A 115,343-nucleotide genomic window follows, 5' to 3' on the forward strand; every position below is an offset into this window, starting at 1 on the left:
CACCGCAAAGCCCGCCACGCCCGACGACTCCTCGACCAGCTCCACCAACTCGGCTACCAGACCACCATCCAACCCATCGAAGCCACCTGATCTCAACCCTCGGCAGGACGCCCGATTTTCGTGTCAGCCCAGGACGCTCACGTACTGGCGAGCGGCGGCGGCGCTGCCCTGGATGAGGGTGGCTGCCTCGGTGAGCCGCTGCTTACTCTGCTCCGCACGCTGGATCGCCTCAGCGATCATGGCGTGGTTGGTGCCAGCGGCCACCGCACGGAGACGGGTCAGCACCTGCTCGGTGTTCTCGATCGACGACCGGATCTGGTTGAGCGTGGTGTTTCCCTGCTCGGCGGCCTGGGCGAGCGCGGCTTTGACTTCCTCGATGCTGGCCATTCGAGTCCTCCCCGATACCGGATGCCCTGCTGCGGCTGAGCCTGTGTCAGGCCGACCCAAGCCACGTCCAGTGGCGGTTGAACACTATCGGAGACGGTCCAGCCAGTCATCCGGCCTGGCGGCCAGCCGGTCATCCGGTCCGGAAGCGTCGCCGAACTCCGGGGGCCAGCAAGGAAGACCGATTTCCGACCTTGTTACGGGTGGCATCGATCCGACGCGTGCGAATAACGTTGCCGTGTGTCGCATTCGGGCCGCGCTCAGTGGCGGGCATGCATCCGGGACGAGCGCGCCGGAGTCCGCGGTGCCGGCGTCGTCCTCGGCGACCGGCACGTGCTGACCTGTGCACACATTCTCCTCCCGGGCCGGCCCCCCGAGCCGGGCGAGGTACCCGGCAGACCGTCCCGGGACTTCGAGGTGGAACTCGTCGGAATCCGTCCGGGCGTACCGCCGGTCCGGGCCCGGGTGGTCGACGGCTGCTGGAAGCCGCCGCAGGACGACCAACGGGCCGACCTGGCTCTGCTCCGTCTCGCCGAGCCGCTGCCGTCCGACACCGGACCGCTGCTGCGCCGGCTGCCGTCCGGCGCCCGGCGCACGGTACGGATGTTCGGCTTCCCCGCGATCGTTCCGACCGGGGTCTGGGCCCGGGCTCGGCTTGCCGGGGACGGTGGGCCCGGCGGCGAGTGGATCCAACTCGACTCCGAGTCGACCGGTCCGGCCGTGGAGCCCGGGTTCAGCGGCACCGCGGTTTTCGACGAGGAGACCGACCAGGTGCTCGGGATCGTGGTCAGCTACCTCGCCGGCCGGGGCTCGGCACTGTCCTGGATGATCCCGGTCGAGACGATCATCAGGTACCTGCCCCGGGTCCGCGAGTGGGTCAGCGGCGACTCGGCGGTCGACGCGAGCTTCGCCGCCCCGGCCGGCCCGGTGGCCACCGACGAGACGGTGGTCCGGCAGCTCACCGACTTCCTCGCCCCGGGCGCACCGCCGGACGCGCAGATCATCGTCACCGCCCCGGGCTCGGCGGCGCACGCCGCCCTCCGCGACGTCGTCGTGCGGGCCAGTCGGGAGTTCCGGCCCACCGACCGGGGCGGACCCGGGTCGACACCGGTAGGGGAGCCCTCGCCGGGCCGGATCGATCTGGCGCTCGACGTCTCGAGCCGGACCGTGGACGAGGTCAGCAGCCGGATCGTCAACTGGATGAGCGTCGGTGCCGCCCCGGAGAAGTCGCTGGCCGACAGCATGGCCGGTGAACCACCGGCGATGAACCTGGTGCTCGACGGCGTGGACCGGGCGGCCGATCCGGCGGCGCTCGTCGCCGAGGTGGTGCGACCCATTGCCGACCGGGTGGCCGGACGCGACATCCGACTGTTGCTGGTCTTCCACGACGACCACGCGCCGAGCCTGACGAACGCCGCGCTCGAACTGCTGGCCGCCCGGGTCGCCGACGTACGGGCGGCGGAACAGTCCGTTCGGGAACGGTACGCGTATGTCGCCGCCCGGGTCAGCCCGGTGCGGGCGCCGTCCTCGCACGAGCCGGGGCTGCGGCTGCGACTGACCGCGCTGCGGGCGGCCGCCATCCGCCCCGGCGACACCCCGCTGCTGCCCGGCATCGAGTCGTGCCGACGCAGGGCCGACCGGGCACTCGACGCCGCCAGGCAGACCCGCCGGCAACTGGAGGCACTCCTCGACGAACGCGACCGGCTGCGGGACCGGCTGGACGGTTACCGGTCCGGCGTACCGGCGCCGCTGCGCGAGGACCGGGACCTGACCGCGCTGTACCGCGAGGCCCACGAGGCGCTCTGGCAGGGGCCGGCGGACCTCGCCGCCTGCGCCGTGCTGGTCGACCGGTATGCCGCGACGATCCGCCGCCGTGCCGCCGAGCACGACGAGCACGACGAGCAGCGTGCCGCCGAGCCCAGGGGGCAGCGTGCCGCCGAGTCGGACGATCCGGGACGGGGCGACGGGCGGGGCGACGGGCGGGGCGACGGGCGGGGTGCGGCGTGGTGACGGAGAGGTGCAATCGTCCGGACTGCACCGGGACGGTGGACGAGACCGGCTTCTGTGACACCTGCGACCGCCGGCCGCTGCCGGCCCCGATCACCGTGCCGCCGGCGTCCTCCGGCACCGGTTCGACGGTCTCCGGCGGCCCGTCCTGGCTGGTCGGCGGCTTGGTGCCGTTGCCGGAGCTGGAGCCCGCCGACCCGGTCAGCCGGCTGCGCGGCGACACCGAGGTGCCCGAGTCGAGCCGGTTCTGCAACGGATGCGGAGCGGAGGTCGGCCGGGGATACGCCGGCCAGCCCGCGTTGCCCGAAGGAGCCTGCGGCTGGTGCGACACGCCTTTCTCCTTCGTGCCGAAGCTGCGCCGGGGCGACCTGGTGGCCGACCAGTACGAGGTCGACGGCTGCCTGGCCCGGGGCGGCCTCGGCTGGGTCTACCTGGCCCGGGACACCCACCTGGACGGCAACCCGGTCGTCCTGAAGGGACTTATCACCAACGACGCGGCGGCGCTCCGGCTGGCGGTCGCCGAACGCCGCTTCCTGACCACCGTCGACCATCCGAACATCGTTCGGATCTTCAACTCGGTCACCCACCGCAATCCACAGAGCGGCGAGCAGACCGGTTACATCGTGATGGAGTACCTCAACGGGCAGTCGTTGCAGGACGTGCAGGAGGCCGCCGCCCGGGGTACCGCCCCGCTGCCGATCGAGCACGTGCTCGCGTACGGGCACGAGATCCTCGCCGCGCTGGAATACCTGCACGATCGGGGCCTGCTCTACTGCGACATGAAACCGGCGAACGTGATCCGCTGCCCGAACCGGATCAAGGTGATCGACATCGGTGGCGTACGCCGGATCGACGACCGCGCCAGTCCGGTGGTGGGTACCGAATTCTTCCAGGCCCCACCCGAGGAGGTCCGCCGGCACGGGTTGACCGTCCGGTCGGACATCCACACCGTCGGCCGGACCCTCCAGGTGCTCTTCGAGGTCAGCGACGAGGGGAGACCGGCGGCCCCGGCCGGCCCCGACGGGATCGCGTTCGGGGTGGAGTCCTTCGTCCGGCTGGTCAACCGGGCCGTCGCCGGGTACGACCGCCGGTTCGCCAGCGCGGCGGAGATGTCGCAGCAACTCAAGGGGGTGCTCCGGGAACTGCTGTCGGTGCGCACCGGCCGTCCCCATCCGGCGCGGTCGACGGTCTTCGCCCCGACGCCGGTGCTGCTGGACGGCGGGCTCGGGGCCGTACCGGGGCTGGAGGTCTGGATCAGGGGCGGGACCGGGCTGCTCGACATCGCGCCGCCGGCGCCGTCCTGGGCCGCCGGCGGCCTGCCACCGCCGATGGTGGACCCCGACGACGAGGCGGTGGACCTGCTGGCGACCGCCGGGGCGGCGGACCCGCGCGGGCTGATCGAAAAGCTGACCAACTCCGGCCTGCGTTCGCCGGAGGTCCGGCTCGCGCTCTGCCGGGCGTACCTGGAAGCGGGTGACCTGGACAGCGCGGCCGGCTCCCTGGACGCGGCGGTCTCCGACCTCGGCGCCCGGGCCGACCACGACTGGCGGATCCGCTGGCACCGGGGCCTGCTCGGGCTGGCTGACGCGGACGTGGCGGCGGCCGAGACCGAGTTCAACGCGGCCTACTCCGACTGCCCCGGCGAGATCGCCCCGAAGCTCGCCCTCGGCTTCTGCGCCGAGCACCTGGCCGACTACTCCCGGGCCGGCCGCTGCTATCAGGCGATCTGGCGGCGTGACCGGAGCGAGGGCAGTGCCGCGTTCGGCCTCGCCCGGCTACGGCTGCGCGACGGCGACCGGGCCGGGGCGGTGCGGATCCTGGACGAGGTGCCGAGGGAGACCCTGCACTACGAGCGGGCCCGGGTGGCCGCGGTCCGGATCCTCTGCGGCCGGCTGCCGTCCGGCGGCCCGACCGCCGACGACGTGGCCGAGGCGGTACGCCGGCTGCCCGCGCTGCACCTCGACGGCGGCAACCAGACCGGAGAGGCCAGGGAGAGGTTGACCGCGCTGGTCCAGGCGGCGGCGCTCGACCTGTTCCGCGACGGCGCCGGGAACGGCCTCGGCGACGGCGGTGAGGTGCTCGGGCCGAGGCCGACCGAGCACGACCTACGGCAGCGGCTGGAGCGGTCGATGCGGGTGCTCGCCACGCAGGCCCGGACGCTCGACGACCACGGCGCACTGGTGGACCTCGCCAACGCGGTGCGGCCGAGGACCCCGTGGTGACGGTCCGCTGGGAGGCGGCGGCGATTCGATGGGAGGTGCCGCGGTGACATTGGAGCCCGGTGGGAACAGCCCGCCACACGTCTTCGGGCTGGAGGTCGTGCAGAACCCGTACCGGTCGACCGCGGACACCGGCATGGCGGTCCTGCTCCGGGTGACGGCGCGGTCCCCGGCCGACGCGGCGGTGCCGGCGCCGACCTCGGCCGGGGTGGTGGTGCTGGTCGACTGCTCCAGCTCGATGAGCTACCCGCAGTCCAAGATAACGGCGGCCAAGCAGGCCACCCGGGCAGCGATCGACTGCATCCGGGACGGCAGCCGCTTCGCGATCGTCGCCGGAACCGACACCGCCCGGATGGTCTATCCCGCGCGGTCGTCGATGGCGGTGGCGAGTGACAGCACCCGGGCGGCGGCGAAGCAGGCCGCCGGACACCTCTACGCCAGCGGCGGCACCGCGATGGGACGCTGGCTGCGGCTGGCGGACCAACTGCTGAGGCCGTACCCGGAACTGGCGCGGCACGCGATCCTGCTGACCGACGGCCGCAACGAGCACGAGACGCCGGAACAGCTCGAAGAGGTACTGACCGGTTGCGCGGGCACCTTCGTCTGCGACGCCCGCGGCATCGGCGAGGACTGGGACCACCGTCAACTGTTGCGGATCACCTCCGTGCTGCGCGGCACGGCCGAGGCGATCGGCCAGGTCGACGAGCTGGTCGCCGACTTCGAGTCCATCATGGACAGGGCGATGGACAAGCAGGTGCCGGACCTGCGGATCCGGCTCACCACCGCTGCCGGGGTACGGGTCCGGTCGGTTCGCCAGGAGACGCCGACGATCTCCGACCTCACCGAGCACGCGACCGTGGTGGACGACCGGACCACCGAGTTCTACACCGGCTCCTGGGCGGGGGACGAGACCCGCGACTTCCTGGTGGACCTCTCGATCGGGTACGGATCCGACGGCGACCGGCCACCGATGGAGGAGGAGGTCCGGGCCGCCCGGGTGGATCTGCTGATGGCGGGGGAGCGGTGCGCCGCCCCCCGGCCGATCGTGCTGCGCTGGACGGACGACCCGGTGGCGCCGACCCGGATCGAGCCGGTGATCGCCCAACGCCTCGGGCAGGAGGAACTGGGCGATGCCGTCACCGCCGGCTGCGACGCCCTGGAGGCGGGAGACCGGCAGACCGCCGAGGCACAGCTCGGCCTCGCCGTCGGCCTGGCGGAGCGGCTCGGCAACACCGAGGTCCTGCGCCGGCTGGTCGGGCTGGTGGAGGTCACCGGCGACCCCGACCGGCCGGTACGGCTGAAGGAGGACTGGACCCGCAGTGCGCTGCTGCGGGTGGCGATCAGCTCGGTGATGGTCGGCGACGGCGAGTCGCCGTGGCAGGCCCGCCGGAAACAGCCCCTGCCGCGGCAGACCCCGCGGTCGGCGGAGCCGGCGGCGGGGACGGGCGCCGCCGACCAGGCCTGTCCGTGCGGACGGATCTCACCGCCGGGCAGGGCGCGCTGCGAGGCGTGCCGTCGCCCGTTCGGCGCGCCTCCGGCCGATGACGGGGAGCGCCGATGACGACTCCGGTCGGCTCGACGAAGCCCAACCGGACGAAGCCCAACCGGGCGGAACCCAACCGGGCGGTGACCAGCCGGACGGAGCCGGCGGCGGGCGGTGCGGTGCCGCCGAGCACGACCCGGGGTACGCTGCTGCGCCTGCTCGGCTGCCTGCTCGGCGCGACCGTACTGGTGCTGGCCAGCTCCCTCGCCGTGATCTGGGGCACCCACCGCAGCGCCGAGACCGTACGCACCCGGAGCGTGCCCGCGGTGATGGAGCTGGCGGCGGTGCGTACCGCCCTGGTCCGGGCCGACACGGCGGCGATCACCAGCTTCCAGACCCGACAGTCCGGGCTCGTCGGGCCGGGCGAGGAGTACCAGAACCAGATCGCCGTCGCCAGCCAGGGCCTGGCACAGGCCGCCGAGGACATCGGATCGGAGGGCGGCAGCAGCGGACAGATCCAGGTCGTGGAGGGGCTGCTGGTCGCCTACGTCGGCCTGATGGGGCAGGCTCACGCGCACTACCGGCAGAGTGGGCCGGGTGGTCTGGCCACCGCCTACGCCTGGTACGCCTCCCGGCTGCTGCACTCCGACGACGGAATCCTCGCCCAGCTCGACACGCTGCTGGCGGCCGAGACCGAGGCGCTGGAAGCGCGGCTCTCGTCCGGCTGGCTGAGCCCCGGCACGACGCTGCTCTGGGTGCTGCCGGTGCTGCTCCTGCTCTGCCTGCTCGTCGGCGCGCAACGCTACCTGCGCCGGCGGTTCCGCCGGACGGTCAACTGGGGCCTCGCCGCCGCCACGGTGCTGCTCGTCGTGCTCACCGCCGGTACGTCGTTCGTGTTGGTCTCGAAGGAGCAGCTCGCCGACGCCCACGCGGAGCTGTCGGAGGTCCGCCGGCTGTCGGCCGAGCAGTCCGCCGGCGCCGACCACCAGGGGATAGCCGCGCTCGACGAGCTCCTCGCCGGGTTCTGCTCCCGGGCGGACGGGTGCGCGGTGAGCAGCGACGTGTTCCGGGGCGGTCTCGAAGCCGGGGCGCCGGCACCGGCCGTGTCCGCGCCGCCGGTGGCGGACCGGGAGGTGCTAAGCCGGGCCGGGGAGGTCGACGACCAGGCGGCGCTGGCCACCGGGGCGACCTCCGGCGCGTTCGTCGTACTGCTGCTGGCGTCGCCGATCGCGCTCCTGGTCTGGCTGGGGCTGCGTCCGCGCATCGAGGAATACCGGTACCGGTCGAGATGAGACTCCGCATGCGACGCATCCGTGCCCACCTGGCCCTGCTGCCGGTACTCCTCCTCGGCCTGGGCCTGGGCGGCTGCCTGGGGCAGCACGACGAGGAGACGGTGACCGTGCTCGCCTCCTGGACCGGCGCCGAGGAGGCGAGCTTCAGGGACGTGCTCAACGCTTTCGAGGAGCAGTACGACGTCGAGGTCGACTACCGGGGCACCCGCGCGGTGCGGCAGATCCTCCTCGCCGAGGCGCAGAAGGGTACCCCGCCGGACGTCGCGGTGCTGCCGACCCTGAGCGAGTTGGCGGCGTACCTGCGGCGGGGAGTACTCCGGCCGCTCGACCGCGATCCCGCGTCGTCGATGAGCCCACAGTGGCGCAGGCTGGCCCAGCTGAACGCGACCGGCGGGCTGGACGTGGTGCCGATCAAGGCCGACCTGAAGAGCCTCGTCTGGTACCTGCCGGAGCGGACGCCGTTCGGCGCGGCCGGACCGCCGCGAAGCTGGGAGGCGCTGGTCGAGGCCAGCGAGGCACTGGCGGCGGCCGGGAGGACGCCGTGGTGTGTGGGGATGAGCGCCACCCCGGGCTCCGGCTGGCCGGGGACGGACTGGCTGGAGGACATCCTGCTGCACCGCTGGGGGGTGGCCGCCTACGACGCCTGGTCGGCCGGCCGGCTGCGCTGGGACTCCCCGGAGGTGCGGGCCGCCTGGACGGAGTGGGGGCGGCTCATCCATCATCCGGGGATGGTCCGGGGCGGTAGCGCCGCCGCCCTGCTGACCGAGTTCACCGACGCCGGCAGGCCGATGTTCACCAGTGAGCCCGGCTGCCTTCTCGAACACCAGGCGTCGTTCGTGATCGGCATGCGGGCGGGATACCCGGACGACGGGCCGGGCCGGGTCATCCAGGCGGCGGACGTGCGGGCCGCGGACTTCTTTCCCTTCCCGACCTTCGACGGCGCCGGTCCGGACGGCCGGGGTCGGGACGGCTCCATGGTCTCCGCCGACTTCGCCGGGCTGTTCAGCGACAAGCCGGCAGCCCGTCACCTGATCGAGTTCCTGGCCACCGACGAGGCACAGCGGATCTGGCAGGGCAGCAGCGCCGGCAGCTTCTTCTCGGTCAACCAAGAGGTCCGGCAGAGCATCCCGACCAAGCCGGCGGTCGGTGACCGACCGGACCGGCGGCCCGAGGTGAGCGACCGGGTGGCGGAGACGCTGACGGCGAGTCGGAGCCCGCTCTGTCTCGACGCCTCGGACGTGATGCCGAGCGGGATGGCGAACGCGTTCCAGCACGCCGTACTCGAGTACCTGCAATATCCCGACCGACTCGACTCGCTGTTGGAGGATCTCGAACGACTCCGCGCCGGCACCGCGCCGGACGAGTGGCTGCCGGGCGCCTGCAGCGCGCCCCGGTAGAGCGCTGCACGCCGTCCGGACCCGGCGGTACCCTGTCGGCCGTGATCGGGGGCTCGGATGGCACGGCGGCGGTTACCCGAACGGTGACGCGGGCGCCGCGCCGGCGCCGTACGCTCAGCGCGGCGCTGCCGGAGGCGCTCGCCGTACTCGGCAACTCGCTGCGGCTGCTGGTCCGGCACTGGCCGGTGCTGTTCGCGCTCTACTTCGCCGGGGCAGCGGCCCGAGAGTTGGTCGTGCTCGGCGCGGTGCAGGTGAGCAGGATCAACGGTGTCCTGGGGCTGCTGGTCGCCGTCCTGGGGCCGATCGCCACCCTCACCGCGCTGGTACTGATGCTGCGCATCCTGCGCCCGTCCCTGCCGTGGCTCTCGGCCGTGCCGACCGAGCCGGCCGCTCCCGTCAGGACCCAGCGGGCAGCTCCGGTTGGGAGCCAGCCGGCGGAGGACGGGACGGTTCGTCCGCCGCACCGCAGGAGTCTCCTCGACCACCTGGGCAGCGCGCTCGTGCCGTTCCTCGCCGTCTACGCCTCCTGGGGGTACCTCCAGGAGGACCTCACCGACTACCTCTACCGGGTCTTTGTCGACACCTACCTCGCCGACGCCGCCATCTTCACCGACCCGGGCAGGGTCGCCGAGAACGCGGATCGCCGGATCCCGCTCGGCCTCACCGGCACGATCATGGCGGTGGTGGCCGTCGCGGTGGTGCTGCGCTGGCTGCTCGGCAGGTGGCAGGAACGGTCCCGGATGGGCTGGCTCGGCATCCCCGGCGCCTACGTCGAGATCATCTGGATCTCCGTCGTCGCCGCCACGATCGCGCAGGCACAGGACCCGCTGCTGCAATGGCTCCGGGAGCGCCGGGTCGTCGTCTGGCTGCTCGACTCCTGGCATGCGCTGGTCGACCAACTCGGACCGCTGTCCGAGCCGGTCCGCGCCGCCGGGGCGTTCCTGGTCGGTGCGGCCGGGTCGGTGCAGGTGGCCATCGTCGTACCGCTGGCCTGGCTGACGGTCGGTGCCGTCGTCTACGGCCATCAGCTCACCCCACCACCGCCGACCGAGACCGACCTGGCGGAACGGGCTGCCCGGCGGTGGCGGGCGCTGCCCCGACCGTTACGCGCGATCGGCACGAACCTCGGTGCAGACCTCCGCGAGCGGTTCACGCCGATGGTGCACGGCGTACGGCTGATGGTTCGGGCCGGTCTGGCTCCGATGCTCCTCTTCTGCCTGGCGTTCCTGCTGGCCCAGACCGCCCGGGAGTGGCTCTGGGAGGCGGAGCGGTTGATCATCGGCGGGCAGGACCTCCAGTCGGTGTGGATCCCGCTCTCCGGGCAACTGGGCCTGCTCAACGACGCGGTCGGCACGGTGCTGCTGGCCTGTCTGCTGGGTGCCGCCGTGGACAGGGTCCTGCGGCTCCAGCCGCCGCCGGCACGCGCCGCCGAGCCGTCGACCGCCGAGTCGTTGGCGGAGGAGTCGTCGCCGGGGGTGTAGGGGGGAGTCGTCGGTCGGGGATCAGCCGAGCGGCAGCCGGGCGTAGCGCGGTCGTTGGGTCGCCTTGACGATCCACACCGCCGCCGGGACCGCCGAGTCGGGCAGGACGAAGTACGCCTCCGTCTGGAAGGACCGCACCGCCGGGTCGTCCGCGACGCACCGGGGAATCGGCAGACCCGCCCCGCGAAGCTCGGCCGGGTTCCAGCTGAACAGCCGACCGTCCCGGTCTTCCAGATAGGACAGGCACCCGATCAGCGCCTCCGGAGTGGAGGGCTCGAACACCAGCACCGCGCGCCAGACGCGTACGCCCGCCGGCAGCGTGACCCGCCGGCTGCCGCGCGCCGGCACAGACGGCGCCTCGACCAGCTCCACCAGCCGGATCCGGGCATCGGAGAACCCCACCCATCCGTCGGCACCGACCCCGACCGGTTCGAGGTACTCCGCCTGGGAGTACCGCTGGTAGCCGTCCCGCATCCCCGGGCCGAGGGCCAGGACGAGGGCCGGCAGCAGAGCCAGCAGACCCCAGCGGTTACGTCGCCACCAGCCGAGCTGCCCGGTGCCCGAGCCGCCGGGCTCAGCCGGTGTCGCGGTCATGGGCGTTTCGTCGCCGCCGGAATGCTGGCGCGGGCCGGCCGAGGCGATGGCCGCGAGGGCGGCTGTCGGTGGCGGGTCGGGGTCGACCACCGGCAGTACCGCCGTGTCGACCTCGGCGTACCGGAGGATCACCGTCGGCGGGCCGGTCGACGGCGGCGGCGGGGCGAGTGGGTCCCGGTGGGGTGGTGCGGGCGGCGGGGCAGCGAGCGCGTCCGGACCCGGGCCGGGCGGGACCGACGATGGTCGGGTCACGGTGTCACCGCTGCCGCGCTGGCCAGCGGTACCGGTGCCGGAGCGTTCGCCCACTCGTCGACCCGCGCCCGGTCGACGGCGGGCAGCGGCACCTCGGCCAGGTCGTCCATCCGGAGGTCGACCTGCTGCTGGGCGAAGTGTGCGGAAAGCCGGGTCGCCGCGTCCCTGGGCACTTCGAAGGCGAGGTCGCCCTCGACGGGTATCCCCGGCTGGAGGACCCGGCCGGCGCCGACCAGCGACTGGGTGAACCGGGTGGTGGCCCGGAACTCCCGGCCCCGCTGGTCGCGCAGGGCCGCGTACCCGATGCTGGTCGCCTTCTCCCGGGTCGTCAGGCGGACCCGCAGGACGATCCAGACCCCCGCCGTGTCGTACGCCTGGCCGCCGCCGGCAACCTTGGCGGCGCCTCGGACGCTCAGCACGGCGGCGTCGAACTGCCGGGTCGTCACCGTCTCGCCGAACCTGCCCGCCTGGACGAACGGCCGCTCCCGGGCCTCGGCGGCGCCGCCGTTGACCGGCCGCCAGTTGGCGATGGCGCCGCCGAGGGCCAGCGCCGCGACGATCAGGGTGCCGGCGCCGGCCCGGAGGCCGATCCGCTGTACGGGGCCGGGCGGCGCCCGATGACCGACGACGGAATTCGGGTCCGGATCCTCGGCCGGTACGGTCATCCGGCCCTCCGGTCCTGCACCGGCACCTCGACCTCGGCCCGGCGCTCGGGATCGCGCCACTCCCAGCTGTCGCTGATGGTGTCGAGTCGGCGCGTCGTGCCCCAGACCTGCACGGTCACGCTGGTCGGCACGGGAACGGCGTCGTCCTGCTGCCAGAGGAAGGCGAGCCGTTCGGGCAGGCCGGGGTTGAGATGGCTCGGCCTGCTGCCGTCGCGTACCAGCAGGACCTGACTCGCCCGCTCCTCGGTGACCCCGGCGACACCGGTCAGCCGGATGGTGTCCTTGAAGTCGGTACGGCTCTCGTCGGCCGTGTTCTCGACCGTCGCCAGTACGGTGAACCAGCGCCTGCCGTCGCGGAGGTGGAGCCTCGGTAGCTTTCCGACCAGCCGGCCGCCGGTGACGGTGACGTTCCACGGCCCACCGTCGACGACCTCGCCGACCGCGACGGTCGGCGCCTCCGGCCTGGCCACCGTGTCCAGGCCGCCGAACAGGCCCGAGGCGGCGAGCCCGGCCACGCCGGTGCCGAGGCCCAACCAGCGCAGTGGCACGGCCAACAGTCGGGCAGCCAGTCCCGATCGGCCCGCTCCCGGCCCCCCGCCGTGGTTCGACACGATCCCGCAGCATAGGCACTCGTCGCTGATCGGGCCAGTGCGGCGCGGTCGGTCCCACGGGGTGGACGCACCGGCGGGGGTCAGCTCGACAGCGCGCGTCCAGGACGGTGCCTCCCGGCCCGGAGTGGTAAGCCATGACCTTGCTTGCGTTCCTTACGAATGTCGTGCCAGCATCGTTCTCGATGAGTCAGCCCACCATCCCGACCGCGGGGGCCGCCTCCCCGCCGAGGGCGGTCGACGCCTCCGCGCGGAGGATCCTCGGACTCGCCCTGCCGGCCGTGCTGGTGCTGGCCGCCGAGCCGCTCTACGTGCTGGTCGACACCGCCGTGCTCGGGCACCTCGGCGCGGTGCCGCTGGCGGCGCTCGCCGTCGGTGGCCCGGTGATGACCCTGGTCGTCTGGATCGGCACCGTCACCGCGTACGGCACCACCGGGCGGGCGGCCCGCCGGTTCGGGTACGGCGACCGGGCCGCCGCCGTCGCCGAGGGCGTCCAGTCGTCCTGGCTCGCCCTCGGCGCCGGCCTGCTGCTGACGGTCGCCATGCAGTTCGCGGCGGGTCCGCTGGCGCGTACCGTCGCCGGAACCGGATCCCCCGAGGTGGCCGACGGCGCGGCACACTGGCTGCGGATCGCGGCGATCGGCGCCCCCGGTCTGCTGCTCGCGGCGGCCGGCAACGGCTGGATGCGCGGCGTGCAGGACACCCGACGGCCGCTCTGGTTCGTGCTCGGGCCGAACCTGCTCTCCGCGCTGCTCTGCCCGCTGCTGGTCTATCCGGCCGGCCTCGGCCTGGCCGGCTCGGCGATCGCGAACGCGGTGGCGCAGACCCTCTCCGGGCTGCTCTTCGCGGCCGCCCTGGTCGCCGAGCGGGTGCCGCTGGCGCCCCGGCCCCGGGTGATCGGCCGGCAGCTCGTGCTCAGCCGGGACCTGCTGATCCGGGGCGCCGCCTTCCAGGCCAGCTTCCTCTCCGCGACCACCGTGGCGGCCCGGTTCGGGGTGGCGGCCGTCGGCGCGCACCAGATCGCCCTGCAACTCTGGTTCTTCACCGCGCTGCTGCTCGACGCGCTGGCCATCGCCGCCCAGGCGCTGGTCGGGGCGGCGCTCGGCGGCGGCGACAGGGCGAGCGCCCGGCTGCTGGGCCGGCGGATCGCGATCTACGGCGGCCTCTGCGGCGTCGCCTTCGCGATCGTCATCGGGGCCGGTGCCGGGGTGGTGCCAAGCTGGTTCAGCGACAATCCACAGGTACGCGAGCAGGCGATGGTCGCCTGGCCGTGGTTCGTCGCGATGCAGCCGCTTGCCGGCGTCGTCTTCGCGCTCGACGGGGTGTTGATCGGCGCCGGTGACATCCGCTTCCTGCGCAACCTGACCGTGCTCAGTGGCTTCGGCGTCTTCCTGCCGGCGATCTGGCTCGCCTACGCCCTGGATCTCGGTCTCGGCGGCATCTGGGCCGGGCTCACCCTGTTCATCGTGGCCCGGCTGGTCGGACTGCTGCTCCGGATGCGCTCCGGCCGCTGGGCCGTACTCGGCGCCACCCGGTGAGTACGGCCGTCGGCGGCTCCTACCGAAACATGCCCACTGATACCGGAACATGCCACTGACCGAGAACTGTGATAGGTGACAGGTGCAGGTAGCCTGCCAGACGCCCACCCGTACCACGTCTGGGCCAACGTCGAGTTCGGAGGCACGGATGGGTCGGTCCCTGGCGAACCGTAAGGCGAAGCGGCCCGAGGAGCGGTGGGGACCGATCGACTGCGGGTAGTCGCGCACCTGTGGTGCCGGCGCGCGTCGCCGCCCGCTGTCCGCTGTCCGCCGTGCGGCGCCGACGGCTCGCGCGCTGTCTCAAAGCCGTCTGAAATCCGTTTGGCAGGCTCGCCGGTGAGTGGCGCTCCCGCGCCACCCGGACGAAAGGGTACGAGCTGGTGATGAAACGCTCCCGTACAGTCCTGCGGATCGCCGCCACAGCGGTGGCGACGATGATGATCGCCCTTGTCGGAGGCGCGGCGGCCTCGGCAGCGCCTGCTCCGACCACCACCGGCACCCCACCGAGTTGGACGCTCGTCGACGTGGGGCAGCGGCTCTGTGCCACCCCCGACGACCCACGTACGCTGTATTTCTTCGTGGTCCTCGACGGGACGTGGTCGGTGCCGATCACCGCCAGCTACACCGGTATGCCCGCCGGCACCGAGGTTTACAGCCCGCTGGTCGCCCAGCCCGGCTCCGGAGACGGCCACCGCGTGCAGATCTGGGCCGCCTTCCGGCTGAACGGCGCACCGCTCGGCCGGTACGTCCCGAAACTGTGGGCTGCGGACGGTGTCGTCACGCAGAGTGTCCCGGTTGTTCTCGACATCCGGTCGTGGTGTTGAGGACGTTTCGGGCCTGAGCTGACAGTCGTGTCGGGCGTCCGGGTGTGGCCATGCGGTACGCCCGACACGGGCGGTCAGTCGGGGTCGGGCATCAGGCCCTGGGCGCGGAGGTCGGCGACGTGTCGGGCCGGTGGTGGTTGGGAGTCGTGGTCGGAGGGGCGCGGCCCTTCCGGTCCGTCGGGGCCGACCCGGACGAAGGTTTCGATCCGGGTGACCCGGCACCGCACGCCGTTGATCTCGAAGTCGTCGGTACGCGGCGGCTGGTGTGCCGCGCGGGCGCGCTCGCACGCCGCCATGAACTCCTCGATCCCGGTGCTCTCGTCCATCCGGGGTCGCACGATGGAGAAAGAGCAGGCGTCCCGGGCGGCCTGTGGGGTCGGGTAGGCGTCGAACGACTTGGGTCGCCAACTGCCGTCGACGTACCCGCCGATGGTGAAACCGACCGGGAGCAGCACCACGTTGGGGTGGGTGTCCATGGCCCGGTAGGAGTCGGCGCGGACCTCCTCGGGGACGGTTTCCGCGCGATGGAAGGCGGAGGTCATCTCCATCCGGACGATGCCGTCGGTGAGTCCGGTGCCGGCGGTCGGGTCGATGACGAACCCGTCCACCTGGGACGGAGCTTTCTCCGCTTCGCCGGGCGGGTACGGGTCGGGGTCGGTGGGTCGGGGTGGCTCGGGCCCGTCCGGCCCCATCCGGATGAACGGTTGGGCGCGGATTATCCGGTATCGGCGGCCGTTGACGGTGAGGTCGTTGACGGGTTCCCAGTCGAGCAGTTCGTACGCGGTCTCGCACTCGGCCCGCTCGGTCGCGTGCTCGGGGGTGTCCGGTGTTTCACTGTGCCGCTTGCGGAGGTGGTGGGCGAGGCTGTCCCGGGCGTACTGTGGCTCTTCGGCGTCGAGCCGGATGATCCGCCACCGGCCGGCATCCAGTTCTTCGGCGAGGCCGAAGATCGGGGCACCCCACATGGTCTTGGGGTAGGCGAGCGAGCGACGCCGGGCGTCGTCCTCCGAGATCATCGAGACGGGATCGTCCCGCTGCTCGATCTTGATCAGCAGATGATCAGGCACCTGCATACCGTCATAGGTCATGTACGCATTGTGTTCCCTCGGTCACCGAGACGCAGCCCCGCCACCACCACAGTTCGTCCACGAATCTCAGCGTCTTCCCCACAACGCCCCACAAAAGCTTGACAAAGCCGGGATGGCTGCGGCCGGGCATCGGTCGGGGCGCGTCGTACGGGTGACCGTCGCGAGGTGCGCGTGACATCATGACGGTGCGAGAAATCGATCTCCGTCGGTGCCTCCAGGCGGTCGACGGGTCCGGGTACGGGGGGAGCGTCCGTGAGAAGTCTCAGGCATCTGTTCGCGGTGATGGTGCTCGGGCTGTCGACGGTGGTGGTGTGCACGTCGCCCGCCGCTGCCGAGGACGTCCAGGCCAGCTCTGCCCAGGGCGTCCAGACCATCTATCTGAACGCGGCCGGCGACGACGCCCGGGACGGCGCGACGCCCGCCACCGCGGTCCGCAGCCTGGCGCGGGTGCAGCAGCTCGTCGCCGCCGGTCCGCTCGACATGGACGTCGAGGTGCGCATCCACGCCGGCACGTACGTGGCCCAGGGCATCGTCTGGCAGACCTACCGTCCGGGCCACACAATTTCGTTCATGCCGGACGACTACGAGTACGGCGAGGGCATCGGGGGCATCGCGGCGCGGCCGGTGTTCCAGAACCGACGAGCCAGCGGATCGGGCCGGTACATCACCGGACCGTGGTTCTATGCCTGTCCCGGCAACCCCGGCCAGCCACTCGCGGAGGGCGGGACGTCCGGGTTGCGGTTCTACTACCTGCAGGTGGAGTACTACGCCAGCTCGGCCATGTCGCTGGACGGCTCGGCGGGGTCGTGCGGCGGCGGCTACCAGCGCTCGTCGGCGCCGGGCCTGCCCTCGGCGCGCGGACTTGACGGAAACACCGTCTTCGGGATGCTCCTCACGAAGATCGGCAACGCCTACACCGGCGGCTCGTGCGACAACCCCGACTTCCTGCGGTGCGGCTACGGCGGAATCGTGCTCACCGAGTCATCCGACAACCGCATCGAAAACAACCACTTCGTGGACCTGCGGAACTCCGAGAACAGCTATATCCACGCCATCTACGTGACCCACAAGAGTTCCCGCAACCGGTTCGTGGGCAACCGGGTGACCGGGGTGAGCAGCGAGCCGATCAAGGTGCGCGACGGCAGCAACTTCAACACGTTCGAGCAGAACGTCTTCGGCGCCAACGGGTTCCTCCGCTCCTCGCCGTCGATGGTCCACTACCGGGAGGAGGTGAACGAGGCCTCTGACGAGTGCGCGTCGTACCACGTCCGGTTCGCCAACAACGACCTCGGCACCTATCTCGTCGGCAGCACCGCCAACCTGCCGGCGTGGCTGATCACCCCGGCCGGCGCGACGTACAAGGGTGCCGCGGTGTGCCCGGCCCTGCCGGCGGGTGAGGTGCGGCTGATCACGGCGAACAACACCTACTGACTGGTGCTGCGGTGGTGGTCTGTCGGGCGTCGGCCGGCACCGTGTCCGTCCGGGCCGTGGCACGCCGCCGTCGCCTCGATCGGGTTTCTCCCGCCGGGGAACGGGGAACCGCGTTGGTCGGGATCGCAACGGCCGGAGTGTAAGCGGCGGTGGTTCCTTATCAGCCACTGGAGAACGCTACGCCACACCGCCGTCAGCCCGCGCCGGATCGGCGACATCGTCGCCGCCGCCCTGCACCTGACCCATTTCAGATACAAATACCTATCCCAAAGTCACTGAGATCAGCTCACTGAACTATCCGAACTCGGCTCTGACCGCTCTGTCCTCGGCTTGCGGCGAGGACTGTCGGATGCGTAGCAGCGATGTGAGGTACGAAAGCGGCTTGACCTGCGGCTTAAGGCTCGCTCACGTCCATGCGTCCGACGACGCACTACTGATCGACCGGCGAGAACCGTCCGGGGGTACCAGCCGACCTCCGGGGGTACCAGCCGACCCGTGCGATCGGAAGTCGGTCGCGGGCGGCGGTGCCGCAACCGGTTTCCGATCATGTCGATGAGAGTGCAGGTGCTCTTGTCAATTCCGCTGCCGGGATATCCGATTCGCCGAATGCCGCATGCGTGCTGCTCTTGTGAGCGCGATGAACTTGGCCGGTGGTAGCACGTAGCTGTGTCGACTCAAGCCTCCAGACGTATAGGCATCAAGGAATCCGCGATCGCGAGTCACACAGTAGACACGAGCCAAAGGATCCTCGGCAGCAAGTTGTCGACAAACGCCAAAAACCATGCCGTCCTCGTGATCAAGCGGAGGGTTGCCGTCGGGGAAGAGGTCTCCCACGCTACCGCCTCCCGACTTCTCAACGAGTCCGTAGATCAACTCATCAACCAACTCTTGAGCATCCTCAGGGCTCCAGCCCATCCCGTGGTAGCCGGTCCTCGGATCCGGCTTTACGGGCTGGCTAGCCTTTCCTCTAACGATGGTGTCGATGTGGCTCGACGTCCAGACTTCAAGCGCTTCGTCACCGGCAAAACGCCCAGACGTACACGCGGCCAAGGCCCTCAGCGAATCCTGCGCCCCATCTTTCGGGTGTGGAATCGTGATTCTCGCCAGTCGTGCGGCGGCAGCGTCGAAGTCGCTCCACGTGAACGGTTGTCCGATAATGCGAGCAACGTCGAGGTACACGTTGCAGTCGAAGACCACCAGGTGTCGTTGAATCTCCTCGCCGCTACTCACAGATCAGGCGCCGGCATGAGCCCGGCGGCGCTCCCTTCGGATCCCATCAGCACTGTACTGGTGCCCGGAATCCAGATTCGAGCTTCCCCACGGGTTGTCTCCTGGATCTGAGAACTCTTCTCCGAGCGATCCGAGTATCTCATCAACGTCGACGGGACCTGTAGCCGCCGGAGAACCAAGGTAGATGCCGACCGCGGCAAGGTCTGACGCCGTCCTGCCGCCTAGCCTGCGGTGGGCTCGGTAGAACTGCGCCATGGACTGATGGCTGACTTCCGTCGAGCATTGAGCTTCTGGAGGAAGATCGCCTCGCGCCTCCCGCCACGGGGCTTCCGCGTGTGTCAATGCGCTTAACTCATCGCCAGACATCGATCCATACGTCATAAGGACAATATTGATTAGATCCGATGTTTGGTCGTCAAGCGCGATGCCGTCGACCTGCTGGTCGATCGCCCTGCGTGTTTCTCGACCTCTGCGGGCATGCCACACCTGGGGGACGACCGGGCCGTCCTTCCATGCCTTTATGCGCTCCTCGAACAGGGGTTCGTTCGTGATGGCCAGATGCCAAGCCTGTACGTAGTAGAGCAGCTTCTGGAGGCTCATGGCATCCAGCCACGGCCCCGATCGCGCGATGATCACGGAAGCCACGTCGTCTGCCTTCAGCACCCTCATCACCCCGCTCCTCGGCTTCGCCTCCGTGCCGTCAGCAAATCGGCGCCGACAGGTTGCGTCAAGCATTGCACACTGCTATAACCTGCCGCGAGTCCGCACAGCTACCGGGCGGCCGGCACTCCTAGGCGATTAGAACGCTTGTTCGATAATACCTGACGGCAGTCGCGTGCACTACCGCTGCCAGCCACCACGCCGTACGCCTGGAAGTGGTGCAGTACGGGTCGGACCCGGTCGCTGCGTTGATGCTGGTCCTTGCGGGCGTGGTGGCCGGTTCAGGGGAAGGTGGTCGGGCGTGTCGGGCCGCCGGCACGCGCACGACGCTGAGAGCGAAGGCCAGGATGTCCCCCCCGGTGAGTGATGCGCGGTGCGGCAGACCCAGATGTCGTGACGTGCAGCATGAACGATCCTTCCGAGAGGGCTCCTTGGTGCGGGTACCGGAAGAATGGGGCGCCGTGCCGGCGGGCCGACCCCGCGCCATCCTCACCTAGCCGTGATCCGGTGCGGCTCGCCCAGGTGGTACAAGTGTATGGATCACGGTCTCGTTACCCCCGCAGCACTCCATCAGCCGCCTGACCCGGCATCGAGCTATGCCGCCTTCTGGTCGGCGTGTCGGTGTTGGCGGGCTGCCGGCTATTCGTCCAGCTCTGGACGGTGTTCTGCGATCCAGCGCTCGACGTCCTCGGCCAGCCATACGCGTCCCTGCCGCAACTCGGCCACCGGCTCCGGGAAACTCCGACGCTGTGTCAGCTCGTAGACGCGCTGCTTCGAAATCCCGCCCAGGCGCACGCGAATCTCGTGCGTGCCCATGAGCCGGAGTTTTGCCACGCTCACGACGGTAGGTTTCGCGGTCCTTGACCATCGGCAGGTTGATCACAGACAACCTGCCCGAGGGACTTGACCTAAGGCAAGTACAGCGGCAAGCTGAGCTTCGAGTCGAAGTGCCCATGCCTGGCCGGCGTACCTCCGGTCGGGCCGAGGTCACCGTCCATGTCCTGCTCCGACGTCGGGAAGGTTGGTGAAGGCGGTGCGATCTCTGCGCTGGTTGGTGTTCCGGATAGACCGGCAGCCGCTGCGGCGGCTCGGGCCGGCGTACCGGTCGGGGACGTACCGGCCGCTGATGCCGTCCCAGGTGCGGACCCGTCGGTTCACCCCGGTCGGCTTCGGGCGGCGGCGCGGAGTCGACCCGGACGAGGTCGCCCAGTTCCTAGACCAGGTCGCCGGTGACCTGGCGCGGGCGTACACCGAGTTGGCGGGCGTCCGGAAGCAGAACGCCCGGATCAAGGACGCCATGCGGCGCTGGCAGGCCCGGCCGGCGCCGACCGCCCACGAACTGGCGGGGCGCTGATGACCGAGCGGTACGTCGTACACGTGCCCTTCGCCGCGCCGACCCCGGCGACCGCCCGCATCCTCGCCCGGACGGCGGCCCGGACCCTCGCCCGGTTGCCGCAGGTCGACGTGGCCGAGGCGACCGTCTCGGCCGAGGACGACCAGATCGTGCAGTCCCGGCTCTTCTGCGACCGGCTGCTCGGCGGCGGCCGGCGGTGCGCCCTGCGCGCCGAACACCAGACCCCGTGCGCGGCCGTCGTGACCCCGGACGATCCGGAGGCGGACGGCACCGACCCGGCAGCCTTGCGGGTGTCGGAGCCGGCCGGGTGACCGGGCCGGTTCCGGCCGGGCCGCCGGTGCTGCCCTGCCGCGAGTGCGACGGCATGAGTTTCACCCTCGTCCCGTGCCGCTGCACCTACTACGGAGACCGGCTGCTGGTCAGCGAGGAGGATCGAACGCCCGGGGAGCCCTACCACGACTGCCTGGAATGCGACGGGGTCGGCACCGTCGGCCGGCCGTGCCACATCTGCCGGCAGACCGGCCGCCGTCGCGCCCAGTTCGTCCTCACCATGGCGAATCTGGACACCGGCACCCTCGCCTCGGTGAACGTCGTACCCGGGGTGGTGGAACCGCAGCGCTGGCCGGCCGACCACCGGACCTGGTGCCTGCCGCTCGCCCCGCTGCTACACGAACTGGCCGCCCGCGTCGGGGCCAAGTCCTGGACCGAGATACGCCGGCCCGGCCCGCCGGAGGAGCCGGTGGTCCTGCTGCCGTCGCGCTGGCGCCCGGACCTGCCCCCGGCGGACCGGGAACTGCTAGAGGCGGAGGCGATCGCCGCGCAGTCGTACGACCCGTGGTGGCTCTACCTCGGCAGGACGACGAGTGAACCTCCCCGAGATCCGGCCGCCGAGCTGGCCCGGCGCTGCCGCCTCGCCGACCTGCTCTGCCTAGACCTGGTGATCGAAACCCGTCGGGACCGTAACGGCACCGGACTGAGCTGGCACCTGCGCTACGAGGTGCCCGACAGCCCCGTCCCCGCCGAGGGGCGCGGCCACGCCGACGACCTGCCGAGCGCGATCACCGGCACCAGCGAGCTGGACGCCCTCTACGGGCTGGAGGAACGCGGTCGCAGCGTCCCGGCGTACCGGTTGAGCTGCCCCGACCTGCCCCCGGCCGGCCCCGCCAGCATCGACCTCGACCAGCTCGAACGCCGGATCCTCGCCGACTGCGTCGACCTGCGGACCGGCGAACCGACCGCCGGTGCGCAGGCGATCTGGCGCGACGGCCGGTGGCGCCACACCAGCCTGCGGGTCACCGACACCACGGACAATCTCAGCGAATCGTCGACCGGGCAGATCCACCAGCGGCGCAGGGTGCTGCTGCGGCGCGGCTGGCAGCCGCCGGCCCCGTCGTGGCAGGGCGAGCCTCTCCCGTACGCCGAATGCCCCGACTGCGACCCGGACAGCAACCTGCGGCGCTGCCACTGCCGACTCGGCGCCGGGGTCGCCGAACCCGACTGCCCGGCCTGCGCCGGCACCGGCCGCAGCCCGTCGGCGCTGCGCTGCCACACCTGCCGGGGCAGCCGCCGGCTGCACCAGACCGTGACCGTCACGATCACCGACCTGACCTGTCGGGTCGTCCACCTCACCTGGCAGGCCGACCCGACCGGCTGGCAGACCGGTGAACTCGGCTGGCACATCGCCCCGGACACCGTGCCGGGTGGGGAGCGGAGCTGGCGGACCGGGCGCCGGGTAGCCGCCCCGCACGTCGCCACCCAGCCCGGCGGCAAGCCGCTGCACCAGCTCCCCGGGCGGTTCCGGCTGGCGGAGTGGGCGGCCACCTTCGGGGTACGCCCCGACGACCTGACCGAACTCGACGGCGGCGGCGACCTCGATCACGACCTGCGGCACGGCACCGTCACCCTGCACCGGCCCGGGGACGACCCGCTGACCGCACACCTGACCACAGCCGCCCGGGGCCGGCCCGGCGCCCGGCTATTCGTGCTGGCCCGTCGCCCCGACGTACCGTCCCTGGCCGACCTGGTCCGGCTCGCCCTCGGACTGCACCTGACGCTCACGGTCACCGTCGTCGACCACGTCCGCAACACCGGAGACCTCCGGCTGGTGCAGGGCGAACGCTGGGAGGTGAACGTCGGCCCCGCCAGCGGGCCGGTCACCCCGGCCGACCGGCCGATCCGGTCCACTCCGGAGGCGGCGATCGCCTTCTGCCTCGACTATCTCGGACTCGCCATCGCCGGCACCGTCCCCGACGATCCGGTCGACCCGATCCCGGTGCCGCAGTGTCCGAACCCGATCGAGGTGGCCGACCCGGTGCCGCTGCTGCGCCGACTCGCCCGACACCACGCCGGCCAGCCCGTGGCCGTGCACTTCACGGCCGCCACCTGCGAGATCGTGCTCCGCGAACCCGACGGCGTACGCCCGCTCGTCACCGCGGCCACCCTGCCCGCCGCGATCGGCGCCCTCGGCCTGGCCCCGGGCGGGTGACCCGCCGGGCAGGTGCGACCCCGCCGGAACGGCCCTGTTGGACCCCGCCGGAACGGCCAGGACGTCAGAGCCGGTCGAACCCGGTGAGGCCGATGTCCAGATCGAAGGGCTCGGCGAGCTTCAGCCGGCCGTGGAAGATGCCGGTTGGCCGGTAGGTGCGGGACGTCGTCCCCAGGGCGTGGACGTAGACGGTGGGTTGCCCGGAACTCTCCTCGACCCGCCAGAAGTGCGGGATGCCCACCTGGGCGTAGATCTGCGGCTTGCGTTCCCGGTCGCGCAGCACGGAGTCGGGCGAGACCACCTCCACCGCGAGCACCACCGCGTCCGCCGGATACCAGGTCTGGTCGTTGTCGACGTCGGCATCGGCGTGCACCACGATCAGGTCCGGCTCGGGGCGCTGCTGCGGGCCGAGCACCACCGACATCTCCCGCCGGACCCGGAACCGGTCCGTCGGCGCGGCGACGGCCAGCGCCTGCTCCAGCAGCCGGAGCACCTTCATGTGGAAGAGCTTCTGCGGGCTGACGAAGACGAGGCATCCGTCGATGAACTCGGCGTGCGAGGGAAGGCCGGGAATCCGGTCGAGATCATCGGCGGTGAAGCCACCGGGCGGCGGGCGGAACCGTTCGTACACCGGCTCGGCACTCATCGCCTCACCCCTGCGGTCGACCTGCCCGTGACGCTCAGCATAACGAAGAGTGCCTTTCCGGCGTGGTGGTGCGCGCGGTGGCCCGATTCCCGGCGGCCCTGGTGCGGGCGCCCTGCCGGTCGCGTCACCGGGATCTGGCACGCTGGTATCCCGTGAGCGGTGACGGTCTGATCGTGGTCGACAAGCCCGGCGGCATGACGTCGCACGACGTGGTGGCCCGGATCCGGAGGCTGGCCCGGACCCGTCGGGTCGGGCACGGCGGCACGCTGGATCCGATGGCGACCGGAGTACTGGTGATCGGGGTGGGCCGGGCGACCCGGCTGCTGACCTACGTGATCGGGGCCGGTAAGAGCTACACCGCGACGATCCGGCTCGGCCAGTCGACGGTGACCGACGACGCCGAGGGCGAGGTGGTCGGCACCGCCGACGCCGCCGGGGTCACCGAGGAGGCGGTACGCGCCGCCGTGCTGCCGCTGACCGGTGAGATCGACCAGGTGCCGAGCGCGGTCAGCGCGATCAAGGTCGACGGACAGCGCGCCTACAAGCGGGTACGCGACGGCGAGGCGGTCGAGTTGGCCGCGCGTCGGGTCACGGTCTTCCGCCTCGACGTGCTCGGCTCTCGTCGCAACACCGTCGACGGGCTGGCCGTGTTGGACGTGGACGTGGCGGTGGAGTGCTCCTCCGGGACGTACATCCGGGCGCTGGCCCGGGACCTCGGCGCCGCGCTCGGGGTCGGCGGACACCTGACGGCGCTGCGGCGTACCGCCGTGGGCGGCTTCACCCTGGCCGAGGCGGCGACCCTGCCGGAGCTGGAGGAACGTGCCCCGGACGTGGTCAACCTGACCGTCGAGGCGGCCGCCCGGCGGTTCTTTCCGCAGCGGCAGGCCAGCGCCGACGAGGCGAAGGTGCTCTCGCACGGCGGCCCGCTCGACCCGGCCGGCATCACCGGGCCGTACGCCGTCTTCGATCCGGCGGGCGGCCTGATCGCTATCGTCAGCGACCGGGACGGCCGAGCCCGGGCGGAGATCGTGCTCGCCCCGGCCTGAACGAGCGACCGAGCCGGGCAGGCGCACGGAAGGATGAAGGGACCAGGGATGCAGCGGTGGCGGGGGTACCACGGGGCGCCGATGGGCTGGGGCCGGTCGGTGGTGACCATCGGGGTCTTCGACGGGGTACACCGGGGACACCAGGCGATCATCGGGCACGCCGTGAAGCGTGCCCGGGACATGGGCGTGCAGTCGGTCGTGGTCACCTTCGACCCGCATCCGGCCGAGGTGGTCCGGGCCGGGTCCCACCCGGCGGTACTGACCGAACAGGCCCGCAAGGCGGAGCTGATCGAGGCGCTCGGGGTGGACGTACTCTGCGTGGTCCCGTTCACCCCCGACTTCTCCCGGCTGTCGCCGGAGGCGTTCGTGCACGACGTGCTTGTCGAGCAGTTGCACGCCGCCCTGGTGGTGGTGGGGGAGAACTTCCGGTTCGGCCACCGGGCGGCCGGCGACGTGGCGCTGCTGGAGCGGTTGGGCCGGACCTTCGGCTTCGGCGTGGAGGGGGCGCCACTGGTCGCCGACGCCGACACGGTCTTCTCGTCCACCTACATCCGGGCCTGTGTCGCGGCCGGTGACGTGACCGCTGCCGCCACGGCGCTGGGCCGGCCGCATCGGGTGGAGGGCGTGGTGGTCCGGGGTGACCAGCGGGGGCGGGAGATCGGCTTCCCAACCGCCAACCTGCTCTGCCACCGGTACGCGGCGGTGCCGGCGGACGGCATCTACGCGGCGTGGCTGATCCGGCGGGGCGGCCGGGCGGGACAGCGCGCCGAGCGGCTACCGGCGGCCGTGTCGATCGGCACGAATCCCACGTTCTCCGGGCGGGAGCGCCGGGTCGAGGCATACGTACTGGACTTCTCGGGCGATCTCTACGGGGAACGGCTCGCCCTGGACTTCGTGGCGTACCTGCGGGAGATGCGCGGTTATGACGGCATCGAGCCACTGGTCGCGCAGATCAACGCCGACGTCGAGCAGACTCGCCGGGTGCTCGCCTGACCGCGGCCGCGGCGGACCGTCTGACCAGGGCCAACTTTCCCGGCCGGATGATCCGCCCAGGTCGGGCGTGCCCTTGACTCGGCCGAACCCGGACAGGCTGGTAGCCTGGCGGGGACGTCGGATTACCGGCGTGGCCTCGCGTGCCTGCACGACGCCGCGGGTGCGAGGTCGCCCCGGCCCGGTCGCCGACCGGCCCGGGCGGACACGACAATCCGGAAACAGGGAGATATGGCGCTCGACCAGGCAAGCAAGGCCAAGATCCGCCAGGAGTACGCGACCGCCGAGGGTGACACCGGTTCACCCGAGGTGCAGGTGGCGGTGCTGACCAAGCGGATCGCCGACCTCACCGAGCACCTCAAGGTGCACAAGCACGACCACCACAGCCGTCGTGGTCTGCTGCTGCTGGTGGGTCGCCGTCGGCGGCTGCTCAACTACATGCAGAAGAAGGACATCAACCGCTACCGGTCGCTCATCGAGCGGCTCGGTCTGCGGCGGTGAGCTGAGCGGGGGAGCGGCCGTCCCGGTGACGGTCCGGCGGCAGGAGGTCGCCGAAGGCACCGACGGGCAGCCGCTCCACCCGCCCCACCTCGCCACACCCGTAACCAGGGGCCAGCGCGACCACCCGATGGGGAGCCGGTCGACGCACCGGTCCTCGGTAGTGGCCCCCGGGCCGGCCGGCACTGCCGGCGCCCCGGGCGCTTCGATCGAAGACCGGTTGTCTGAGCAGCTCCTCTGGCCACGGTCTCGCACCGGCGGATACCGGCGCGGAGGGCAGTCGCGGGCCCCCGATCGAAGGAGTGCTACCGCACCATGACCGAAACGTCCAGTCCCAACAGCACAGGCACGCTGGGTACCCAGCACCGCACCGCGGTGATCGACAACGGGCCATTCGGCACCCGTGAGATCACCTTCTCCACCGGGCGGCTCGCCCGGCAGGCCGCCGGCTCCGTCCTCGCCCAGCTCGGCGAGACCGTGGTCCTCTCCGCGACCACCGCGGGCAAGCAGCCGAAGGAGCAGTTCGACTTCTTCCCGCTCACCGTCGACGTCGAGGAGCGGATGTACGCGGCGGGCCGGATCCCCGGCTCGTTCTTCCGCCGGGAGGGGCGGCCCAGCGAGGACGCCATCCTCACCTGCCGGCTGATCGACCGGCCGCTGCGCCCGTCCTTCGTCAAGGGACTGCGCAACGAGGTGCAGGTCGTCGAGACCGTGCTGGCGCTCGACCCGCAGCACCCGTACGACGTCGTGGCGATCAACGCCGCGTCGCTCTCCACCAAGCTCTCCGGCCTGCCGTTCTCCGGCCCGATCGGGGCGACCCGGATGGCGCACGTGGACGGCCAGTGGGTCGCCTTCCCGACCATCGAGGAGCTGACCCGGGCCACCTTCGACATGGTGGTCGCCGGTCGCGCCCTGCCGGACGGCGACGTGGCGATCATGATGGTCGAGGCGGAGGCCACCGAGCACACCGTGGCACTGGTCGCCGGTGGGGCTCCGGCGCCGACCGAGGAGGTCGTGGCGAGCGGCCTGGAGGCGGCCAAGCCGGCCATCCGGGAACTGTGCCGGGCGCAGAGCGAGATCGCCGAGATCGCCGCGAAGCCGGTCGCCGAGTTCCCGGTCTTCCTCGACTACAACGACGACGTCTACGAGGCGGTCGCCGGGGTGGCGCGCGGTGAGGTCGCCGAGGCGCTGAAGATCGCGGGTAAGGCGGACCGCGAGGAGGCGCTGGAGCGGATCAGGGACCGGGTCGTCGAGGAGCTCGCTCCGAGCTACGAGGGCCGGGAGAAGGAGATCGGCGCGGCCTTCCGTTCGCTGAACAAGTCCGAGGTACGCTCCCGGGTGCTCCGCGAGCAGGTCCGGATGGACGGTCGCGGCGCGCGGGACATCCGGCCGCTGAGCGCCGAGATCGCGGTGCTGCCCCGGGTGCACGGCTCGGCGCTCTTCGAGCGCGGCGAGACCCAGATCCTCGGCGTCACCACGTTGAACATGCTCCGGATGGAGCAGGCGCTGGACACCCTCTCCCCGGAGAAGACCAAGCGCTACATGCACAACTACAACTTCCCGCCGTACTCGACCGGTGAGACCGGCCGGGTCGGGGCGCCGAAGCGGCGCGAGATCGGACACGGCGCGTTGGCGGAGCGGGCGCTGATCCCGGTGCTGCCCAGCCGTGAGGAGTTTCCGTACGCGATCCGCCAGGTTTCCGAGGCGCTCGGCTCGAACGGCTCCACCTCGATGGGGTCGGTCTGCGCCTCCACGCTGGCGCTGCTCAGCGCCGGTGTGCCGCTGAAGGCGCCGGTGGCCGGCATCGCGATGGGCCTGATCTCCGACGAGGTCGACGGCAAGACGCAGTACGTGACGCTGACCGACATCCTCGGTGCCGAGGACGCCTTCGGCGACATGGACTTCAAGGTCGCCGGCACTCCGGACTTCGTCACGGCGCTCCAGCTCGACACCAAGCTCGACGGCATCCCGTCGGACGTGCTGGCGGCGGCGCTGCAGCAGGCGTACGAGGCCCGGCAGGTCATCCTGGGCGTGATGCAGGAGGCGATCGAGGGCCCGGCCACGATGTCGGACTACGCGCCGCGGGTGACCACGGTGAAGATCCCGGTCGACAAGATCGGCATGGTGATCGGGCCGAAGGGCCAGACCATCAACGCCATCCAGGACGAGACCGGTGCCGAGATCTCGATCGAGGACGACGGCACCATCTACGTCGGCGCCACCAACGGCCCGTCGGCGGAGGCCGCGGTCGAGCGGATCAACGCGATCGCGAACCCGACGCTGCCGAAGGTCGGCGACAAGTTCCTTGGCACGGTGGTCAAGACCGCCGCGTTCGGGGCGTTCGTCTCGCTGCTGCCCGGCCGGGACGGCCTGCTGCACATCTCGAAGGTGGGCGACGGCAAGCGGGTCGAGCGGGTCGAGGACTTCCTCAACGTCGGCGACAAGGTCGAGGTGCAGATCGCCGACATCGACGCCCGCGGCAAGATCTACCTGGACAAGGTGCGGCCGGAGGGCGAGGAGGCGCCGGCCCAGCAGGCCGGTGGCGAGCGTCCGGCCGGCCGGGACCGCGGCGACCGTGGCCCGCGCGACCGCAGCGACCGGGACCGGGGCGACCGCGGTCCGAGCCGGGGCGACCGCGAGGGCGGCGAAGGTGGCGGCGAGGGCGGTGGCGGCGAGCCGCGCCGCCGGCGCAACCGGCACAGCTGATCGATCGCGCCGCGCCGGCCCCTGCCGCACCCGACCGGGTGGCGAGGGCCGGCGCGGCGCGCGGCATCATCGCACCGAACCGGTGTACGGGTGCCGTGCCGCACTGTCCGGCTGCGGCGTCCGCCGCGCCGTCGACGTACAGGTAGGAGCCAGGTCCTTTGAGTCGGGCGAAGCGAGTGTCGGGTGCGGATGGCGTCGGCGGTGTTGCCGCTGCGGCGGCCCGGGCGGTGACCCGGGTGGTGGACAGCGACCCGCTCGGCGGCACCGTACGCCGCACCGTGCTCCCCAGCGGCCTGCGGGTCCTCACCGAGGCGATCCCCGCGATGCGGAGCGTCTCGTTCGGCATCTGGGTGGCGGTCGGGTCCCGGGACGAGACGGGGCCGCAGTCCGGTGTCTCGCACTTCCTGGAGCATCTGCTCTTCAAGGGCACCCGTCGGCGCAGCGCGCTGGACATCTCGGCGGCGATCGAGGCGGTGGGCGGCGAGACGAACGCCTTCACCACCAAGGAGTACACCTGCTACTACGCGCGGGTGCTCGACCAGGACCTGCCGCTGGCCATCGACGTGATGTGCGACCTGGTCGCCGACTCGGTGCTGGCCGCCGCCGACGTGGAGACCGAGCGCGGGGTGATCCTCGAAGAGATCGCCATGCACGACGACGAACCCGGCGACGAGGTGCACGACCTGCTGGCCAGGGCGGTCTACGGCGACCATCCGCTCGGCCGGCTGATCTCCGGCACCGAGGAGACGATCTCGCCGATGTCCCGCCGGCAGATCCAGAGCTTCTACCGGCGTCGCTACACCGCGCCGTCGATCGTGATCGCCGCCGCCGGCAACCTCGACCACGGCGAGGTGGTCAAGCTGGTCCGGCAGGCGCTGGAGGGGACGGCACTGGACGGCGAACCAGCCGCGCCGGCACCGCTGCGCCCGGCCGACACCGGGGTACGCACCAGCCGGCCGGGCAGCATCGTCGAGCAGAAGGAGACCGAGCAGGCGCACGTCGTACTCGGCTGTCCCGGCATCGGCCGGCTCGACGACCGGCGGTTCGCGCTCGGGGTACTCAACAACGTGCTGGGTGGCGGCATGTCCAGCCGGCTCTTCCAGGAGATCCGCGAGCGGCGTGGCCTGGCCTACTCGGTCTACTCCTACTCCAGCCAGTACGCCGACACCGGCCTCTTCGCGGTCTACGCCGGCTGCGCCCCTGGCAAGGTCGACGAGGTTCTGGAGCTGGTCCGCGCCGAGCTGGCCGAGGTCGCCGCGCACGGCGTCACCGAGGCCGAGCTGGCCCGGGGCAAGGGCATGGCGAAGGGCTCCTACGTGCTCAACCTGGAGGACACCGGTTCCCGGATGAGTCGGCTGGCAAAGGGCGAGCTGCTCTTCGGTGACCTGCTGCCGGTCGACGCGCTGCTGGACCGGGTCGACGCGGTCAGCGCGGACGAGGTGAACGCCCTCGCTGCCGACCTGCTGGCCCAGCCGATGTCGCTGGCCGTGGTCGGCCCGTTCGGCAGCGACGACTTCTCGATCGATCCGCGGTAGGACGATCGGCTGGCGGTGGACCCGCCGCCGTGCCGCCGCCGCACCGCGACCTCCAGCCTGGTCGGCCGCGGAGCACCCTGACCCGGAGATGTGCGGGATGGCCATGGGATAGGTTGTGGCCCGTGAGTGACGAGCGTGAACCCGGGAAGAACGCGCAGACCGAGCCGCTGCGGGTCGGCGTCTTGGGCGGCCGCGGCCGGATGGGTGTGCAGGTCTGCCGGGCGGTGGACGCCGCCGGGGATCTCGAACTCGTGGCGACGGTCGACGAGGACGACCGACTCTCCACCCTCTCCGACGCGGGAGCTCAGGTGGTGGTCGACTTCACCAACCCTCGGGTGGTGATGGACAACCTGCGGTGGTGCGTCGAGCAGGGCATCCACGCCGTCGTCGGCACCAGCGGCTTCACCGGGCAGCGGCTCGACCAGGTGCGCGGCTGGTTGTCCGACAGGCCCGGGGTGGGCGTGGTGATCGCGCCGAACTTCGGCATCGGGGCGGTGCTGATGATGCAGTTCGCGGCCCGGGCGGCCCGCTACTTCGAGTCGGTGGAGATCGTCGAGCAGCACCATCCGAAGAAGCTCGACGCGCCCAGCGGGACCGCCACGCACACCGCACGGCTGGTCGCGCAGGCCCGGGCCGAGGCGGGTCTCGGCGCCGTGCCGGACGCCACCACGGACGAGGTGCCGGGTGCGCGCGGGGCCGACGTCGACGGGGTACGCGTACACGCGGTCCGGGCCGTCGGTCTGGTCGCCCACCAGGAGGTGCTGTTCGGCACCGCCGGTGAGACGTTGACCATCCGACACGACTCGTACGACCGGGCGTCGTTCATGCCCGGCGTGCTGCTGGCCGTGCGGGCGGTTCCGCACCGTCCCGGGCTCACCGTCGGCATCGACGCGCTCCTGGTGTGAGGAAGGGCCCCCGCTAATCGTTTTCGGTGGTAGAAGCGCCCCCTCCTGACACCTGTGCCAGCTCAGTCGGTCGGGCCGGCGGCCAGCGAGACGTGCAGCCGCAGCTGCGGCACCAGCAGGTCGTCGACGTCGAGCGCCCGGGCTGCCCCGTCCGGCTCCCAGCCGGCCGCGCCGAGGAACTTCCGGGTCGCGGCATCCCCGTCGAAGGCCCAGGCTACCGCCGTGTCGAAGCCGTCGGTGCGCCACAGGTCGACGCTGGCGGCGAGCAGCCGGCTGCCGTGTCCGCGCCGGCCCCATCTCGGCTCGACCAGCAGGTCGGTCACCGCGACGACGCCCGGGCCGAGCGCCTCGGTCGGTTCCTCCGGTGCGAGCGCCTGCTCGTCGGGGGGGCCGGATGCGGCAAATCCCACCAGATACGATTGTTCGGCCTGCTCGACGGCGACCAGGACACGGTGCCGTTCGGAGGGTGGCGCCTCGACCGCCGCACTCCACCGGCGACCGAGCCACTCCTCGTCCAGGTTGTCGAGCACGTGCTTGGGCAGCATCCTCCGGTAGGCGACCCGCCAGGTCGCGAGTTGGATGCGTGCGATCTCGCCGGCGTCTGACGGACGCGCCGGGCGGACGTACCCGAGAGCCATGAGTGAGAAGCCTACGCAGGGCAGGGAGGGCGGTAATGGCGCAGGGTGCCGGTTGGCGTACCCGGTACCAGGTGCTATTCGTGATCGCGTTGGTGGTGCTGGTCGCCGGTTTCCTCTCCGTGGCGACGGCCCGGCACGGCTTCTTCGATCTCCGGGTCTACTACGGGGCGCTGCACCACTGGGTACGCGCCGACGGCGAGATCTACGACTGGCTCAAGCCGGACAGCAAGTACGGCTTCACCTATCCGCCGTTCGCGGCGCTGGTGATGCTGCCGCTGGCGTACCTGAACTGGCCGGCGGCGATGGTGATCAGCGTCGCGCTGACCGTGCTGGCCAGCGCGCTGCTGATCTGGTGGCTGGTCGACCCGATCGTCCGGCGGACGGGCTGGACCCGGTGGTTCACCCTGGCCGTCGCGTTCTGCCTGGCGGCGGCTTTCGAGCCGATGCGCGAGACGGTCAACTTCGGCCAGGTGAACATGCTGCTGCTGTTCCTGGTCGGCGCCGACCTGCTCTGGCTGGTCGCCCCGGTGACCCCGTTCGGGCGGCGGCTGCCGCAGCGCTACCGCCGCTTCGCCGGGGTCGGGGTCGGGCTGGCCACCGCGATCAAGCTGACCCCGGGCATCTTCATCGTCTACCTGCTGGTCACCGGCCGCTGGCGGGCGGCGCTGGTGGCCAGCGGCACCGCGACCGCGGTCACCCTGCTCGCCGCCGGGGTGGCCCCGGACGCGTCCCGGGAGTTCTGGACCACCGCGCTGTGGGACACCGACCGGGTCGGTTCGCTGTCGTTCATCTCGAACCAGTCGTGGCAGGGTGTGGTCGCCCGGCTCGACCCGGACCATCCGAGCACGCTGCTCTGGCTGGTGCTGGTGGCGGCGACGGTGGGTGTCTGGATCTGGCGGGTCCGGGGCTCGGCGGCGGTCGGGGACGAGGCGACCGGGCTGGCGCTGACGGGCGTGGTGCAGAGCCTGGTCAGCCCGGTCACCTGGGTGCACCACCTGGTCTGGCTGATCCCGGCGCTGATCCTGCTGGTCGACAACGCGTACGCCGCCCCGGCCGGCAGCGGGCGGCGGCGCTGGCTGCTGCGGTTCGCGGTCTTCGCGTACCTGGTGCTGATCAGCCGGCTGGTCTGGATCTGGGAGCGTCGCTTCGACGGCCTGCTCGGCTTCCTGGGCAGCAACTTCTACGTCTGGATCAGCGTCGCGCTGCTCTTCGCGCTACCGCTCCGGGGGCCCCGGCAGCTCGCCGAGCCGGGCGGCGTAGCGGAGTTCGACAAGCCCAAGCGGCGGCCGTCCCCCCGACCGCTGCAGTTCGTAGGTCGACCGCTCACCATCCGCGACTAACCCGGCCCGTTCGTAGAACCGGCGGGCCCGCAGGTTGTCGGCGAGTACCCAGAGTCGCAGCTCGGTCCAGCCGACCGCGGTCAGCTCGGCGACGGAGGCGGCGAGCAGTCGCCGGCCGACCCCGGCGCCCCAGTGTCCGGGCCGGACGTGCAGGCCGAGGATCTCGGCGTACCGGTGGTCGAGGCGGTCCGGGTCCTGGTCGGTGCGGTACGGCCCGACGGTGGAGAAACCGAGTACCGTTCCGTCGCCGCCCCGGGCGACCAGGGTCCGGAACGGGTGATCGGGCTCGGCGGTGCCGAGGTCCCGGCGGCGTTGCGCCCAGGCGGCGACGTTCAGCCGGGCCAGCACCTCGGACGGCATGATCTCGGCGTACCCGGCCTGCCAACTCCGGACGTGCACCTCGGCGATGGCCAGGGCGTCGTCGGGGTCTTCGGGGCTGACGGCTACCATCAGGACGGTTTTATCCGGTTTTGCGGGCCAGGTCCAGCTCCTGTGCGACGTGTCGGACCCATCGGTTAGGGTCCCGGACGATGGCCGTACCTGAATCGTTGTCGCTGTCCCAGGCCCGGCGGATCGCGCTGGCCGCCCAGGGCTTCGCCGATCCGACGCCCGGAGCCGTGCCGAACCGGCGGCACCTGCGCCGGGTGCTCGACCGGCTCGGCCTGCTCCAGATGGACTCGGTCAACGTCCTGCAACGCGCGCACTATCTGCCGCTCTACAGCCGGCTCGGGCCCTACCCGGCCGAGCTGCTCGACCGGGCCGCCTACCGCCGTCCCCGGGACCTCTTCGAATACTGGGGGCACGAGGCTTCGCTGATCCGGGTCGACCTGCAACCGGCGCTGCGCTGGCGGATGGCCGCCGCGCACACCGACGCCTGGGGCGGGATGCGCCGGATCGCCGTCGAGCAGCCGGCCCTGGTCGCCCGGGTTCTCGACGAGGTGCGGGCCGGCGGCCCGATGACCGCCGCCGAGATCGAGCACGACGCGCCCCGGGAGACCGGCAACTGGGGCTGGAACTGGTCGGCCGTCAAACGGGCCTGCGAGTTCCTGTTCTGGGCCGGTGAGCTGACCGCCGCCTCCCGGAACAGCTCCTTCGCCCGGGTCTACGACATACCGGAGCGGGTGCTGCCGCCGGAGGTGCTGGCCGCGCCGACCCCCGAGCCGGCCGACGCCCACCGCGGGCTGGTCGGGATCGCCGCCCGGGCGCTCGGGGTGGCGGCCGAGCCGGAGCTGCGGGACTACTTCCGGTTGCCGGTCGCGGGCGCCCGGACCGCCGTCGCCGAGCTGGTCGACGCGGGCGAGCTGCTGCCGGTCACGGTGCAGGGCTGGCGGCTCCCCGCCTACCTGCACCGGGAGGCCCGGCTGCCCCGGTGGATCCGGGCCAGCACCCTGGTCAGCCCCTTCGACCCGCTGATCTGGGAACGGTCCCGCACCGAGCGCCTCTTCGGGTTCAGCTACCGGATCGAGATCTACGTCCCGGCACCGCAGCGGGTGCACGGCTACTACGTGCTGCCGTTCCTGCTCGGGGACCGGTTCGTCGCCCGGGTCGACCTGAAGGCCGACCGCAGGGCCGGCACGCTGCTGGTGCCGGCCGCCTGGGCCGAGCCCGGCACCGATCCGGTCGAAACCGCCGGGGTGCTCGCCGCCGAGCTGCACCGACTGGCCGGCTGGCTCGGCCTCGGCGCGGTGGCGGCCCCCGCCGGGGGAGATCTCGCCGGGCCGCTCGGCGCCGCCCTCGCCGGCATGCTCGCGGTACGGTGAGACGAGCCGGCCGGCGACCGCCGGGCCGGCCGGGCGAGGTGTCGCAGCCGTGGCGAGCGATGCCGACGCCGTGCCGGACGAGATGCGCGACGACGGGTGGGGCGGGAATGACGAGCGTTGACGAGAACCGGTCCGGCGGCTCCGGCCCGAACCCGGCCGACGCCCCGACCGGCTACCCGGACTACTCGGGCTATCCGGGCTATCCGCCGCCGTACCCGGCTCCCGAGCCCGATCGGCTGACCCGGTTCGTCACCCGCATCCAGGCGCGGGCGCCGCGCTGGCTCGCCCCGGTGGCGGCGCTCGGCTGTCTGGCCAGCGCCGCCGGGTACACGCTGCTCGTCGACCCGACCCGCAGCGCGCCCGACGCGGCGCCGTCCTGCATCCTCAAGCTGACCACCGGGCTGGACTGCCCGGGCTGCGGCGGCACCCGCGCCTTCTGGTACCTCCTGCACGGCGACCTGCCGGCGGCGGCCCGGCACCACCTGCTCTTCGTCTTCGCCGTGCCGGTCCTGCTCTACCTCTACGTCGCCTGGGCCGGGCGGCAAATCTTCGGCTGGCGACTGCCGCAGCTGGAGATCACCCCAAAGGCGATCGGCATCTTCCTCGCCGCCTGGGGAGTCTTCTCGGTGCTACGCAACCTGCCGTGGGCCCCCTTCGACATGTTCTACGTCTGAGCGCGGCCCGACCCGCCGCCTGCGGCCTGCCCGGCGCTTGCGGCCGGGCCCGGCGCTTGCGGTCGGGCCGGGTCCGGGCCGGCTATGTCTGCGGGTCCCGGTGTGACGAGCCGACCCGGTGCAGCGTGCCGTCCGGGTCGACGAAGGCGAACTCCCGCAGGCCGTAGGGGGTCTCCCGGACCTCGCCCAGCCGCCCTTCGACCCCCGACTCGGCCCAGCTCGCCCGCAGCGCGTCGGCGTCGGAGACGTAGAGGTAGACGGCCGACGCCGTCCGGGCGGGGTCGTGCTCGGCCCACTCCGTGAGGTGCAGGGAGACGGGCCCGCGCTCGACGAAGCCGTACCGCTCACCGCCGTCGTACGCCCGCACGGCGAAGCCGAGCCGTCGGTAGCGGTCGAGCGCGCTGTCCAGGTCGCGTACCGGCACCACCGGGGCGACCCGGTCGAAGCTGACCTCCTCGGCCATCCGATCCTCCACGTCGTCGACTCGGTATCCGTGGTGTGCTCCGCTGTCGGGTGCGACGTCTCGGACCGTACCGCGCCCGGCTGACACGTACGCCGGTCAGCCGATCTTGTACGCCCGGATGACCGACTGCGTCACCGTGTTCCCGGCGGTGTCGGTGGCGCTGGCCCGCAGCGAGACGTACCCCGGCTCGGCCGGATGCCGCAGCACCGCCTGCCCGGCGGTCACCTCCGCCGGAGTCCAACTGCCTCCGTCGTCGTACGAGACCTCCACGCTCAGGGTCTCGTTGGCGCCGGCTCCCGACTCGGGCTGGGCCGTCACCGCCACCGGTACGGTGCCGGTCTGCCCGGCGGGGGTGCTGTTGTCGCTGTCCACCCGGGGCGAGAACCGGACCGTGGAGACCGGCAGCCGGGCCGGCACATCCCCGTCGACGTGCCCGGAGCGGAAGGTCCAGGTCACGCTGACCCGGGTGGAGAGCGTCGCCGGCCCACCCCGTTCCGCCGTCATCGTCAGCCGGTAGTCGCCGGTCTCCGGCGGAAGTTCGATCGTCGCGTTCACCCCGTCGAGATCGGCCAGCACCCTGCCGTCGCGTTCCAGCGTGATCCGACCGGTGGCGATCGACGAGAAGCCGGCCCGGCCGACGCCGTCGCCGTAGAGCGGGGCCTGGACGGTGAGGGTGTCACCGAGCCGGGTCACCCACTGGTGCTCGTACGGCGGTGCCGCCACCGTCGGCCCGAACACCCCCCGGCTCCACTGCTCCTGGTACGACTGCCCGACCCGGTACGTCATCGGCGGCGCCACCAGGCTGGTCAGGTACGCCTGCTCCGCCCCGGAACCGGTCGTCTCGTCGATGGACCGGAACCACTGCGCCCGGCCGTCGGTGTTGTAGTACTCGATCCGGGTCGACGGCAGCGGGAACGTCATCGCGTGCGCGAATCCGCCCATCACCGACTCCGGCAGCACCGCCCAGGCCAGTTTCCGGCCGCTGCTGCCAGAGGACTCGTGGCCGTGGTCGGCCCGGACCGTGGCCAGGTCGGCGGCGGTCACCTGCCGGGTGAATCCGCTGCCCATCCGCCCCTCGTCGAGCCAGCACAGCAGGTAGGCGTACGAGTGGTCGGCCGGGTCGGCCGGGGCGAAGGTGGCGGTGGTCCGGGAGACGAAGCCGGCGGTCGCCCGGTCGGGACCGACCCGGCCGGTACGCAGCCGTTCGAAGGTGCTGCCGAGGGTGCCTACCTCGACGGTGCGCCCGGCGGCCAGCACACTGGTAGCCAGTTCGGCGAAGACCTGCCGGGCTCCGCTGTTCGGCACGGTCACCGAGATCGGCCGACCGAGCCGGGCGTCGAGCACGACGTTCCGGTCGCCGCTGACGTCCAGTTCGGGCTGGGCGAGGACGCTGGTCAGATAGGTGCCGTCCAGCGGGCTGGTGATCGCGGTGAGCGCCGAGTAGCGCCCCTTCGGCACCCGGAGGGTGGCCGTGCCGTCGCCGGTGACCGGCATCGAGATCGATGCGGCTCTGTCCAGCCCGGCCAGCATGGTCAGATAGCCGGTGGTCGGCTCGCCGGCCTGGCCGAGGTGCGAGACCTTGACGTCGTAGCTCTCCACCTCGCGGTCGACCGCCAGCGGGATGGGGACACTTCCGCCGCCGCTCACGGTCGCGGTGAGGTGGCCGGTGAGCTGTCCCAGCGGGCCGCCGTCGCCGGCCGTGTCGGTGGTGACGGTCGCCTCGGCGGTGCCGCCGGCCGGCACGGTGACGCTGGTCGGCGCGACCGCGAACATCCCGGCCGGTACGGCGACGCCGTCCGGTGCGACCGCCCGGACCCCGAGTCGCAACGTCACCGGCGCGGTCCCCGCGTTGTGGTAGCTGACCGTACGTCGGACGGGGGTGTCGTCGTCGTGTGGCCAGGCCTGCCGGCCGAAGCTCAGGCTCGGCGGGTCGGCGGTGACCCGCTGGTCGAGCGCCCCGGCGACGTCCAGCCGGCCGGCGCCCTGGGCGAAGACGCTGAGTTCGGGGTGGGGCCGGGCGGCCGCCATCAGCGCGGCCTTCAGGGTGGCCGCCGACAGTTCCGGCCGCTGTTGGGCCAGGATGGCGGCGGCCCCGGCGACGTGCGGGGCGGCCATCGAGGTGCCGGACATGCTGATCCCGCTCCCCGCGGGCACGTCCGGGCCGGAGTCGATGCTCCGGGCGGCGACGATGTCCAGGCCGGGCGCGGTCAGGTCGGGCTTGATGGCGCCGTCGCCGAGCCGGGGGCCCTGGCTGGAGAAGCCGGCGAGTCCGTCGGACTTGCTGACCGCGCCCACCGCCAGCGCCGCGTCGGCGGTGGCCGGCGAGCCGACCGTACCGGTACCCGGAGTGTTGCCGGCCGCGACCACGAAGAGCGTGTCGTGCGCCTCGGTCAACTGCCCGACGGCCTGCTCTATCGGGTCCACCACCGGACTGTCCATGCCGGTCAGGCTCATGTTGACCACCCGGGCGCCGGACTCGGCCGCCCACTGCATCCCGGCGATGATCGCCGACTCGGCACAGCCGCCGGCCGCGCAGACCTTGCCGTCCAGCAGTCGGGCGCCGGGGGCGACACCCCTGAACCGGGCCGCGCCGGTACCGGCCACTGTGGAGGCGACGTGGGTACCGTGTCCGGCGGTGTCCCGGTCGTCCTCGACGCCGTCGGTGAAGTTGCGCTCCCCGGTCACCTGGCCGGCGAGGTCGGGGTGGGTTGCGTCGATGCCGGTATCCAGCACCGCGACCGTCACCCCGCTGCCGTCGAAGCCGGCGGCCCAGGCGGCCGGGGCGCCGACCTGCGGCACGCTCTCGGCGAGCGCGGGCCGGCGCAGGCCGTCAAGCCAGACGGTGCGAACCGTCGCCACCATGGCGACCCCGCTCGGCTCGGTACCGTTCGGCTCGGTTCCGTTCGGCTCGGTTCCGTTCGGCTCGGTGCCGGCCAGCTCGGTGCCGGCCAGCTCGGTCCAGAAGCGGGGCAGCCCGGCCCGCTCCACCGCGATGGCCTGCCCGGCGACCGAGGGGAGGTCGCGGACCAGTCGCGCGCCGGCCCCGACGAGTGCGCGTTCTCCCTGCACCCGGCCGTCGGCACCGGCATACGTGACCACCAGCGGCAGCTCCGCCCGGCGGTCGTAGCCGAACTCCAGCAGGGCGGTGACGTCGAAGAGCCGCTCGTCCAGCCGCCCGCTGCGGACCAGGGCGAGGGCGTCGGTCGGAATGACGTGCAGCCGGTCGACGACTCTCCGGGTCAGGAACCCGATGCCGGTCCGGCCGGGTCCCGGCTCCACGCTCGCCCTGAGGTCGGCGGTGACGGTGACCCGGTCCCCGGTGACCAGGCTGACCGTCCGGGCACCGGTACCCGCCGACGGGTCCGCCCCCGGCGTGCCGGTCGGGGTGGCCGGCCCGGCCGGCCCGGCGTATCCGGTGAGGCCCGGCGGTCCGGCCGTCGCGGCGGAGCCGGCCGAGGGTGCCGGTACGGCGATCGCGAGCAGTAGGGCGAGACTCGTTACTCCCCGCGTAAGCCTTTTAAGTGGATCCATGGTGTGCCTCCCCTGGATACCGGTCATACCGGCACTCTCCACCTCGACCGAAACACATCGTCGGGGGCACAGCAACATAGACGTCCATAGATTGAGATGGTCGCTGGCCGGCCGGTTGTCCAGGCCGGCCCCGGCGCCGGCTATCTCAGCGGGGTGACCCTCGCGCTCGACGGCGGGCTGACGGCGTGATTCGGATCAGCCCGGCCCGTCTCGGGAGCGCGCTCGCGCTGCTCCGTCCGGTGCAGTCCATGGTCGTACCGGACAGCACCGTGCTGGCCGGGCGGCGGCCGGCGCCCGTACTGGTGGCGGCTGGTCAGCGGTGGTCCTCCGGCATGCCGAGCCGGACGCCCAGCGCGGGCGTCGCGAGCTGCCACAGCACCCCGCCGTCCACTCCGAGTACCGCGCCCAGGTCGCGTAGCTCGACCTCGGTGGGCATCCGCCGGGCGGCGAGGATCTGGGCCACGGCGGTCGCGGGCATTCCGGTCCGGACGGCCAGCTCGGTGACGGTGGTCCGGCCGAGTTCGGCGTACGCGCAGAGGTACTGGGCAAGTGCCCGGTGCAGCAGCGGCGCGGCCGGCTCGATGTGCTGGGAGAGCTGCCCGAGCGAGCCGCGTCGCCGCCGTTCGAGGGCGGCCGACAGTTCGGCGGCACGGTGAGCCGACCCGGTGCCCGGCTCTCCGAGCAGCAGCACCTGCACCGTCAGCCGGGCGCAGTCGGCCCGCAGGTCCGCGATGTCGATCGCGATGTCCCGGCCGGGGCCGCCCGTGCCGGAACCGCGCCGGTACTGCCCGCTCGGCTGGTTGGCCTCCGGCCGGGCGTCCCCGAGCGGCGCGCTGTTCGGGGTACGGCCGCGTCGCGGCGTGCCGTGCCGGCCGGGTGCGGGCCCGTTCGTCCGGCGTACCGTGCCGATCGGCGCCGGACCGGCCGCGGTCCGACCCGGCCAACGTTCGGCGAGCCGGCCAGACCGGACGTTGCTTCCCGGACCCGCGATGCCGACCGGCTCGGCGACATTGTCGGAACCGAGATTGTCGGAACCGAGATTGTCCGGGCGGAGCCTGTCGGAACCGAGGTTGTCCGGGCGGAGCCTGTCGGGGACGGTCCTCGCCGACCTGGCACGGTGTACAGCCCGTCGGGCGGCGGCCCGGTGCAGGGCGGCGGCCTCGGCCCGGACTCCGTCCCGGGACGCGTGCTCCGGCAGGCAGTCGATGATCATTTCCGTCGTGGACCAGGGCGGGCCGTGCCGGTATCGGCCGGAAAGGTGCTCGGAGAGGGTCTGCCGGGTGTAGCCGACCGGCAGGATGCGGCGCGCGGCGGCGGTACGCAGGACTTCCGCCTGTCCGCCCGCCAACCCCGGCCCGGCGACGAGGTGCCGGACGTAGAGCGTGTACGCCGCCGCCTCCGGGGTGGCGCAGCGGGCGCGGATCGTGTCGTCGTCGATGCCGGGGGGTCCGGGGGGCATGTCGGTTCGTCCTTGCCGAGGAGGTGGTCGCGACAGCGGCGCTGGGTGTCGGAACCGCGGGGGTAGGGCGGCGGTGCTCTTTTCCGACAGTCGACGGACCGGCGAGAGTACCTGCGGCTGCTCGCCGGTCCACCCGGCTGGCGGGCGGACCGTGGTCCTCCGTACCACCCGGTCGGCAAGCCCGGGCCGGCGCGGAGGACCACCTCCGAAGATCACTGATCGTGGAAGGTCGATGACAGAATGCCTCATCGCGCCCGACTGTGGGGAACCGGGTTGCTGCTCCTCGGCACCGCCGTGGCGACCGCGACCGCCCGGGCCTGGCTCCGCCGCCGCCATCCGGTGCCCGGCCACCCGGTTCGGTCGGACGATCCGCCGCAGGCCGGCCGATTCCGGCACCGCCCCCGACATCGGCGCCGGTCCGCCATCTCCCGCCCGCGCCGCCAGTAACCCCACGAAGCGCCAACCGGCAGCCGCTGTACGACGCGCAGGAAAGTGCTATTTCCCGGAAGGGGTGGCTACGTCGCGTACAGAGGCCACTACTTCCCCGATATTGCGCGATCATTCCCGGTCTCCGCCCCGGATCGGGTGTGACACCGGGGGGCGGGAGGTGCCGCCGACGGTTAGGTAGACAGGGCAGGGGGTCGTCGGGGGATCGTGCGGGGGCGACTAGAGTCCGAGGAATGCCGGAGATGGTGGTCCCCCAGGTCAAGGTCATCGCGTGGACGCACTTCGAGCCACCCGAGGACGTACCGTGGTCGACCGACGCGGACGGCGGCCAGGCGCTGGCCGAGTTCGCCGGCCGGGCCTGCTACCAGTCGTGGCGCAAGCCCAACCCGGCCACCGCGACCAACGCGGGCTACCTCGCGCACATCCTGGAGAGCCAGCACCTCTCGGTGCTGGAGCACGGCACGGTGACCTTCTACTTCACCGGCGTGTCCCGCGCGTTCACCCACGAGCTGGTCCGGCACCGGCACTTCTCCTACTCCCAGCTCTCCCAGCGCTACGTGCCGGAGCGCGAGGCCGCGATGGTGGAGCCCTCGGTGATCGCCGAGGACGCCGAACTGCACAAGCGGTTCGTGGAGGCGAGCGAGGCGAGCCTGCGGGCCTACAACGATCTGCTGGAGGGGTTGGAGCGGCGCTTCGCCGACGTCGAGAACCCGACGCTGCGCCGCAAGCAGGCCCGGCAGGCTGCCCGGGCGGTGCTGCCGAACGCCACCGAGACCCGGATCGTGGTGACCGGCAACTACCGCGCCTGGCGGCATTTCGTGGCGATGCGGGCCACCGAGGGCGCCGACGTCGAGATCCGTGAGCTGGCCGTCGAGTGTCTCCGGCAGCTCCAGCGCGTCGCGCCGAACGTCTTCGGCGATTTCACCATCAGCGCCCTGCCGGACGGTACCGAGATCGCCTCCAGCCCGTACGCCCAGTTGTCCTGAACCCTTCCCCGCCGGCCGGGCGGCGGCAGTCCGATAGGTTGTTCGCATGACCCACCACCACCCTGCCAACGCCGACCGGGCGGCGCCCCGCCCGTTCGGGCGCCTGCTCACCGCGATGGTGACCCCGTTCACCCCGGACGGTTCGCTGGATCTCGACGGCGCCGCCCGCCTCGCCGGCTACCTGGTGGACGAGCAGGGCAACGACGCGCTGGTCGTGAACGGGACCACCGGCGAGTCGCCGACCACCACGGACGCGGAGAAGGAGCTGCTGATCCGCACGGTGGTCGAGGCGGTGGGCGACCGCGCCCAGGTGGTCGCCGGGGTGGGCACCAACGACACCCGGCACACCATCGAGCTGACCGGTGCCGCCGAGAAGGCCGGGGCACACGGGCTGCTGGTGGTCACGCCGTACTACAACAAGCCGCCGCAGGCCGGGCTGGTCCGGCACTTCACCGAGGTGGCCGACGCCACCGCGCTGCCGGTGATGCTCTACGACATCCCGCACCGCAGCGGCGTGCCGATCGCCACCGAGACCCTGCTGCGACTCGCCGACCACCAGCGGATCGTCGCGGTGAAGGACGCCAAGAGCGACCTGGTCGCCAGCTCGGTGGTGACCGCCCGGACCGGGCTGGCCTTCTACTCCGGCGAGGACGCGTTGGCGCTGCCCGCGCTGGCGGTCGGCGGGGTCGGCCTGGTCGGCACCTCGACGCACCTGACCGGGGCGCCCACCAAGCAGATGATCGAGGCGTACGACCGGGGGGACATCGCCGAGGCGCTGGCCCTGCATCGGCGGCTGCTGCCGCTGTTCACCGGGATCTTCCGCACCCAGGGCGCCATCCTGGTCAAGGCGGCACTGGCCGCGCAGGGCCTGCCCGCCGGGCCGGTACGTCCACCGCTGGTCGAGGTCACCTCCGACGAGATGGCCCAGTTGCGGGCGGACTGCGCGGCCGCCGGGCTGGAGCTGCCATGACGGGAGTCGGGAACACCGGTGGGAAGCGGGTTCGGGGCGACGGACGGGGATGCGGAGTGCGGGCATGAGCCAGCCGGGAATTGAGCTGGAGCTGCCGCCGGAGTTGCCCGAGGGCGGGCTCCGGATCGTGCCGCTGGGCGGCCTCGGCGCCATCGGGCGGAATATGACCGTCTTCGAGTACGGCGGCAAGCTGCTGATCGTCGACTGCGGCGTACTCTTCCCCGACGTCGAGCAGCCCGGCGTCGATCTGATCCTGCCGGACTTCGCGCCGATCCTGGACCGGCTCGCCGACGTACAGGCGATCGTGCTCACGCACGGGCACGAGGACCACATCGGGGCGGTGCCGTACCTACTCGCCCACAAACCGGATATTCCCCTGGTCGGCTCGCAGTTCACCCTCGCCCTGGTCGAGGCGAAGCTGGCCGAACGGCGGATCGAGCCGTACACCCTGACGGTCCGGGAGGGTGGCCGGGAGCGGCTCGGCCCGTTCGAGTGCGAGTTCTTCGCGGTCAACCACTCGATCCCGGACGCGCTCGCGGTGGCCGTCCGGACCCCGGCCGGGCTTGTCCTGCACACCGGCGACTTCAAGATGGACCAGCTTCCGCTGGACGGCCGGATCACCGACCTGGCCGGCTTCGCCCGGCTCGGGGCGGAAGGCGTCGACCTGCTCCTCTCGGACTCGACCAACGCCGAGATCCCCGGCTTCGTCTCGTCGGAGCGGGAGATCGGGCCGGTGCTCGACTCGATCTTCGCCAAGGCGCGCGGCCGGATCATCGTCGCGTCGTTCGCCTCGCACGTGCACCGGGTGCAGCAGGTGCTGGACTCCGCCGCCGAGTACGGCCGGAAGGTCACCTTCATCGGCCGCTCGATGGTCCGCAACATGGGCATCGCCCGCGATCTCGGGCTGCTGCGCATCGAGCCGGGCCTGGTGGTCGGGCTGGACGAGGCGACCACGCTGCCGCCGGACCAGATCGTGCTGATGTCCACCGGTTCGCAGGGCGAGCCGATGAGCGCGCTGGGCCGGATGGCCACCGGCGACCACCGGCACATCACGGTCGCCCCCGGCGACACGGTGGTGCTGGCCAGCTCGCTGGTGCCGGGCAACGAGACCTCCGTCTACCGGGTGATCAACCAGCTCTCCCGGGCCGGCGCGACCGTGATCCACAAGGATGTGGCGAAGGTGCACGTCTCCGGGCACGCCCCGGCCGGCGAGCTGCTCTACCTGCTCAACGTGGTCCGGCCGAGCAACCTGATGCCGATACACGGCGAGTGGCGGCACCTGCGCGCGCACGCCCGGCTCGGCATCGAGTCCGGGGTCGCCGCCGACCGGGTGGTGCTCTGCGAGGACGGCGACGTCGTGGACCTGGTCGAGGGGCATGCCCGGGTGGTCGGCCACATCAAGAGCAGGTACGTCTACGTCGACGGCCTCGCCGTCGGTGACGTCGGCGAGTCGCTCCTGACCGAGCGGCGCATCCTCGGCGACGGTGGGTTCATCTCGGCGACCGTGGTGGTCGACTCGGTCACCGGCAAGGTGGTCGGCGGTCCCACCGTCTCCGCAAAGGGCTTCTCGGACGACCCGGACGCGTTCAACCCGGTGATCCCGCTGATCACCGAGGCGCTCGGTCGGGCGGCGACCGAGGGGATCACCGATCCGCACCAGTTGCAGCAGATCGTCCGTCGTACCGTCGGCCGCTGGGTGAACGACGCGTACCGGCGGCGTCCGATGATCGTCCCGACCGTGGTCGAGGTTTAGGCGCTGGGGCCCTTCCTTCTACGTATCGGGGGCGTTGTCGGTTCAGCCGATCGGCTGTGAGATTGCCCATCACCGATCCGTTCATCGTCGGCCGTTCGTCGGCCGTACCTTCCCGCGGGCTGCCCGAGGGTGAAGGAGACGGTTGATGGATCGCGGACGCGCGACGCGGAGCCGGCGAGGCACGGTCAGTCGGCGGAGTACGGCACAGCGGCGGGGAATCGCGATCGGGGTGACGGTGGCGACCGTCGCCGGGCTGGCGGCGGTGACCTGGCCGGCGCTGGCCGGTGAGGACCCGCCGCGATCGGAATCGGCGCCCTCCGGCCCGGCCCGGCAACTCGTCGACGCGCTGCGCCGGGACCTGTCCCTGACCGAGCCGCAGGCCCGCGCCCGGCTCGAACGGGAGCAGTGGGCCCGTGCGACGACGCAGCGGCTGCGTACCGAACTCGGGACCGGTTACGGCGGCACCTGGCTCGCCGCCGACGGCAACCGGTTGATGGTGGCGGTGACCGACCAGGCGGCCGCCGCCCGGGTACGCGCCGCCGGGGCCGAACCGAAGCTGGTCACCCGGAACTCCCGGCAACTCGACACGGTCAAGGCGGGCCTGGACCGGATCGCCGACGACGCCACCCCGGACATCGCCGGTTGGTACGTCGACGTGTCGAACAACCGCGTCGTGGTACGCGCCCAGCCCGGTACCGAGGCCGCCGTGCGGCGGTTCGTCCGGGCCAGTGGCGCCCCGGCCGGCGTGGTCGAGGTGGTCGCCTCGGCGGAGGCGCCGGTGCCGCTGATCGACGTACGGGGTGGTGACCCGTACGTGATCGACGACCGGGCCCGCTGCTCGATCGGCTTCTCCGTCGTCGGGGGATTCGTCACCGCCGGCCACTGTGGAGCACCGGGCGCCACCACCAGCAGCCCGGACGGGGTCGCCCAGGGCGTCGTCTCGGCCTCCTCGTTCCCCGGCGACGACTGGGGCGTGGTGGAGACCAACGACGACTGGGTCCCGCAGCCGGTGGTCAACGACTTCGACGGCGGCACGATCCCTGTCGCAGGTGGGCAGGAGGCGCCGGTCGGCAGCTCGATCTGCCGCTTCGGCGCCACCACGGGTGCCCGGTGTGGCACCGTCGAGGCGCTGAACGCCACGGTCGTCTACCCGGAGGGTACGGTCACCGGGCTGACCCGGACCAACGTCTGCGCCGAGCCGGGTGACTCCGGCGGCTCCTGGATCTCCGGCGACCAGGCCCAGGGGGTCACCTCGGGCGGCTCCGGCGACTGCACGGTGGGCGGCACCACCTTCTTCCAGCCGCTGACCGAGATTCTCCAGGTGAATCAGCTCACCCTGGTCACGACCGCGAACGGCCCGGCGGCACCCCCGGCCGACCCGCCGGCCGCGACCGACCCGCCGGCAGCCAGCGAGCCACCCGCGACCGACCCGCCGGCAGCCAGCGAGCCACCCGCGACCGACCCGCCGGCCGCGACCGAGCCGCCGAGCCCGCCGCCGGGTTCCGAGTGCGCCGGGCACAAGGTGCGGAAGGCGGCGACCCTCGGGGCGGGACACCGCCAGGTGCAGCCCGCCGGTCGCTACTTCCGGGCCGGGCATGGTCGGCAGGTCGGCTGCCTGGACGGGCCGGTCGGGGCCAACTTCGACCTGGTACTCCAGCGGTGGAGCCGGGGCGGGTGGCGTACTGTCGCAGTCTCCGCCGGGCCGACCGCGGACGAGTCGATCTCCTACCGCGGCAGTGCCGGCTTCTACCGCTACCGGGTGGAGTCCCGGCGCGGCTCCGGCCCCTACACCCTCGGCTTCTCGGTGCGTTGAGCGGGCAGGCCCGCGCTGATCAGGTCGATCTGCGCCGAACGGGCCGCGCCTGCACTGAACCGGCCGATCCTGCACTGGGCCGCCGAGTCGGGTCGAGGCGGTCGGGTGCCGGGGATGATCCGAGTGTGCCGGCCGGCGGGCTGAGTATTCGTACCCGGTCCGCCGGCCGCCCGGCTGGGTAGCCTTTGTCCGGGGGAGGCGGCAATGGGTTACCGATTGTTGATCATGCTGGTCCTGGCCTTGCACTTCGGCTTCGTGGCCTATCTGGTGCTCGGCGGGTTCCTCGCCTGGCGTTGGCCGAGGACCGTCTGGCTGCATCTCGGTGCCGCCGGCTGGGGCGTGTTGGTGATCGCCGCTCACCTGGTCTGCCCGCTGACCTATCTCGAGCACTGGGCGCGGCGTCGGGCCGGCGACCCCGACGTCGGGCAGGGTTTCATCGACCGCTACATCGAGGGCGTGTTCTACCCCGAGGGGTACGCCGTGTTCGCCCAGGCGCTGGTCGCGGCGCTGGTCCTGACCTCCTGGCTCGGCCTGTTCGAACGGCTCGGCCTGTTCGAACGGCTCGGCCTGTTTCAGCGGCTCGGCCCGTTCCAGCGGCTCAGGGCAGCCCGGCCACCGCGGCCGCGAAGGCGGCTCCGCTGGCGAGGGTCGCGTTGACCAGTACGGCGAGCTGACCGGCGGCGACGTCGTACTCCAGGTCGGTGCTGACGTCGCCGGCCAACGCCAGTTCCCCCGCACCGAGATCCACGACGTACGCCTTGGGCAGCGGGCGGTCGCGGTTCCAGGTGTCGCAGAACTCGTACGCCTCGGCGAGCCGGCCCGCCGGCAGCCGGCGCTCGGCCGTCACCCGGGCATGCAGGATCTCTCCCCGCTCACCCAACCGGCAGAACTCGATCAGCGCGCCGCCCCACCGGCCGCCGACCGTGCCGGTCGGACCGAGCAGGTGATGGTCCGACCGGTCCCGCAGTACGTCCACGATCGCCGCCACGGTGAGCGGGCCCACCACCGCGAAGCCGTCCTCCGGGTCCCGGCACGCCACCGGTTCGGGCTCGACCCCCGCCACCGGTTCGGGCTCGACCCCCGCCACCGTTCCCGGCTCGACCCCCGCCACCGTTCCCGGCTCGGTGTCCCGCTCCGGCTCGGTCTCCGGCTCCGGCGGTAGCCGTATCCGGCCGGGTACCGGGCGTTCGGCCAGCCAGGCGGCGAGCCGGCCGGACTGGTGACCCGTCCCGTTGCGAGCGTCGAACCGGCCCGCCAGGTCCTCGGCGGTAGCGGTCAGCTCGGTGTCCAGCGCGGCGACGGTCAACTCGGCGGCGCGCCGCCCGGCGTACCCGGGGCGATGGATCGGGTGCCGTGCGAAGCCGGCCGGACCGGCCAGTCGGCAGAGCACCGCCCCGGCGGCGGCGAATTCCAGCGCGGACGCCTCGTCGCAGCGGCGGTCCAGCTCGGGTAGGTGCCGGGCGAGGATCTCCAGTCCACGGTCGTAGTGACCGGTCAGCGCGGAGAACCGCAGGTGGTCGGCGAGGAACGGGAACGCGGCCCGCTCCCGCCGATGTCGCCGGTACGCGCGTACGTGTGCGTCGGCTGCCTCGTCGGGACGGCCGAGCCGCAGGTACGCCAGTTGGATGGTGGCCAGTGCCCGCTCCGGTTGGTCGGGGCAGCGCGGTGTGCCGGCGAGTACCGGCTCGACCAACTCGACCGCCTCACTCCACCGGCCCCAGCCGGTGAGCAACCTCGCCTGGTCGGCCAGTTCGCAGGCGGCGCAGCCGCTCCACTCGTCCAGGGCCGCGGCCCGCCACCGCGCCAGCCACCGCCGGGCGGTCGGCTCGGCACCGAGGTGGTCGGCGATCCGGCAGCGCAGGGCGTACGCCGGCCGGAGGCTCTGCCCGGCCGCCCGGAGCCGCCGCTCCACATCGTCGAGGGCGGCCCCGGCCCGGGCCAGTCCGATCCGGGAGGTGCCGCAGAGTGCGGCCACCGCCTCTCGGTGGTAACCGGGCAGCCGGGCGGTGTCTGTGGCGTCGAACGCCTTCGGTGCCTGGTCGACGACGTCGAGACACCACCGCACCGGTGAGAGCATCCGCCACGGTTGGACCTGCCGGTGCACCTCGACCAGTGCCAGCCGGGCCGCGAAGCCCAGCCGGACATCCCCGTCGGCGTCGGCGTACGCGACGATCCGGTCCAGTTCGGCGACCTTGGCCGCGTCGTCCGGCCGGTCCCGGGCGTCTGCCAGGGCGGCGAGCAACTCGTCGCGGGTCACGCGGACGCGGGGCGGGAGCGGGTCAACGACAGGTTCTCGCTTTCACGGACGGGGTCGGGTTCTCGCTTCGCGGGGGTGGGGTCGGCGCACGGGTCGGAGCGACGACCGTCGGTGAGTTTACTCAGCGTCATAGCTCGGTCACGACAGCACGCGGCTGCCGGCAGGTCGAGGTGTCGCCGAGAACCGGCTCGCCGCCATGACCCGGGCCTGCGGTACCGGGAGGTCAGATCGCCGACGGCGGGGGTGCCGGGAGTGTGGACGGTGTTGCCGGCTGTGATCTGCGCTGTTAGCTGCCCAGACACGACGCGCAAAAGCGGGGAATCTTCAGCGCGCGCGGCTAACGTGTGAACTTATGGCGGGCCGTGCCTCCTCTCAGGCGAACCGGCGCCGGGGCGGGTCGACGACCCGGTCCGGCGGTACTCGGGCGGGCAACACCCGGGCGCGACAGTCGGCCCGGGGCCGGGGCGCGGCCGCACGCCGACCCACCCGGCCCAGTCCGGCGGCGTACGTCGGCCGGGCGATCGGGGCGACCTGGATGGGGTTGGCGCACGGCGTCGGCTGGGTCATGCGGGCGGCCGGCCGGCAGGCGGCGACCGCCCGGGACCTCGATCCGGAGCACCGCCGGGACGGCGCCGGTCTGCTCCTGCTCGGGCTGGCGATCCTCAGCGCCGTGGCGGTCTGGTTCTCCTCGGCAGGGCCGCTGGGCGGCCGCCTCGCCGACACCATCCGACTGTTCTTCGGCGCGATCTCGATCGTGCTGCCGGTCCTGCTGCTGATCGGGTCGGTCAGGCTGATGCGTGCCCCCGCCGAGCCGGAGCACCGGGGTCGGGGACTGGTCGGCTGGACCGCGCTGATCGTCGGCACGGCGGCGCTGCTGCACATCGGACAGCAGCCGGCCGACAACGACGAGCGGGACTACGCCGGCGGTTTGATCGGGGCCGGCGTGGGTGGCCCGCTGGAGAACGCGGTCAGCGCCTGGGTCGCCGTACCGCTGCTGGTGCTGCTGCTGCTCTTCGGGCTGCTGGTGGTGACCGCGACCCCGATCAACAAGGTGCCCGAGCGGCTCGGCCTGCTCGCCGGTGCGGTGCTGGGCCGGCCGGAGTCCGAGGAGGACGCCGAGTCGGCGTCGCCGCGCGGCGCGGAGGGGCGGCGGTCGCGCCGCCGCCCGTCGCCGCTGCCGGTGCCGGGGGACGAGGACGAGTCCGGCTACGAGATCGACGCTCCGGCGCACGAGACGGTGCCGCTGCCGCGCAAGCCCAAGGGCAAGGTGCCGGCCGCCCGGAAGACTCCGGAGCCGCCGGAGCACTCGCCGGCACCGACCCGGGCCGAGCAGTTGGCGATCACCGGGTTGGCCGGCGACTACACCCTGCCGCCGGCGAACCTGTTGCGCCCCGGCGGTGCGCCGAAGACCCGCAGCCGGGCCAACGACGAGGTGATAGCCGCGCTGACCGGCGTCTTCGACCAGTTCGACGTGGACGCGGCGGTGACCGGCTTCACCAGGGGGCCGACCGTGACCCGGTACGAGGTCGAACTCGGGCACGGCGTGAAGGTCGAGCGGATCACCCAGCTCTCCCGCAACATCGCGTACGCGGTCAAGTCGCCGGACGTGCGGATCCTCAGCCCGATCCCGGGCAAGAGCGCGGTCGGGGTGGAGATCCCGAACAGCGACCGGGAGGACGTGGCACTCGGCGACGTGCTCCGGTCCCGGGCGGCGGCGAGTGACCACCACCCGATGCTGGTGGCGCTCGGCAAGGACATCGAGGGTGGCTTCGTCGTGGCCAACCTCGCGAAGATGCCGCACATCCTCATTGCCGGCGCGACCGGCGCCGGCAAGAGCTCATGCCTGAATAGTCTACTTGTGTCCATTTTGACCCGGGCCACTCCCGACGAGGTGCGGCTGTTGCTGATCGACCCGAAGCGGGTCGAGATGACCAACTACGAGGGGATCCCGCACCTGGTCACCCCGATCGTGACCAACCCGAAGAAGGCGGCGGACTCGCTGGACTGGGTGGTCCGCGAGATGGACATGCGCTACGACGACCTGGCCGCCGCCGGGGTACGCCACATCGACGACTACAACCGCAAGGTCCGGGCCGGCCAGATCAAGCCGCCGCCGGGCAGCGAGCGGGAGATCCGGCCGTACCCGTACCTGCTGGTGATCGTGGACGAGTTGGCCGACCTGATGATGGTGGCCCCGCGCGACGTGGAGGACTCGGTCGTCCGGATCACCCAGCTCGCCCGGGCCGCCGGCATCCACCTGGTGCTGGCCACCCAGCGCCCGTCGGTCGACGTGGTGACAGGTCTGATCAAGGCGAACGTGCCGTCCCGGCTCGCCTTCGCCACCTCGTCGCTGGCCGACTCCCGGGTCATCCTCGACCAGCCGGGCGCGGAGAAGCTGATCGGCCGGGGCGACGGGCTCTTCCTGCCGATGGGCGCATCCAAGCCGGTGCGCATCCAGGGCGCCTGGGTCACCGAGCCCGAGATCAACGACATCGTCAAGTTCTGCAAGGACCAGCGGGAGCCGGAGTTCCGGCCGGACGTGCTCACTCCGGCGCAGGACACCAGGAAGAAGGTCGACGAGGACATCGGCGACGACCTCGACCTGCTGGTGCAGGCGATCGAGCTGGTGGTCACCTCGCAGTTCGGCTCGACCTCGATGCTCCAGCGGAAACTGCGGGTCGGCTTCGCCAAGGCGGGCCGGCTGATGGACCTGATGGAGACCCGGGGCATCGTCGGGCCGTCCGAGGGTTCCAAGGCCCGGGACGTACTGGTCAAGCCGGACGAGCTGGAGGAGGCGCTGGCGGCGCTCCGGCCTGACGAGTGACCGGACGGGTGCCTGGACGGGTGACCGGACGAGGGCTCGGGCGGAGCCGGGGCCGCGGACCGGCGGTTGACCTCAACCATGGTTGACGGATCAGAATCCGGTTATGACCCAGTTCATCACCGACGCCGAGGTGGCGGCCCGACTGGATGCCGAGACGGCGACCCGGGCGATCCGGGACGCGCTGTTGGCGGCGTACCGAGGCCGGCTCGTCGCCCCGCCCCGGGTGGCCGCACCGATGGCGGGTGGCCGGCTGGTACTCGGCGCCGGACAGCTCAGCGGCGAGTGGTACGGCTTCGGCTCGTACGACACCTTCGGGCATGCCGAGGGCGAGCAGGTGGTGGCCCTGCACGACGCCGCTGCCGGACGGGTCCGGGCGATCGCGGTCGGCGAGGAGATCGGATCCCGGCGTACCGGTGCGCTCGGCGGGGTGGCGGTACAGGCGCTCGCCCGGCCGGACGCGGCCACACTCGGGCTGGTCGGTGCCGGTGGGCAGGCGTGGGCACAGGTCTGGGCCATCGCGGCGGTACGCCGGCTGCGCGAGGTCACCGTCTTCTGCCGTACCCCGGCCGGGCGGGAGAAGCTCGCCGCCCGGATCCGGGCCGAACTGGGCATTCCGGCCCGAGCGGTCGCCACCGCCCCGGAGGCGGTACGCGACCGCGACGTCGTGGTGCTCGCCACCACCAGTCCCACCCCGGTGATCTCGGCCACCGACCTGAGCCCCGGCAGCCACCTCAACACCATCGGGCCGAAGCAGGTGGGTCGGGCCGAGTTCGGCTCCGACCTGCTGGACCGGGCGGATCTGCTGGTCACCGACTCGCTGGCCCAGGCCGGGGCGTACGACCCACCGATGCTCGGCACCGTCGGGACGTACGCCGGACGGTTGCGGGCGCTGGGCGCGGTGCTGGCCGGCGCGGAGCCCGGCCGGACCACGGCGGACCAGGTGACCGTCTTCTGCTCGGTCGGCCTGGCCGGCAGCGAGGTGTTCCTGCTCGACCGGCTGACCCGTGAGCCGGGCTGGACCGGCTGACCCCCCGACTGCGGGGGCAGCCGGCACTGCGCCGCCGGATCGGGCCGCCGTGCTGGCTACCGGATCGGGCTGCCGTGCCGGCTACCGGATCGGGCCGCCGGTTGGGGTGACGCGCGGTGCGGGGCAGCCACCGTGCCGAGGCGGCGCCGCTCTCCCGGTAGGCTCGGATGGTGTCTGCCGATTCCTCCTCCTCGAACGCCGGCCGCCGGGTCGCGCTGCTCACCCTCGGCTGTGCCCGTAACGAGGTCGACTCGGAGGAGTTGGCCGCCCGGCTGCACGCCGACGGCTGGCAGGTGACCACCGACGGCGAGGGCGCCGACGTGGTGCTGGTCAACACCTGCGGCTTCGTGGAGAAGGCCAAGCAGGACTCGATCCAGACGCTGCTGGCCGCCGCCGACACCGGGGCCAGGGTCGTGGCGGCGGGCTGCATGGCCGAGCGGTACGGCCGGGAGCTCGCCGAGGGCATGCCCGAGGCCGGCGCCGTGCTCAGCTTCGACGACTACCCCGACATCTCGGCCCGGCTCGACGACGTGCTGGCCGGCAAGCAGCTTCCCGCGCACGCCCCCCGGGACCGGCGCGAGCTGCTGCCGCTGACCCCGGTGGCCCGGCAGGGCGGGGCGGTCGTGCTGCCCGGGCACGGCGGGACGGGCGGCCGTCCGGCCGGCGGCACCCTGCTGGCCGACGAGCACACCCCCGCGCACCTGCGCCCGGTGCTGCGGCACCGGCTGGACTCCGGCCCGGTCGCCTCGCTGAAACTCGCCAGCGGCTGCGACCGGCGCTGCGCGTTCTGTGCCATCCCGACCTTCCGCGGCGCCTTCGTCTCGCGCACCCCCGACGACCTGCTCGCCGAGGCGGAGTGGCTGGCCCGCTCGGGGGTCCGGGAGCTGGTACTGGTCAGCGAGAACTCCACCTCCTACGGCAAGGACCTCGGTGACCCCCGGCTGCTGGAGAAGCTGCTGCCGCAGCTCGCTGCCGTCGAGGGCATCGTGCGGATCCGGGCCAGCTACCTCCAGCCGGCCGAGACCCGCCCCGGGTTGGTCGAGGTGATCGCCACCACCCCCGGGGTGGCGCCCTACTTCGACCTCTCCTTCCAACACTCCAGCGAGGCGGTGCTGCGCCGGATGCGCCGGTTCGGCTCGACCGACCGGTTCCTCGAACTACTCGCGTCGGTGCGGGAGTTCGCCCCCGACGCCGGGGCGCGGAGCAACGTGATCGTCGGCTTCCCGGGCGAGACCAGGGCGGACGTGAAGGAACTGGAGCGCTTCCTCACCGCCGCCCGGCTGGACGCGGTCGGTGTCTTCGACTACAGCGACGAGGACGGCACCGAGGCCGCCGGTCTGTCGGGCAAGGTGTCACCGTCCACGATCAAGCGACGGTACGACCGGCTCTGCGCGCTCGCCGACGAACTCTGCTCGCAGCGGGCCGAGGAGCGGCTCGGCGCGGTCGTCGAGGTGCTGGTCGACTCGGTGGACGGTGGCCTGGTGGAGGGCCGGGCGGCCCACCAGGCGCCCGAGGTGGACGGCTCGACCACCCTGGTCGCTCCGGCCGGCGGCGGGGTCGACCTGGCCGCGCTACGCCCGGGTGACCTGGTCCGGGCCAGGGTCACCGGCACCGAGGGCGTGGACCTGGTGGCTGTACCGGAGGAGATGGTCTCGGCGGCGCCGCGTGGGGCGGGGTGACCGGGATGGCAGTGACGGTCCCGTCGGTGGCGGTCCCCGAGCGCGTCGGCATCGGGACGGCACCGTGACCGAGGCGGCGGATTCGATGTCGGCCACCGCGGGCGCGCCGGTGCCGGCCGGCACGGTCGAGCCCACGACGGGTCGGGGCGGTGCGGGTACCGAGCCGCGCCGGGTGGCGGCCGTCGATCCGGTACCCGGTCGGGTCGGTCCGGTCCCGGTGGTGAACGCGGCCAACGGGCTCACCGCGCTCCGGCTGGCGCTGGTGCCGGTCTTCGTCGGGCTGGTGGTCAGCTCGGGGATGGTGCACTCCGGCTGGCGGGTGGCCGCCTGCCTGACCTTCGCCGTCGCCTCGGCGACGGATCTGGTCGACGGGTGGATCGCCCGGCGCTGGGCACTGGTCACCTCGTTCGGCAAGGTGGCCGACCCGATCGCAGACAAGGCGCTCACCGGCACCGCTCTGGTCTTACTGTCCTGGTATGACCGGATTCCCTGGTGGATCACCGTACTCATCCTGGTCCGCGAGTTCGGCATCACGCTGATGCGCTTCTGGGTGATCAGGTACGGCGTCATCGCGGCCAGCCGGGGCGGCAAGGCCAAGACCGCCGTCCAGATCCTGGCCATCGTCTGGTATCTCTGGCCGGTGCCGGAGAGCGTGGCCGGGGTCGGCCCCTGGATCCTCGGCGTCGCCGTGGTGGTGACCGTGGTGACCGGGCTCGACTACCTGGTCCGGGCGCTGCGGCTGCGACGCCCGGCACCCTGACCGGCGTACCGGACGGACGGGCGGAAGCTGGACGGGGCAGAACGCCAACGCTGGACCGGCGGAACGTCGAGCGGACAGAACTCTCGACGGGTGGAACCCTGGACCGGACACACACGCAGGACCGACGGGACGCGGTGCCTGACCGGAGGAGGATCGGATGGACGACGACCCGGCCCGGGCGGCCGACAACGGGGCGGCGGCGGTCGTGCACGCGCTCGTCGACCGGGGCGCCACCCTGGCGGTGGTGGAGTCGCTCACCGGTGGCCTGCTGGCCGCCACGATCGTCGACATCGCCGGAGTCAGCGGGGTGTTCCGGGGCGGCCTGGTGGCGTACTCGACCGAGTTGAAGTCGTCGCTGGCGGGCGTACCGGCCGAGCTGCTCGCCGAGCGGGGCGCGGTCGACCCGGACGTGGCGGTGGCACTGGCCGAGGGGGCCCGGACGCGCTGCGGCGCGGACTGGTGCCTCTCCACCACCGGGGTGGCCGGCCCGGAACCGCAGGACGGCAAGCCGGTCGGACTCGTCTTCGTGGCGGCGGCCGGACCCGCCGGCACCGTCGTACGCCGACTCGACCTGGACGGCAACCGGCTGCGGATCCGGATCGGCGCGGTGAGCGGGGCTCTGCACCTGCTCGCCGAGCGGCTGCACGCCGAGGCCGTCGAGAGTCCGGTCGGCGGCGGGCGCTGATCGCCCCCCGTCGGTCGGCGCATTCCCCCCTCGTTTCTCCACCCTGCCCAGCGGTGCAACCAGATCGGCCGACGGAGGGTGTGAAGATCGGACGGGCGGGGCGGGATGTCGCCGACGGACGCAGCGGGTACCGTTGCGGGAAGGCTCGGGCAGTCGACGTCGCGGGCACCCCGCAACGTGGTGGCACAGTTGCTGTCGCAACGACGAGGCGGCAGTTGCTGTCGCAACGACGAGGCAGCACAGTTGCTGTCGCAACGACGAGGTAGCACAGCTGCGCAGGGCAGTGGGGTCGAGGTGACGGCGCGGTCCGACGTCCGGGAGAGTGTGATGCCCGCGACACGGGAGGTGCGATGGTCCTGCTACGCCGGGTGATCGGTGACGCGCTGCGCGCACGTAGGCAGGGACAGCACCGGACCCTGCGCGAGGTCTCCTCCGCCGCCAACGTCAGCCTCGGCTATCTCTCCGAGATCGAGCGGGGCCAGAAGGAAGCGTCGAGCGAGCTGCTGGCCGCCATCTGTGCGGCGCTCGGCGCCCGCCTCTCCGAGCTGCTCCGCGACGTCAGCGACACCGTCGAGGTGGCCGAGGGGCTGCCCGGGGTGCTGGCGCCGGTTCAGGAGAGCCCGGCGTCCGGGCGGGGCGGGGCGAGGCATCCGGAGTCCGGAGGAACGGTCGAGGAGACCGCCTCGGCGTACCCGGGACCGGCCCGCCAGCCCGGTGCCGCCGAGTCGACCCGCCAGCCGGCGACCGCCGAGCCCGTATGGCAGTCCGCTGCCGCCGAGCCCGTACGGCAATCCGCTGCCGCCGAGCCGGCACGTACCGAGCCCGCGGCGCAGTCGGCGCTGGTCGAGGCGTCCCTGGTCCGGCCGGCGCTGGCCGACCGGGCCCTGCGTACCCTCGCCGAGGGCGGCGTGCACCAGCTCGGCGCCGAGCCGGTACGTCAGATCACGACCGATGGCACCGTTTCGGTGACGGTACGGCAGGAATCGCCGCTCAAGGCGACCCTGCGAACCACCCGCCGGATCCGCCCGACCACCAACCCGGAGCGGGACGTCGTCTGCGTCGTCTGAGTCCCGCTGAGTCCCGCCTCGTCGGCCGAGTCCCACTTCGATCGGGTTCAGCTCCACTGACCGGTCCCTCAGGGCTCCCCGCGACCCGAAGGTGTGGCTCGCCGGGGGCGAACCGCGTTACGGTGGGCCCCTAGCGGCATATCCGGTGGATATCCCCCTGAGGTCGTATGCCGGGGTGGCGCGATCCTGGGACGATGGAGATCCTGTCGCGCGGGCGCCTTTCCTGGGCCGGCGGCACGGCCACCGGACTGATGACACTGAGGGGATACCGGGAGATGGCGAACCCGTTCGTCAAGGGCTGGCGCTACATGATGGCACTGTTCGGCGCCAAGATCGATGAGTACGCCGATCCCAAGGTGCAGATTCAGCAGGCCATCGAGGAGGCACAGCGCCAGCACCAGGCGCTCGTCCAGCAGGCCGCCGCGGTGATCGGCAACCAGCGCCAGCTGGAGATGCGGTTGTCCCGGCAGATGTCCGAGGTCGAACGGTTGCAGGGGATGGCCCGCCAGGCCCTGGTACTCGCCGATCGTGCCCGGGCCACGGGCGACGAGACCGAGGCGGCGAAGTACGAGCAGAGCGCGCAGACCGTCGCCACCCAGCTGGTTGCGGCCGAGCAGTCGACCGAGGACCTCAAGGCCCTGCACGACCAGGCGATCGGTGCCGCCGCCCAGGCACGCCGGGCGGTCGAGAACAACTCGATGATCCTGCAGCAGAAGCTCGCCGAGCGGGCCAAGCTGCTCAGCCAGCTCGAGCAGGCCAAGATGCAGGAGAGCGTGGCCAAGTCGCTGGAATCGATGTCCGCGCTCGCCGCGCCGAGCAACACCCCCTCGCTCGACGAGGTGCGGGACCGGATCGAGCGGCGCTACGCCAACGCGATGGGCCGGGCCGAGCTGGCCGGCAACTCCGTCGAGGGTCGGATGCTGGAGATTCAGAAGTCCACCCTCGACCTGGCCGGCGCGTCCCGGCTGGAGCAGATCCGGTCGAGCATGGCCGGCGAGAAGCTGGCGGGCGGGACCGCCAACCCGGCGGTCGAGTCGGCGGCTCCGGCCGCCGATCCGGCCGGGGTGGCCCGGCTGGACGAGATCCGGGCCAGTCTCGGCCGGGACAAGCAGGCCGGCGGCGGTAGCGCCGCGGGCTGAGCCGGCGTGGTCCGGCGGTCATCGGGAGTGAGGTCGAAATGGCGGATCTGCGAACCCGCCACCTGCGCCGGCTGCGGAGCCTGCGCCGGTCGGTACGGCGGTGGAGCGTGCTCGCGGGCGGTCTCGGCGGTGCCGCGGCGGTCCTCACCCCCTACCAGGGGCTGGGGCTGCCGGATGCGGCCTGGGCGGCGGCGGCCGGCGGTTCGGTGATGCTGGCCGTCTGGCGCTGGGCGGACCTGCGGGAGCTCTCCGCGCAGCCGGTGCCACCGGCTCCCGAGCCCGTGACGTCGGAACATGTCCGTGCCCGGCTGGTCGCCGCGGTCGAGCGGCTGCCCGCCGGGCGCCAGGCTCTCGTCGAGGTACGCCGGCAGCGCGCCCGGGTCGCCCTGCGCGGCACGGCCGCGGCCGAGCCGTGGCTCCGGCTGGACCGGGCCGCGACGACGATGGCCGGGCTCGCCGGCCGGTTGACCGGTCCCGCCGGCCCGGCCGTGCTGGAGGCGACGGTGGCGGAGGAGTCCCTCCGGGATCTCGCCGAGCGGGTGGCCAGTGTGGACCGGGCGGTACGGGTGGCGCCCGCCGACACCCGGGCCGAGCTGGAGACCGCGCGCCGGCACCTCACGGCCCAGCTCGACAGCGGCGTGTCGGCGTACGAGCGGCTGGTCGCGGCGGCGGCGGGCTTCGTGGCCGAGGAGGGGCGTGAGTACGACCACAACTCCTCGGTGATCCGGCTCACCGAGGCGACCGACCTGCTCCGGGGCGTCGCCGGTGGCCTGGCGGATCTGCGCTCCCGTACCGGCCCGACCGAGGCGATCTCCTGACGGCGTCGCCGGACCGGTCCGGCCCGACCGGGTGAGCGTCAGGCCGGGGTACGGATCGAGACCGAGCGGCTGACCCCGGAGGTACCGGCGGCGTTGCCGGCCTGGATGCGGTAGTGGTAGACGGTGTCGCGGGCCAGCCCGGTGTCGGTGAACGAGCGGGCCCCGCCCGGGATCGGCACCGTCGCCACCCCGGTGCTGAAGCCGGCGTCGGTGGCCCGGTGCACGGTGAAGCGGGCGACCGTGCAGGTCAGCGGCACCACCCAGCTCAGCAGCAGGCTGATCCCGCCCCGGCGGTCGGTCACGCCGTCGAGCGTCACCGTGAGGTCGGTCGGGGCCGCCGGCACCGCCGGGGTGACCAGGGTGCAGACGTTCGACCAGGGTGACGAGGCGCCGAGATAGCAGGTACGCACCCGGTAGTAGTAGGTGGTGTCCGGGGCGACCCGGGGGTCCGGGCAGCTTCCGGTGACCGGGACGGTACTGGCGACCAGACCGCTGGTGAAGGTCGGGTTGGTGGCCCGTTGCAGGTCGACGGTGGTGGCGAAGGAACGGTTCACCCAACCCCGGTTGACCCGCAGCGGCGGGTCGCTCGCCACCGTGGCGACCAGCCCGGTCGGCGGGTACAGCCGCACCACCGCGCTGGCCGTGTTCGAGTACGCCGAGTGGGCGACGCCGTTCTCGGCCCGGACCCGGTAGTGGTAGGTGATCCCGGGGGTGACGGTCGAGTCGACGTACCGGTTGTCGCCGGCCGGGACGGCGAACGCGTGCAGGTCGCGGGTGAAGCCGGCGTCGGTGGCCCGCTGCACCCGGCTGCCGGTGGGCAACGGGCCCGGCGTACCGGTGCCCCGGGAGTTGTCCGTCCAGGCCAGGACGATCGCCGGAAGCATCGTCGCCGAGCCGGGTTCCGGCGTGACGGCGAGCCCGGTCGGCGCGGCCGGCGAGAACCGCAGCACCATCGGCCGGGCCATCTGCGCGTCGGCATGGCCGAGCAGTTGGCAGTGCCAGACGTACTCCCAGCCGAAGTTGTGCGGCCGGTTGGTCACCGCCGCGGGTTCGCCGGTCGCCGGGTCGACCTGGGTGTAGCCCTCGGACGTCCCGGCCGGCCGGGACGGGTCGTGCAGCCGGGTGCTGTCCGCGACGGTGAACGGCAGCGGCTCGGGCAGCGTCGGCCGGATCGCCACGACCGTCGCCTCGAACGGGTTCATCCGGACGGTGTCCTTCCAGCCGACCTCGTTCGGCTCGGGCGGCTTGATCGCCCCGTCCCGGCCGACCCGGTTGACGAGCTGGACGTCCACGTGGTGGAAGTGGACGGACTGGGTGTCCATCCCGGTGTGGGTGATCCTCCAGAGCTGGGTGTTGTCGCCGGGGGAGCCGACCGGAACGGCCGGGTCGGAGGGGAGCAGCACCTCGGTCGGCGGATCGATCCGGGTCAGCGGGATCGTGGTCTGGACCAGCGAGCTGGTCTTCGGCAACTCGGTACCGAGCAGGAAATTCATCCGGCCGTACTCGGGGTCGAAGTCGGCCACGATCGCCTTGGGGCGCAACGGCAGGGTGACCGGTGAGTCACCGGCGTACGGAGTGAAGGTGATCGAGGTCTCCTCGACCGGGGCGTACGTGTTCCGGGGCGTGACGGTGCCGAACGCGGCGTCGTACGCCTGCTGCGGCACGATCGGCGGCGGCTGGCTCTGCCCGTACGCCCGGGGGAGCGCGCCCCGGAGCCGGTCGGTGTCGAACGGCGGCGCCGGCGCGCCGACCACCTGGATCTGCATCAGGGTCCGGGTGTTCGGGCCGTAACCGGGGCGGGTGGTCGGCGGGCCGCCCGACGTGGTCCGGTCCGGTGCACCGGTGTAGTGGTCGTTGCGCGGGTCGAACCCCGGCATCGGCGCCGGGGCGTCGTTGTAGAGGATCAGGTTCGACCCGGACGGTACCGACGAGAAGTCGACGATCACGTCGGCGCGTTCACCGGGGGCGAGCAACAGGGCGTGCTCGGTGACGTTGAGCACCGTCACGTCCCGCCGGTTGTACTGGTAGTTGATCGGCTGGCTGGGCAGCACCGCCACCTCCGGCAGCAGCCCGCCATCGGAGCCGATCTGGATCCAGTCCGGGCCGGCCGCGTTCGGGTCGGGGACCCCGCCGCACCGGCCGTCGGTCGGCCAGGCCGGCGGGAAGTCCGGGTTCGGCCGGGCCGCGACCATCGGCACCTCGCCGGCGTCGCCGTCGCGCAGCGTGCCGTCCGGATGCCACATCGGCGCGTTCGAGGCCGCGTAGTAGAGCTGGAGGTTCAGGCTGCGGTCGTTGCAGGCGTTGAGGATCCGGAACCGGTACGCGGCCGGGCGCAGCCGCAGGTACGGATAGGCGGCGCCGTTGACCAGCGGCGTGTCTCCGAACGCGTCCGGCACCGCCGACGGGACGGGGGTGCCGGGCTGGACCGGCGGCTCCCACGGCCGGATCGCCGGGTCGTAGTACGGGTTCGGCGCCGGTCCGTGGGTGATCCCGGTGAACGGCGGCCAGAACCAGGGCCCGTAGTCCCACCGCCCCATCGGGTTCGTCCCGGACTCGTTGTAGGGGTTCTGGCTCGGCATGTAGACGTGCGGGAACCAGAGACTGCCGGAGCCGCCCCAGCGGGCCACGTCCCAGGTCGGGTCCTGGGCGGCGAGCTGGATCTCGTCCGGTACGAAGGTTTTGTCCTGGAGTACCAGCACGATCTCCTCGGCCGGCAGTACGCCGTCGTCGACGAGCTGCCGCGCCACCGGATCCTCCAGCCGGTAGAGGCCGACCTGTCCGGAGTAGACGGTGAGCCGGGCGATCCCCTCCGTCTGGTCGTGGAGCCAGAGCAGCCGGCCGCTCTGCTGGTTGGGGTAGTAGGCGGTGCTCGCCCCGGCGGCCGGCTCGGGCATGTCCGGCACGCTGGCGTGACCGGCGCCACGCGGGTAGGCGGTCGGCTCACCGGCCGGGGTCGTCCACTGTGCCGGGCCGCCGTTGCTGATCCACGGGGTACGGCCGCCGTGCAGGTGCACCGCGGACCGGTTCTGCGGATAGCGTGCGGTCCCGCCGAGCGGACCCGTACCGGCACCCGGCAGGGTCGGGTCCACCGGCAGGAACAGCGCGCCCGCCTCGCCGATCGGCAGCCGGTTGACGTACTTGACCCGGACCGGGCGGTCCCGCTCGGCCAGGATCAGCGGCCCGAGGTGGTACGGCCGGGCCGGCGGGGTCACCGTGTTGTGCCCGGTGGCGTCGGTACCGTTGTTGAGCTGCCGGTACCCGCGCAGCCGGGTCGGCGGCAGGTCGGGGTGCAGTCGCTGGTGGTACTCCTGCACGCCGATCTCGTAGTAGTCGCAGCCCGGGTAGGTGGTGGTGTCCGGCACCGCGACCGGGATCAGGTTGCCCAGCTCGTTGGCGGTGTCGCCGGTCCGGGGCAGCGAGGCGACGAACTTGCGGATCCCGGTGCCCGCCGCCACCCGTCCGGCGGCGTCGCAGACCGGCAGCGGACTGTACGCGAAGTTCGGTACGAAGCCGAAGTAGTCCGGCGGGGCGGTCGGGTCCAGGGTGGGCGCGGCCAGCGGATCGCTGCTGGTCCGGGCGGCCGGCACCACCGTACCCGGTGCCCGGCCGGTGCCGGTCGGTCCACCGCCTCCGTCCTGTCGCCTGGCCTGCTCCGCCCGGGCAGCCCGGCTCGCCGCGAACCTCTTGAACATGACCGCACCCCTTCCCCGGGAAGATCAGCTCGACCGGATCGCTCCGCCGTCAGCGCCCGACGTCCCGCGACCGGTCCACCCTGACCGGCCCGGCGAGCTGCTGACGATCCGTAAGCAGTCAACCGCTTACCGCCAGTGTTGGATACGGTGGCCAGCTGGTGAAGGTGTCTCGACTTCGGAAACCTTCAGTACGTGGGGTGACCGGGGTCGGTGGGGGAGCGCCGCTCGGGCTCGGGCTGGCAGACCGGGCACCAGTAGGTGACCCGCTCCTGCTGCTCCCGCTTGCGGATCGTCGTGCCGCACCGGCGGCACGGCTCGGCCCGGCGGCCGTAGACGTAACTGGTCCGGCCCCGGCGCAGCGACCCGGTCGTGCTCTGCGTCCACCGCCCCCGGTTCGCCATCAGCAGCCGATGCGCCAGCGCCACCATGCCCGGCAGGTCCGGCACCTCCCGGACCGGCGTCCACGGTGACACCCCGCGCAGGAACAGCAGTTCGGACTTGTAGAGGTTGCCGATCCCGGCGAGGGCGGTCTGGTCGAGCAGGGCCTCGGCGATGCTCCGACCCGGCCGGGCGGCGAGCCGGCGGACCGCCTCGGCCGGATCCCAGTCCGGGCCGAGCAGGTCCGGCCCGAGGTGCCCGACCAGCGACGGTTCCTCGGCGGTCGGGACCAGGGCGAGATCGTGCAGGTGGTAGCCGACCGCCACCGCTGCGGCGGTACGCAGCACCACCCGGATGGTGTGCGCGGGCCGGGCCGCCCAGCGCTCTCCCGGGGCGTACGTCCGCCAGGCGCCGTCCATCCGCAGGTGCGAGTGGAGGGTGAGCCGGGCCTCGCCGTCCGCGGTGCCGGTCGGTTGCCGTGTGCTGTCCGCGGTGCCGGTCGGTTGCCGTGTGCTGTCCGGAGTACGCAGCCGCAGCAGCAGGTGCTTGCCCCGGGCGGTGGACTCCAACACGGTCGCGCCGGTCAGGTCGGTGGCGGCGAGCCGGGGCACCCGGAAGTCGGTGGCGGTCAGCCGGTCACCGGCCAGGGCACGGTGCAGCGCGCGGGCGGTGTTCCATACGGTGTCGCCTTCGGGCACCCGTCCATCCTGATCCAGGCGTACGACCGCCGGTAGCGTACGCGCCGATCCGGAGGGCCGGTACGTCGCGGCTTGCCCCGGGGGTGGGCGGCGGGGAGTCCGTGCCCTAGCGCCGTCCACCCGGGGTCAGGGCAACTCCTCGGGACGGGGCTGGCGGACCGCGTCCTGGTAACGCGGGTGGCTCGCGCCGTAGATGGCGTAGTTGAGCCGGGCGTCGGACAGGCTCAGGTCGCCGTTGGGGCCGCCCCGGGCGGTGTCGGCGTTCTGGTCGGTGGAACCGTCGTCGGTCCAGAAGCAGACCGGGCAGGTGCCGCCGCCGGTCCGGTGCGCGCAGCATGGGCAGGCGGCGACATCGATCGTGTGTTTCCCCACGCGGTAAGCATTTCACAGCGGCCCGGCGTGGGCACAGTAGACAGTTTTGTCATCCCGAGGTGCCCGACAGGGCGCGGATCAGCACCGGTACGCCGGCCGGCCCGGACCGTCACTCCAGCCGCAGCACGTCACCCGGGCCGACGCCGAGGAGTTCGTCGGCGCGTCCCCCGTTGACCGCCACCGCCAGCCGGTCGGCCGAGTCCGGATAGACCACGAGTTCGCCGGCCGGGGCGTCGGCGAAGGTCCCGCCCCGGACCGCCCGCCGCCCGCCGATCCGGACCACCGGACCGAGGTGTCGCAGCGTGGAGCCGGGAGCGGCGAACTGGACGTTGCCGAAATGGTCGACGGTCAGTACCTCGGCCTCCAGCCAGCCGTCGCCCGCCACGAGCACTGGTTCGGGCAGCCGTACCAGGGTTGCCGGGTCGACGGCCGGGCCGGCGTCGGTCAGGGATGCGCCGAGCGTGAACCGGGCGGCGGCCGGGGCGAAGATGTCCCGGCCGTGGAAGGTGCGGGACGGCTCGGGGAACCACTCCGGGCTGGTCAGCTCCGCCACCTCCACGATCCCGCCGAGGGCCTCCGCAGCCCGGGGGAGCAGCCCGTTGTCCGGCCCGACCAACACGCCGCCGGGGGTACGCAGGGCGACGCCACGTCGCGCGGTCCCCACGCCCGGGTCGACCACCGCCACGTGTACCGCCGGTGGAAGGTGTCCCACCGTCTGGGCCAGTACGGTGGCGCCGCGGGCGACGTCCCCGGCCGGCACCAGATGGCTGACGTCGATCACCCGGACCGTCGGCGCGATCCGGGCGACGACCCCGTGACAGGCCGCCACGAACCCGTCGGAGAGGCCGTAGTCGGTGGTCAGGCTGAGCCATGCGTAACCGGGCACAGCCGTCAAGGGTAGCCCGGCGAGGTGTTCGGTGCCGCTGGCTGGCGCCGCCGGGGGCGCGGCTGGGCCTCAGGCCGCGTCGTCCGCCCTGCCGAGTCGCCAGTAGCCCATGAAGGCGACCGACTCGCGGTCGAGGCCGCGTTCGGAGACCAGATGCCGGCGCAGTGCCCGGATCACCCCGGACTCGCCGGCCAGCCAGGCGTAGTGCCCGTCGCCGGACAGGCCGACCGGCACCTCCCAGAGTTCGTCGTCGACGGACTCCTCCGAGCCGTCGCGTTGGGCCGGCCGGTCCGCCGGGAGAAGCCGTTCGGCGGCGGCCCGGACCGCCGGGATCAGCAGGCTGCCGTGCGCCGCACCCGAGCGGGGCAGCCAGCTCACGGTCACCAGCGGCGGAGCCGGAAGGTCGAGCACGTCCGCCGGTTCCGGCACCTCCAGCAGCACCTCGCCCCGGCTCTGCGCGGGCAGCCGTTCGACGATCGCGGCGATCGCCGGTACCGCCGTCTCGTCCCCGGCGATCAGCAGCGTGCGGGTGGCGAGCGCCGGCTGGAACTCCCGGCCGCCGTGGTCGCCGGGGTAGCCGTGGTCCGGTCCCATGATCTGGACCTGGTCACCGACTGCGGCGACCAGTGCCCAACGGGCCGCCGGACCGTGTGCGCCGTACGAGCCGCCGTCGGGGTGCAGCACGATGTCGACGTCGACCTCGCGGACCTCCCGGCGTACCGCCCTCGTGGTGTAGGTGCGGAACGGGTTGCGCAGCTCGGTGGGGAGGGCTCGCCAGCGCGGGTACCAGTCGGTGCCCTGGGGAAGGTGGCGGAAGCCGTGTGCCGGGATCGGGAAGACGAGTTTGATCCGTTGGTCGTAGCCGGGATCGGCGAAGGTGGCGAAGTCGTCGCCGGTGAAGGTCACCCGGAGGAAGGAAGGGCTCAGCCGGTGCAGCCGGACGACCTCGGCCGGAAAGAACCGCCACGGGGCGACCAGCGAGGGGGCGGTGGAAAGCTGGGTCATCAGGCCAACCTCTCGGTACGACGCCGTCAGGTCCGACGGGCGCGGCGTGCCGCCAGGAGCGGCGCCGTTAGGTTAGCCTAACCTCGGAGAAAAGTCAGCCGAGGGGGTCACCCGTTACCCCGTCCCCAGCGGGTCGACCGGGTCCGGCGTACCGGCCCGGCCACCGCGGTGACCGGCTCGTCCCAGACGATCCGGTGGTCGAACTGCCAGGCCATCCGCTCCGGCTTGACCAACCGCATGGCCAGCGGCATCAGCAGGTCCCGCAGCACCCGCCCGACCGGGCCGGCCGCCTTGTCCCGGTTGGTACGTGCACCCATCGCGATGACCCGCTCCACCCGGGCTCGGCGCAGCCGCTCGTACGCGGCGAACGCCTCGGGGTGCGGCAGGTCACGCAGGCAGCGGGCGAGCTGCACGGCGCTCTCCACGGCGAGTGAGGCTCCCTGGCCCGAACTGCTGGAGGGCGCGTGCGCGGCGTCGCCGATCAGCACCGACCGGCCCCGGCTCCAGGTCGGTACCGTCGGCAGGTCCTCCATCGGCCCGATCACCAGCAACTCCTCCGGTGTGGTCCGGTGCAGCAGCTCCGGCGCCGGGGTACGGGTGTCGTCGGCGAACGCCTCACGCAGCACCTCCAGCCAGCGCTGTGGGCTGGTCTGCCGTGCCTGCGCGGTGGTCATCGGGGCCTGGCGCGGAAGGTTGACGAACCAGCCGCCGCTGCCGTCGTCGAGAATCTGGTAGCCGAAGAAGGCGCGCTTGCCGAAGACCATGTGCATCCGGTCGCCGGTATCCGGCAGCCCGGTGCTCGCCATCTGGGCGCCGAAGCTGAGTAGGCCGCTGTAACGGGGGCGGGGAGCCGCCGGATCGATCAGCGAACGGGTGCTGGAGCGGAGGCCGTCGGCACCGATCAGGATGTCGGCGCTGGCCCGCGTACCGTCGGAGAAGTGCGCGGTCACCGCGTCGGCGGTCTCGGTGAGGTCGACCAGCCGGCGGCCGTGCTCGATCCGCACGCCCCGACCGGCCGCCTCGGCGTAGAGCGCCCGGTAGAGGTCGGGCCGCCAGACGAACCGCGTGCCCGGCAGGCCCGGCGGCGAGCTGAACTCGGCCAGCCGTCGGCCGGTCCAACTCTGGATCACCATCGCCGCCATCGGCACGCCGACCCGGCTGACCGCCTGGTCGGCGTCGAGTACGCCGAGCGCGGTCAGCCCGTTGGGCGCGATGCTCAGTCCGCCACCGATCCCGTCGGCGGTGCCCTGGTGGGCCTCGTAGACCGTGGCCTCGATGCCGGCCTTGTGCAGTGCCATCCCGGCCACCGGACCGGCGATGCCGCCGCCGATGACCAGTGCGGTACGGGTCCGCGCCATGGTCTCCTCTTCCGTTCCTCTCCCGGTGGGGCCCCGTGCCCCCGCCGGGTGCTCGTTTCCGGGGTGTCGTGCCCGGGGTTCTCGTTCACGGGGCCGACCGGCCGTGGAAGTCGGCCCACAGCCGAACCCAGTCGGTCTCCGGATCGGTGATCCGGTCGAGAAGGCGTTCGACGAACGCCGACTCCGCCTCCAGCAGCGCGAGCCGGTAGTCCTCCTCGACCAGGAACAGCCCCGGTACGCCCTGGGCCAGCGCCCCGTCGACCACGGCACGGATCTCGGCCCGCCGCGCGGCGAGCCGGTCCAGCCGGCGGCGCAGCAAGGCGGACACGTCACTGGGCGGCAGCGCCCCGATCAGCGAGAGCGCGGCCACGAACTGCGGATATTCGTGTCGGGGCTGCTCGACGAGTTCGTGCAGCCAGTCGCGTAACTCGGCTCGGCCCGGGTCGGTCAGCGCGTAGACCGTCCGTTCCGGACGCTGTCCCTCGCGGTTGGTCTCCCGGGCCGTGATGAAGCCGGCCCGGACGAGCTGCTGGACCACCATGTAGAGCGAGCCGTGGGTGAATTTGATGCTGCGATCGTCACCGTTGTCGCGCAGCATCCGGCTCAGCTCGTAGGGGTGCATCGGTCGCTGGCTCAGGTAGGAGAGCACGGCGAGCCCGAGCAGGTTGCCGACCTTGCGCTTCGTGGTCATCTACGTCTCCGCGTCGGGACGCGGGCCGGGCGCACGGCCCGCGTGGGCTGCGCGGCGGTTAGCCGGAGTGCGCCGGGTCGGCCACTCCGGGCGGCCGGCCCTCGCGGTGCGCCCGCCGCAGGTCGACCCAGTATTCCCGGGAGAGCATCGCGGTCAGCACGGCGAGGCCGCTGCGGCGGATCCGGACGTCGGCGTGCCGGAGTGCTCCGGTGAGCACGATCCGCCGGCCTCCGGCCGCCTTCGGCCGTTCCGGATCCGTGACCCGGGACCGGCCGGTCCGGGACAGGTCCCAGTCGGTGATCACGGCGTCGTCCGGGACGAGCAGCGTGAGGGTGGCGTGCGCCAGGTCGGCGGTGATCCGGAGGTCGCCGGCCGGGATCCGCGGCGACCGCAAATCGAGCACGGCGACGCCACGGTGGGCGCGCACCTCGAACTCGCGGCTGGTCGTCCAGTGGCCGAGCCGCTTGGTCACGGTGTGTCGCGCGGATAGCCGGACGGGGGTGTCGGGGCTGGTCTGTGCGGTGGGCATCCGGGTGCTGCCTCCTCTGTCTCGTGCGGCACAGCTGATAGTCAGCTCCGACTATCCGGTAATGAATAGTCAGTGTCAACTATTAGGTTGAGGCGTGAGGCCCACCGCGGGCCGTGCGCATGGTGCCTGGGGCGGGTTGGTTGGCCGACCGGTTCGGATCAGCCGCGCAGCCGTAGCCCGCGCGGCGTCGTCCGGAAGCCGGCGTCGGTCAGCGCGGCGCGCAGCGGCGAGGCGTGCACCGAACCGCCGTCGGCGCGTTCCACCGCCAGCGCGCCGAGCGCCCCGGAGGCGACCGCCGAGGCCAGCGCCTGGGCGGCGGCGGTCAGCGCAGCGCTGTCGTCGGTGAACGAGAGCAGGGTCCGGCCGCCGCGCTCGACGTAGAGCACCAGCGCACCGTCGACCAGTACCACCAGCGCACCCGCCTTACGCCCGGCCCGGTGCCCGGTCGCCGTGCCGGCCGAGCCGCCGGCGGGGTCGACCGTGGCGTCGCCGGAGTCGATCACCCGGGCCGGCCAGGGCAGCGCGGCGCCGTACGGGTTGGCCGGGTCGGTGGCGGCCAGCACCCGGGCCCCACCGACCCGGCGGCGCAACTCCTCCGGATCGGCGAGCGCCCGCAGCCGGTCCACCGCGCCGGGTACCGCGAACTGGGCCGCGCCCAGCCCTTCGACGAAGTAGCCACGGCGGGCCGCCCCGCGCTCCTCCAGAGCGGAGAGCACCGGGTAGACGCCGGCGAAGCCCCCGGCCACCCCCTCGGCGACGACCGCTCCCCGGGTCACCACCCCGTGCCGCTCCAGCAACACGTCGGCGAGTGCGGCGGTCCGGCGGGTCGGGTCGGTGTCCCGCTCGGGGAGTCGGGACCAGCGCCCGGCGACCGTCGGCGGCCCGCCCCGGGCCGGCAGCGCCGGGCGACCCGGCCGCCGGTAGCGGGTCCGGGGCGCACCGGTACGCGGCCGGTGCGCACCACCGCCGCCGAGTACGGCGCGCAGCGGCCCGAGGGTGTCGTTGGTCAGCCAGCCGGCCCAGACCAGCTCCCACACCACCCCGACCAGCGTCGCGTCGTCGACCGGACCGGCAGCCCAGCCGGCGCCCCGTTCGCTTGCGGCGGCGCCCCGTTCGCCGGCGGCGACCCGTTCGGCCAGTGACCGGAAGAAGAGCGCCTGTCCGTCGGCGAGCGCCGCCAACACCGCCTCGTGCAGCGGGGTCAGCGCCAGCGTCTCGTCCGGCGGCGGCAGCAGTAGGGCGGCGCTGTCCGCGTACGTCAGGGTGATCCAGCCGTCGCCCCGGCCGATCGCGCCGGAACCCGCCCACACCACCTCGCCGCTGGCGCACAGTTCGTCGAGATAGCCGGGGGAGTAGTCGGCGACCCTGGCGGGCAGGACCAGACTCTCCAACGCGGACGCCGGCACCGCAGCCCCCTGCAACTGCTCCACCACGGCGGCGACCGCCTCCACGCCCCGGGCCGCCGCACCGACCTGCTGCCAGCGGGGCAGGAAGGTGGCCAGCGCCCGGGCCGGCACCGGCTCGATCTCCCGGCGCAGCGCGGCCAGGGAGCGGCGGCGCAACAGGCGCAGTACCTCGGCATCGCACCACTCCGGTCCGGCGCCGGTCGGCGAGAACTCGCCGGAGACCACCCGCCCGTCGGCCCCGAGCCGACGCAGCGTCTGCTCCACCACGAAGACCCCGAGCCCGAACCGGGCCGCGCAGGTGGTCGCGGCGAAGGGGCCGTGCGTCCGGGCATACCGGGCGACGAGATCGCCGAGCGGGTCGGCCACCGGTTCGAGGTACGCCTGCGCCACCCCCACCGGCAGGGCCACCCCGAGCGCGTCCCGATAGCGACCGGCGTCCTCGACACCGATCCAGCGCTCCTGCCCGGCGACCCGGACCCGGAGGATCCGCCGGGCCGCCGCCAGCCCGGTCAGCCACTCCGGTGCGACCCCACGCTCGGCCAGTTCGGCGTCGGAGAGGTCGCCGAGCAGCCGCAGCAGCTCGACCGCGTCCTCGGCGTCCCTGGGGCGGCGCTGCTCGGTCAGCCAGCGCAACTGCCGCTCGGTCTCGGCCACCACCGCCGGGTCGAGCAGCTCCCGCAGGTCGACCCGGCCGAGCAGCTCGCCGAGCAGGGCCGAGTCGAGCGCCAGCGCGGCGGCCCGTCGTTCGGCCAGCGGGGCGTCGCCCTCGTAGAGGAACGCGCCGACGTAACCGACGAGCAACGAGCGGGCGAACGGTGACGGCCGGGGCGTCTCCACCTCGACCAGCCGGACCTTGCGGGCGGCCACCTCCCGCATCAGCGCCACCAGGCCGGGCAGGTCGAAGACATCCTGGAGGCACTCCCGGGCCGCCTCCAGGGTGATCGGGAAGTCGGCGTACTCCCGGGCGACGTCGAGCAGTTGGGCGGCCCGCTGGCGCTGCTGCCAGAGCGGCTGACGGCGGCGCGGGTCGCGGCGCGGCAGCAGCAGGGCGCGGGCGGCGCACTCCCGGAACCGGGCGGCGAACAGGGCCGACCCACCCACCGACTCCTCGACCAGGGCCGCGATCTCGTCGGGGTCGAAGGTCACCAGTTCGGCGCCGGGCGGATCGTCGGCGGTGTCGGGCAGCCGGACGACGATGCCGTCGTCGGAGGGGACCACCTGGGCGTCGACGCCGTACCGCTCGGTGAGCCGGCGGGCGATGGCCAGCGCCCAGGGCCCGTTGACCCGGGCGCCGAGCACGCAGTGCACGGCGAGCCGCCAGTCGCCCAGCTCGTCGCGGAAGCGCTCCACCAGCACCGTCCGGTCGTCCGGCACCGCCCGGGTGGCGGCCTGCTGATCGCGCACGTACGCCACCAGGTTGCCGGCCGCCCAGTCGTCCAAGCCGCCGGAGCGCAGCGCCGCCCGGGCCGCCTCGTCGTCGGCGCGGACCAGTCCGCGCAGCCGGCTGCCGAGCGCCCGGCCCAGCTCGACCGGCCGGCCGAGCTGGTCGCCCTTCCAGAACGGCATCCGAGCCGCCTGACCGGGTGCGGGCGAGACCAGCACCCGGTCCGGGGTGATGTCCTCGATCCGCCAGGACGACGAACCGAGCAGGAAGACGTCGCCGACCCGGGACTCGTAGACCATCTCCTCGTCCAGCTCACCCACCCTGGCCGCCCTACGACCACGCCGGCTCGGCCCGCCTGACACCGCGCCGTGATCCGGAGTGGTCGCGGCACCGGCAAGGAAGACCCCGAACAGTCCCCGGTCGGGGATGGTGCCGCCGCTGGTCACCGCCAGCCGCTGCGCCCCGGGTCTGCCGGTGAGCACGTCGGCGGCCCGGTCCCAGACCAGCCGGGGGCGCAGTTCGGCGAAGGCGGTGGAGGGATAGCGCCCGGAGAGCATGTCGAGCACGGCGTGCAGGGCCGAGTCGGGCAGCTCGGCGAAGGGCGCGGCGCGGCGTACCAGCGCGGTGAGGTCGGCGACCCGCCACTCGTCGAGGGCGACCATCGCGACGATCTGCTGGGCGAGCACGTCCAGCGGATTGCGTGGATAGTGCAGTTCCTCGATGGCACCGTCGGTCATCCGTTCGGCCACCACGGCGCAGGAGAGCAGGTCGCCCCGGTGCTTGGGGAAGACCACCCCCCGGGAGACCGCGCCGACCTGGTGCCCGGCCCGGCCGACCCGTTGCAGGCCGGCGGCGACGCTCGGCGGGGCCTCGATCTGCACCACCAGGTCGACGGCGCCCATGTCGATGCCGAGTTCCAGGCTGGAGGTGGCGACCACCGCCGGCAACTGGCCGGACTTGAGCGCCTCCTCGATGTGCCGGCGCTCCTCCCGGGACACACTGCCATGGTGTGCCCGGGCGATCACCGGCGCCGCCCCGGTCGCCGCGCCGGACTGTGCCATGATCTCCGCCGGCAGCCGGGGCGGCGCGGCCGGCCGACCCGGCGCGGTCCGACCACCCCTGTCCCGGTCGCCGAACGCCGGGCGGCGGCCCCCAACCCGGTCGGTCGGGTCGGGCAGCCCGGCCCCGTCGGTCGGGTCGCGGGGCAACCCGATCCCGTCGGTCGGGTGGGGAGTCAGCTCGGCCTCGTCGGCGGCCAGCTCGTTGAGCCGGGCGCAGAGCCGCTCCGCGCTGCGCCTGGAGTTGGTGAAGACGATGGTCGACCGGTGCGACCGGACCAGGTCGTAGACCCGTTCCTCGACCGCCGGCCAGATCGACGCCCGGCGCGGATTGCCCAGCTCGTCCTCCGGCGCCTCCTGCTCGTCCAGCCGGGTCATATCCTCGACCGGCACCTGCACGCTGACCTCGATGGTCTTCGCGGTTTCGGGCTGCACGACGGTCACCGCCCGGGCGCCGCCGAGGAAGCGTGCGGTGGCGTCGATCGGGCGCACCGTCGCGGAGAGCCCGATCCGCTGCGCGGGTGCGGGCAGCAGGTCGTCCAGCCGTTCCAGGGAGAGCGCCAGGTGGGCGCCGCGCTTGGTGCCGGCGACCGCGTGCACCTCGTCCACGATCACGGTCCGCACGCCGCGCAGCGAGTCCCGGGCGGCGGAGGTGAGCAGCAGGAAGAGTGACTCCGGCGTGGTGATCAGAATGTCCGGCGGCGTACGCGCGAACGCCCGCCGCTCGTCGGCCGGGGTGTCCCCGGTGCGCATCCCGACGGTGATCTCCGGCGGCGGGAGACCCAGCCGGGCCGCCGCGTGCCGGATGCCGGTGAGCGGGGCGCGCAGGTTGCGCTCGACGTCGACGGCGAGCGCCTTCAGCGGGCTGACGTAGACCACCCGGCAGCGCTGCCGTGGGTCGGCCGGGGCCGGCTCGCGAGTGAGCCGGTCCAGTGACCAGAGGAACGCGGCGAGGGTCTTGCCGGAGCCGGTCGGGGCGACCACCAGTGCGTTGTGGCCGGCACCGACCGCACGCCACGCCCCGGCCTGGGCGTCAGTGGGTGCGGCGAACGCCGCGTCGAACCACTCCCGGGTCGCCGCACCGAAGGCCGCCAGCACATCGCTCACCGACCCATGGTGCCCGGTCGGTCCGACAGGTTCACCGGAACGGTTGTCCGCATGCCCGGTTGATCGTTGTTTTCGCCTGAGATGGGGACTAAGTCTCACTTAACTGCTTGCGAATGAAGTGCAACGTACAGTAACTTTTCCGAAACCCAAGCCCGGCGCCAAGGGGGTACGGATGACCGGCGCTCCGCGCGATGTCCCCGCCGCCACGGACGTGCTGACCCGTCGGGTCGAGGCCTATCTGACCGTGGCGCGGGCCGGCCTGCGCGGCGCCGACCTCGAACTTGCCGAGCGGCTCGTCGACTGCCTGCGCCAGTTGGTCGCCGCCACCGCCACCGCCAGCGCGGCGGACCGGGCCCGGGTCCGGGCCGCGGTGCACGCCCTGGTGCTGCGCCGGGCGGCGCACGGCCGGGTGCTCCCCCGACGCTCCCTCGCCACCGCTCAACATGTGATCAACCAGGTCGTCCGGCAGCTCGGCCGGGCCGACCTGGCGGTGCCGACCCTGTCAGACGCCCCGGACGGCACCGCTGCCCGTACCACCCTCCAGTCCCGCACGGCACCGGCCATCCTCGATCAGGGCCCGACCCACGGCGTCGACTCGCCGTGCACCGTCGGGTGATCCCGCGTACCGAAGCCGACTGGCCACCGAAGACGGCCAACTCCACCGATTGTTCGGCCTGGCCCGCCCGCCTGGCCGCTGACTCGCCGCCTGGCCGCTGACTCGACAGCCTTGGCCCGCATGATTGCCGACTCTGACCCCACTCGGGTGGTTTCGGGCAATTCCGCGCGTCGGGCCGGAGTCTGGCGTGTGATCTGTCTGAGTCCACGTCCCCCGGGCCGGACCATATCGACACATACCTGGAGTACGCATGCTGACGCTGCTGGCGCTGCACCTGGTGGCCGCGGCGCTGGCACCCGCGTTGGTACGCCGGTGGGGTCGCCGGGCCTTCCTGCCGTTGGCGGCCGTCCCGGCCAGCGCGTTCGGGTGGGCGCTCTGCTACGCCGGCACGGTCCGGGACGGGCAGGCGATCGTCGAGGCGTACCCCTGGGTGCCGAAACTGGGCCTCGAACTGGCGCTGCGGGTCACCACCCCGTCCTGGCTGCTGATGCTGCTGGTCAGCGGGATCGGCGCGCTGGTACTGGTCTACTGCGTCCGCTACTTCGACGCCGACGAACCCGGGCTCGGCCGGTTCGCCGCGATCTTCGTCGGCTTCGCCGGAGCCATGCTCGGAGTGGTGGTCGCCGACAACCTGCTGCTGCTCTACGTCTGCTGGGAGCTGACCAGCGTCTTCTCGTACCTGCTGATCGCGCACCACCCGGAGCAGCAGGCCAGCCGGCGATCGGCCAACCAGGCGCTGCTGGTCACCACCCTGGGCGGCCTGGTCATGCTGATCGGCTTCGTCATGCTCGGCCAGCACGCCGGCACGTACCGGTGGTCGGAGATCGCTGCCCGACCGCCGCCCCCCGGCGGGTACCTCGGGATCGCGGTGGTGTTGATCCTGGTCGGCGCGCTGAGCAAGTCGGCGATCTTCCCCACCAGCTTCTGGCTGCCGGCCGCGATGGCCGCGCCGACTCCGGTCAGCGCGTACCTGCACGCCGCCGCGATGGTGAAGGCCGGTGTCTACCTGGTCGCCCTGCTCGCCCCCGCCTACGCGCAGGTCGGGCCGTGGCGACCGGTGATCTACGTGACCGGGGTCGTCACCATGCTGGCCGGCGGCTGGGCCGCACTGCGCCAGGTCGATCTGAAGCTGCTGCTGGCGTACGGCACGGTCAGCCAGCTCGGGCTGCTGGTCGTGGTCTTCGGTGCCGGCACCCCGGACGCCGCGCTCGCCGGCGTCGCGATGCTGCTCGGGCATGCCCTGTTCAAGGCGACCCTGTTCCTGGTGGTCGGGATCGTCGACCGGCGGGCCGGGACCCGGGACCTGACGGTGCTCTCCGGGCTCTGGCGGCGGATGCCGGTGGTCTGCGCGACCGCCGTACTCGCCGCGGCCTCGATGGGCGGGGTGCCGCCGCTGCTCGGCTTCGTCGCCAAGGAGGCGATCCTCGGTGCGTTCACCGCGGATCCGCCGTTGCTCGCCGCGCTGCTGCTCGGCACCGTACTGACCACCGCGTACAGTGCCCGGTTCGTCTGGGGTGCGTTCGCCGGCCGGTCCGGGGCGGAGCCGACTCCGGCCCGCCCGGTCGAGACCGTCCTGCTCGCCCCGGCGGCGCTGCTCGCGGTCGCCGGGCTGGTGCTCGGGGTACTGGCCGGGCCGCTCGGTGAGACAGTCGCGCCGTATCCCCACATGTTCGGGAAGGTTGCGCACCAGCTCACGTTCGTGCCGGCCCCCGGCCTCGTCCTGGGGCTGTCGGTGCTGGCCTTCGTCGCTGGGCTGCTGCTCTTCGCGCTGCGTGCTCCGGTCGGCGCGGTACAGGCCCGGCTGCGGGCCCCGTTCGACGGGGACACCGCCTACCAGGTGCTGAGCCGGGGATTCGACCGGGTCGCCGTGGCGGTCACCGGTGCGACGCAACGCGGTTCGCTGCCGCAGTACCTCGGCATCATCCTGGTCGCCCTGGTGCTCGTGCTGGGCGCCGGGCTGTCGGATGGCCCGTGGACGGGGCGGATCGGGTCCCTGGACCACCCGCGGCAGGCCGTCGTCGGGGTGGTGCTCGGGATCGCCGCGGTGCTGGCCGTCCGGGCCCGGCGCCGGCTTACCGCGGTGATCCTGGCCGCCGTCACCGGTTACGGCACCGCGATGCTGTTCGTGCTGCACGGCGCGCCCGATCTGGGGGTGGCCCAGTTCCTGTCGGAGACCGTCACAATCGTGATCTTCGTGTTGGTGCTGCGCCGGCTGCCGGCCCGGTTCTCCGTCCGGCCGCTGCGGCGCAGCCGGTGGGCCCGGGTCGCTCTCGGGGTGGCGGTCGGGATGGTGGTCGCCGCGATCGCCGTCGCCGCGACCGGCGCCCGGCGGGCGCCGCCGATCTCGGCCGAATTCCCGGAGGCGGCGCACTCCTTCGGGTACGGCCGCAACGTCGTCAACGTGACCCTGGTGGACATCCGGGCCTGGGACACCATGGGCGAGATATCCGTGCTGGTGGTGGCGGCGACCGGGGTGGCGAGCCTGATCTTCCATCGGCGACGCGGTCCGGACCGGCCCCGGCGGGACGACCTCAGGCCGCCGCCCGGCCCCGAGCGGGTCTGGCTGCGGGCCGGGTCGACGCTGCGGACCCGGCGCCGGTCGATCGTTTTCGAGGTCGTCGTCCGGCTGATCTTCCACACGGTGGTGATCTTCTCCATCTTCCTGCTCTTCGCCGGCCACAACGCCCCCGGCGGCGGCTTTGCCGGTGGCCTGGTGGCCGGGCTGGCCCTCGCGGTCCGTTACCTCGCCGGTGGCCGGCACGAACTCGACCAGGCGGCCCCGGTCGACGCCGGAGTGGTGCTCGGGGTCGGCCTCTTCGTGGCCGTCGGCACCGGCCTGCTGGCCGTGACCACGGGCGGCGAGGTGTTGCGCAGCACGCTGCTGAAGCCGAAGCTGCCGCTCGTCGGCGACCTGCACCTGGTCACCTCGATCTTCTTCGACATCGGCGTCTACCTGGTCGTGGTCGGCCTCGTGCTGGGCATCCTGCGCAGCCTCGGCGCCGAGGTGGACCGGCAGATCGAGGTGGTGGACGAGCCGGGCACGGGCCTGCGCACGGACCGGCCGGCCGGTCCGGCGCAGCGAGCGGCAGCCCGTACGGGTGTGGACGCTGCAGCGGGTGCGGCAGCCGGTGCGGCGGAGGCTCCGGACGGGGCGGACGCCGGACCGGACTCCGGGTCGGCCCACGGGCTCGGGCCGGGCGGCACGGAGGACCCGCGATGACCCCGAACCTGGTACAGGCACTGGTCGTCGGGGTGCTGTTCGGCTGCGGGGTCATCCTGCTGTTGGAGCGCAGCCTCAGCCAGGTGCTGATCGGGGTGCTCCTGTTGAGCAACGGCACCAACCTGCTGCTCCTGCTCGGCAGCCGGTCCGGCGGGGCACCGATCGTCGGGGTCACGCCGGAAGCGGAGATGAGCGACCCACTGGCTCAGGCGATGGTGCTGACCGCCGTCGTGATCACCCTCGGCCTGACCGCGTTTCTCCTGGCGATGGCGTACCGGAGCTGGCAGTTGACCGGGCACGACGAGGTACGCGACGACCCGGAGGACCGCCGGATCGTCCGCCGTGCCGAGCGGCGCGAACTCGCCGGTCCGGACGACAACGCCGGCGAGGGACCCTGGCCCCCGTCCGGCGGGCCGGTGGGCACCGACCCGGAGCAGGTCGACCCGGAGCCGGCGCCGCGCCGGCTGGACGACGAGGCGGGCCGGGCATGACGTACCTGGTACCGCTGCCGGTGGTCGTACCGTTGCTCGGCGCGGCGCTGGCCCTGGTCCTGGCCCGCCGGCGGATCGCGCAGCGGACGACCAGCGTCACCGCCCTGGTCGTCACCCTCGTCGTCGCGGGCATGCTGCTCTGGCAGGCGCACTGGTACGGCCCGTTGGTGATGCACGTCGGCGGTTGGCCGGCTCCGCTCGGCATCGTCCTGGTCGCCGACCAGTTGGCCGCGCTGATGCTGGTGGTCTCGGCGGCGGTGACGCTCTGCGTGCTGCTCTACTCGATCGGGGAGGCCCGGACGGATCCCGGCGAGCGCACGCCGGTGGTCATCTACCACCCCACCTACCTGGTGATGACGGCCGGCGTGACCAACGCCTTCCTGACCGGCGACCTGTTCAACCTCTTCGTCGGCTTCGAGATCCTGCTGGCGGCCAGCTACGTGCTGCTCACCCTCGGCGGCACCCAGGAACGCATCCGGGCCGGTGCCACCTACGTCGTGGTCGGCCTGATGTCGTCGCTGATCTTCCTCGTCGCGGTCGGTCTGGTGTACGCCTCCACCGGCACCCTGAACCTCGCCCAGTTGGCGAGCCGGCTCGACGACCTGCCGGCCGGCCTGCGGTTGGCGCTGCACTGCGTACTGCTGCTCGCCTTCGCCATCAAGGCGGCGATCTTCCCGCTGGCGGCCTGGCTGCCGGACAGCTATCCGACCGCGCCGGCCCCGGTCACCGCGGTCTTCGCCGGCCTGCTGACCAAGGTCGGCATCTACGCGATCATCCGGACCGAGACGCTGCTCTTCCCCGACAACCGCGTCGGTGACCTGCTGCTGGTGCTGGCCCTGCTGACCATGCTGGTCGGCATCCTGGGCGCGATCGCGCAGTCGGACATCAAGCGGCTGCTGTCGTTCACCCTGGTCAGCCACATCGGATACCTGCTCTTCGGGGTCGCGCTGGCCTCGGGGCCCGCCCTGACCGCCGCGATCTTCTACGTCGTGCACCACATCACCGTGCAGACCACCCTGTTCCTGGCGGCCGGCCTGGTCGATCGGCGGGCCGGCAGCACCAACCTGGACCGGATCGGCGGGCTGGCCCGGGTCGCCCCGCTGCTCGGGGTGCTGTTCCTGGTGCCGGCGCTGAACCTCTCCGGGATCCCGCCGTTCTCCGGATTCCTCGGCAAGCTCGGGCTGTTCCAGGCCGGGGTGTCGGTCGGCGGGGTGCTGCCCTGGCTGCTGGTGGTCGCCGGCACCGCCACCAGCCTGCTCACCCTCTACGCGACGACCAGGGTGTGGAGTCTGGCGTTCTGGCGCCCGCCCCGGCTCGCCGATCCCGAGGCGTCGGCCCGGCTGCCCCGGCTGATGGTCGGCGCCACCACCGTCCTGGTGCTGCTCGGGGTGGGACTGACGGTGGCGGCCGGCCCGCTCTTCGCGGTCAGCGCCCAGGCCGCCGACGACCTGCGGGAACGCGCCCCGTACGTGCGGGCGGTGTTCCCGGGTGGCCCGCCGTGACCGACGACGCCCGGGTGTCCGGCCGGGACCCGTCGCGCCGGGTCGTGCCGGGCTGGCCGACGTTGCGACACAGACTCCGTTACCCGCGGCGCTGGCGGGCGCTGCGGCACCCGGCTCCGGATCGGCGACGCCGGGCTCCGGAACGGCGGCGCTGGCGGGACCACCTGATCACGGTCGGCTGGCTGGTCGTGGTCTGGAGCCTGCTCTGGGGCAGGTTCACCGTCGGGAACCTGCTCGGCGGCGTGCTGGTGGCCGTGGTGATCCTGGTCTTCCTGCCGCTGCCCCGGGTCACCTTCGGGGGCCGGCTCCGGCCGCTGGCGCTGGCGAGGTTCGTCGGGTGGTTCGTCGTCGAACTCGTGGTCGCCAGCGCGCACGTCAGCTGGGTCGCGCTCCGGCCCGGGCGGCCCCGGAACGCGATCGTCGCCGTCCGGCTGCGGGTGCGCACCGACCTCAACCTGGCACTGACCGCAGAGGTGCTGTCGCTGCTCCCCGGCACGCTGATCGTGGAGGCCGACCGGGAGACCGGAACGCTCTACGTGCACGTGCTGGACGTGCGCGGCGCCGAGGACCTGGACCGGAGCCGGGAACGCGTCCTGGACCTGGAGGCCCGACTGGTCCGCGTCGTCGGTTCCGGGACGGAACTGCGGCTGCTCACGCCGACCACTGGGAACGCCGAACCGGGAGGACCATCATGACCGTCGTCGCCGTTGTCGTCGCCGTCCTGCTCTCGACCGCGGCGGCGCTGGCGCTGGCCCGCGTCGTACGCGGCCCGGCGCTGTTGGACCGGGTGGTCGCCGCCGAGGTGCTGACCTCGATCATGATCGGGGCGCTCGGTGCCGAGGCGGCGATCAACAAGCATTCCACCACGCTGTCGATCCTGCTCGGGCTCAGCGCCCTGGGCTTCGTCGGCTCGGTGGCCCTGGTGCGCTTCGCCGCCGGGGAGGAGGCGTGAACGGCGAGGTCGTGCTCGACGCGCTGGTCGGGATCTTCCTGGTCGCCGGTGGGCTGCTGAGCCTCGTCGCCGGAGTCGGGCTGGTCCGCCTCCCGGACGTGCTCAGCCGGATGCACGCGGCGACCAAACCGCAGGTGCTCGGCGTCCTGCTGATCCTGCTGGCGCTCGCGGTGAGCCTGCGCAACGGCGCCGACCTGGCCGCACTGGCGCTGATCGGCGGGCTCCAGCTCACCACCGCGCCGCTCGCGGCCCAGATGATCGCCCGGGCCGCATACCGGACAGGGCGGATCCACCGCGAGTCGCTGGACGCCGACGAACTGGCCGGGCAGCGGATCGGCCCCCCGGACGACCACCCTGACCAGGACCGGGCGTGATCAAGGAGGGTGTCCGACGTGTGCCACCCCGGCGGATCTCCTGGCGGAGGACCGCGCGGTGGGCGGAGCAGAGCGCGCCGCCGGCCGGTCAGGTCGGTCCGGCGGGGTGGCGACTCGGGTGGCGATCGTGGTCTGATCACTGCCGTCGCGGCCCTGACAACCGGCCGCGACGGTCGATGACGGCAGGATGCGGGGGGATGGATGGACGGGACAGCCGACCAGATCGAGGCGGTACGGCGCAGCGGTGCGTCCTCGTTGGATTTGTCCGGCCACTCGTTGGGAACCCTGCCGGAGTCGTTGGCTGAGCTGACCGGCCTGACCAGGTTGATCTTGGTTGACAATCAGCTGTCGGCACTACCGGAATGGCTGGGGAACCTGACCGCCCTCACCGAGCTGGGCCTGGGCAACAACCAGCTCACCGTGCTGCCGGAGTCGCTCGGCAACCTGACCGGCCTGACCTGGCTGGGCCTCTCCGGTAACCGGCTGTCGACGCTGCCGGAGTCGCTCGGCAACCTGACCGCCCTCACCTGGCTGGACCTCTCCGGTAACCGGCTGTCGACGCTGCCGGAGTCGCTCGGCAACCTGACCGCCCTCACCTGGCTGGACCTGACTGACAACGAGCTGTCGGCGCTGCCCGAGTGGCTCGGTGACCTGACGGCGTTGACCCGACTGGATCTGACCAACAACCAGCTCACCCGGCTGCCGGAGTCCCTGGGGTCCCTGGCCGCGCTCACCCGGCTCGATCTGGTCGGTAACCGCCTCACCGTCGTGCCGCAGTGGCTGCGTGATCCCACGACGCGCCGCCAGCCGGTGAACGCGCCCGTCCAGGCGTGGATCGATGACACCTGCACCACCGTGACCGGTGCCACCGACCTCGACGACGTGTTGGACCGGGTGCCGTCCAGCGGCGTATCGCTGGTCAGCGAGGACGGAGTCCGGTCCCTGCACGTCACCCTTGACGGCGGGCGATCCGGGCTGGTGTGGGAGGACGAGCGCGACGTACTGCTCAGTTGGGGACCCGTACCGCCGGGCGCGCCACCCGGCATGACAGCCGGTGACGCCGAGTACGTCTTCTCCGACCCGTGGTTCACCGTCGAAGGTGCCGAGCCCGGCGAGATCACCGAGGGGCTGGCCCGGCAAGCGGCCCACGAGTTCCTGGGCACCGGCCGTCGACCCAGCAACGTCCAATGGGTCGACAAGCCATAGTCGGCACGTTGGTTGGTCGTGGGGGTTCAGGAGTCGGCGGGAAAGGCGATCGTGCCGGTCAGCCCGAGGGCGCCGGGCAGCCGGGTGTCCTGGCGCAGGAACTGCACCACGACCGGGACCGGCGAGCGGACGACGCAGCCGAACCGCCGGCCCAGCACGATCGCCTCGGGATCGACCAGGTCGTTGAGGCGTACGTGCCGGATCCGGCGCGCGCCGACGGTGACCGGGTACGGGCCGACCGGCTCCCGGTCCTCGTAGTAGACGGTGATCCGCAGCTCGGCCGGCTCGTCCCCGGTGTTCAGCACGGACAACTGGTCGAAGCTGGTGAATTCCGGTTCCGCACCGTTGCTCGGGAACGGGATCCGGCCATCCGGGATCACCCATACCCGCCCGCCGAGCCCGGCCGCCATCAGCCGTCCCTCAGCAGCCGGGCGAGGTCGGGAGTCAGGAAGACCTCGTCCGGGTCGAGCCGGCGGCGGACGTCCTCGAAGCTGTCCCACCGTGGATAGATGCCGCGCAGCGCCCGGGCGGTCAGCGAGTGCTTCTTGCCCCAGTGCGGGCGGCCGTCGTGCTGCCGGAACACCGCCTCGACGTCGGCGAAGTACTCCCTGTACGGCAGGGAGTTGTTCTGTAGGCAGGCGATCGTCGTGCTGGTGCGGCCGTATTCGGGACTGAGCCAGATGTCGTCCGCGGCGACGGTGCGCACCAGGACCCGCCAGGCCACCCCGCGGCGGTGCCGGTCCAGGATCCGGCGCCGGATCTCGGTGAAGCAGGCGTGGAAGGCCTCCGACGGGATCGAGTACTCGATCTCCTCGAACCGCAGCTCCCGGTGCCGCGGGATGGCCTGGTGGCTCGGGCCGTACTCGGCGATCCGGGGCTCGCCGACCGGGGTGAGTTCCGGCTCCTCACCGCGGTGGTTGAGGGTGCGGATCTGGGTGGTGTCGGTGCGCGGATACCAGTAGAAGTCCATGTTCCGGTTCTGCCGCTGCAACTGGTGCAGGTGGTCGAGGGTCCAGGCGATCGACGAGCACCAACTGCGCCGCCGCAGGTCGTAGCTGGGGGCGAGTCGTAGCGTCAGCGTGGTCACCACGCCGAGCACGCCGAGGGAGAGCCGCGCCGCCGGCAGCAGGTCGGGGTTCTGCGATCCGGAGATCTCCAGCACCTCGCCGGTGCCGGTCACCAGCCGTACCCCGGCGACCTGGGTGGAGAGGTTTCCGAAGCGCAGCCCGGTCCCGTGCGTACCGGTGGCGGTGGCGCCGGCGATGGACTGCACGTCGACGTCGCCCAGGTTGTCCATGGCGAGCCCGGCCTCGTAGAGCGACTTGCCCAGTTCGCCGAGCGGCACCCCGGCGCCGACGGTGGCCAGTTGCAGATCGTCGTGCCGGTGCAGGGTCCGGGGCAGCGCGGCCAGGCTGACGAGTACGTCGTCGGTCCGGACCAGGGGACTGGAGGAGTGACCGGAGCCGACCGGCCGCAGCTTGGTCGAGGTCTGCCGGGCCCGTTCGACGAGTGCCCGGACGGCGTCCTCGCTCTCCGGCATGGCGTACTCCCGAGGGGTGAACCGGAGGCTCCCCGACCAGTTGCGCCACTCCCGCCCCAACGCGCCCTCCCTTCCCGGCTGCCGGCCGGCAGCCGCGCGGTGAGTTCCCGGACCGACCGGGACGGATCGGGACATGCGTCTCTACCCGGCCGACGGTCGGGAAAACGGCTCTGTTCGGGGCCGGGCCGGCGGTGGTTGTCCGGGCGGTGTTCCGCGGGGCTGGGTAGGATGGCCTGGTGATCGACTCAACTGTCCAGGAGGGCAGCTGTAGCCAGCCGGGTCGGACCCGGCGTCTTCCGCACCAGCCGCGACGACGGGGAGCGCTGAGTACCCCGTGTTGATCGCGCTCGGTCTCCTGTTGATTGTTCTGCTCACCGTGGCGACCGGGTATTTCGTCGCCCAGGAATTCGGTTATGTCGCCGTGGATCGGGGCAAACTGCGCCAGCTTGCCGACGACGGTGACGTCGCCGCGCAGCGCGCCCTCACGGTCACCGGCCGGCTCTCCTTCATGCTCTCCGGAGCCCAGCTCGGGATCACCGTCACCGCCCTGCTCGTCGGTTACGTCGCCGAGCCGTACCTCGGTGACGGCCTGGCCGAGCTGCTCGGCACGGCGGGCGTCTCGGCCGCGGTCAGCACCCCGCTCGCGGTCGCGCTGGCCCTGGTGATCGCCACCGTCGTGCAGATGGTCTTCGGTGAACTCGCCCCGAAGAACCTCGCCATCGTCCGGGCGGAGGCGCTGGCCCGCGCCCTGAGCCGTTCCACGCTGATCTACCTGGCCGTCGCCGGGCCGGTGATCCGGCTCTTCGACGCCGCCGCGACCCGGCTGCTGCGCCGGGTCGGCATCGAGCCGGTGGAGGAGCTGCCCAGCGGGGCGACGCCGGAGGACCTGGAGCAGATCATCGCCGAGTCGCGCGAGGAGGGGCACCTCGACGCCGAAATGTCCACCCTGCTCGACCGGGGTCTCGACTTCCGGCAGCTCACCGCCGCCGAGGCGATGGTGCCCCGGGTCGACGTGTTCACCGTCCGGGCCGACGAACCGCTCAGCCGGCTGGTCGAGCTGCTCGACACCGGGCACTCGCGCTTCCCGGTGCGCGGCACCGAGGGCGTGGACGACCTCGTCGGAGTGGTCGGCATCGCCGACGTACTCGGGGTGCCGCCGGCGCAGCGGGCCAGCACCCCGATCGGGGCGGTCGCGGTACCCCCGTTGCTGGTGCCGGCGACGCTGCCCCTGCCGACGGTGCTGGACCGGCTCCGGGCCGGGCACCGCCAGCTCGCCTGCGTGGTCGACGAGTACGGCGGGTTCGCCGGAGTGATCACCCTGGAGGACATCGCCGAGGAGCTGGTCGGGCCGATCCGGGACGAGGACGACCCGCCCGAGCGGGCCCCGGTCCGGCAGGCCGACGGCTCCTGGGTGGTGCCGGCCCGCTGGCGGATCGACGAGGTCGCCGACAGCACCGGGATCACCCTGCCCGAGGCCCCCGAGTACGACACCCTCTCCGGCCTGGTGATGCGGGAGCTGGGCCGGATTCCCGAGGTCGGCGACCGGCTGGAGATCCGGCTCTCCGCCGAAGGCGAGCCGGATCAGGAGGCGAGCCTGCCCCGGGCCCACGTCGAGGTGCTGGCGGTCGACCGGCACGTCGCCGACTCGGTCCGGCTCCGGGTGCTGGTGCCGCAGGGCGAAGCGGAGCGCACCCGGTGAGTACGACCTGGGCGTTGCTGGCCTCCGTGTTGCTGCTCGCGCTGAACGCCTTCTTCGTGGCCGCCGAGTTCGCCCTGCTGGCCGCGAAGCGTTACCGGTTGGAGCAGGCCGCGGCCTCCGGCGGTCGGGCCGCCCGGGCCGCGCTGGACGGAGTACGCGAGCTGACCCTGATGCTGGCCGGCGCCCAGTTCGGCATCACCGTCTGCACCCTGGGCCTGGGCGCGCTCGCCGAACCGGCGATCGAGCGCCTGCTCAGCCCACTGCTGCATGCCGTCGGCCTGCCCGAAGCGGCCAGCCACGTGATCGCGCTGGTCTTCGCGCTCGCGCTGGTCACCTTCCTGCACCTGGTGGTCGGCGAGATGGCGCCGAAGTCGTGGGCGATCACCGACCCGGAGCGGTCGGCCGTGCTGCTCGCGCTGCCGTTCCGGGCGTTCGCCCGGGTGGCCCGGCCGATCCTCTCGGCGCTGAACGGGCTCGCCAACGTGACACTGCGGCTGGTCCGGGTACGCCCGGAGGAGCAGTTGGCGGTGGCACACGGGCCGGAGGAGCTGCGGATGCTGCTCCAGCAGTCGCACGAGCACGGCCTGCTCGCCGCCGACCAGCACGAGATGCTGACCAGCATGCTCGAACTCCAGGGCACCACCGTCGCCCAGGTGATGGAGCCGGTCGAGACGATCGTCTCGGTACGCCCGGACGACTCCGCGGAGCGGATCGAGGAGGTGTGCCGGTCGAGCGGCCGGTCCCGGCTGGCCGTCTTCGAGACGCCCGGTGAGGTGGCCGGGCTGGTGCACGTCCGGGAGGCGGTCCGGGCCACCACCGCCGGCCGGCCCGCGACGGCGCGGGAGCTGATGACCGAGCCGTTCACCCTGGAGGCGACCGCGACGGTCACCGAGGCGGTGGCGGCGATGCAGGCCGAGCAGGTGCAGTTGGCAATGGTCAGCAACGGTGCCGGTGCCGGGCGACCGGTCGGCTTCGTCGCGTTGGAGGACCTGCTGGAGGAGGTCATCGGGGAGTTCGACGACGAGACCGACCCGATTCCGCGGGGCCGCCGGCTGCGTTGAGCGACCGGGTCGACGACCAGCCGACCCGCTGCGTCGGCGGGAGGGGGCGACGGTGGGTTTCGGGGGACTCCTGCCGGGTGCGGGCCTGACCGTGCGGACCACGCTGACCAATCCGAGTACCCGGCCGGGGCTGTCGCTGCCCGGTCGGGTCACCGTCACCGCCGGCGGGTCGCCGGTGACCGTCGACGGTGTGACCCTCGGCCTGGTCACCCGGGTCGAGCCGGCCGGCGGCGAGCTGGAGTACCAGCCGGTGGAGTTCCACCGGACCGCCGCCGCCGGGGCGTTCGTGCTGGCGCCGGGCGAGCGCCGGATCCTCGACTTCGGCGTGCCGGTGCCCTGGGAGACGCCGGTGACGGTGGTCAACGGGCACTGCCTGCTCAACCTGCGGATGGGACTGCGGGCCGAGGTCGCGGTCAGCACGCTGCTCGACCGCGGCGACCTGCGCCCGGTGTACGTGCACCCGCTCCCCGCCCAACAGGGCGTGCTCGCCGCGCTGGCCGAGCTCGGCTTCGAACTGCGCCAGGTCGGGCTACTCGCCGAGCGGCTGCCCGGGATCGACCAGCGGCTGCCGTTTCACCAGAAGATCGCGTACTGGGCGGCACCGCTGTACGGTGGCCCGTTCAGCGAACTGGAGGTGTCGTTCTTCACCGACCCGTACCGGGTGGAGGTGCTCTTCGCGCTGGACCGCCGGGTGGCGCTGGCCGGCGCCGGGCACCTCAGCTTCAGCCGGTTCCGGGTGGCCCACCGGGGCGCGGCCGAGCTGGACTGGATCACCGTGGTGGACAGTTGGCTCCGGTACGCCGTACAGCGGCACTCGGCCACCGCCGCCGGCTATCAGGTCCGTACGGAACGCAGCCCGTCGCCGCCGCCCCGCCCGACCGACCCCGACCGGTCGCACCCCGGCCCGTCCGGCACCAACACCCGGGACAGCGGGCAGCCGGGCGAGGAGCCCCGGGGGGCCGCACCGGCGGCGGGCCACGACCCGGACCGGGGGTTGCGCCCGATCGGCGGTGGCGAGGGCGGCATCGGCGGCGGCGCGGGCGGAGCCGGCGGCTCCGGCGGCGGCAGCGGAACCTGAAAGGACGAGCCCCCTCTCATCGCTTTCCGTTGTAGCGGGGGCCCTTTCTTTCCACCTCAGCCGGCGCTGGCGGTGGCGAGCTTGATGCCGAAGCCGAGGAAGAGTGCCCCGATCCCGGTGGTCGCGCCGGCGGCCAGCCGCCGGCGGCGGCGGAACTGTACGGCCAGGAACGTGCCGCTGAAGATCAGCATGGTCAGGTAGAGCGCGCTGGTGACCTGGGCGATCGCGCCGAGCAGCAGGAAAGACAGTGCCGGGTAGGGATAGGTCGGATCGACGAACTGGATGAAGAAGGAGATGAAGAAGAGGATCGCCTTCGGGTTCAGCAGGCTGATCACCGCCGCCCGGCGGAACGGTCGGTCCGCCGCCGCCGGCCGGGTGTCGACCAGTGGCGCGACCGCCGGGTCGTGCCGGGTACGCCAGCGCCGCCACGCCCCGCGGAGCATCGTCAGCCCGACGTAGCCCAGGTAGGCCGCGCCGGCGTACTTGATCACCATGAAGATCGGCGGGTACGCCTTGAGCAGCGAGGCGACCCCGGCGGCGGAGAGCACCATCAGCACCGCGTCGCCGAGGAAGACCCCGGCGGCCGCCCGGTAGCCGGCACGTACCCCGGTCTTCGCGGCGGTGCTGAGCACGTAGAGCGAGTTCGGCCCGGGCAGCAGGATGATGGCGACCGTGCCCAGCACGTACGTCCAGATGTCGGTGATCCCCAGCACGCCGGTCATCATCGCCCCACCGACACGGCCTGTCGAAGCCTTTCCTGGAGCCTGAGCTGTGCCTTCGGCCACTCGTCGGCGAGCATCACGTACTGCACGGTGTCCCGCCACGAGCCGTCCGGCCGGATCCGGTGTCGCCGGAGCACCGCCTCCCGGGTCGCGCCGAGCCGCTCGATGGCGCGCTGCGACCGCTCGTTGCGGATGTCGGTGTGCCAGACCACCCGCTCCGCGCCGAGTTCGTCGAAGGCCCGGGCCAGCAGCAGCAGCTTCGCCTCGGTGTTCACCCCGGTGCGCCACCAGGGCCGGCCCAGCCAGGTGTGTCCGATCGCGACGCGGCGGTGCCCGGGGTCGATCTCGTAGTAGGAGGTGGTCCCGACCACCTCGCCGGTGGCCGCGTCGAGCTGCACCCACGGCACCCGCTCGCCCCGCCAGTGCGCATCCAGGGCGGTCCGGACGATCTCGGCCATCCCGGCCGGGTCGCGCGGCTGGACGACGCTCAGGTGGGACCAGACCTCGGGCGCGCGGGTCGCCGCGTACAGGGCGTCGACGTGCGACTCGGCCAGTGGCTCGAGCCGGACGTGCGTGCCGGCCATCGCCGCCGGGGTGTGCCAGCGGGAGCGGTCGGTGCGCAGGTACGCCGGCAGCGGGGCGGTCACCCCGACGTCCGGCTCGGGCCGCCCGGCGACGGTACGCAGCGGCAGCACCCCGGCCCAGTGCGGCAGGTCGTGGTCGGCGGGCTCGTCGCGTACGCCGCCGCTGCGGGTGCGTAGCGAGACCTCGCGCAGCGGCAGAGCCAGCAGGGCGGTCTCGGCCAGCTCCCGGCGGCTCGGCGGGCGGCTGTCGGCGCTGCGCCCCCGACCGACCTTCTCGACCAGCGCGGTGAGCACCCTCCGCTGCTCCGACTCGTCGCCGACCAGGTGTGCGGTGCCGTGCGCGACCAGCGAGCGGTAGTTGGCGCTGTGGTGGAACTGGGAGCGCCCGTAGACCAGCCCGTCCAGCTGGGTCACCGCGACGCAGACCGGCAGCCCGGTGTCGCTCCGGGCGGCCAGCAGCGGCCGGCTGCCGGTCGAGCCGTGCAGGTAGAGCGTGTCGCCGACCCGGACGTGCAGGGTGGGCAGGAGTCGGGGCTCACCGTCCACGACGAACCCCAGGTGGCAGTGGTACGCCTCGTCGAGCAGCTCGTGTGCGGCGTCCCGTCGGTAGCTCATCCTCGACCGGTCGCGGGTGGCGGTGGTCCGCCGGGTCTGCGGGTAGCTCTCGGGTGGATCGTTCGGATGCTGGTGCTCGGCCATCTCGCGCTCGCCCTTTTGTTATAGTACAATCTCTGAACTGTGACAGCACATTATCAGATCGTCGGCACCACGGCGGCCCAGATATCGGCCAGCGTGGAAACCGGGGTCCGGACCGGCGAGCTGCCGGCCGGTGCCGCACTGCCCGCCGTCCGGACCCTGGCGCAGCGGCTCGGGGTCAGCCCGGCCACGGTCGCCAAGGCGTACCAGGGACTGCGCCAGCGCGGGGTGGTGGAGACCGCCGGCCGGCACGGCACCCGGATCCGCCCCAAGCCGCCGGTCACCGGCCGCCGCGCCGCGCTGCGGCTGCCCACGCCACCCGGCGCGCTCGACCTGTCGGTCGGCGAACCCGACTCCCGGCTGCTCCCGCCGATCGGCCCACAGTTGGCCGCGCTGGCCGGCGCCACCGGTGCCTCGGTCAACTACCGGGGCGGCGGGATACTGCCGGAACTCGTCGACGTCGCTCGGGAACGGCTGGCCGCCGACGGGGTGCCGGCCGAGGCGGTGACGGTGACCGGGGGCGCGTCGGACGGCATCGAACGGCTGCTGGTCAGCAACCTGAGCCCGGGCGACACGGTCGCGATCGAGGATCCGGGCTGGGCCAACACCATCGACCTGGTCGCCACGCTCGGCCTGCGGGCGGTGCCGATGCCGGTCGACGACGCCGGCCCCACCCCGGCCGGGTTGCGCGCCGTGCTGGCCGCCGGCGCCCGGGCGGTGGTGGTGACCAGCCGGGCACAGAACCCGACCGGGGCGGCGGTCACCGCCGAGCGTGCGGCGGCGCTGCGCGCGGTACTGGCCGACCACCCCGACGTACTGCTGGTCGAGGACGACCACGCCGCCGAACTGGCCGTCGAGCCGCTGCACAGCCTGGCCGGCACCACCCGGAACTGGGCCTTCGTCCGTTCGGCCAGCAAGCCGTACGGTCCGGACCTGCGGCTCGCCGTGCTCGCCGGGGACGAGGTGACCGTGGCCCGGGTGGCGGGCCGGCTGAGGGTCTGCTCCGGCTGGGTTTCCACCCTGCTGCAACGGCTCACGCTCGCGCTGTGGCGGGATCCGGCGGTCGCCGAGCGGATCGCGGTGGCCCGGGCCAGTTACGCCGACCGGATCGCCGCGCTGCGCGCCGCACTCGCCGAGCGCGGGTTGACCGGGCACGGACGTACCGGGATCAACGTCTGGTTGCCGGTGCCCGACGAGACCCGGGCGGTCGCGGTGCTGCGCGACGCCGGCTACGTGGTGGCGCCCGGCGCGCTGTTCCGGTTGGCCAGCGGGCCGGGCATCCGGATCACGGTCAGCCCGCTCGCCGCCGCCGACATCGCGCCACTGGCCGACGCGGTGGCCCGGGCCGCCGCGCCCGCCACGACGCCCACCCCGAGTGCCTGAAAGAATCTTGCGACCGCCACGCCGGCCGCGTGGAGTGCGTGAGCCGTGGGGTACGGGGTAGAACATGCGCTATGCCTGAGACGGAGACCGCCCCCGGAGCGCAGGAGTTCATCCCACCCGATGCCGACAGCCTGGCCGAGTTGCGCGCGGCGGCCGGCGGCTGCCGGGGCTGCGAGCTGTACCGGGACGCCACCCAGACGGTCTTCGGCCGCGGCGACGAGCGGGCCCGGGTCGTCTTCGTCGGCGAGCAGCCCGGCGACATGGAGGACCAGAAGGGACTGCCGTTCGTCGGGCCGGCCGGCCACCTGCTGCGACGCGCGGTGGACGAGGCCGGCATCGACCCGACACAGCTCTACATCACCAACGCGGTCAAGCACTTCCGCTTCGAGATGCGCGGCAAGCGCCGGCTGCACAAGACCCCCGACCGGGTGCACATTGTCGCCTGCCGGCCCTGGCTGGTCGCCGAGTTCGCCCGACTGCACCCCGAGGTCGTGGTGGTGCTCGGCGCGACGGCGGCCAAGGCGCTGCTCGGACCGTCGTTCCGGGTCACCCAGTCCCGGGGCGTACTGCTGCCGTGGCCCGAGTCGGCACAGCGGCCGGAGGACTTCGCCAAGGTACCGGTCGGGCCGACCGGCGAACGCGAGTCGGTCGCGCCTACCCGGCTGGTCGCCACCATCCACCCGTCCGCGGTGCTCCGCGCCGACGACCGGGACGCCGCGTACGCCGGCCTGGTCGCCGACCTGAGGGTGGCGGCCGGGGCACTGGGCTGATCGCCGTACCGGGGGAGGAGGCGCGTCCCGGCCGGCCCTTGGGTCCGCCGGTGGCGCCGGTGGCGCCGGGGCAGACTGACCGGCATGGAACAGCACCTCTACCAGCCCGTGCACGACGAGTTCCGCCAGCTGTGCCGGACGTTCCTCCAGCGCGAGGCGGTGCCGCACCACGACCGGTGGGAGGCGGACGGCATCGTGGACCGCCAGGTGTGGCGCCGGGCCGGTGCCGCCGGACTGCTCGGAACGGACATCCCCGAGGAGTACGGCGGCGGCGGTCAGCGGGACTTCCGGTTCAACGCCGTACTCGTCGAGGAGATCGTCGGCAGCGGCTGTTCCGGGCTCGGGTTCGGGCTGCACAACGACGTGGTGGCGCCGTACCTGAGCGAGCTGGCCAGCGACGAGCAGCGGGCGCGCTGGCTGCCCGGCTTCTGCACCGGTGACATCGTCACCGCGATCGCGATGAGCGAGCCGGGCGCCGGAAGTGACCTGGCCGGGATCCGCACCACCGCGACCCGGGACGGCGGCGACTACGTCCTGAACGGACAGAAGACCTTCATCACCAACGGCGAGCTGGCCGACCTGGTCGTGGTGGTGGCGAAGACCGCGCCGGAGCGCGGCGCGCACGGCGTGAGCCTGCTGGTGGTCGAGCGCGGCGCACCCGGCTTCAGCCGCGGGCGGCGGCTGGCCAAGGTGGGGCTGAAGGCCAACGACACCGCGGAACTCTTCTTCGACGAGTGCCGGGTGCCGGCGGCGAACCTGCTCGGTACGGAGAACAGGGGCTTCTACCACCTGATGGCGAACCTGCCCCGGGAACGGCTCGGCATCGCGGTCGCGGCGGTCGCCGCCGCCGAGCGGCTGCTCGCGGTCACCCTCGAACACGCCCGGTCCCGCCAGGCGTTCGGCAGGCCGATCGGCGCCTTCCAGCACAACCGCTTCCTCCTCGCCGAGCTGGACACCGAGGTCACCATCGCCCGCACCTTCCTGAACCACTGCGTCGTCGAGTTCAACGCGGGCCGGCTCTCCGCGGTGGACGCGGCGAAGGTCAAGTGGTGGACCACCGAGTTGCAGAACCGGGTCGCCGACCGCTGCGTCCAGCTGCACGGCGGCTACGGCTACATGCTGGAGTACCCGGTCGCCCGGGCCTGGCTGGACGGCCGGGTGCAGACCATCTACGGCGGTACCACCGAGATCATGAAGGAGATCATCGGCCGCGACCTGGGTCTGTGAGGCGTCGACGGTCCGCGCTACGCCGTCGGCGAATCGGGGTTGAACCGGGCCCGAAGGCCGTGCTTCGATCCGCGGGTAAGGATGGCACCCGCCCACCGCTCCTTAGGGGCGGACGGTGTGTGCCTCCCGCCGGCAGCGGCGGGTCCGAACGGGGGACGGGGGCGGTTGGCATGACGGCGGAAGTAACCACCGAAGTCGACGGCCGTCCCGGCGCGACGGCGCCGGCCGAGGTCGCCCGGATCCAGCGGCGCACGCTGCTGCTGCTCTGCCTCACCCAGATCGTCGGCGGCACCGGGATGACCATCGGGATGACCGTCGGGGTGCTGCTCGCCGCCCGGCTCGGCGGCACCGGGATCTCCGGTCTCGTGCAGAGCGCCTCGGTGGTCGGCGGCGCACTGCTCGCCGTACCGGTGAGCCGGATCATGCGCGACGGGGGCCGGCGGCCCGGTCTGATCGTCGCGTACCTGACCGGCGCGCTGGGCGGTGTCCTGATGATCGCGGCGGCGGTCGCCGACTGGGTACCGCTGCTCTTCGTCGGCGCGTTCTTCTTCGGCGGTGGCACCACCGCCGGGCTCCAGGCCCGGTACGCCGCCGTCGACCTGGCCGAGCCGGCCCGCCGGGGCCGGCACCTGTCGATCGCCGTCTGGGCCACCACCATCGGCGCGGTGACCGCCCCGAACCTCGCCGCGCCGGCCGACCGGGCGCTGGCCTGGACCGGGGTACCCACGCTGGCCGGCCCGTTCGTCTTCAGCGTGCTCGCCTTCGGGCTGGCTGCCGGCGTACTCCTGGTGTTCCTCCGGCCCGACCCGCTGCTGACCGCGCGCCGGCTAGCGGCCGCCGCCGCATCCGGCACCGGCGCATCCGGCACCGCCGCACCCGGCACCGGCGCCCGGTCCGGGCGGGACGACGGCCTGCGCGGCGCCTTCCGGGTGATCCGCGACCTGCCGGCGGCCCGGCTCGGCATCTCCGCCGTCGCGACGGGGCACCTGGTGATGGTCGGGGTGATGGTGATGACCCCGGTACGCCTCGGCGAGTGGCACTCCGACGCCCACCTGCTCCGGGTGGTCGGCATCGTGCTCAGCCTGCACATCGCCGGGATGTTCGCGCTCGCCCCGGTGGTCGGCTGGCTCACCGACCGGGTCGGCCGGCGGGCCGTGATCCTCGGCGGGCTCGGCCTGCTCCTCGCCGCCTGCGCCGTCGCCGGGACCGCCGGGCACGACACCGTCCGGATCTCGATCGGGCTCACCCTGCTCGGGCTGGGCTGGTCCGGCACGATGGTGGCCGGCTCGACCCTGCTGTCGGAGTCGGTGCCGGCCGAGGTACGCCCGGCGGTGCAGGGGCTCTCCGACCTGACCATGGGGCTGGCCGGGGCGCTCGCCGGGGCGCTGAGCGGGTTTGTCATCCAGGTTGCCGGCTATCCGGTGCTCAACGCGCTGGCGGCGGTCGCGGTGGTCCCGCTGCTGGCGCTAGCGTTGCGGACGGCGCCGCCGCGGGTGCGGGCAACCGGTGCCTGAGGACGGGCGGGCGGGTGCCCGTCGCGGAAGGGGATTGGTGCGGTGCGGCTGACGGACTTCTGGGCGCGGCTGGAGCAGGCATTCGGCCCGGCGTACGCCGGCAGCATCGCCGCCGACCAGGTGTTGCCGCAGTTGGGGGGCCGGACCATCCGGCAGGCCCTGGAGGCCGGCGAGGAGACCGTCGTGGTGTGGCGGGCGGTCTGCGCGGCGTACCCGGACCGGGTGCCGGCCCGGCTACGCTGACTTTTGATCGACGCGCGTCTCAAAGTGATCGTTTGGGCACTTGCAGTAGTTTGGCGTGTCGTGTGCCGAGTCGTACACCTGTTCGGCTATTGTCCACAGCATGGTGCTCGTCCACAGGTCACGGCCGGCCGGCTGTTTTCTGTCGGACCGAGCGCCTAGCGTGTGCGCGTGACGAAAAGCTCAGCGAAGATGCCGGCGAAGGCAGGGGTGGCAACCATGGCGGCAGGACCTGACCGGGAGAAGGCACTCGACCTTGCTCTCGCTCAGATCGACAAGCAGTTCGGCAAGGGCTCGGTGATGCGGCTGGGGGAGCGGCCGGTCATCCAGACCGCCGTGATCCCGACCAGCTCCATCGCGCTCGACGTGGCGCTCGGCGTGGGGGGCCTGCCGCGCGGCCGGGTCGTCGAGATCTACGGACCGGAGAGCAGCGGTAAAACGACCGTCGCGCTGCACGCGGTGGCCAACGCGCAGAAGGCCGGCGGCATCGCCGCGTTCATCGACGCCGAGCACGCCCTCGACCCTGAGTACGCGAAGGCGCTCGGCGTGGACACCGACGCGATGCTGGTCTCCCAGCCCGACACCGGTGAGCAGGCGCTGGAGATCGCCGACATGCTGATCCGGTCCGGCGCGCTGGACATCATCGTGATCGACTCGGTCGCCGCGCTGGTGCCGCGCGCCGAGATCGAGGGCGAGATGGGCGACAGCCACGTCGGCCTCCAGGCCCGGCTGATGAGCCAGGCGCTGCGGAAGATCACCGGTGTGCTCAGCCACACCGGCACCACCGCGATCTTCATCAACCAGCTCCGGGAAAAAATCGGTGTCATGTTCGGCTGCATGTCGTACTCGACGAGGGTCACCCTCGCGGACGGCACACAGGAGAAGATCGGCAAGATCGTCAACCAGCGGATGGACCTCGAGGTGCTCTCGTACGACCCGGAGACCGACCGGGTCGAGCCCAAGCGGATCGTCAACTGGTTCAACAACGGTCCGACCGATGAGTTCCTCCAGTTCACGGTCGCCAAGTCCGGCGGCAACGGGCGCGCGCAGTTCGCCGCCACCGCCAACCACCTTGTCCGGACTCCGGGCGGCTGGCGCGAGGCCGGCGAGTTGATCGCCGGTGACCGGGTGATGCTGGCCGAGCAGCGCCGGCTCAGCGAGCAGCAGTGGCAGGTGGTGCTCGGCTCGCTGATGGGTGACGGCAACCTCTCGCCCAACCGGCGGGACCGGTCCGGTGTGCGATTCCGGCTTGGCCACGGCGCCGAGCAGGCCGGCTACCTCGACTGGAAGGTATCGCTGCTCAGCAACATCCCGCATTCACGGCGGACCGACGCCCGGGGAGCCGTCTTTGCGGACTTCACTCCGCTGCCGGAGCTGGACGAGTTGCGTCGGGCGGTCTACCTCGGCGACGGGAAGAAGCATCTGAGCTGGGACTACCTCAAGGCACTGACGCCGCTCGCGCTCGCGGTGTGGTACATGGACGACGGCTGCTTCACGCTGCGATCCAAGGGGGTCCAACAGCGTACCGAGGGTGGCTCGGGCCGGATCGAGATCTGCGTCGAGGCGATGGCCGAGGGCACCCGCGAACGACTGATCGAGCACCTGCGGGACGCGTACGAGCTGAAGGTGAAGCTGGTGTCCCGGGGCGCCCGGCAGATGCCGTACCTCCAGTTCACCACCGCAGCCTCCGCGAAGTTCCAGGAGATCGTCGCGCCGTACGTACCCGTGGTGATGGAGTCCAAGCTGCTTCCGCGCTTCCGCGGCGGGTGTGTCGTCCAGCCGGAGTTCGTGTCGGCGGAGCTGACGCCGGTGCCGGCCCGGATCATCGACGTACGGGTGAAGCCGAAGACCCGGTCGATGAACCGGTTCGACATCGAGGTCGAGGGCAACCACAACTACTTCGTCGACGGTGTAATGGTGCACAACAGCCCCGAGACGACCACCGGTGGTCGGGCGCTGAAGTTCTACGCCTCGGTCCGGCTCGACGTGCGACGCATCGAGAGTCTCAAGGACGGCACCGACGTGGTCGGCAACCGGACTCGGGTCAAGGTCGTCAAAAACAAGTGCCTCGCCGAGGGCACGACCGTTTTCGATCCGGTCACCGGCCGTGCTCACCGGATCGAGGACATCGTGGACGGGCGTCTACCCGTCTCGGTCGTCGCGGCGGCGAAGGACGGCACGCTCCACGCGCGTTCCGTCGTCTCCTGGTTCGATCAGGGCGAGCAGGATGTGATCGGTGTGCGCCTGCGGGGCGGAGCGCTGCTGTGGGCTACGCCGGACCACAAGATCATGACTGACCGCGGGTGGACGGTCGCGGGTGAGCTGACACCGGGAGATCGGGTGGCGCAGCCGCGGCAGTTCCGTGGCTTTGGCAACTATCAGCCATACTCTCCGGACCAGGCGCGGATGCTCGGCTACTTGATCGGCGACGGATATGTCGGCGGAAAGACGCCGATCCAGTTCATCAACATCCAGGAGTCGTTGAAGGCCGATGCCGCCCAGATCGCGGGTGGACTGGGGTGCGCCACACACACCCACGCGGACAAGCTGGCGATCTCGTTCTCCCATCGGCCTGGTGAGCGTAACGGGCTACTTGAGCTGTGCCGCCGCGCGGGGATTTACGGGAAGTTGGCTTGGGAGAAGACCCTGCCCGCCGAGTTCTTCCACCCGGACCTGTCCGACGAGGTCGCGGGCAACCTTCTCTTCGGCCTACTCGAAAGCGACGGGTGGGTGAGCAAGGAACAGACCGGTGCCGTCCGGGTGGGCTACACGACTACGTCGGAGCAGTTGGCACACCAGCTTCACTGGCTGCTGCTGCGGTACGGCATTGCCAGTTCGGTCCGGCACTATGACCCGACCGGCCAGCGCCCGAGTATCATCGAGGGACGCCGTGTCCAGGCGAGGCGGGTGTGCTACGAGGTCAGAGTTGCAGGCAGTGACAATGTCGCGGCCTTCGCCGAGGCGGTTCCACTGTGGGGGCCACGCGGGCAGGCGCTGCGTAAGGCGCTGGACGGTCAGAACGGACGCCGTCGCGGTTCGCAAGCGGGCTATCTTTCGTCGGCGGTGACCGAGCCGGTGCTGGCACACCTGGCGAATCAGGGAATCACGCCGAAACTCGCAGCCCAGCTCATCGGGGCAACCGCCGGTGACCCCCGTGGCGGAATGAAGCAGGTCCTGGGATTGCGTCAGATCCGGCGGGATCGGCTCTCCGCGCTGGCCGACGCTCTCGATGACGCGTTTCTGCGCGAGATCATTGCCGAGCAGGTGCGCTATGCGACGGTCAAGGAGATCTTGCCGGCTCGACGTGCCCGGACGTTTGATATCGAAGTCGACGAGCTGCACACGTTCGTCGCCGACTCGGTGATCGTCCACAACTGTGCAGCCCCATTCAAGCAAGCCGAGTTCGACATCATGTATGGCAAGGGCATCTCCCGGGAGGGCTCGCTGATCGACGTCGGCGTGGAGCAGTCGATCATCCGCAAGTCCGGTGCCTGGTACACCTACGACGGTGACCAGCTCGGCCAGGGCAAGGAGAAGGCCCGCGAGTTCCTGCGGGAGAACCCGGACGTGGCGGCCGAGATCGAGAAGAAGATCCTGGAGAAGCTCGGTGTCGGGCTGGCGGCCGGGACGGACGCGACCGGCGGACCGGAGCTGCCGCCGGTGGACTTCTGACGTCTCGACTGAGTCCACATCGACGTGCCAGGACGACGTGGAGCCCGTACGGGCCGGGGGTGGGACGCCGCCCCGTCGGCCCGTACGGGCGGCAGTGGAACCGGCCGTGCACGCCGGGGCCGGTCAGGTGGCTCCGGCACCCCGTCCGGGCGGTGGCCCGCCGGGGCGGCGGGACCGGATGATCTGGCAACCGACGAGGCGCCGGCGCCGACGACCCCGCGTGACGAGGCGGAGCGGGCCCGGGAGATCTGCCTGCGGCAGCTCGCCGTGCGTCCGCGCACCCGGGCCGAGTTGGCCGCCGCACTCGCTCGGCGGGGCATCTCCGAAGAGGTGGCCGTCCAGGTTCTCGACCGCTACGACGAGGTCGGCATCATCGACGACGCCGCTTTCGCCCGGGCCTGGGTGAGCAGCCGTCACCAGGGCCGGGGGCTCGCCCGTCGGGCGCTCGCCAACGAGCTGCGCCAGCGGGGCGTGGACGCCGACATCGCGACCGAGGCGCTCGGCGAGTTGGACGAGTCGACCGAGGCCGAGACCGCCCGGCAACTGGTCGTCCGGAAACTGCGTACCGCCACCGGCTCGCCCGAGGCGGTCTTCCGGCGGTTGGTCGGAATGCTGGCCCGGAAGGGCTATCCGCCCGGGGTGGCGATCCGGGCCGTCAAGGACGCGCTGGCCGAGCGGGACGCCGAGGCGGCCGAGTTCGCCGACCAGATCGACGCGGACGCGCTGGCCGAGGCCGGCGCGGAACCCGATCGCGACGCTCTCTAGGAACACCCCGGGAGATGCCGTCAGGCCGGCTGGGAGCGCTTCCGTATCGACCGCCAGAGGTGGTCACCGAGGCCCGAGGCAGGAGTCGGATTCCGGACTCGCCCCCTTATGCCCACCCCGCTATCAGCCTCCAGTGAGCGTGCCGTCGCGCTACGTCAGGCACCTGGCCGGATCATGAGTTTCTTGACCGAATGCCCCATCGCGACCTAGCCTCGCCTTAGACGAGTTTTCCCGACCATCGCAGGCTAAGCGCACAACATAGATCGCGTAACAGTACGGCATCACTTCGGGCCAGTTCAGTGGCCAGATACTCGGTTACCGGGCGGGCCGGTCCGGCAACCGCAGCAACAGCAGCACCCGGTCGTCGGCGGTGTCCCCGGGGGCACTGCCCGGTGGCCGTACCCTCGGCCAGCCGCCTCGGTCGGGCGTCGTGACAGCCGTAGGGGCATCCTCACCCACGGGATGCCACTCCGGCGCTTGACGGGCACAGGGGAGGCGGCCATGACCGAGCGGGCCAGGATCGGTAGCGGGTTCAGTCACGCCGGAGCGCACCGGTGAGCGGCCTCGAAGGGATACTGCTGGCGGCCATCGTAGGACTGGTCGCGCTGGTGCTCGTCGCGATCAGCCTGGGCGCCCGGGCGCTGCGCCGGATCGGCAGCGTGGCCGCCGCGCCGCCGCCGGACGACCCGGCCTTCGTCGCCGAGAAGGACCGGCAGGAGCAGTCGCTGGCCGCGCTGCGTACCGCCGCCGACGAGGCGTCGTCCAGCGTCGACACGGCCAAGTCGGCCGCCGCCGCGGCCCGGGCCGACGCCGCCGCCGCGAAGGCCGAGGCGAGCGCCGCCCGGGCCGAGGCGCAGCGGGTGCTGGACGCCGCCCGGGCCGAGGCCGACACCGTACTGGACCGGGCACACCGGCAGGCCGAGGCGGACGCCGAGCAGGTGCGCGCGGCAGCCCGCCGCAGCGGCGAGCGGGAGATCTCGCTGCTCGCCTCCACCACCCGGGAACAGGCGGCGGAGGTGGAGCGGCGAGCCCAGCGGATGGACGATCGGGAGCGGCTGCACACCGAGGAGGTGGAACGGCTCGCCGAGCGGGAGCGCCAGCTGACCGCCGCGACCGCCGAGCTGGCGGCCCGGAAGGCGGCGCTGGTCGCCCGGGAGACGGCCCTGGCCGAGGCGGAGGAGCAGCGCAAGCGGGAGCTGGAGCGGATCGCCGGGCTGACCGCCGACGCGGCCCGGGCCGAGCTGGTGGAGGCGATCGAGGGACAGGCGAAGCGGGAGGCGGCGATCCTGGTCCGGGACATCGAGGCCGACGCCCGGAACACCGCCGAGCAGCGGGCCCGGCACATCGTGGTCGACGCGATCCAGCGGGTGGCCAGCGAGCAGACCGCGGAGAGCGTGGTCAGCGTGCTGCACCTGCCCGGCGACGAGATGAAGGGCCGGATCATCGGCCGCGAGGGGCGCAACATCCGGGCCTTCGAGTCGGTCACCGGGGTCAACCTGATCATCGACGACACTCCGGAAGCCGTACTGCTCTCCTGCTTCGACCCGGTGCGCCGGGAAATCGGCCGGTTGACCCTGGAGAAGCTGGTACTCGACGGTCGGATCCACCCGCACCGCATCGAGGAGGTCTTCGAGACCGCCAAGCACGAGGTGGAGCGGCTCTGCCAACGGGCCGCCGAGGACGCCCTGGTCGAGGTGGGCATCACCGAGATCCATCCCGAGATGGTGAGTCTGCTGGGGCGGTTGCGCTACCGGACGTCGTACGGGCAGAACGTGCTCAAGCACCTGGTCGAGACCGCGCACATCGCCGGGATCATGGCCGCCGAGCTGCGGCTGGACGTGCCGCTGATCAAGCGGTCCGCGTTCCTGCACGACATCGGCAAGGCGCTCACCCACGAGGTGGAGGGAAGCCACGCGCTGATCGGCGCCGACCTGGCCCGCAAGTACGGCGAGGCGGAGGAGGTCGTGCACGCGATCGAGGCGCATCACAACGAGGTGCCGCCGCAGACCGTCGAGGCGGTGCTGACCCAGGCCTCCGACGCCTGTTCCGGCGGTCGGCCGGGCGCCCGCCGGGAGAGCCTGGAGGCGTACGTCAAGCGGCTGGAACGGATCGAGGAGATCGCCGGCGGCAAGTCGGGCGTGGAGAAGGTCTTCGCCATGCAGGCGGGCCGGGAGATCCGGGTGATGGTCAAGCCGGACGACGTCGACGAGATCGGCGCGGCGGTGCTGGCCCGGGACGTGGCGAAGCAGATCGAGGAGGAGCTGACCTATCCCGGTCAGATCCGGGTGACCGTCGTACGCGAGTCCCGGGTCACCGAGATCGCCCGCTGACGGCCCGTCCTCCTCGAACCCGCTGGTGAAGCCAGCCTCACGCCCCGGCCTGAATGCCATTTGGTGGCGGCCGGGAGGTGAGGCTGGCTGCGTGAGGAGAGCGGCGGCGCGGACTGCCTCAGCCGACGCTGGCGGTCCCGCTCGCGGGGTTACCGATGTCCTCGGTTTCCGCCACCGGGGCGGCCGTCTTCGGAGTCCGCATCATCCGTTTCTGGAGCCACCAGGCCAGCATCGAGAGCAGGCCGCAGATGGAGATGTAGATGACGGCGATGATCAGGTACGTCGGCACGTACGGCAACCCGAACGACAGCCGACCGCCGATCGTCTTGCCGACGTAGAGCAGCTCCGGATAGGTGATGATGAAGCCGAGCGCGGTGTCCTTGAGCAGCACGACCAGCTGGCTGACGATCGCCGGCAGCATCGAGCGCACCGCCTGGGGCAGCAGGATCAGCCGGAGTACCTGGTTCTTCCGCAGGCCGATCGCGTACGCGCCCTCGGCCTGGCCCCGCGGAACGGCGTTCAGGCCGGCCCGGAAGATCTCGGCCAGCACCGAGCCGTTGTACAGGGTCAGCCCGATGACCAGGGCCCAGAGCTTGTCGATCGGCCAGCCGTACTGCAGCGGCACGTAGTAGCCGAAGAAGATCAGGATCAGCAGCGGGATGGCCCGGAAGAGTTCGACGACGAAGCTCGCCGGCGCCCGCAGGATCCACCGGTCGCTGAGCCGGGCGCTGGCGAAGACGGCGCCGAAGAGCAGGGCGAGCACCGTGGCGATGCCGGCCGCCTTGAGGGTGGCCCAGAGCCCGTTGAGCAGCTCGATCTGTACGGCCTCGAACTTGAACTGCTCCCACTTCAGCGCCTCGAACTGGCCGGTCTGCCACAGCCGGTAGCCCACGAAGGCGATCAGACCGGCGATCCCGGCGATCGCGAGGATCCCGATCAGGCCGTTGCGGCGGCGTGCTTTCGGCCCCGGCAGGTCGTAGAGAACCGTCGCCTGACTCACCGTGCCACCGTCCACTTACGCTCGAGGAACCGCTGGAGGTAGACCAGCGGAAGGATGAGGATGAGGAAGCCGATCGTGATCCAGAGCAGCACGGCGAACTGCGGTTCACCCCGCTCGGCCATGTACGCCGGGATGGCACCGGCCTCCAGCACAGAGAATCCGGCGGCGATGGTGGTGTTCTTGAGCATCGCGATCATTACGCTCATCATCGGCGGCACCATGGAACGGAACGCCTGTGGCAGGACGATCAGCCCGAGTACCTGGTCGAAGGTCATGCCCAGGGCGCGGGCCGCCTCGGCCTGTCCGGCCGCCACGGTGTTGACGCCGGACCGGACCACCTCGCAGACGAATGCGGAGGTGTAGAGCGTGAGCGCGATGCAGGCGGCCGGGAAGTAGTCGATGTTGACGTCGAGTTTCGGCACCGCGAAGACGAGGAACGCGAAGACCAGCGTCAGTGGGGTGTTACGCAGCAGGTTGACGTACGTCGCCCCGAACGCGCGCAGCGCGGGAACCGGGGAGACCCGCATCGCACCGAGCAGGGTACCGAGAAGGAGGGTGAAGACGGCGGAGCGCAGGAAGAGATTGACGGTAGTGGTGAACCCGTCGATGAATAGGACCCGGTTGTCCGTCAGTACGCGGAAGAACTCGCCCATGCCTCGCTCTCAGTCGTCGCCAGGCCGGGCGGGGAGCGGGAACTCCCCGCCCGGCGTCGTTAGCAGATCAGATTGCCCTCAGCGGCGCTCAGTACCGCTCCACCGTCGGCGGGCTGGCCGAAGAGCCGGACTTGCCCAGCGTGCCGTCGTAGATCTTCTGCCAGGTGCCGTCGGTGAACGCCGCCTCGATCTGGTCGTTGACGTAGTCCCGCAGCGCCTTGTCGTCCTTGGGCAGGCCGATGCCGTACTTCTCGGTGCTGAACGGCTCGCCGACGACCTTGAGCTCACCGGCCGCCTGCGCCGCGTAGCCCTTGAGGATGGCGTCGTCGGTGGTGAGCGCGTCCACCTTGCCGTCGAGCAGCTGCGACACGCACTCGGAGTACGTCTTGAACTCGACGATGTTCTCCGGCTCGGTCAGGCCCTCGTCCCGGATCTTCTGGATCGGGGTCGAACCGGTCGCGGAGCAGACCTTCTTGCCCTTGAGGGTGTCCTTGCCGGTGATCGCGGTCTCGTCCTTGCGGACCAGCAGCGACTGCCCGGCGACGTAGTACGGCCCGGCGAAGGAGATGTCGTTCTTCCGCTTGTCCGTGATCGAGTAGGTGCCGACGTAGTAGTCGACCTCGCCACCCTTGATCGCGGTCTCCCGGTTCGCCGACGGGATCTCCTTGTATTCGATCTTCGACGGGTCGATCCCGAGCTTGCTCGCGATGTACTGGGCGATCTCGATGTCGAAGCCGCAGCGGGTGCCCTGGGCGTCCTTGTAGCCGAGGAATGGCTGGTCGAACTTGACGCCGACGGCGACCTTGCCGGCCGCCTTGATCTTGTCGTAGGTCGGGCTGCCGGTGATGGCGACGTTGGAGGCCGGGGTGAAGGTGGTGCCGGACGACTGGCAGGTGTCGCCGATCGGCGCGTCGGAGCCGTTGCCGGCGCCACTCGGCGTCGGCGCGCCCTCTTCACCGCAGGCCGCCACCGACAGGGCGAGCGCCGCCATAGCGGTCAATGCCGCCATGCGTGCGATACGCATTATCTTTCTCCTCCTCTTGGTGGAGCGGCGCCCGCAGCGACGCTCCACATACTGGACAACTAGTGGGTCAGGATCTTCGACAGGAAGTCCTTGGCCCGCTCGCTGCGCGGGTTGCCGAAGAACTCGTCCGGCGGCGCGTCCTCGACGAGCTGGCCGTCGGCCATGAAGATGACCCGCTTGGCAGCGTGCCGGGCGAAGCCCATCTCGTGGGTGACCACGACCATCGTCATTCCGTCGGTGGCCAGCGAGGTCATCACGTCCAGCACCTCGCCGACCATCTCCGGGTCCAGCGCGCTGGTGGGCTCGTCGAAGAGCATCGCCTTCGGCTGCATGGCCAGGGCCCGGGCGATCGCGGCCCGCTGCTGCTGCCCGCCGGAGAGCTGGGCGGGGTACTTGTCTGCCTGGCTCGCGATTCCGACCCGCTCCAGCAGCTGCATGGCGCGGTCCCGGGCGACGGCCGGCTTTTCCTTGCGGACCTTGATCGGGCCGAGGGTCACGTTGTCCAGAATGCTTTTGTGGGCGAAGAGATTGAACGACTGGAAGACCATGCCGACCTCGCTGCGCAACCGGGCCAGGGCCCGCCCTTCGGCCGGTAGCGGCTGACCGTCAAACGTGATCGTCCCGGAGTTGATCGGCTCCAACCGGTTTATCGCGCGGCACAGCGTCGACTTTCCGGAGCCGGACGGGCCGATGACCACGACCACCTCGCCCCGCTGCACGGAGAGGCTGACGTCCTGCAACACGTGCAACGGGCCGAACCACTTGTTGACGCCGTCAAGCCTGATGAGCGGCTGGTCGGTCGTACCGGTCACGTCGTCTCCTCGCTGCGCTCGTCGGCGCCATGACCCGGTGTGCTGAGCCGGCTGACGCCGTCGCTCCGCTCGGTCATGCCCCTACCTGTCTCGTCCACGATCTGTCGCACCGGATTCCGCTGAATCGGTGACGCAACTCTAGGGGACCTGACGTGCTGGAATGCAATCGAGTTCATCACGGGGCGGTAACACCGCCAGCGCCGATCGGGGCTGTCTGCTAGGACTTGTTGACTCTGAGTGACGCCCCGCTGATGGTGCCTCTCGGGCGACGCGGACTGCTGGTGACCGGAACCTGACATCGGAGTGCAGCGGGGGACGAGCTGGCGGAGGCGTACGGGAATCGAACCCGCCCGACCGAGCTACTCGGTCGCATCGGTTTTGAAGACCGTGAGGACCACCAGGCGCCTGCCCGCCTCCGTGGCCAGCGGCGTTGTTCCGCCCCTGATCGTAGGGGGTGCGCCATTCGGGTGCTTCGCGGAGCCGCCTATCAGCCCCATCGACTGGACCCGGCATGGACACGTCGCGACACGACCCTGATCACCGACCTGCCGGACACGCTGGAGGTGTTCGTCGCGCTCACTGCGGCGCATCAGGGCGTAGCCACGTCCGCCCGCGCCACCCGTACCGGCGGGGACCCCGGTGCCCTGTCAGCGGAGCTAGGTTCGGTAGCCCTGGCTGCGGGGGTGAGACACGCAGCACGGCGGCCCCGGTCTCTTCAGGTGCCGGGGCCGCATCGTCGTGCGGGGCGTCAAACCCGGGCGGCTTGTACGCCCTTGGAGTGATAGTCGGCGCGCGCTGCCGGGCCCTGACCCCAGTTAGCGGTGCATCCCTCGATCGCGTGGATCGCGCTGCGGATGACCGCCATCGACTTGCTGATGGCGGTCGCTTCGTCATCGGCGGCGATGACGAGCTCCACTACTACTGCCCCGCGGTCCGCTTCGCTCGACGTGGCAACGTCTCCAATGTCGCTGTTGCAGGCTTCCAGGTCGAGTAGCGCGTCCATCAGCCGCTCGCCTTCCCGGTGAAGCTCCTCCGTCGGCAGTCGTGAGCCGTCTGGCAGCCGTACGGCGAACTCGTGGGCGATGTGTACCTGCATCATCTGCTCTTACCCCCTCCTTCGTCGCTCCAACAACTCTTCTGCCGGGCCCACTTGATCACTTCTCTGCCATAGTTCGGGTTTGATGGAGTCAGGTGGACCTGTCGCTGGTGTAACCCGCAGGGGCAGCGGACGGTGTAGTACTTCGGCGGGTCAAGAATCTTGTACCCATGTCGGTGAAGGACCTTCAGTACAATCTCAAGATCCTTCTTTGGGTGCTTCTTCCAGTAGCCCAATACTGCCTCCTGAGAGGGGCTCAGGGTAGCGTTTGTGCAACACAGGACAGGTCCCCGGTGACAAATCGGACAAGGGCATACGTGCTTTGACGCCCAGCATGACTGTCACGCGGCGAATCGGACAGCCGTACGGATGGTTACCACTTGATGTCGGAGCGGTGCTGAAGCGGCCCTGATCATGCAGCGCGGCCCTGTCCCAGCGGTAGTCCTTGACGGCGGGGACGAACAGCTGGTGATGCTCTGGCCCACCCTGATCACCGCCCTGGCCCGGGACCCGGACCGAGCGGCGACGAGCGGGTCAGCGGAGCCGGCGCCGTCGACCCGGCCCGCCCGGTCAGCTCCGGAGTCCTCTCGGCGCTCGCCACCCTGCACCGCGACGTCCCGAAGGCCGCCCGACGCTGCGCCGAGATCCTCGGCCAGCCACACCGGGCCACCCGGGACATCCCCGGCCACCTCCGGCTTCTGCCGACCTGGCACGCCCGGATGATGGCCACCAACGCCGCAGAGCCGCCCAGCAGCTCGGCACCGAGGTGACCGGGTGGCTCGGCCTCTCACTCCCGACGCGCTCGGCCTGATCGTCCCCGACCGGCGCTGCTGGGGTACTGCCCGAACCACAACGACCCGCTGACCCTGCCCGCTCCGGCTGCCGTCAGTCGACGGCAGGCTGCCGAGCTGTGGATAACTGGGTGCCCTGTGGATGGACGCCTGATCATGCCCCGGGTGTGGTAGGCGGGCTGTCCGGCCAGCACGCCGGGCAGGCACACAACCGCGTCACCGTGCCGGCGCCATCACCGATGATGACCGCACCCGGGCAGCCGTGCGGCGTGTCGCTCGGCAACGGTGGCGGCCGGTCCGCGAGCCAGCACGACATACAGATCGTCGTCTCACCCATCGGCGGCCAGCCGTCCCCGTAGCGTCTGCGTCACCTCACGCAGCTCCTCGGCGGTCACCTTGTCCGGGTGGGCGGCGCGGGTCAGGATCTCCGCGGCCTGCCCCGGCACCGGGTCGCCGATCCGGGTGAAGTCGCCGATCCGGGTGAAGTAGTCGACGGCCCACGTCAGGTACCGGCACTGCCCGTCGTCGTCGCACTGCCAGCAGCGGGCACTGTTGCGGTGCATGTGCAGGAACCGGCGGGCCGACAGGTCCTCCAGCGTCGCCGACCAGCCGTCGAACATGCTGGTCATCGACGACGCCTTGGCATCCGCACCCAGCGACGCAGCTCCGGATCCCACCGGTAGTCCTTGACCTGGTGGAGCCGCATCCAGATCCAGCCGCGAGTACGCCACAGCAGCACGTGATCACCTCCGGTACGCCACGGCGCCCCGGAGCACAGGTCACGGAGCGCCGCTCATGTGGTGGATGGTCAGGCCGGTCCGGAGCGTCCGGGGGGCGCCCCGGACCGGCCGGGGCCGCACGGTTGCGACCGGTGGTTCGACGTCCACCGCCGTGCGTCCCCGCCCGTCAGCCTCGCCGGTCAACCCAGGCGCAGGACAGCCACGGCGCGTCCTCTGGCTGTCCGCCGCGCTGTCCGCGGACGGCTACCCTCTCCCTGTGACCGACTATCTGGAAGTGGCCACGGCAACCGAGACGCGGGAGGCCGCGATGGCGCTCGCCGAGCATGCCGTCGGGGCCCGGCTGGCCGGCAACGCACAGGTTGTTGGGCCCATGACCAGCGTGTTTTGGCACCTCGGCGAACAGGGCACCGGGGAGGAGTGGCGTCTGCTGCTCTACACCACGGCGAACCGCTACGCGGAGCTGGAGGCCCTGCTGCTGGAGCGTCACCCGTGGGACAACCCGCAGGTGACGGCCACCCCGATCGTGGCCGGATCCGCGGCATGCCTGGCCTGGCTGTCCGAATCGGTCAGCCCCGAGGCTGGCCGCTGAACAGACCTTGCAGCTCCGTGGCGCAGGGCAGCAGCGCGTACGGGCCAAGCCGACCCAGGAACGCCTCGATCCGCTGCCCTGGCCGGGTCGATCCCACCCCGGTGGACAGCCGGACGGCGCGGCCGGCGGTGGCGCAGCCCTGCTCGACCTCGTTCGCGTCCAGGTAGGCGTCCGCCAGCCACGACAGGTACAGGGCCTTGTCCCGGGCGTGCGTGTCCTCGTACCGGCCGAGCACTGCCTCGAGGATCGGGATCGCCCGCATCGGCCGCCGCAGGACGGCCCAGCAACGACCTGCCATGATCTCCGCCTCGCGGTGGTCGACCCAGTACACCCAGTCGGGCTCGGGCCGGCCGTGGCGCTCAGTCAGGCACGTGGCTCCGAGGTCCAGATGCCGCTCTGTGTCGTCTGCGTGCCCGTTAACGGCGTGCACCCACGCGCGACGCAGATGCAGCAGCGCCCGGACGACCGGTGTCGCCGACTCGGCAGCCGTGTCGTACGCCGCCGTCATCGTCTCCGTCGCCCGGCGGCCAAGCGCCAGCTCCTGGTAGGCGAGGAAGACCATGGCGTTACCCGCCAGCGGCAGATCCCCGATGTCACGTGCGACCGCCAGACTGGACCGGTACCAACGCTCGGCGTCGTCGTGCCGGCCGGCGTCGAACGCCGCCCAGCCGGCCATCTGCGCTTGTTCCGCGAAGACCCTGAGTAACTCGCGCCCGGTGCTCTCTGTGTAGCTGCCGTCCTGGACGATCCGCAGCGTCGATTCCAGTTCGGTCGAGTACATCGCGACCGTGTCGGCGCCGCCGAGGTAGTCGTCGATCCGCCGTAGCCGGGCGGTCCGATCGGCGATCTGCTGGGGTGTGTCGGCACCGACCCGGCGGCCGTGGTGGAGGATCGCGTGCGGGAGCGCGACGGCCAGGCCAGCCCGGGCGATCACTTCCCGGCGGCGCATGCCGGTGCCGGCCAGTGCGGCGAGCGCCCCGCCCGCCCCGAGCGCCTCGTCGATGCGCTCGGCCGCCTGCGGCGTGGGCTCCTTCATCCCGGTCTCCAGCTCGTGCAGGTAGCTCTTGCCGTAGAAGGCGGTGGCGGCCAGCTTGCGCAGCGACATGCCGCGCTCGGTACGCAGTTCGCGCATCCGAGCCGCGAACCCGGTTTCAGGCATTGAGACTCCCAGGTAGCGGTCTGGGCGGCGGGCCACCGGCCGCTACTCTGGCGCCCGCCACTTCGGACGGTACAGCCAGCGGTAGCGTGGCGTCACGCGTCGTCGGATGACCTCTCGACTGCTCGCCGCGCCATCTCTGCTGGCCGGTCGCACTCGATCTCGGCGCGGATCTGACCCAAGATCTCGGTCAGCCGTTCGTGACCTCCCGGCCCTTGGGATGTCCGGGTCGAGTGGTTCGACGTGGCTCACGTTCGGCGCGATGACCGGGGCGGCCAGAAGGTGCCGCCCCCGGCTACCGGGGAGGCGTTCGTCCCGCCGCACCTGCGGACGACGTCACGGGGCGGACGGCGGTCACCGGCGGTCTGGGGTCACGGGACCGGAGCCCGAACTGTCCGGTGGGCGACCCGGATCGCCCGAACAGGACACGCTCGGTGAGCGTCTCCGGCGAGCTGCGCCGGAACCGAGTCCTTCTCCGACTACAATAGGTAGTCAAGGGTCGTCTATTTCGGCGGATATGGTCACAGACCGGTAACTTAGCCGCTCTCGACCTGGTGTGCCCGGCACCATCGGGGGTGAGGCCGTCACACCCAGGTACGGGATGTCCGGTCCGACGGGGGGATGCCCGACCGAGACCCGGCATCCAGCCACGAACGATTACGGCGAGGAGGCGGCAATGATCGAGCTGTGGAACTGGAGGACGGAGGGGCGCGTCGCCGCCTCGGAGATCCGCCTCGCACTTGCCGACGCGCTCGACGTACCGGTGCTGCCGCTCGGCGGGGTCGACCTGGCCCGGGTGCCGTCCGGCGCGCTGCTGGTGGACGTCTGGCACCGTCCCGGCGACTTCCCGAGCTCCGTCGACTGCTACGGCGTGCCGGCCGGGCTGCCGGAGGTCGGCGCCGTCGCGGCGTTCGCCCGCCGGCTGGGCCGGGCCTGTCTGCTGCCGGACGACACCCTCGACGCCGGCCGGCACCTGCTGGTCGCGGCGGACGGCACCATTCGGCCCGTGCACCACGACGTGCGCGACACCGAGGAGGGCGAGATCCTCTCCGAACAGCGGCTCTGCACCGTACTCAGCCCGCGCTGCCGGGGGTGGTCACCCTGTCAGCGGTCGCGCTGGGTCCCGGACTCGGTGATCCCGGCGCTCGCCGCCGCCTGACCGTTCGCCGCCGCCTGACCGTTCGCCGCCGCCTGGCCGTTCGCCGCCGCCTGGCCGGAGCCCTTCACCACGAGCTGGTCGAGCAGGGTCCGGGTCGCCTCGGCCACCGCGGCCACCGCCGCGTCGAAGGCCGCCGCGTTGTGCGCGGCCGGGGTGCGGAAACCCGAGATCTTCCGGACGTACTGCAACGCCGCTGCCTCGATGTCCGTCTCGGTGACGACCTCGGCGTACGGCTGGCGAAGGGTCTTGATGCTCCGGCACATGGCGCTACCTTCCGGTCGAGCGGGGTGGACGTCCCGGGGGAACAGCCTTCCCGGGCCCTGCGGATACTCTGTCACTGTCATGACTACCGCAGCCCCCGGCAGCCCGCGTACCTATCAGGTGCGCACCTACGGCTGCCAGATGAACGTGCACGACTCCGAGCGGATCTCCGGACTGCTGGAGCAGGCCGGCTACGTGCGCGCGGCCGATTCCGACGATCCGGACGTGGTGGTCTTCAACACCTGTGCGGTGCGCGAGAACGCCGACAACCGGCTCTACGGCAACCTCGGGCACCTCCGCCCGGTCAAGAACAAGCGTCCCGGCATGCAGATCGCGGTCGGCGGTTGCCTGGCCCAGAAGGACCGGGGCGAGATCGTCCGCCGGGCCCCCTGGGTCGACGTGGTCTTCGGCACGCACAACATCGGTGCGCTGCCGGTGCTGCTGGAGCGGGCCCGGCACAACGCCGCCGCCGAGGTGGAGATCCTGGAGTCGCTGGAGATCTTTCCCTCCACGCTGCCGACCCGTCGCGAGTCGACGTACGCCGGCTGGGTGTCGATCTCGGTGGGGTGCAACAACACCTGCACCTTCTGCATCGTGCCGGCGCTGCGCGGCCGGGAGAAGGACCGCCGCCCCGGCGACATCCTGGCCGAGGTTCGCGCCCTGGTCGCCGAGGGTGTGCTCGAGGTCACCCTGCTCGGCCAGAACGTGAACTCGTACGGCGTCGAGTTCGGTGACCGGCTCGCCTTCGGCAAGCTGCTCCGGGCCACCGGGGAGGTCGACGGGCTGGAACGGGTCCGGTTCACCAGCCCGCATCCGAAGGACTTCACCGACGACGTGATCGCGGCGATGGCCGAGACCCCGAACGTCTGCCACTCGCTGCACATGCCGCTGCAGTCCGGCTCGGACGACGTGCTCCGGGCGATGCGCAGGTCGTACCGGGCCGAGCGCTACCTCGGGATCATCGAGAAGGTCCGGGCGGCGATGCCGGACGCGGCGATCACCACCGACATCATCGTCGGCTTTCCCGGCGAGACCGAGGCGGACTTCGTCCGCACCCTGGAGGTGGTCCGGGAGGCGCGGTTCGCCTCGGCGTTCACCTTCCAGTACTCGAAGCGTCCCGGCACCCCGGCCGCGACCATGCCGGACCAGTTGCCCAAGCAGGTGGTCCAGGAGCGGTACGACCGGCTCATCGCGGCGGTCGAGGAGATCACCTGGGCGGAGAACCGGAAGCTCGTCGGTACCCCGGTCGAGGTGCTGGTCGCGGTCGGCGAGGGACGTAAGGACGAGCGGACCGGACGGCTCTCCGGCCGGGCCCGGGACGGCCGGCTGGTGCACTTCGCCGCCGGCTCGTACGAGGGGCGGATCCGGCCCGGTGACGTCGTGCGGACCACGATCAGCTACGCCGCGCCGCACCACCTGAACGCCGACGGGGAGCCGCTGGCGCATCGGCGTACCCGGGCCGGTGACGCCGCCGAGGCGGGGCGTGCCCCGCGTACCGGAGGGGTGTCGCTCGGGCTGCCCACCGTCGGCGTGCCGCCACCGCTGCCCGCGTCCGCGGCGGCCTGCGACCGCTGAGGCGTGCGCGGGCCGGCATCAGGATCTACCGGCGCCCCCGGGCGGACCAGGTCCACCCGGTGGCCCGGCTCAGCTCGACTGTTCGGCCAACTCCAGGAACCGTCGCTTGGCGGTGAGGGCCTGCTCGGCCTCGCGGATTCGCTTCGCGTCGCCGGCTGCCCTGGCCCGCTCCAGCCGCTGCTCGGCCTCGGCCACCTGGTCGCGCATCTGCGCGAGCAGCGGGTTGGCCGACGGCTCGGTCCGCCGCCACGCCGAGTCCATCGCCTGGCGGACCTTCTCGTCCACCGCACGCAGCCGCCGGTCCAGGTTGGCCGCCGCGTCCCGGGGAACCCGGCCCGCCTCGTGCCACTGTCCCTGGATTTCCCGCAGCTTCGCCTGCGCGCCGCGCGGGTCGGCGTCGACGTCGAGCGCCTCGGCCTCGGCGAGCAGGGCCTGCTTGCGTTCCAGGTTGCCGCGCTGCTCCGCGTCCCGGGCCGAGAAGACCTCGCTCCGCCGGGAGAAGAAGCTGTCCTGGGCCCCCCGGAACCGTTCCCAGAGTCGCTCCTCGGCCTCTTTGGAGGCACGCGGCGCCGCCTTCCACTGTGCCATCAGTTCCCGAAGCCGGTTGGCGGTGGCGGCCCAGTCCGTCGAGTCTGCCAGCGACTCGGCCTCGACGACCAACTCCTCCTTGGCCGCCTGGGCCTGCTTGCGCTGGGCGTCCAGGGTGGCGAAATGCGCCCCGCGCCGCCGGGTGAAGCCGTCCCGAGCGGCCGCGAACCGCTTCCACAGCTCGCCATCGGTCTTCTTGTCGACGCCGCGGATGGTCTTCCACTCGTCGAGGATCTCCTTGAGTCGGTCGCCCGCGGTCTTCCACCCGGTGGACTCCGCGGCGAGCTTCTCGGCCTCCTCGACCAGCGCCGTCTTCCTGGCCACCGCCTCGGCCCGGGCGGTTTCCCGGGCGAGGCGGGCCTCGCCCGCCTTGCTCTCGGCGAGTGTGGCCAGCCGGTCCAGTCGGATGGCGAGCGCGTCCAGGTCGCCGACCACGTGCGCCTCGGGGAGCGACGCCCGTAGCCGCCGGATGGTGGCGAGCGAACCCGACGGGTCCGCCGCCCCGGAATTGAGCCGGGCCTCTGTCAGGTCGACCTCGGTGACCAGGTCGGCGAAGCGGCGGGCGAAGTGGGCGAGGCCTTCCTCCGGCGCACCGGCCTGCCAGGAACCGACCATACGCTCGCCCTCGGCCGTCTTGACGTAGACGTTTCCGTCCGCATCCACCCGTCCAAAGGCAGTCCAGTCACTCATGAGCCCATCCTCGTTCTCCCGGCGCTGCCGGAGATGGGGGTCCCCGGCGGTCGCCGCCACGGCGCAGCAAAGTTTCTCCCGGCATTGTCACAGGTCCAACCCCGTCCGCGTCGAGCGCCTATCGTCGACCGTGACCATACGGTGTCCTTGACCGCACCCGGATCGTCTGCCCTTCGGGTGTAAGGTTCGCCCCCCGCTACGGTGGTGGGCGTGCCATTGGTCGCCGCCGCCGTCTGCCCGCACCCGCCGATGATCGTTCCGGAACTGGCCGTTTCCGCGTCCGGCGAGCTGGATGATCTCCGCCTCGCCTGCGCCGGGGCGGTCGATCGGTTGCTGGCGACCAGGCCGGACCTGGTAATCGTGGTGGGGGCCGGCGAGCGGACCGTCCGGCACGGGCCGGGCGACGCCGGCAGCTTCCGACCGTACGGGCTCGATCGGGTGCTGCGACTGGGTCCCGACGGTACCCGGACCGGGCGGGCGGACCTCCACCCGGAGCTGGAGGGCAACGACCTCGAACTGCCGCTGAGTCTGCTGATCGGTGCCTGGCTGCTGGACCGCGCCGGTGCCACCGGGCCGCGCCGGGGGCAGAGCGTCGCCACGGATACCCCGGCGGACGAGTGCCGGCGGATCGGTGCCGAACTGGTCGCGGATCCGGCCGGCCGCATCGCGCTGCTGGTGATGGGGGACGGGTCGGCCTGCCGGGGCCCGCGCGCACCGGGTTACGACGATCCGCACGCCCAGCCGTACGACGACCGGGTCGCCGCGGCTCTCCGGGACGCCGACGGTTCCGCGCTGCTCGGGCTGGAGCCGGAGCTGTCGACCCGGCTGCTGGTCGCCGGCCGGGCGTCCTGGCAGGTGCTCGCCGGTGCGACGGCCCGCAGCGGCGGATCCTGGCACGGCGACCTCAGCTACTACGCGGCGCCCTACGGAGTCAGCTACTTCGTCGCGACCTGGACCCCGTCCCGGCCGACCGGATCGCCCGGATCCGGCGGCGCGCACCGGCCGCCGCGATCTGCCGAACCGCACCGGCCGCCGCGATCCGCCGAACCGAAACGGCCGCCGCGATCCGGCGCGCCGGACGGAGCGCCGGTATGAGCGGGCGTGCCCGGATCGTCGCGGTGGTCGGCCCCACCGCCACCGGCAAGTCCGACCTGAGCATCGACCTCGCCAAGGCCATCGGCGCCGAGGTGGTCAACGCCGACTCGATGCAGCTCTATCGCGGGATGGACGTCGGGACCGCCAAGCTGACCCCGGCCGAGCGCGCCGGGGTACCGCACCATCTGCTGGACATCTGGGCGGTGACCGAACCGGCGAGCGTGGCGGCGTACCAGACACTGGCTCGGGCGGCCGTTGCCGACATCCTGGACCGGGGCCGGGTACCGCTACTGGTCGGTGGCTCTGGGCTCTATGTCCGGGCGGTGCTGGACGAGTTCGAGTTCCCCGGCACGGATCCGCTGGTCCGGGCGCGGTTGGAGGCGGAACTCGCCGAGTCGGGACCGGCGCCGATGTACGCCCGGCTGCGCGCCGCCGATCCGGTGGCGGCGGAGAACATTCTGCCCGGCAACGGGCGACGAATCGTACGGGCGCTGGAGGTG

General features: G+C 72.2%; 92 protein-coding genes, 1 tRNA gene and 3 pseudogenes (1 of these 96 running past the window's edge). 58 read left to right on the plus strand and 38 right to left on the minus strand.

All coding sequences use genetic code 11. The features are described from left to right. Positions 1–123: 123 nt before the first annotated feature. Positions 124–387 (minus strand): hypothetical protein, encoded by a 264-nt coding sequence (locus ABNF97_RS17080; protein ID WP_130464258.1) that lies wholly within the window; start codon positions 385–387, stop codon positions 124–126. Positions 388–624: 237 nt separating this feature from the next. Here ABNF97_RS17080 and ABNF97_RS17085 point away from each other — a divergent pair, with 237 nt between their 5' ends. From ABNF97_RS17085 to ABNF97_RS17110, 6 genes are read left to right on the plus strand one after another with little or no spacing between them, the layout of a single operon-like run. Continuing rightward, on the plus strand, positions 625–2,394 hold the full coding sequence (locus tag ABNF97_RS17085) for a trypsin-like peptidase domain-containing protein (protein WP_349339108.1): 1,770 nt from the start codon (positions 625–627) through the stop codon (positions 2,392–2,394). Further along, positions 2,391–4,613 carry a serine/threonine-protein kinase gene (locus tag ABNF97_RS17090; protein WP_349339109.1) on the plus strand — a complete coding sequence of 741 codons (2,223 nt, stop codon included), beginning with the start codon at positions 2,391–2,393 and terminating at the stop codon, positions 4,611–4,613. The genes ABNF97_RS17085 and ABNF97_RS17090 overlap by 4 nt, the downstream gene beginning before the upstream one ends. 43 nt (positions 4,614–4,656) lie before the next feature. Continuing rightward, positions 4,657–6,171 carry a vWA domain-containing protein gene (locus ABNF97_RS17095; protein WP_165436832.1) on the plus strand — a complete coding sequence of 505 codons (1,515 nt, stop codon included), beginning with the start codon at positions 4,657–4,659 and terminating at the stop codon, positions 6,169–6,171. Continuing rightward, positions 6,168–7,385, plus strand: coding sequence for a GlnX family signal transduction membrane protein (locus ABNF97_RS17100; RefSeq protein WP_349339110.1), 1,218 nt, complete (start codon positions 6,168–6,170; stop codon positions 7,383–7,385). The genes ABNF97_RS17095 and ABNF97_RS17100 overlap by 4 nt, the downstream gene beginning before the upstream one ends. An 8-nt stretch (positions 7,386–7,393) precedes the next feature. Next, on the plus strand, positions 7,394–8,782 hold the full coding sequence (locus tag ABNF97_RS17105) for an ABC transporter substrate-binding protein (RefSeq protein WP_349339111.1): 1,389 nt from the start codon (positions 7,394–7,396) through the stop codon (positions 8,780–8,782). Positions 8,783–8,823: 41 nt separating this feature from the next. Then, complete coding sequence (locus tag ABNF97_RS17110) at positions 8,824–10,263, plus strand: hypothetical protein (protein WP_349339112.1); 1,440 nt, start codon at positions 8,824–8,826, stop codon at positions 10,261–10,263. A 21-nt stretch (positions 10,264–10,284) separates the two neighbouring features. On the opposite strand, the gene ABNF97_RS17115 is transcribed toward ABNF97_RS17110, so the two are convergent. The 3 genes from ABNF97_RS17115 to ABNF97_RS17125 are packed head-to-tail and all read right to left on the minus strand — an operon-like array spanning position 10,285 to position 12,385. Further along, complete coding sequence (locus ABNF97_RS17115) at positions 10,285–11,109, minus strand: hypothetical protein (RefSeq protein WP_349339113.1); 825 nt, start codon at positions 11,107–11,109, stop codon at positions 10,285–10,287. Continuing rightward, on the minus strand, positions 11,106–11,774 hold the full coding sequence (locus tag ABNF97_RS17120) for a hypothetical protein (protein WP_130464250.1): 669 nt from the start codon (positions 11,772–11,774) through the stop codon (positions 11,106–11,108). The genes ABNF97_RS17115 and ABNF97_RS17120 overlap by 4 nt, the downstream gene beginning before the upstream one ends. Next, the gene (locus ABNF97_RS17125; RefSeq protein ID WP_130464249.1) at positions 11,771–12,385 is read right to left on the minus strand and encodes a hypothetical protein; all 615 of its coding nucleotides are present in this window, start codon (positions 12,383–12,385) and stop codon (positions 11,771–11,773) included. Before ABNF97_RS17125 ends, ABNF97_RS17120 begins: the two co-directional genes overlap by 4 nt. A 182-nt stretch (positions 12,386–12,567) precedes the next feature. Between ABNF97_RS17125 and ABNF97_RS17130 the strand changes: the two genes are divergently transcribed. Both ABNF97_RS17130 and ABNF97_RS17135 read left to right on the plus strand, forming a co-directional pair. Continuing rightward, positions 12,568–13,920: an MATE family efflux transporter gene (locus tag ABNF97_RS17130; protein ID WP_130464248.1), complete on the plus strand. Its 1,353-nt coding sequence runs from the start codon at positions 12,568–12,570 to the stop codon at positions 13,918–13,920. Between the two features lie 383 nt (positions 13,921–14,303). Then, on the plus strand, positions 14,304–14,744 hold the full coding sequence (locus ABNF97_RS17135; protein ID WP_130464247.1) for a DUF5980 family protein: 441 nt from the start codon (positions 14,304–14,306) through the stop codon (positions 14,742–14,744). Positions 14,745–14,818: 74 nt separating this feature from the next. On the opposite strand, the gene ABNF97_RS17140 is transcribed toward ABNF97_RS17135, so the two are convergent. Continuing rightward, positions 14,819–15,832 carry a DUF5954 family protein gene (locus tag ABNF97_RS17140; protein WP_130464246.1) on the minus strand — a complete coding sequence of 338 codons (1,014 nt, stop codon included), beginning with the start codon at positions 15,830–15,832 and terminating at the stop codon, positions 14,819–14,821. A 252-nt stretch (positions 15,833–16,084) separates the two neighbouring features. On the opposite strand from ABNF97_RS17140, the gene ABNF97_RS17145 reads away from it, so the two are divergent. Beyond that, the gene (locus ABNF97_RS17145; protein ID WP_349339114.1) at positions 16,085–17,263 is read left to right on the plus strand and encodes a right-handed parallel beta-helix repeat-containing protein; all 1,179 of its coding nucleotides are present in this window, start codon (positions 16,085–16,087) and stop codon (positions 17,261–17,263) included. A 573-nt stretch (positions 17,264–17,836) separates the two neighbouring features. On the opposite strand, the gene ABNF97_RS17150 is transcribed toward ABNF97_RS17145, so the two are convergent. The 3 genes from ABNF97_RS17150 to ABNF97_RS17160 all read right to left on the minus strand — a co-directional run bounded on the left by ABNF97_RS17150 (position 17,837) and on the right by ABNF97_RS17160 (position 19,969). Then, positions 17,837–18,493 (minus strand): hypothetical protein, encoded by a 657-nt coding sequence (locus tag ABNF97_RS17150; RefSeq protein ID WP_349339115.1) that lies wholly within the window; start codon positions 18,491–18,493, stop codon positions 17,837–17,839. A 3-nt stretch (positions 18,494–18,496) separates the two neighbouring features. Next, the gene (locus ABNF97_RS17155; RefSeq protein WP_349339116.1) at positions 18,497–19,162 is read right to left on the minus strand and encodes a Panacea domain-containing protein; all 666 of its coding nucleotides are present in this window, start codon (positions 19,160–19,162) and stop codon (positions 18,497–18,499) included. Positions 19,163–19,792: 630 nt separating this feature from the next. Next, positions 19,793–19,969 (minus strand): helix-turn-helix transcriptional regulator, encoded by a 177-nt coding sequence (locus ABNF97_RS17160; protein ID WP_123560999.1) that lies wholly within the window; start codon positions 19,967–19,969, stop codon positions 19,793–19,795. A 226-nt stretch (positions 19,970–20,195) separates the two neighbouring features. On the opposite strand from ABNF97_RS17160, the gene ABNF97_RS17165 reads away from it, so the two are divergent. Genes ABNF97_RS17165 through ABNF97_RS17175 form a run of 3 tightly spaced genes read left to right on the plus strand, consistent with a single transcriptional unit; the run spans position 20,196 to position 22,992 of the window. Then, entirely contained in the window at positions 20,196–20,507 is a 312-nt protein-coding gene (locus ABNF97_RS17165) for a DivIVA domain-containing protein (RefSeq protein ID WP_349339186.1), read from the plus strand. Beyond that, complete coding sequence (locus ABNF97_RS17170; protein WP_349339117.1) at positions 20,507–20,818, plus strand: hypothetical protein; 312 nt, start codon at positions 20,507–20,509, stop codon at positions 20,816–20,818. Before ABNF97_RS17165 ends, ABNF97_RS17170 begins: the two co-directional genes overlap by 1 nt. Next, the gene (locus ABNF97_RS17175) at positions 20,815–22,992 is read left to right on the plus strand and encodes a hypothetical protein (RefSeq protein ID WP_349339118.1); all 2,178 of its coding nucleotides are present in this window, start codon (positions 20,815–20,817) and stop codon (positions 22,990–22,992) included. The genes ABNF97_RS17170 and ABNF97_RS17175 overlap by 4 nt, the downstream gene beginning before the upstream one ends. Positions 22,993–23,056: 64 nt before the next feature. Here the strand turns inward: ABNF97_RS17175 and ABNF97_RS17180 are convergent, their stop codons facing one another. After that, positions 23,057–23,638, minus strand: a complete 582-nt coding sequence (locus ABNF97_RS17180) for a Uma2 family endonuclease (protein WP_349339119.1) — start codon at positions 23,636–23,638, stop codon at positions 23,057–23,059. Positions 23,639–23,790: 152 nt separating this feature from the next. Here ABNF97_RS17180 and truB point away from each other — a divergent pair, with 152 nt between their 5' ends. The 6 genes from truB to dapB all read left to right on the plus strand — a co-directional run bounded on the left by truB (position 23,791) and on the right by dapB (position 31,318). Further along, complete coding sequence (gene truB / locus ABNF97_RS17185) at positions 23,791–24,684, plus strand: tRNA pseudouridine(55) synthase TruB (protein WP_349339120.1); 894 nt, start codon at positions 23,791–23,793, stop codon at positions 24,682–24,684. Positions 24,685–24,732: 48 nt separating this feature from the next. Then, a complete protein-coding gene (locus ABNF97_RS17190; RefSeq protein ID WP_349339121.1) occupies positions 24,733–25,677 on the plus strand; it encodes a bifunctional riboflavin kinase/FAD synthetase in 945 nt (314 codons plus the stop codon). Positions 25,678–25,905: 228 nt separating this feature from the next. Next, positions 25,906–26,175 carry a 30S ribosomal protein S15 gene (gene rpsO / locus ABNF97_RS17195; protein WP_130464241.1) on the plus strand — a complete coding sequence of 90 codons (270 nt, stop codon included), beginning with the start codon at positions 25,906–25,908 and terminating at the stop codon, positions 26,173–26,175. 312 nt (positions 26,176–26,487) lie between these two features. Beyond that, the gene (locus ABNF97_RS17200; protein ID WP_130464240.1) at positions 26,488–28,878 is read left to right on the plus strand and encodes a polyribonucleotide nucleotidyltransferase; all 2,391 of its coding nucleotides are present in this window, start codon (positions 26,488–26,490) and stop codon (positions 28,876–28,878) included. Between the two features lie 158 nt (positions 28,879–29,036). Next, positions 29,037–30,413, plus strand: coding sequence for a M16 family metallopeptidase (locus ABNF97_RS17205; RefSeq protein WP_502930501.1), 1,377 nt, complete (start codon positions 29,037–29,039; stop codon positions 30,411–30,413). 113 nt (positions 30,414–30,526) lie between these two features. Beyond that, positions 30,527–31,318 carry a 4-hydroxy-tetrahydrodipicolinate reductase gene (gene dapB, locus ABNF97_RS17210; protein ID WP_502930502.1) on the plus strand — a complete coding sequence of 264 codons (792 nt, stop codon included), beginning with the start codon at positions 30,527–30,529 and terminating at the stop codon, positions 31,316–31,318. Positions 31,319–31,380: 62 nt separating this feature from the next. Here dapB and ABNF97_RS17215 read toward each other — a convergent pair whose 3' ends face one another. Beyond that, on the minus strand, positions 31,381–31,956 hold the full coding sequence (locus tag ABNF97_RS17215; RefSeq protein ID WP_349339124.1) for a GNAT family N-acetyltransferase: 576 nt from the start codon (positions 31,954–31,956) through the stop codon (positions 31,381–31,383). A gap of 35 nt (positions 31,957–31,991) precedes the next feature. On the opposite strand from ABNF97_RS17215, the gene ABNF97_RS17220 reads away from it, so the two are divergent. After that, positions 31,992–33,296, plus strand: coding sequence for a glycosyltransferase 87 family protein (locus ABNF97_RS17220; RefSeq protein WP_349339125.1), 1,305 nt, complete (start codon positions 31,992–31,994; stop codon positions 33,294–33,296). Between the two features lie 9 nt (positions 33,297–33,305). On the opposite strand, the pseudogene ABNF97_RS17225 reads toward ABNF97_RS17220, so the two are convergent. Continuing rightward, positions 33,306–33,746: pseudogene (locus tag ABNF97_RS17225) on the minus strand (GNAT family N-acetyltransferase); the annotation flags it as partial. 80 nt (positions 33,747–33,826) lie between these two features. Between ABNF97_RS17225 and ABNF97_RS17230 the strand changes: the two are divergent. Together ABNF97_RS17230 and ABNF97_RS17235 are read left to right on the plus strand one after the other, a co-directional pair. Continuing rightward, entirely contained in the window at positions 33,827–35,056 is a 1,230-nt protein-coding gene (locus ABNF97_RS17230) for a winged helix-turn-helix domain-containing protein (protein ID WP_349339126.1), read from the plus strand. Between the two features lie 107 nt (positions 35,057–35,163). Continuing rightward, positions 35,164–35,730, plus strand: a complete 567-nt coding sequence (locus ABNF97_RS17235) for a DUF2752 domain-containing protein (RefSeq protein WP_130464231.1) — start codon at positions 35,164–35,166, stop codon at positions 35,728–35,730. A gap of 82 nt (positions 35,731–35,812) precedes the next feature. On the opposite strand, the gene ABNF97_RS17240 is transcribed toward ABNF97_RS17235, so the two are convergent. From ABNF97_RS17240 to ABNF97_RS17250, 3 genes are all read right to left on the minus strand, one after another. After that, positions 35,813–36,193: a DUF8817 family protein gene (locus ABNF97_RS17240; RefSeq protein ID WP_130464230.1), complete on the minus strand. Its 381-nt coding sequence runs from the start codon at positions 36,191–36,193 to the stop codon at positions 35,813–35,815. Positions 36,194–36,289: 96 nt separating this feature from the next. Further along, on the minus strand, positions 36,290–39,751 hold the full coding sequence (locus tag ABNF97_RS17245; RefSeq protein WP_349339127.1) for a S8 family serine peptidase: 3,462 nt from the start codon (positions 39,749–39,751) through the stop codon (positions 36,290–36,292). 286 nt (positions 39,752–40,037) lie between these two features. Continuing rightward, the gene (locus ABNF97_RS17250) at positions 40,038–41,183 is read right to left on the minus strand and encodes a helix-turn-helix domain-containing protein (protein WP_349339128.1); all 1,146 of its coding nucleotides are present in this window, start codon (positions 41,181–41,183) and stop codon (positions 40,038–40,040) included. Positions 41,184–41,872: 689 nt separating this feature from the next. Here ABNF97_RS17250 and thyX point away from each other — a divergent pair. The 5 genes from thyX (at position 41,873) to ABNF97_RS17275 (ending at position 47,809) form a co-directional block, all read left to right on the plus strand. Beyond that, positions 41,873–42,616 carry an FAD-dependent thymidylate synthase gene (gene thyX / locus ABNF97_RS17255; protein ID WP_130466202.1) on the plus strand — a complete coding sequence of 248 codons (744 nt, stop codon included), beginning with the start codon at positions 41,873–41,875 and terminating at the stop codon, positions 42,614–42,616. Between the two features lie 46 nt (positions 42,617–42,662). After that, positions 42,663–43,586: a 4-hydroxy-tetrahydrodipicolinate synthase gene (dapA, locus tag ABNF97_RS17260; protein WP_349339129.1), complete on the plus strand. Its 924-nt coding sequence runs from the start codon at positions 42,663–42,665 to the stop codon at positions 43,584–43,586. A gap of 64 nt (positions 43,587–43,650) precedes the next feature. Next, positions 43,651–45,339, plus strand: coding sequence for a ribonuclease J (locus ABNF97_RS17265; RefSeq protein WP_349339130.1), 1,689 nt, complete (start codon positions 43,651–43,653; stop codon positions 45,337–45,339). Positions 45,340–45,484: 145 nt separating this feature from the next. Continuing rightward, positions 45,485–47,152: an alpha-lytic protease prodomain-containing protein gene (locus ABNF97_RS17270; RefSeq protein WP_349339131.1), complete on the plus strand. Its 1,668-nt coding sequence runs from the start codon at positions 45,485–45,487 to the stop codon at positions 47,150–47,152. Between the two features lie 204 nt (positions 47,153–47,356). Further along, entirely contained in the window at positions 47,357–47,809 is a 453-nt protein-coding gene (locus ABNF97_RS17275; RefSeq protein WP_349339132.1) for a DUF2784 domain-containing protein, read from the plus strand. On the opposite strand, the gene ABNF97_RS17280 is transcribed toward ABNF97_RS17275, so the two are convergent. Beyond that, entirely contained in the window at positions 47,751–49,409 is a 1,659-nt protein-coding gene (locus ABNF97_RS17280) for a YbjN domain-containing protein (RefSeq protein WP_349339133.1), read from the minus strand. The genes ABNF97_RS17275 and ABNF97_RS17280 overlap by 59 nt on opposite strands. Positions 49,410–49,761: 352 nt before the next feature. Between ABNF97_RS17280 and ABNF97_RS17285 the strand changes: the two genes are divergently transcribed. From ABNF97_RS17285 to pspM, 8 genes and pseudogenes are all read left to right on the plus strand, one after another. Continuing rightward, positions 49,762–52,233 (plus strand): DNA translocase FtsK, encoded by a 2,472-nt coding sequence (locus tag ABNF97_RS17285; RefSeq protein ID WP_349339134.1) that lies wholly within the window; start codon positions 49,762–49,764, stop codon positions 52,231–52,233. Between the two features lie 103 nt (positions 52,234–52,336). Then, entirely contained in the window at positions 52,337–53,260 is a 924-nt protein-coding gene (locus tag ABNF97_RS17290) for an ornithine cyclodeaminase family protein (RefSeq protein ID WP_349339135.1), read from the plus strand. A 167-nt stretch (positions 53,261–53,427) separates the two neighbouring features. Continuing rightward, positions 53,428–54,939, plus strand: a complete 1,512-nt coding sequence (gene rimO / locus ABNF97_RS17295) for a 30S ribosomal protein S12 methylthiotransferase RimO (RefSeq protein ID WP_130464221.1) — start codon at positions 53,428–53,430, stop codon at positions 54,937–54,939. Positions 54,940–55,024: 85 nt separating this feature from the next. Then, positions 55,025–55,699, plus strand: a complete 675-nt coding sequence (gene pgsA / locus ABNF97_RS17300) for a CDP-diacylglycerol--glycerol-3-phosphate 3-phosphatidyltransferase (RefSeq protein WP_349339136.1) — start codon at positions 55,025–55,027, stop codon at positions 55,697–55,699. A 157-nt stretch (positions 55,700–55,856) separates the two neighbouring features. Then, entirely contained in the window at positions 55,857–56,384 is a 528-nt protein-coding gene (locus ABNF97_RS17305) for a nicotinamide-nucleotide amidohydrolase family protein (RefSeq protein ID WP_130464219.1), read from the plus strand. Positions 56,385–56,734: 350 nt separating this feature from the next. Next, positions 56,735–57,043, plus strand: a pseudogene (locus ABNF97_RS17310) (helix-turn-helix domain-containing protein); the annotation flags it as partial. Between the two features lie 683 nt (positions 57,044–57,726). After that, on the plus strand, positions 57,727–58,590 hold the full coding sequence (locus tag ABNF97_RS17315; RefSeq protein ID WP_130466201.1) for a PspA/IM30 family protein: 864 nt from the start codon (positions 57,727–57,729) through the stop codon (positions 58,588–58,590). Positions 58,591–58,628: 38 nt separating this feature from the next. After that, positions 58,629–59,408 carry a phage shock envelope stress response protein PspM gene (pspM, locus tag ABNF97_RS17320; protein WP_130464218.1) on the plus strand — a complete coding sequence of 260 codons (780 nt, stop codon included), beginning with the start codon at positions 58,629–58,631 and terminating at the stop codon, positions 59,406–59,408. A 38-nt stretch (positions 59,409–59,446) separates the two neighbouring features. Here pspM and ABNF97_RS17325 read toward each other — a convergent pair whose 3' ends face one another. The 9 genes from ABNF97_RS17325 to ABNF97_RS17365 form a co-directional block, all read right to left on the minus strand. Beyond that, entirely contained in the window at positions 59,447–63,100 is a 3,654-nt protein-coding gene (locus tag ABNF97_RS17325; protein ID WP_349339137.1) for a multicopper oxidase domain-containing protein, read from the minus strand. A gap of 185 nt (positions 63,101–63,285) precedes the next feature. Continuing rightward, positions 63,286–64,176 carry a DNA-formamidopyrimidine glycosylase family protein gene (locus ABNF97_RS17330; RefSeq protein WP_349339138.1) on the minus strand — a complete coding sequence of 297 codons (891 nt, stop codon included), beginning with the start codon at positions 64,174–64,176 and terminating at the stop codon, positions 63,286–63,288. A 126-nt stretch (positions 64,177–64,302) separates the two neighbouring features. Beyond that, positions 64,303–64,548, minus strand: coding sequence for a CPCC family cysteine-rich protein (locus ABNF97_RS17335; protein ID WP_349339139.1), 246 nt, complete (start codon positions 64,546–64,548; stop codon positions 64,303–64,305). A gap of 109 nt (positions 64,549–64,657) precedes the next feature. Continuing rightward, positions 64,658–65,434 (minus strand): SAM hydrolase/SAM-dependent halogenase family protein, encoded by a 777-nt coding sequence (locus ABNF97_RS17340; RefSeq protein ID WP_349339140.1) that lies wholly within the window; start codon positions 65,432–65,434, stop codon positions 64,658–64,660. Between the two features lie 69 nt (positions 65,435–65,503). Continuing rightward, positions 65,504–66,439 carry a siderophore-interacting protein gene (locus ABNF97_RS17345; RefSeq protein WP_349339141.1) on the minus strand — a complete coding sequence of 312 codons (936 nt, stop codon included), beginning with the start codon at positions 66,437–66,439 and terminating at the stop codon, positions 65,504–65,506. A 107-nt stretch (positions 66,440–66,546) separates the two neighbouring features. Continuing rightward, positions 66,547–67,797, minus strand: a complete 1,251-nt coding sequence (locus ABNF97_RS17350) for an FAD-dependent oxidoreductase (RefSeq protein ID WP_349339142.1) — start codon at positions 67,795–67,797, stop codon at positions 66,547–66,549. A gap of 85 nt (positions 67,798–67,882) precedes the next feature. After that, positions 67,883–68,488, minus strand: coding sequence for a helix-turn-helix transcriptional regulator (locus tag ABNF97_RS17355; RefSeq protein ID WP_130464212.1), 606 nt, complete (start codon positions 68,486–68,488; stop codon positions 67,883–67,885). 58 nt (positions 68,489–68,546) lie between these two features. After that, entirely contained in the window at positions 68,547–69,017 is a 471-nt protein-coding gene (locus ABNF97_RS17360) for a hypothetical protein (RefSeq protein ID WP_130464211.1), read from the minus strand. A gap of 158 nt (positions 69,018–69,175) precedes the next feature. Next, a complete protein-coding gene (locus ABNF97_RS17365; RefSeq protein WP_349339143.1) occupies positions 69,176–73,972 on the minus strand; it encodes an Lhr family helicase in 4,797 nt (1,598 codons plus the stop codon). A gap of 172 nt (positions 73,973–74,144) precedes the next feature. Here ABNF97_RS17365 and ABNF97_RS17370 point away from each other — a divergent pair. From ABNF97_RS17370 to ABNF97_RS17405, 8 genes and pseudogenes are all read left to right on the plus strand, one after another. Further along, positions 74,145–74,504, plus strand: a pseudogene (locus tag ABNF97_RS17370) (hypothetical protein); the annotation flags it as partial. Between the two features lie 334 nt (positions 74,505–74,838). Further along, positions 74,839–77,808, plus strand: a complete 2,970-nt coding sequence (locus ABNF97_RS17375) for a Na+/H+ antiporter subunit A (RefSeq protein ID WP_349339144.1) — start codon at positions 74,839–74,841, stop codon at positions 77,806–77,808. Then, positions 77,805–78,299 carry a Na(+)/H(+) antiporter subunit C gene (locus tag ABNF97_RS17380; protein ID WP_130464207.1) on the plus strand — a complete coding sequence of 165 codons (495 nt, stop codon included), beginning with the start codon at positions 77,805–77,807 and terminating at the stop codon, positions 78,297–78,299. Before ABNF97_RS17375 ends, ABNF97_RS17380 begins: the two co-directional genes overlap by 4 nt. After that, entirely contained in the window at positions 78,296–79,801 is a 1,506-nt protein-coding gene (locus ABNF97_RS17385) for a Na+/H+ antiporter subunit D (RefSeq protein ID WP_130464206.1), read from the plus strand. The genes ABNF97_RS17380 and ABNF97_RS17385 overlap by 4 nt, the downstream gene beginning before the upstream one ends. Next, positions 79,798–80,496 (plus strand): Na+/H+ antiporter subunit E, encoded by a 699-nt coding sequence (locus ABNF97_RS17390; protein WP_349339145.1) that lies wholly within the window; start codon positions 79,798–79,800, stop codon positions 80,494–80,496. Before ABNF97_RS17385 ends, ABNF97_RS17390 begins: the two co-directional genes overlap by 4 nt. Then, complete coding sequence (locus ABNF97_RS17395; RefSeq protein WP_130464205.1) at positions 80,493–80,753, plus strand: monovalent cation/H+ antiporter complex subunit F; 261 nt, start codon at positions 80,493–80,495, stop codon at positions 80,751–80,753. Before ABNF97_RS17390 ends, ABNF97_RS17395 begins: the two co-directional genes overlap by 4 nt. Next, positions 80,750–81,127, plus strand: a complete 378-nt coding sequence (gene mnhG, locus ABNF97_RS17400; protein ID WP_349339146.1) for a monovalent cation/H(+) antiporter subunit G — start codon at positions 80,750–80,752, stop codon at positions 81,125–81,127. The genes ABNF97_RS17395 and mnhG overlap by 4 nt, the downstream gene beginning before the upstream one ends. 201 nt (positions 81,128–81,328) lie before the next feature. Beyond that, a complete protein-coding gene (locus ABNF97_RS17405; RefSeq protein WP_130464204.1) occupies positions 81,329–82,333 on the plus strand; it encodes an Imm1 family immunity protein in 1,005 nt (334 codons plus the stop codon). A gap of 26 nt (positions 82,334–82,359) precedes the next feature. Here ABNF97_RS17405 and ABNF97_RS17410 read toward each other — a convergent pair whose 3' ends face one another. Together ABNF97_RS17410 and ABNF97_RS17415 are read right to left on the minus strand one after the other, a co-directional pair. Then, positions 82,360–82,743 carry a sensory rhodopsin transducer gene (locus ABNF97_RS17410; protein WP_130464203.1) on the minus strand — a complete coding sequence of 128 codons (384 nt, stop codon included), beginning with the start codon at positions 82,741–82,743 and terminating at the stop codon, positions 82,360–82,362. After that, entirely contained in the window at positions 82,743–83,933 is a 1,191-nt protein-coding gene (locus ABNF97_RS17415) for a D-arabinono-1,4-lactone oxidase (protein ID WP_349339147.1), read from the minus strand. The genes ABNF97_RS17410 and ABNF97_RS17415 overlap by 1 nt, the downstream gene beginning before the upstream one ends. Before the next feature lie 274 nt (positions 83,934–84,207). On the opposite strand from ABNF97_RS17415, the gene ABNF97_RS17420 reads away from it, so the two are divergent. Genes ABNF97_RS17420 through ABNF97_RS17430 form a run of 3 tightly spaced genes read left to right on the plus strand, consistent with a single transcriptional unit; the run spans position 84,208 to position 87,711 of the window. Then, complete coding sequence (locus ABNF97_RS17420) at positions 84,208–85,572, plus strand: CNNM domain-containing protein (protein ID WP_130464201.1); 1,365 nt, start codon at positions 84,208–84,210, stop codon at positions 85,570–85,572. Continuing rightward, a complete protein-coding gene (locus ABNF97_RS17425) occupies positions 85,569–86,633 on the plus strand; it encodes a hemolysin family protein (protein WP_349339148.1) in 1,065 nt (354 codons plus the stop codon). Before ABNF97_RS17420 ends, ABNF97_RS17425 begins: the two co-directional genes overlap by 4 nt. 52 nt (positions 86,634–86,685) lie before the next feature. Continuing rightward, entirely contained in the window at positions 86,686–87,711 is a 1,026-nt protein-coding gene (locus ABNF97_RS17430; RefSeq protein WP_165436829.1) for a sporulation protein, read from the plus strand. Positions 87,712–87,767: 56 nt separating this feature from the next. On the opposite strand, the gene leuE is transcribed toward ABNF97_RS17430, so the two are convergent. Both leuE and ABNF97_RS17440 read right to left on the minus strand, forming a co-directional pair. Further along, positions 87,768–88,436, minus strand: coding sequence for a leucine efflux protein LeuE (gene leuE, locus ABNF97_RS17435; RefSeq protein ID WP_130464198.1), 669 nt, complete (start codon positions 88,434–88,436; stop codon positions 87,768–87,770). After that, positions 88,433–89,716 (minus strand): GNAT family N-acetyltransferase, encoded by a 1,284-nt coding sequence (locus ABNF97_RS17440; protein ID WP_130464197.1) that lies wholly within the window; start codon positions 89,714–89,716, stop codon positions 88,433–88,435. The genes leuE and ABNF97_RS17440 overlap by 4 nt, the downstream gene beginning before the upstream one ends. A 39-nt stretch (positions 89,717–89,755) precedes the next feature. Between ABNF97_RS17440 and ABNF97_RS17445 the strand changes: the two genes are divergently transcribed. The 8 genes from ABNF97_RS17445 to rny all read left to right on the plus strand — a co-directional run bounded on the left by ABNF97_RS17445 (position 89,756) and on the right by rny (position 101,614). After that, positions 89,756–91,096, plus strand: a complete 1,341-nt coding sequence (locus tag ABNF97_RS17445) for an aminotransferase class I/II-fold pyridoxal phosphate-dependent enzyme (RefSeq protein ID WP_130464196.1) — start codon at positions 89,756–89,758, stop codon at positions 91,094–91,096. 71 nt (positions 91,097–91,167) lie between these two features. Further along, a complete protein-coding gene (locus tag ABNF97_RS17450; RefSeq protein WP_349339149.1) occupies positions 91,168–91,866 on the plus strand; it encodes a UdgX family uracil-DNA binding protein in 699 nt (232 codons plus the stop codon). Positions 91,867–91,950: 84 nt separating this feature from the next. After that, entirely contained in the window at positions 91,951–93,093 is a 1,143-nt protein-coding gene (locus ABNF97_RS17455; protein ID WP_130464194.1) for an acyl-CoA dehydrogenase family protein, read from the plus strand. Positions 93,094–93,263: 170 nt separating this feature from the next. Next, the gene (locus tag ABNF97_RS17460) at positions 93,264–94,607 is read left to right on the plus strand and encodes an MFS transporter (protein WP_130464193.1); all 1,344 of its coding nucleotides are present in this window, start codon (positions 93,264–93,266) and stop codon (positions 94,605–94,607) included. A 42-nt stretch (positions 94,608–94,649) separates the two neighbouring features. Continuing rightward, positions 94,650–94,850, plus strand: coding sequence for a DUF3046 domain-containing protein (locus tag ABNF97_RS17465; RefSeq protein WP_130464192.1), 201 nt, complete (start codon positions 94,650–94,652; stop codon positions 94,848–94,850). Between the two features lie 216 nt (positions 94,851–95,066). Next, positions 95,067–98,519, plus strand: coding sequence for a recombinase RecA (gene recA / locus ABNF97_RS34190; protein ID WP_502930504.1), 3,453 nt, complete (start codon positions 95,067–95,069; stop codon positions 98,517–98,519). Between the two features lie 24 nt (positions 98,520–98,543). Beyond that, complete coding sequence (locus ABNF97_RS17495; RefSeq protein WP_349339150.1) at positions 98,544–99,284, plus strand: regulatory protein RecX; 741 nt, start codon at positions 98,544–98,546, stop codon at positions 99,282–99,284. A gap of 554 nt (positions 99,285–99,838) precedes the next feature. Next, positions 99,839–101,614: a ribonuclease Y gene (gene rny / locus ABNF97_RS17500; protein ID WP_130464190.1), complete on the plus strand. Its 1,776-nt coding sequence runs from the start codon at positions 99,839–99,841 to the stop codon at positions 101,612–101,614. Positions 101,615–101,732: 118 nt separating this feature from the next. Here rny and ABNF97_RS17505 read toward each other — a convergent pair whose 3' ends face one another. The 7 genes from ABNF97_RS17505 to ABNF97_RS17535 all read right to left on the minus strand — a co-directional run bounded on the left by ABNF97_RS17505 (position 101,733) and on the right by ABNF97_RS17535 (position 107,619). Further along, positions 101,733–102,614 (minus strand): ABC transporter permease subunit, encoded by an 882-nt coding sequence (locus tag ABNF97_RS17505; RefSeq protein ID WP_130464189.1) that lies wholly within the window; start codon positions 102,612–102,614, stop codon positions 101,733–101,735. Then, entirely contained in the window at positions 102,611–103,267 is a 657-nt protein-coding gene (locus ABNF97_RS17510) for an amino acid ABC transporter permease (protein ID WP_349339151.1), read from the minus strand. The genes ABNF97_RS17505 and ABNF97_RS17510 overlap by 4 nt, the downstream gene beginning before the upstream one ends. An 88-nt stretch (positions 103,268–103,355) precedes the next feature. Continuing rightward, a complete protein-coding gene (locus ABNF97_RS17515; RefSeq protein ID WP_349339152.1) occupies positions 103,356–104,291 on the minus strand; it encodes a glutamate ABC transporter substrate-binding protein in 936 nt (311 codons plus the stop codon). A 59-nt stretch (positions 104,292–104,350) separates the two neighbouring features. Further along, a complete protein-coding gene (locus ABNF97_RS17520; RefSeq protein WP_130464186.1) occupies positions 104,351–105,103 on the minus strand; it encodes an ATP-binding cassette domain-containing protein in 753 nt (250 codons plus the stop codon). A gap of 321 nt (positions 105,104–105,424) precedes the next feature. After that, a tRNA-Sec gene (locus tag ABNF97_RS17525) sits at positions 105,425–105,520 on the minus strand. A gap of 331 nt (positions 105,521–105,851) precedes the next feature. Continuing rightward, positions 105,852–106,202, minus strand: a complete 351-nt coding sequence (locus tag ABNF97_RS17530; RefSeq protein WP_349339153.1) for a hypothetical protein — start codon at positions 106,200–106,202, stop codon at positions 105,852–105,854. 1,117 nt (positions 106,203–107,319) lie between these two features. Further along, entirely contained in the window at positions 107,320–107,619 is a 300-nt protein-coding gene (locus ABNF97_RS17535) for a hypothetical protein (protein WP_130464183.1), read from the minus strand. A gap of 367 nt (positions 107,620–107,986) precedes the next feature. On the opposite strand from ABNF97_RS17535, the gene cutA reads away from it, so the two are divergent. Further along, entirely contained in the window at positions 107,987–108,319 is a 333-nt protein-coding gene (gene cutA, locus ABNF97_RS17540; RefSeq protein ID WP_349339154.1) for a divalent-cation tolerance protein CutA, read from the plus strand. Here cutA and ABNF97_RS17545 read toward each other — a convergent pair. Further along, positions 108,297–109,478 (minus strand): helix-turn-helix domain-containing protein, encoded by a 1,182-nt coding sequence (locus tag ABNF97_RS17545; protein WP_349339155.1) that lies wholly within the window; start codon positions 109,476–109,478, stop codon positions 108,297–108,299. The genes cutA and ABNF97_RS17545 overlap by 23 nt on opposite strands. Positions 109,479–110,151: 673 nt before the next feature. Here ABNF97_RS17545 and ABNF97_RS17550 point away from each other — a divergent pair. Then, a complete protein-coding gene (locus ABNF97_RS17550; RefSeq protein WP_130464181.1) occupies positions 110,152–110,634 on the plus strand; it encodes a hypothetical protein in 483 nt (160 codons plus the stop codon). Here the strand turns inward: ABNF97_RS17550 and ABNF97_RS17555 are convergent. After that, a complete protein-coding gene (locus ABNF97_RS17555) occupies positions 110,580–110,897 on the minus strand; it encodes a DUF2277 family protein (RefSeq protein WP_349339156.1) in 318 nt (105 codons plus the stop codon). The genes ABNF97_RS17550 and ABNF97_RS17555 overlap by 55 nt on opposite strands. Positions 110,898–110,976: 79 nt before the next feature. On the opposite strand from ABNF97_RS17555, the gene miaB reads away from it, so the two are divergent. Further along, the gene (miaB, locus tag ABNF97_RS17560; RefSeq protein WP_130464179.1) at positions 110,977–112,470 is read left to right on the plus strand and encodes a tRNA (N6-isopentenyl adenosine(37)-C2)-methylthiotransferase MiaB; all 1,494 of its coding nucleotides are present in this window, start codon (positions 110,977–110,979) and stop codon (positions 112,468–112,470) included. A gap of 69 nt (positions 112,471–112,539) precedes the next feature. Here the strand turns inward: miaB and ABNF97_RS17565 are convergent, their stop codons facing one another. Further along, entirely contained in the window at positions 112,540–113,748 is a 1,209-nt protein-coding gene (locus ABNF97_RS17565) for a DUF349 domain-containing protein (RefSeq protein WP_349339157.1), read from the minus strand. Positions 113,749–113,949: 201 nt separating this feature from the next. Here ABNF97_RS17565 and ABNF97_RS17570 point away from each other — a divergent pair, with 201 nt between their 5' ends. Both ABNF97_RS17570 and miaA read left to right on the plus strand, forming a co-directional pair. Then, entirely contained in the window at positions 113,950–114,843 is an 894-nt protein-coding gene (locus ABNF97_RS17570) for a class III extradiol dioxygenase subunit B-like domain-containing protein (protein WP_349339158.1), read from the plus strand. Continuing rightward, positions 114,840–115,343: the 5' portion of a tRNA (adenosine(37)-N6)-dimethylallyltransferase MiaA gene (gene miaA / locus ABNF97_RS17575; protein WP_130464177.1), read on the plus strand. Its footprint extends 447 nt past the window's final position; only the first 504 of its 951 coding nucleotides appear in the window; its start codon is at positions 114,840–114,842; its stop codon lies off the right edge, out of view. The genes ABNF97_RS17570 and miaA overlap by 4 nt, the downstream gene beginning before the upstream one ends.

The sequence above is a fragment of the Plantactinospora sp. B6F1 genome (genome assembly GCF_040120695.1).
Lineage (GTDB): Bacteria > Actinomycetota > Actinomycetes > Mycobacteriales > Micromonosporaceae > Plantactinospora.

What these genes read in the sequence shown, in the direction of transcription:
- ABNF97_RS17080 (WP_130464258.1), bottom strand. Translation starts at nt 387, where the DNA reads ATGGCCAGCATCGAGGAAGTCAAAGCCGCGCTCGCCCAGGCCGCCGAG.
- ABNF97_RS17100 (WP_349339110.1), top strand. Translation starts at nt 6,168, where the DNA reads ATGACGACTCCGGTCGGCTCGACGAAGCCCAACCGGACGAAGCCCAAC.
- ABNF97_RS17105 (WP_349339111.1), top strand. Translation starts at nt 7,394, where the DNA reads ATGCGACGCATCCGTGCCCACCTGGCCCTGCTGCCGGTACTCCTCCTC.
- ABNF97_RS17120 (WP_130464250.1), bottom strand. Translation starts at nt 11,774, where the DNA reads ATGACCGTACCGGCCGAGGATCCGGACCCGAATTCCGTCGTCGGTCAT.
- ABNF97_RS17130 (WP_130464248.1), top strand. Translation starts at nt 12,568, where the DNA reads ATGAGTCAGCCCACCATCCCGACCGCGGGGGCCGCCTCCCCGCCGAGG.
- ABNF97_RS17135 (WP_130464247.1), top strand. Translation starts at nt 14,304, where the DNA reads ATGAAACGCTCCCGTACAGTCCTGCGGATCGCCGCCACAGCGGTGGCG.
- ABNF97_RS17140 (WP_130464246.1), bottom strand. Translation starts at nt 15,832, where the DNA reads ATGACCTATGACGGTATGCAGGTGCCTGATCATCTGCTGATCAAGATC.
- ABNF97_RS17155 (WP_349339116.1), bottom strand. Translation starts at nt 19,162, where the DNA reads ATGAGGGTGCTGAAGGCAGACGACGTGGCTTCCGTGATCATCGCGCGA.
- ABNF97_RS17160 (WP_123560999.1), bottom strand. Translation starts at nt 19,969, where the DNA reads ATGGGCACGCACGAGATTCGCGTGCGCCTGGGCGGGATTTCGAAGCAG.
- ABNF97_RS17170 (WP_349339117.1), top strand. Translation starts at nt 20,507, where the DNA reads ATGACCGAGCGGTACGTCGTACACGTGCCCTTCGCCGCGCCGACCCCG.
- ABNF97_RS17180 (WP_349339119.1), bottom strand. Translation starts at nt 23,638, where the DNA reads ATGAGTGCCGAGCCGGTGTACGAACGGTTCCGCCCGCCGCCCGGTGGC.
- ABNF97_RS17190 (WP_349339121.1), top strand. Translation starts at nt 24,733, where the DNA reads ATGCAGCGGTGGCGGGGGTACCACGGGGCGCCGATGGGCTGGGGCCGG.
- rpsO (WP_130464241.1), top strand. Translation starts at nt 25,906, where the DNA reads ATGGCGCTCGACCAGGCAAGCAAGGCCAAGATCCGCCAGGAGTACGCG.
- ABNF97_RS17200 (WP_130464240.1), top strand. Translation starts at nt 26,488, where the DNA reads ATGACCGAAACGTCCAGTCCCAACAGCACAGGCACGCTGGGTACCCAG.
- ABNF97_RS17215 (WP_349339124.1), bottom strand. Translation starts at nt 31,956, where the DNA reads ATGGCTCTCGGGTACGTCCGCCCGGCGCGTCCGTCAGACGCCGGCGAG.
- ABNF97_RS17220 (WP_349339125.1), top strand. Translation starts at nt 31,992, where the DNA reads ATGGCGCAGGGTGCCGGTTGGCGTACCCGGTACCAGGTGCTATTCGTG.
- ABNF97_RS17230 (WP_349339126.1), top strand. Translation starts at nt 33,827, where the DNA reads ATGGCCGTACCTGAATCGTTGTCGCTGTCCCAGGCCCGGCGGATCGCG.
- ABNF97_RS17235 (WP_130464231.1), top strand. Translation starts at nt 35,164, where the DNA reads ATGACGAGCGTTGACGAGAACCGGTCCGGCGGCTCCGGCCCGAACCCG.
- ABNF97_RS17240 (WP_130464230.1), bottom strand. Translation starts at nt 36,193, where the DNA reads ATGGCCGAGGAGGTCAGCTTCGACCGGGTCGCCCCGGTGGTGCCGGTA.
- ABNF97_RS17245 (WP_349339127.1), bottom strand. Translation starts at nt 39,751, where the DNA reads ATGACCGGTATCCAGGGGAGGCACACCATGGATCCACTTAAAAGGCTT.
- ABNF97_RS17250 (WP_349339128.1), bottom strand. Translation starts at nt 41,183, where the DNA reads ATGCCCCCCGGACCCCCCGGCATCGACGACGACACGATCCGCGCCCGC.
- thyX (WP_130466202.1), top strand. Translation starts at nt 41,873, where the DNA reads ATGGTGGTCCCCCAGGTCAAGGTCATCGCGTGGACGCACTTCGAGCCA.
- dapA (WP_349339129.1), top strand. Translation starts at nt 42,663, where the DNA reads ATGACCCACCACCACCCTGCCAACGCCGACCGGGCGGCGCCCCGCCCG.
- ABNF97_RS17265 (WP_349339130.1), top strand. Translation starts at nt 43,651, where the DNA reads ATGAGCCAGCCGGGAATTGAGCTGGAGCTGCCGCCGGAGTTGCCCGAG.
- ABNF97_RS17270 (WP_349339131.1), top strand. Translation starts at nt 45,485, where the DNA reads ATGGATCGCGGACGCGCGACGCGGAGCCGGCGAGGCACGGTCAGTCGG.
- ABNF97_RS17275 (WP_349339132.1), top strand. Translation starts at nt 47,357, where the DNA reads ATGGGTTACCGATTGTTGATCATGCTGGTCCTGGCCTTGCACTTCGGC.
- ABNF97_RS17285 (WP_349339134.1), top strand. Translation starts at nt 49,762, where the DNA reads ATGGCGGGCCGTGCCTCCTCTCAGGCGAACCGGCGCCGGGGCGGGTCG.
- ABNF97_RS17290 (WP_349339135.1), top strand. Translation starts at nt 52,337, where the DNA reads ATGACCCAGTTCATCACCGACGCCGAGGTGGCGGCCCGACTGGATGCC.
- rimO (WP_130464221.1), top strand. Translation starts at nt 53,428, where the DNA reads ATGGTGTCTGCCGATTCCTCCTCCTCGAACGCCGGCCGCCGGGTCGCG.
- pgsA (WP_349339136.1), top strand. Translation starts at nt 55,025, where the DNA reads ATGTCGGCCACCGCGGGCGCGCCGGTGCCGGCCGGCACGGTCGAGCCC.
- ABNF97_RS17305 (WP_130464219.1), top strand. Translation starts at nt 55,857, where the DNA reads ATGGACGACGACCCGGCCCGGGCGGCCGACAACGGGGCGGCGGCGGTC.
- ABNF97_RS17315 (WP_130466201.1), top strand. Translation starts at nt 57,727, where the DNA reads ATGGCGAACCCGTTCGTCAAGGGCTGGCGCTACATGATGGCACTGTTC.
- pspM (WP_130464218.1), top strand. Translation starts at nt 58,629, where the DNA reads ATGGCGGATCTGCGAACCCGCCACCTGCGCCGGCTGCGGAGCCTGCGC.
- ABNF97_RS17325 (WP_349339137.1), bottom strand. Translation starts at nt 63,100, where the DNA reads ATGTTCAAGAGGTTCGCGGCGAGCCGGGCTGCCCGGGCGGAGCAGGCC.
- ABNF97_RS17345 (WP_349339141.1), bottom strand. Translation starts at nt 66,439, where the DNA reads ATGACCCAGCTTTCCACCGCCCCCTCGCTGGTCGCCCCGTGGCGGTTC.
- ABNF97_RS17350 (WP_349339142.1), bottom strand. Translation starts at nt 67,797, where the DNA reads ATGGCGCGGACCCGTACCGCACTGGTCATCGGCGGCGGCATCGCCGGT.
- ABNF97_RS17355 (WP_130464212.1), bottom strand. Translation starts at nt 68,488, where the DNA reads ATGACCACGAAGCGCAAGGTCGGCAACCTGCTCGGGCTCGCCGTGCTC.
- ABNF97_RS17360 (WP_130464211.1), bottom strand. Translation starts at nt 69,017, where the DNA reads ATGCCCACCGCACAGACCAGCCCCGACACCCCCGTCCGGCTATCCGCG.
- ABNF97_RS17375 (WP_349339144.1), top strand. Translation starts at nt 74,839, where the DNA reads ATGCTGACGCTGCTGGCGCTGCACCTGGTGGCCGCGGCGCTGGCACCC.
- ABNF97_RS17380 (WP_130464207.1), top strand. Translation starts at nt 77,805, where the DNA reads ATGACCCCGAACCTGGTACAGGCACTGGTCGTCGGGGTGCTGTTCGGC.
- ABNF97_RS17385 (WP_130464206.1), top strand. Translation starts at nt 78,296, where the DNA reads ATGACGTACCTGGTACCGCTGCCGGTGGTCGTACCGTTGCTCGGCGCG.
- ABNF97_RS17395 (WP_130464205.1), top strand. Translation starts at nt 80,493, where the DNA reads ATGACCGTCGTCGCCGTTGTCGTCGCCGTCCTGCTCTCGACCGCGGCG.
- ABNF97_RS17405 (WP_130464204.1), top strand. Translation starts at nt 81,329, where the DNA reads ATGGACGGGACAGCCGACCAGATCGAGGCGGTACGGCGCAGCGGTGCG.
- ABNF97_RS17410 (WP_130464203.1), bottom strand. Translation starts at nt 82,743, where the DNA reads ATGGCGGCCGGGCTCGGCGGGCGGGTATGGGTGATCCCGGATGGCCGG.
- leuE (WP_130464198.1), bottom strand. Translation starts at nt 88,436, where the DNA reads ATGATGACCGGCGTGCTGGGGATCACCGACATCTGGACGTACGTGCTG.
- ABNF97_RS17440 (WP_130464197.1), bottom strand. Translation starts at nt 89,716, where the DNA reads ATGGCCGAGCACCAGCATCCGAACGATCCACCCGAGAGCTACCCGCAG.
- ABNF97_RS17450 (WP_349339149.1), top strand. Translation starts at nt 91,168, where the DNA reads ATGCCTGAGACGGAGACCGCCCCCGGAGCGCAGGAGTTCATCCCACCC.
- ABNF97_RS17455 (WP_130464194.1), top strand. Translation starts at nt 91,951, where the DNA reads ATGGAACAGCACCTCTACCAGCCCGTGCACGACGAGTTCCGCCAGCTG.
- ABNF97_RS17460 (WP_130464193.1), top strand. Translation starts at nt 93,264, where the DNA reads ATGACGGCGGAAGTAACCACCGAAGTCGACGGCCGTCCCGGCGCGACG.
- recA (WP_502930504.1), top strand. Translation starts at nt 95,067, where the DNA reads ATGGCGGCAGGACCTGACCGGGAGAAGGCACTCGACCTTGCTCTCGCT.
- ABNF97_RS17510 (WP_349339151.1), bottom strand. Translation starts at nt 103,267, where the DNA reads ATGGGCGAGTTCTTCCGCGTACTGACGGACAACCGGGTCCTATTCATC.
- ABNF97_RS17515 (WP_349339152.1), bottom strand. Translation starts at nt 104,291, where the DNA reads ATGCGTATCGCACGCATGGCGGCATTGACCGCTATGGCGGCGCTCGCC.
- ABNF97_RS17530 (WP_349339153.1), bottom strand. Translation starts at nt 106,202, where the DNA reads ATGATGCAGGTACACATCGCCCACGAGTTCGCCGTACGGCTGCCAGAC.
- ABNF97_RS17535 (WP_130464183.1), bottom strand. Translation starts at nt 107,619, where the DNA reads ATGACCAGCATGTTCGACGGCTGGTCGGCGACGCTGGAGGACCTGTCG.
- ABNF97_RS17545 (WP_349339155.1), bottom strand. Translation starts at nt 109,478, where the DNA reads ATGCCTGAAACCGGGTTCGCGGCTCGGATGCGCGAACTGCGTACCGAG.
- ABNF97_RS17550 (WP_130464181.1), top strand. Translation starts at nt 110,152, where the DNA reads ATGATCGAGCTGTGGAACTGGAGGACGGAGGGGCGCGTCGCCGCCTCG.
- ABNF97_RS17555 (WP_349339156.1), bottom strand. Translation starts at nt 110,897, where the DNA reads ATGTGCCGGAGCATCAAGACCCTTCGCCAGCCGTACGCCGAGGTCGTC.
- miaB (WP_130464179.1), top strand. Translation starts at nt 110,977, where the DNA reads ATGACTACCGCAGCCCCCGGCAGCCCGCGTACCTATCAGGTGCGCACC.
- ABNF97_RS17565 (WP_349339157.1), bottom strand. Translation starts at nt 113,748, where the DNA reads ATGAGTGACTGGACTGCCTTTGGACGGGTGGATGCGGACGGAAACGTC.